We start from the raw sequence: 81,671 nt of genomic DNA on the forward strand, positions 1-81,671 counted from the left end.
CTTCAGGATGCGGTCCTTCATGGGGTATTTGTCGATGATGGCCTCAAGCGCCTCTTCGGGCGCGGCGAAGGTGCCGGGATCGGAGCGGCTGAAAATGGGCTGGCCGTTCATGGTGGCAACCACGCGCAGCTCGCCGTTTTCCTCCTTCACCTCGAAATGCCTGCCGAACGAGGCGTAGGCCACGTCGGAGGGAAGCACGGTCTTGTCCTTCAGGAACGCGCTGGAATCGAAGATGCCCTTGACCAGCAGCGTGCGGATGGAGGCTTCCTTGGCGGCCAGCCTGTCGGCGGAATCTTTCTTGGAGTCGGCGAGGGCCTTTTCGAGATCGGAAATCTTTCCGTCATAGGACTTCTTGATTTCCATCTTGAGGTCGTCGACTTTTCCCGCGTCGATGAGCTTCCCGGCGTCAAGGTTGGCAACGGTTTCCAGGGCGGCCTTGGCCTTTTCCGGGTCAATGCCGTCAAACGCTTTGAGCTGGCTGGTCAGGGCGTCGATGTCCTTGCGCCGTCCGGCTGATTCCGCGTTGACGGCGGAAATTTTGTTCACGAGGTCGGGGACGTTATACGCAATCTCCGCACCGTCTTCGGCAACCCATACGGGGAAGCCGTCCTTCACCACCACATGGCCGTTTTCGTCGAGCTTGAGTTTCATGGTATCCTTCTCGGTTCGGGTTAGGGCTTCGCGCCGGGGCATTCCTTGGCATCACGTCACGATAGGCGGGCAGGGCCGCATAATTGGGCATGAGTATAGACCCGCAGCCGGGATGTGCCGCAAGGGGTTGTTGGAAGGTTTCTCGCGTGGAGGGAAAGAATTGACAGGGAGGATGGAGACAGTATATATTCTGCTTATCGTAATACGAATGACGTTGTATGATTGCCAGCTTTAAGGACAAAGAAACACAGCATCTTTTCGAAACAGGCGAACATCGCAAGCTAGGTGATGCGGTACGTTCGGCGGTACGGAAATTGAGGATTCTACATGCGACAACCAAGCTGGAATCTTTGCGAATACCCGCTGGGAACAGGCTTGAAGCCCTGCGCGGAGATCGGGCGGGGCAGTTCAGTATCCGCGTCAATGACCGCTGGCGTATCTGCTTCACATGGGAAGACGGAAACGCGTATGATGTCGAAGTAGTAGATTATCATTAGGAGGAAATATGCTTGCTATCCATCCCGGAGAAATTCTCCGCGAAGAATACATGGCCCCGCTCGGCTTGAGCGCGAATGCCCTTGCCATCGCCCTCGGCATCCCCGCCACACGGATTCATGAAATTCTGCACGAAAAGCGCGGCGTCAGTACGGATACCGCCATGCGTCTGGCCCGGTATTTCGGGACTGACATGGAGATGTGGATCAACTTGCAGGCGCAGTATGAAGCCTGCCTTCTGAAAAGGGAAAAGGGGCAGGAGTTCATGCGGATCATCCCGCATCGGGCTGTACAGGCTTCCCTTCAGTAGCTATGGAAAAGTATACCTATCGCGTCATTTGGTCGGAAGAGGATCAGGAGTTTGTGGGGCTGTGCGCCGAGTTTCCCATCTTGTCATGGCTGGAAGAGGAACAGGACGCGGCCTTGCATAGAATCGTCCGGCTTGTCTCGGATACGTTGAAGGACATGGAAGCGAACAAGGAGCCGATCCCTGAGCCGCTTTCCCTTCGCAAGTTTTCCGGGAACTTTGTCGTCCGCACGACGCCTGAGATGCACCGTCAGCTTGCGATCCTCTCCGCAGAGGCGGGAGTCAGCCTGAACCGCTATGTGAATAGCCGATTGCTGTAGAAAAAGTAGGAGTGCGATACCTAGCCAGCGGAGAGGCGTACACTCTGATCTATTCTGGTAGAGCTCGTGCCCAGTGAGGGGAAGTTCCATTGTTGACAAAGTTCCTTGGGCGACCGAGATCTAGAAATATGTAATAGAGGAAAGGAACGGTTAATCATATCCATCCGAGAGATTTTGTGTTACTCTTGGACTACAAATAGGGAGTCTATACCCCAAAACAGCTTCCGCTCATAATTCTTGAGGAATATTGTTCCCGAGCGACTCCAGAAGTAGACCTTCAACGTGTAGTCTTGCCGTAGGGTGATTGAGCAAAAACTCCGGCAATCATCGAAGGAGAAAAGAAGTGAAAAAAACGATCATAGCCTTTGCAGTGTTGGGTATTCTGCTCTTGGCCAGCATCGGCGCCTATGCCTCGTCCATATCCGACAAACAGGCCCAGGCATGGGAACAGGCACTGAAAGGCGAGAGCCGGGCGGATCTCCCTGAGTGGATATTCCATGGCTTTACGGCACTTGGAACGGCCAATATGGTACAGTGCAATGGTGAAACATATCTTGTCAGGCAGCAATGCAAACCGCATGATTGCGGCAATAATTTCATTATCAGCGCCTACCAGCCTTCATCTCAAAAAGCTTGGGGAATGATAGTTGAAGTGAAAGATGTACCTGAAGCAATAGATACCCCGAGTAAATATGCCCGTTATATATTTATCGGCAAGCCGGACAAGGCAATCCAATTTCTTCTGATGGAGCAACTGAAGGAAGATCCAAATTGGAAGTAAGCGAGTCATCACGCTTTGATGATATAATCACCCTCCATGATGCAAAAGCCCCGGTCAGCCTAGACTGCCGGGGCTTTTGCGTCACCCTTGGCCTTCCTTCGCGGGCGTCTGCCCCTTGATCTTCACCGTCGCCTCGCCCACATCATACGACTCGTTGTATTTCGCCTCGATCCCGTCCTCCTTAGCTCCAAGCCACCGGGCGGCGAGCTTCCAGCAGAGGGCTTCCGCGCTGCCGCTGCGCCGGGCGAAGCTGGCAAGCTGCGTGTCGAGCTGTGTTTTGTCGATGGCCTTGGACTCGGCGGACTGTGGACGGACCATGCGAAGGGCGATTTCCCACACGCTGGCCTCGTCGCGGGCAAGGGCTTCGGCCTGCGCCTGAAACGCGGTGCCTGACGGCTCCACCTACTGCGCGGTGATGCCGCCCGGTTCCGTACTCATGAGGGCGTTGGAGCTGGCGACCACGAACGTGTCTCAATGCTCCTGGCTTACGCCGCCCACATTGAGCAGAGGGACGGCCCGGTCGAACAGCATCTTGTCGAGTTCCGAGTCCCGTCTGTAGATGCGCAGGATCAGGGAGAGCACGTCGTCCGTAGCGGGGAGCCCGGTCATGGGGGAGATCGGCTCGAACAGGAACGGCACCAGCGGTACGGCGCCGAGCCCGTGCCTGCGCTCGCCGTTTTCGGACAGAGCGTACTCGGTGTTTTCCTTGTCCTTCATCGGGCGGCGGTAGCGCGTCCATGAGTCCCGCGTCCAGACGGTCAGGGTTTCGTAACGGAGCGGGGCGGCGAAGGCTGCGGGGTGCTCCATCTCTTCGCTGTGGACGACCGCCCACGCGAGGCCCTTGGCGTCCATCCCCCAATCCCATACGTCGTCTGGGCTGATAGAGGTGAAATAAGGGGTCATACGGCGACCGCTGGCCCTGTCCTCCGCCACGGTTTCCCCTTTCTTTTGTTCCATGTCCACTTTTCCCGCTTGACGATGCCCTTTGCCACTTCCCGGCTGGACATGCGGAGCCCCTCATTGGGGACGACGCGCCCGGCGCTGTCGCACTTGGCCCCGTACCACTCGGCAAAGCGGATCAATGCCCCACGGGGGTAGAAAACGCCGTCCGGCGCTGCCGTGCCGTCCGCCGACCGGAAGCAGTACCAGCCTTTGGGGACGGCGAACGGCCTGATGACGTTCCGATTAGGCGACCATACGCCCCCGAAGAACGCCCCGGCGACTACGTTCCAGTCTCCGTTGAGCCATGCGCGCCGCAGGTTGTCGTCCGTGATGGATTCCAGACGAAGGAGGTACTTCGGGTCCGCCTCGATGAGGTGCTTGTTGTCGTAGATGGTGGCGGGGATGAATACCCGCTTGCTGCCCGCGGCGTCCGTGATGGGCGTGAAGGACGGGGCGGGATCGATGAAGTACCGTTTGACCCACAAGTGCCCGACGCCGAGCGGGTTGGCCGTACAACGGATGAGTTTTGGGGCCTGCGGGTTGCTGGAGCGGAGAAGCCCTTGGCAGTCTCTACACGTCCATGCTCGGCTTTCCGGTGGGCGTTCCGGCAATCTCCTCGGCGTCCATCGCCTTCATGATCCGGCACAAAATACGCAGCTCCCGCATTCGCAGGGTTTTGAGGGTTTCCCTGAGCGTCGTCAGAGGATTGATGTCCAAACTGTCGCGATAGGAAAGTTCCTCCGGCGTCATGGTCGAGGCGAGGATCGTCTCGTACTGCCCGGTCTTGAGGGCATTCTTCGAGCCCTTGGGGGCTCCACCCTTGCGGCGGGAGGCTCCCCCGTGCATGTAACAGACCGTCTGCCCGTGCATGGCGGCACGGCGGCACCGCTCGCCGGTCCGTTTACTTTTTGCCGTACATTGACCCATCACACACCATCATGAGGGTTATTCCCCACTGTCGACGCCAAAGCGCCGAGAGAGGATGTCGCCATTCACGAACTGCTCACAGACGGGCACGCCCATCTCCATGAGAAAACGGTCCTTGGCCTTCTGATTCTGAAAAACGACCGTGAAGTAAAAGTCCGCACTCTGCGCTTCCTGCATGTCCTTCATGCTGTCGGCCCGGTGGTCGCGTACCTCGCGGATTTGCTCCTTGGTGGCGGTGACGTCCTCGGTGTCCTGAAACAGTGCGGAGAAGCGAGGATCCCCGTCGAACATCATGACCGCCGTGGATTCGGTAAATCCCAATTCTTCGGCAGTGAACCCGTCCGCCTGCATCAGGTTGCCGAGCATACCGACATCCCAATCTCCCTGTGCATCAGGATTGTTCAGGAATACGTTGGCCTGTTTTTCTTCCCGGTCCGTCAGAGCCACCACGGTTACGCGGAGCTGATAATCCCCGGCCTCCGGATACTTCTCGTTGTAGTCGAGTGCCTTGAGCCGCTGGTGCCCTGAAACGATGTTTCCAGTACGCTCGTTCCAGATGATGGTTCCGAACAGGCCGTGCTTTTTGATAAAGGCGCGGAGACGCTTTTCCGCCCCCTCCCCAATGATGCGGGGATTGTAGGGTGCCTCCTTGATCTGGGAACGCAGGATGTACCGCTCCTCACCTTTCTGAAATTTGGTCGCGGCGACGCTCATGTCGTACCCTCCTGTTTCTTCGCAAACACATACTGCGCCAAACTGACGCCCACGAGCGGAAACCATGATTCGATGTGGGCGTAATCCTCCGGGTAGACCCGACGGCTCGCGGCGAGATCGCTTCCCATGAGTGATCGGAAGGAAAAGCTGAGGTGCTGCGTTTCCGGGGCGACCTTCAGCCTGTGATGCCGGATGTAGGCGTACACGTCCGACTTGCTCCAGTGCGCGAGGGGGAAAACCGCCCTCGTTTGGGATTCACCACGCCGCCGTCGCCCTTGATCATGGCCCGGCGTACGATGGAGTCCGCGATGCGTTCCCCTGCCGCGATCCACCAGACGCCGGACTTCGACCGGGCGTAGGTGTATACATCGAGGAAGGAGATGATCGGCACGTCGAAATCGTATTCCCGGAACGTACCGTACCGGAGCCATTCCACGAGCATGGGATGCGGCACAATCATGACGGGAACCCTGTAGCGACGCTCAACCCAGTCAAGACACGCCCGCTGGAACGAGAGTATCGGCCCAAGCCGCATGAAGACGGGCTGAATCCTCTTGAAATACCGTGCGCACAGGTCAAGAGTCACAGCCGAGTCCTTGCCCCCGGAATAGAAGACAAGAACCCGGTCTGTGATGTTCGCAGCGGCCTTGATGCCGTCAAAGAGAAGGGTCGTGGCCGCCACTATGGATTAACCCCCGGAGCCGCCCATACTCTTGCGGCGGAGCATGTTCCGACCGCGGGAACCGAGATCGGATCGGAACGGCGTCCGTCAGTAGTCCCGCCAGTGGAGTAGTGGCGGCGCCCTATCGTGCCGACAGCCTGACCAGCAGTTTGTGTCTTGGCCATGGTGTTTCTCCTTTTTTAGAGTGGATGTTTATTGCCTCAGCCGAAATATGTGAGCCGACTATCCCGCGATCCAGCGCGAAAGGACGTTCCCGGCCGCTCCTGCCGCAGCCGCTACAGCCACGAGTGCGGCCATGCCCCCGGCCCGGCGGGTTTCGGCGGCTTCAAGCGCGGCAACGCGGGTTTCGAGCATGGACATGCGCTTGCCGTGGTCACGCAGGTTTGAAATGACCACATCGTCAATACGCTCGCGCAGTCCGGCAAGTTCGGCCTTGACCGCGGACAGCTCGGCCTTCACTTCCCCGATCTCGCGGACAAGCTGCACGTCGTCGTTCATCGCCCCGCCTCCACGCCCTTGATCCACAGGAGCAGGTTCCCGGCCTCGCCAGCGGGCAGGTGCACCCACTCGCCGGGCTCGGTGAACGTCTCGCCCCGGTAGGTGTAGGACCACTCACCCGTCACGACGGCCCCCGGCGTCAGCGGAGCCGGGCTTGTCGCGGCGGTCGGTTCCACCCATCGAGTGCACTCACTCGCCGCCAGCGTCATCACGCACAGCAGTGCGATCAGCCTCGCGGCGTTCGCCGTGCCGTTGACGCAGCCACAGCTTGAGGAGCCCGGCGAGCGATGAAAGGAACTCAAGGACGGCCCGCACATCACTTTCCCGTCACGGCCTTGACTTCGGCCTTCACGGTTTCGGACTTGCCGTCAGCCACGGCGCCCTTGTTCTGCCCGAAGTGTGCGGCAAGGGCATGGGCCCAGCGGTAGAAGACGGCATAAAGCCCGGTCGGTTCCTTCGGCACGGGCATCCATACGGTGGCCACGGCGCACAGGCCGCACACGGTCATGACCACGCTCAGGGCGGTGACGAGCCACGCCGCGTCGGGATACTGCGCGGAAAAACTCATCAAGGTCGAAAGGATGAAATCAATCACGGTCGCTTCCATCAGTACTTGCCTCCATGCTGGTAGAACGCCACGTCACGCGGCTTGTCCGGGTCGTTGTCCACATGAATCCACGTCGGAGCCAGCTCGACGCGCCGAAATCCGGCCTCAAGCAGGGCTTGCAGCATGACGAAACGGGAATGGGAATCCACGCAGCGGATATCCACGGCATAGCCGCGAGTATGGGAGGACGTGGGCACGCCGCCGACCGCCTTGTTGTGCTTCGGGCAGCGGTACGCGGAAGAAAGGGGGAACGGGATGCCCGCCAGATCGCGGGCCTCGTCGAGCATCTGGAGCAGGTCGGCGTCCATCTTCTCCATGCCCGCACCGCACCCGCACTTGCAGCGGAATTCGACCGGGGAGAAGTGGCGCAAGGAAAGAACAGCCATAAAAAACTCCTGATTTTTGGTCAGGAGCATACCATTTCAAGGGGATGAGGGTTCAAGGGGTTGTTGGAAGGTTTTTTCCTCGCGCGGCTTTCTTCCAGTAGCCGTGCCCGCCGTTCACAGGCTTGACCCAAACGTCGGTATATTGGCAATTTTGACACCCACAGAATTGAGTAGGCATAGCAGCGATAGCGGCGCAGCTTGGTCACAAGAATATCACTACCACCGGAGGCTTTTATACCCACGCACTCGTCTCGTCCCAACGCCGTGCAGCAATAGCCCTGTCCGCTTGCACCAATTGGGTACAAAATGGTGCGGAAAATGACACTTAAAAACAATATTATTAATAAGTTATGCCAATAAAATCCTTTCCATAAAAAAGGGAGCCTTTCGAGGCTGCTTTTTTTTGTGGGCAAAAGGGAGGGCCGAATGGTTGTAATCGTTTTCTTGTGAAAGAAGAGCTTTTTTAGGAAGGGAAAAGTTTTTTGATGAGTAGAGAGGATTTTCTATGTAACCATCTGATAATGAAAGTGTATTGAGTTATTAAAGACATATTTCTGAGAAATGAAAGTATGTTACGGAGAGTTTTTTCGATACAGAAGAAAGGCACGGAAAGAAAAAATTTTGTATATTATTTAATATAGATACGTGAAATAGATGGTTCGTCCAAAGTCTTCACAAGGTTTTATCTCATATATCACTAGACAAACAAGCCGGCTATCTGATACATCCAAATAAAATGATTCATATTAAATTACACAATGATACTAAAAATAAAAGTACCGTTGTGCAAATACTGTTTTTGTGTTTTTAATTTTTTATTAAATACTAATAATATATTGTTTTTATTAATAAAAATTTAAAACAAACGAAAAATATCTTAGATAATTTTTATTTTAAAATATTTCACTAAAAATATATAAATATCAGGTTCGTTTCTTGCCGTAATCAAATAACATATTGAAATAAAATTAAAATATCTAATTGCGATTCCTTATGCCCGCTATGCCATGTGGCTATGGACGGGAATTCGGGCCGGGAACGCTCACAAAGGAGGTGGCCTCTTCCGAACTGGCGGCACGAGTCGCGTTCACCAGAATTTTTTTCATCAGGAGAAACGTATGCGCCTCAGAAAGTTTTTCAGTTGCTGTATCGCCCTGTTGCTCTGCCTTGCCATAAGCGCGCCGGCCTTTTCCGCTCCCCTGACCAAGGTCCGTACCGCGTGGATGGATGAATTCGAAGCGTTCCCCATTTGGTACGCCAAGGAAAAAGGTTGGGATAAGGAAGCCGGGCTGGATCTTGAAATCCTGTATTTCACGTCCGGGATGGCGATTCTGAACGCGCTCCCCTCTGGAGAATGGCAATACGCCGCCATCGGCGCGGTGCCCGCCATGATGGGGGCTCTCCGTTACAACACGTATGTCATTGCCAATGCCGATGAGGAATTCCTCATCAACCGCGTCCTCGTCCGGCCCGACAGCCCCATCGCCAAGGTGAAAGGGTGGAACAAGGATTATCCGGAGGTTCTCGGCAGCCCTGAAACCGTGAAGGGCAAGACCTTCCTGACCACCACCGTCTCGTCCGCCCACTATGCGCTCAGCGTATGGCTGCGTGTTCTCGGGCTCACTGAAAAAGACATCGTGCTCAAGAATATGGATCAGGCGCAGGCCCTCAGCGCTTACGAAGACGGCATCGGGGACGGCGTATGTCTCTGGGCCCCCCATGCGTATGTGGGCGAGGCCAAAGGCTGGAAGCTTGTCGCCAACCCCAAGCTGTGTGGGCGTAGCAGCCCTTGCGTGATCGTGGCCGACCGCAAGTATGCGGATGCGAACCCTGAGGTGACCGCGCGTTTCCTCTCCGTGTATATGCGGGCCATGAATATGCTGCAGAACGAGCCGCTGGAGTCCCTTGTCCCTGAATACCGCCGCTTCTTCCTTGAATGGGCGGGCAGGGACTACCCCGCCGATCTGGCACTGCTCGATCTTCAGACGCACCCGGTCTTCAATCTGGACGAGCAGCTCGCCATGTTCGACGCCTCCAAGGGTCAGAGCAAGGCCCAGTACGCGCAGAGCGAAATGGCCAGATTCTTCGCCGAAATCGGCAGCATCAACAAGGATGAACTGAAGAGGGTGGAAGACGGCTCCTACGCCACGGACAAGTTCCTGAAGCTCATCAAGAAGCCCATACCCTCCTACAAGTAAACGGATGTCCCTCTGCCCTGAAGGGAAGGCTTCGGCCTTCCCTTTTTTGTTCAACGCGGTAAAAAAATTATCCTTTACAAGATATGGAGAGTGTTCATCAATGGTTTCTATTCAGAACTTGGAATGATAAGCCATATCGGTGCCGATGCGTTTGCCGTGTGGATTCCTGATCTCGCGGATACGCGGGCTCTTGGAAAGAAATCCGGTGGCTGTTGGACGTTGGCCATACGTTCGAACCATGTCCGGTTGCAGTGCCGAGGGGCGGTAGGGGCTCGTCGGCGATACAGTATGTATTGACTTGTATCAAAAGACATATGAGAGTCGGGCTCTCCACCCTGTTGAAGAGAAGTATCCCTTCTTTACAATGGGATCAGTATAGAACCAAAGTAGCGCCGGATTAGAAACTGAAAATGATTCCTGATTGACAAGGGAAGAGCTGTGGGCTAGGGAGCCTGTGCGAATGTATTCCCTTGTTGCCTGGATAGAGCGTTTGTAGAGCAAATCCCGGCCGAGGTAGGCCTTCCGCCCATGTGGAGACATACGCCGGGAAAGAGGGGTTCCGCTTGTGAGGGAGTGGGAACAAGAGGACGGGCTTGCCGGGCGTTCTGCCCGGAATGCCGGAGCAGGCTGGCTATGAGCCGCCGTGCAGCGAGGGAGGCCCGGATGACGAGCCGTGATTCCCTTCCGACAACCGACCGGAATGAAGGCGTGAACCGTGATAGAGAAATGCGAACCGATTACCCATCTGTTTGATGCTGTCCATCAGTTATGGGATCACAGGCGTACGCAGCGTGCGTTCGCTACCCTGATCTTCTTCATTTATCTTGCGGGGCTTCTGGGTATCGAGGCCAACCGGCAGGGGGTACTGCCTCCGTGGCTGGAGCATATTACGCCCATAAGCCACTTTCAGGCGATCCATCTGGCTTTCACGCTTATCCTCGGCATGGAGGTGATGGAGCTTATCCTGACCATTTCCGGATCGCTTTCCAAATCGCTCGGCAAGCAGTTTGAAGTCATGGCCCTCATCCTGCTCCGGGACGCCTTTAAAGAATTATCCAAGCTCCCCGAGCCGGTCAGCCTCACGTCAGGCATCGAGCCGGTGGTGCACATCGCCTCTGCGGGGCTGGGCGCGCTGATCATCTTCATTTGCCTCGGTTTTTATTATCAGCTCCGTACCCATCAGAATTATATAACCAATCCAGAAGAACAGATGCGGTACGTCATGTCGAAGAAGCTCATCTCGCTCGTGCTGTTCCTGCTCTTCGTAGGCATCGCCGTCCGGGATTTGATATTGTTCGTGCAGACCGGCAATGACGCTGACTTCTTTGAAACCATCTACACCATCCTGATCTTCGCGGACATCGCGCTGGTGCTCATTTCGCAGCGGTTCATGCCGGATTTTCACGCCGTGTTCCGCAACTCCGGTTTCGTGATCGGGACGCTGATCATGCGCCTGTCCTTGTCCGCCCCTTGGCCTTGGAACATCGCGTCGAGCATTTTTGCGGCGGTTTTTGTCCTGGCCCTGACGTGGGCCACCACCTATTTCGGGCCTTCGCGTCTGCGGAAGCCGTTACCGAGGTAGCGTCATGCTGTATGAGATCGAACAGGCTGTTTTTGAACGTTTTCCGGGATATGCGCGGATGGCCGTGGTTGCCGAGGGCGTGGACAACACCCGGGAAATCCCTGAGCTGGCCGAACTGCTGGCCCAGTGTGAGGAAGGCGTGCGCCGTGATGATCTGGAGGATTTCTGGCATGTCCCGGTGCTGGAAACATGGGCCGAAGCCTTCTCGGGCATGGGCATCAAACCCAAGAAGAACCCGCCGTCCGTGATCAACCTCATCAAGCGCTGCCGTGCGGGGAAACCTCTTCCGTTCATCAATCCGCTGGTGGCGATCTTCAACTGCATCAGTCTGAAATATTTGTTGCCGTGCGGGGGCGACGACCGGAACGTCATCGAGGGCGATCTGCGCCTCGGCATTGCGGACGGTACCGAAAACTATGTGCCGCTCGGCCAGCCCGACGTGCTGGAGCACCCGCAGCCCGGCGAAGTCATCTATTATGATACGGCGACGAAAGATGTGTTCTGCCGGGCATGGTGCTGGAAGAACGGCAACCGCAGCAAATTGATGCCCGAAACCACGAATGCGGTGATCAATGTGGACGCGATGCCGCCTCTGCCCTTGGCGACCGCCGAACAGGCCGCCGAAGAAGTCGCCGGGCTGCTCCGCCGCTTCACTGGAGCCAAGACGGCCATCCATAAGCTGACCGCCGAGACTCCGCGCTTTACGCTGTGATGATTCGTACCCCGGCCCCTCTCCGGCACCGTATTCTCGGCAAGACGGTTTTGGGAGGTTTTCAGGGTTGTTTTGGCCAGAAGGCTTTCCCTGCAGGTATGGGGAAGGCGAACGCCGTGTTCCCGTTTTATCGGTAGTCCCGGCACGGCGCTGGTCGGGGATGCTCCGTATGGGGCATCCCTTTTTTTATGGCGTTGAGCTTCCTTATGGAAAGAGTTCCATGAGTTATCGTGGCTATGGGCGTGACTCCGTTTTGGGAGATCCTCCATAACGGAATAGGCGTTATTTCCGGGGGATGGCACGCATAGGGTTCTTCCCGAAAAACAAGGCGGCGGCTATGACAGCCAGACACGGAGCCCATACCCAGCGCAATTCTGAGAGCATGACGGAGAGCCCCCGTTGCGACAGGAGCCCCTTGAGGCCGAACGGCGAAACCCGGATAGGGCGCCAGTCGCAGAAGTACCGGGTTTGGTCGAAGGGCCAGAACGCGTCGGCATAGCTGATGCCGAACCGGAAGCCGATGACGTCGGCATCCGGCAAAACGGCGCACAGGATGCCGAAGAGCAGCATCCGGGTGGAAACCCGTCCGCCCAGGAGTGCCGCCAACGCGAGCACGGGTGCGGGATGGGAAAAAACAGTGGGCATGGGGAACTCTTGAGATGGCGGCCTAGGTGTTGCTGCATGGCGGGATAGGATGTCCCCTTGCCTTTCACCCGGATCGTCCGTCATGTCAATCGCCTTGGTGCGCGTGGCCGAAGTCCCTATGCAGGAGTGTTTCAAGCGCCGGGAGCGCCCTGCTGACGCACGCTTTCCCTTCGTTGATGACCTCTTCGGCCTTGTAGAATTCCAGCAGCCCGACATGGGCGAGCCTCGGCGTCAGAAAAATGTCCGGAGGATCTCCGGCCATGCGGCTCCGGGTGATCCTGTCCTGCACGATGTCCACGGCACTGGCGATGGTGCCGAAGACGCTCGGCGGGTGGTGTGCGGGGGATTCGTTTTCGCCGAACAGCGTGGTGCCGTACTGCCTGATGGTCATGGCGATACGTTCCACGAAATCTCCCTCGCCCTCTTTATTTTCTTTCGGCTTTTTCTTGGCGGAGTGCCGCCCGATGAGCTCGCCGTTCAGGTTGACGGCGAGGACGATGTCCGCCCCAAGCGCACGGCAAACGGAAATAGGCACGGGATTGACCAGCCCGCCGTCAAACAGCCAGCGGTCATGATAAAAGACGGGCGGGAACAAACCGGGAAGGGAGATGGAAGACCAGATCGCTTCTTCAAGCGGACCTTTCTTCAGCCAGTATTCCCTGCCGGTGCTCACCTCCGTGGCGACGGAGGCATAGCGCACGGGCAGATCTTCGATGAGCATACCCGGCGGGGTCACACAGTCCGCGAAGAAGGCACGGAGTTTTTCCTTATTCACAAACCCATCGATGGACATGCTGAAATTGAAGTACGACGCCGTATTAAGTTTGGTCAGCGCGCACACGCGCTGCTTCAGCCGGCCAAGGTTTCCGGTGGCGTACGCCGCGCCCACAATCGAACCGATGGACGTCCCGCACACGATTTCGGGGTGGATGTCCAGCTCCGCGAGTGCTTCAATGATGCCTATATGCGACCAGCCCCGTGCGGAGCCGCTCCCCAGCGCCAATCCTATTTTCATGGCAGACCGCCTCATTGCATATTCGATCCTGCCCGGAGGAGGGCAGGGTGGATGCGCGTTTTTTGAAGTATTTTTTGATCGCGTTCCAGATTTTTTATACGGTGTGCCGCCGTTTCTGTCGATAGCGTTACAAATCGTTTCTTGAACATCGTGAAGCCCTATTCAGAGGAAGCGGAAGGCACCCGTTGGAACAGAAAACACCTAATAGTGTATAATAAAAAGAGAAAAATACAATCATTCAAGCGTATATGTGAGAAAAACGCGCGTGAGGAAGAAAATGCTTGACTTATTATAACTAAAAAACTAGTTTTTTAGTTATGAATACACACTACCTCAACGGACTGCCTCAGGAATGGACTGCCATCGCTGAAGTTTTTTCAGCACTGGGGGATGGGACACGGCAAACGATCCTGCTGCTCTTTGAGCCGGGGGAATCCATCGAGCTGAAAACCTTCGTGGACATCTTGCCGCTGAGCCGTTCGGCGGTGGTGCACCACCTTAAAGTCTTGGAGCAGGCGGGATTGTTGATCCCGCACAAGCACGGGAGGGCTCTTTCGTACACGCTCAACCTTGCCTGCGCCGTCCATGCGCTTGGACAGGTCAAGACGTACGCCGACGAACTGCTTGCCGCGACCGAAGCGGCGCAATGACACACCTTTTTGGAGTCGTTCCATGAGTACCGACAGCGGGAATCAGAAATATCAGGCGCTTGCCCTCGGGACCAGCTATGCCCTTGGGACCTTCAACGACAACTTCTTCAAGCAGGCCGGCCTGCTTCTTGCCGTGACCACGGGCAACGCGGTGTTCCAATCGCAGGTGACGTTCCTATTCGCGCTGCCGTTCGTGCTCTTCTCCGCATGGAGCGGCTGGCTTGCCGACCGTTTCGCCAAGAAAAGCCTCGTCATCTGCGCGAAGACGCTGGAACTCGCGGCTATGCTGGCGGGAGCGTGGGGCATGGTGACGCTCGACTGGAACTGGATGCTCGCCATGACCTTCTGCATGGGCCTGAGCTCCACGCTGTTCAGCCCGGCGCTCAACGGCTCCATCCCCGAACTGTTTCCCGTCGGCCAAGTCCCCCGCATCAACGCCTTGTTCAAGCTCGGGACCACGGCGTCCATCCTGTTCGGGGTGTTCCTCGCCGGGATCGCGCTGGATCAGGCATGGATCGAAACGGCTTACCCCTTCGGCCGCTGGCTGGTGGCGATATTGGCCGTGACCGTCGCGGCCGGGGGGCTTGTGAGTACGGCCTTCATTCCCGCGTACCCGGGAGCCGGAAGCCGCAACCCTTTCCCATGGTCGGCGGTCATCGATTCCTTCCGCTTTCTGCGCACTCTCCGCAAGGATGGCCCGCTGCACCTTGTCATCTGGGCGGAAGCGTTCTTCTATTTCCTCTCGACCCTGCTGTTGCTCGAGATCAATAACCTTGGGGGCGCGGAACTCGGCCTGTCCTATACGGCGACCAGTTTCCTGCCCGTAGCCCTGATGGTCGGCATCTGCGCGGGCTCGCTGCTCGCCGCCAGAGGCACGCCCGAAAGCTGGCGCACGCTGCTGGTCCCGGCGATCATGGGCATCGGCGTCCTGCTGTGCCTTGTGCCGGTCGTCGCCGCTGCCGATCCCGCGCTCCGGCTTCCATTGCTGTTCGGGCTGTACGCGCTTGCCGGGACGTGCGGCGGGCTCTACCTCATCCCGATCACCAGCTTTATCCAAGTCCGTCCCGCCGCCACGGACAAGGGGCGCATCCTCGGGCTCGACAACTGCCTTTCTTTCACCGGCATCCTGCTTGCGGGCCAACTGTATCTGCCCCTGTCATTGTTGCGGCCCTCGCACGGGCATGTGGTCCTCGGCATTCTCAGCTTGGGCGTTGCCTGCATGTTTCTGGCCGTGATGCGTGGTTTCGGGCGGCATCAAAACCCTGAAGAACCGTTTTCGGAGCCGGTCCCGGCGACTTCATCCTTGCCCCCGGTTGCGCATGGTCCCGGTTTTCGGGCGCTGCTGGCGTTTGTCCGCGGGCTGTTGCGGCTGCGCTATACGATAGAGGTGGAAGGGCTTGAAGCCGTGCGCGCCCGCGACGATGGGCGTCCGATTCTGTTCCTGCCCAACCATCCGGCACTTATCGACCCAGCGCTTGTCTACACGAGCCTTGCGGGCTTTGCGCCGAGGCCCCTCGGGGATGAACGCCAAGTCGAACAGCCGGTGATCCGCACGCTGACCCGATTGATCGGAACCATTTCCATACCGGATCTGCGCCGGGAGGGACGCACGGCGGAGAGCGGGGTGCATGAGGCGTTGGAACGCGTGGCCGGAGTCCTGCGCTCGGGCGGGAATGTCCTTCTTTATCCCGCCGGGGGGCTTACCCGTACGGGCCGGGAACGGCTCGGCGGCAATCGGGGGGTATACAGTTTGCGCGGGCTGGTTCCGGATGTACGGCTGGTACTCGTCAGGACGACGGGCCTCTGGGGAAGCTCGTTCAGCTGGGCGCGGGGTACGGCTCCGGATATCCTCAAGGGATTGGCCCGGGGCGTGTTCGAACTGCTGCTCAACGGCATATTCTTTATGCCGCGCCGACGGGTGCGGATATCGGTATCGGAACCGGAATTGCCCGGACAGGCCGATGGGCTGCGCACGCTCAACGAGGCGCTGGAAACCTTCTACAATGCGGACATGACGCCCGCGCTCGCTGTACCATACCATTTCTTGCTCGGTTCCACGCCGAAGGAACTGCCCGCGCCCGTAATGCAAACCCCGGACGGGGCTGCCTTGGCGGACGTACCAAAGGCCATCAGGGAAAGGGTATTGGCCATCCTGCGGGAAGAGAGCGGGGTGGAGGTTATCGAAGATACGGCGACGCTCGCCACGGATCTGGGGATCGACAGCTTGTCGCTCATCAATGTCAGCGTACGGCTTGAGGAGATTTCCGGCCAGCCCATCGAGCAGCTTGAAGCGCTGCGCACGGTTGGTGATTGTATCCTCGCGGCGGCAGGACTGCTCGGCGCGGCAGGTGAAGCCGCCGAACCGCCCGCCGCGTGGTTCCCCACGGGAGAGGCGCGCACCCTTTCGGTCCCGGACGGACGGAATCTGGTGGAGACGGCATTTCGGCAGGCCATGCGCTCTCCCTCGCGGCTCATGCTTGCCGACGGAGCTGCCGCACTCTCGGCGCGGGATATGATCATGCAGGCTTTTGTGCTGGCGTCCTTCATCAAGGCAAAAGCGGGGAACGGGGAGCGCGTCGGCATCATGCTGCCCGCTTCGGCTGCAGCCGTGCTCGTGTGGCTCGGGGCGCTCATGGCCGGAAAGACGCCCGTGATGTGCAATTGGACGAGTGGGGCGGCCAACTTTTCCCACGGCCTTGAAGCGGCAGGCGTGCGCCGCGTCTTCACTTCGTCCCGCCTGCTGGACAGGCTTTCCGGGCAAGGGTTCCCCGTCGGCGAACATGCCGATGTCTGGGTGGCGCTTGAAGACGCGAAGCGCCTTTCGCTCCCGGCGAAGCTCGGCGCGTTCCTCAAGTCCCGCCTGCTGGGTATTCCCTGCCTCGGAGAGGCCGTCATCCCGCGCCGCGTGCCGGAAACGGCGGCGATCCTGTTCACCTCGGGTTCCGAGGCTCTGCCGAAGGCCGTACCGCTCACCCATATGAACATCCTTGCAAACTGCCGGGACATCGCCGCCGTGCTCAAGATCACGTCGCACGACAGTATGTTGTCCATGCTTCCGCCGTTCCATTCCCTCGGGCTGACCGGGAACATCGCCTTGCCGCTGGCTTTCGGCCTGCCCGCCGTCTACTACGCGAACCCCACCGAAGGAGCACGGCTTGCGGCCCTGACCCGGCGCTGGAAGCCGACGATCACCGTGGCTCCCCCCACATTCCTTGACGGCATGTTGCGGAAGGCCCGCCCTGGGGATCTCGCTTCCCTGCGCCTCGGGTTCGTGGGAGCGGAGAAGTGCCCCGACAGCGTGTATGCGGCCTTTGCCGAGGCAGCTCCCGGCGGCGTCCTGTGCGAAGGCTACGGGGTGACGGAATGTTCCCCGGTCATCAGTGTGAACCGTCCCGGAAGCGTCCTTCCCGGCACCATCGGCCAGCCGCTGCCGTCCGTGAGGGTTGCCGTCGTGTCTGCGGAAGGGGAACCGCGCCGCGTGGCTCCCGGCGAAACAGGTATGCTGTTGGTGTCCGGCCCCAACGTCTTCGGCGGGTATCTGGGCGTGGATGCGGACAAGCAACCCTTTGTGGCTTTTGAGGGTATGGAATGGTACCGCACCGGGGATCTGGTGAGCGAGGCTGCCGACGGGTGCCTGACCTTCCGTGGACGCCTGAAGCGTTTCGTCAAGGTTGGCGGTGAGATGATTTCACTCCCGCAGATCGAGAGCGTGCTTGCGGCGGCTTTCGGCGAGGGACGTTCCGAAGAATCCGGCGAACAGGGCCCCGCGCTTGCGGTCGAAAGCGGAGAGGACGGAACCATTGTCCTGTTCACTACGCTCGACATTACCCGGGAAGAGGCCAATGCGGCCTTGCGGGCCGCGCGCCTTTCCGGGCTGTCCGCCGTCGCCCGTGTGCAAAAACTGGCGTCTATCCCGGTTCTTGGAACCGGAAAGACCGATTACAAGGCGCTCAAGGCGTCCTGCGTCTGAGGAGGCTCGCGCGCGGGGAGGTTCATTCTGAAAAGGCCTTCTTCCAAGGACAACCCGCGTTGGAAGGCGCAACAGGGATTCAAAACGAAGCCTCTTGAGAGGCTGAATGAGAGGCTCCGCGCGAATACGTTTGGGGAAGGGGGAATTTCTCTTTGGAAAAGTTCCTCTTCCTCAATAGCCCCACACCGTTTCAAAGCGCGTCGGTACTAACTCCCTTCCTCGGTTATCCCGTCAAAGCGGGCTATACAAAAAGATGAAGGCGCGGTAGGAATGCGCCATATTTCGGGGAGATTCCTTTCCGTTTTTTTGGAGGAAACGTTCATGGTACAGGTTCCTGTTTTGGCTATTCACGGCGGCGCGGGCACAATCAACCGGGAAGCCCTTTCCACTGAGGCGGAGCGCGAATACCGCGGCGCCCTTCAGTCCATTCTGGAGAAAGGGCGGGACGCGCTGACCGCCGGAGCCTCCGCCCTTGATGCGGTGACGCTGGCCGTGTCCATGCTTGAGGACTGCCCGCTGTTCAATGCCGGGCGCGGCGCGGTTTATACCAGTGCCGAAACCCATGAGATGGACGCCGCGATCATGGACGGCAGCACGCTGCGGACCGGCGCGCTTTCGTGCGTGCACGGCGTCAAGAACCCGATCCGGGCGGCCCGTGTGGTCATGGAGCAGTCTCCGCATGTCCTGATGACCAGCGACGGCGCGATGGCGTTCCTCCGCGAGCACGGCGTGGAATTCATGCCCGATGCGTACTTCGACACGGAACACCGTTTGGCTCAGCTGCATCAGGCGCAGACGAGGCAGCCCGGCGCGGCAGTGCTCGACCACGACGGCGCGGCTGCGGCGAGTAAACTTTCCTTCGCCGGAAATCCGCTCGACGAGAAGACGAAAATGGGCACTGTGGGGGCGGTGGCGCTGGATAGCCGGGGCAATCTGGCTGCGGCGACCTCCACGGGCGGCATGACCAACAAGCTTCCCGGACGGGTAGGGGATACGCCCATCGTCGGCGCGGGTTGCTATGCCGATGATGGCGTGGCGGTTTCCTGCACCGGTTCCGGCGAATATTTCATCCGGCTGGTGGTGGGGCACGACGTAGCGGCCCGCGTGCGCTATCAGGGGGCGAGCCTTGAGGACGCCGTACGCGCCGTGCTGGCCCGGGTAGGCGAGCTTGGAGGCACGGGCGGGCTCATTGCCGTGGATAAAAAGGGGCATGTGACGCTGCCGTTCATCTCCGAAGGCATGTACCGGGGATGTGTCAGGGGGGCGGAGGCTCCGCTCGTGGCCATTTATGGACAGGAAGAAGGCTGCTGAGCGTAGAAAAAACAGGTGGTGAGTTCATTCTGTATGTCGTTTCCGCCTGTTGTTTGCATTTATTCGTGAAGATGAGCGAGGTCGGTGATTTTGTTCTGTTTTTCACGATAAAGAGAAAAAAGGCATTCAGCCCTTTTTTGTAGAGGGGGAGTGCTTTTTTTCTATTGACAGAACAGGGTTGTTTAGGCTTCTAATGGATATTCTCGAACGAAAACGAAGGCTACGGGATTTTCCCAACGTGGTTTTGCCGGTTCAGCAAGGCCCTGTGAAATCCCCAGCCTCGAATTTGTTCCGCTAAAGTTGTTGGCTTGTCCGCGTCCGTCTCTGGAAACCGTTCCGGAAGGGGCGGAGTACCGTTAGGTTGGGAATTGGAGAAGGGAATGGGGCCGAGTGACAGAAACGTCCTGGAAGTCCAGGGATTGACCGTCCGCTTCGATACGTCCGAACGAAGCGTTGTTGCCGTAAAGGATCTGGGGTTTCACGTGCGGGCCGGGGAAGTTCTGGCCATCGTGGGTGAATCGGGTTCCGGGAAATCCGTTACGTCATTGTCCGTGATGCGCCTCATTGAGCATGGCGGGGGAACCATTGCCTCGGGGAAGATCTCCTTCACCCGCAGGAACGGTGGAAAACTCGATCTGGCCAAGGCCGCCGACAGTGTCATGCGCACTATCCGGGGCGGCGAAATTTCAATGATTTTTCAGGAGCCCATGACCTCCCTGAACCCCGTATTTTCCGTGGGGACACAGGTAGCGGAGGCGGTCATGCTCCATCAGGGGCTCAGCCACGCGGAGGCCGAGGCTGAAGCTCTCAGAATGCTTGAGCTTGTCCGTATCCCTGAAGCCAAGCAGATCCTCAAGCGGTATCCGCACCAGCTTTCCGGGGGGATGCGCCAGCGCGTCATGATCGCGATGGCCTTGTCCTGCAAGCCTTCCCTGCTTATCGCCGACGAACCGACGACAGCGCTCGACGTGACCATTCAGGCGCAGATCCTCCAGCTCATCCGGCAGCTGCAGGAAGAGATGGGCATGGCGGTCATCTTCATCACCCACGACATGGGCGTGGTGGCGGAGGTCGCTGACCGGGTACTCGTCATGTACCACGGGGAAGCGGTGGAAGAGGGCACCTGTGAGCAGATTTTCCACAACCCGCGCCACCCCTACACGCAATCCCTGCTGGCGGCTGTCCCGCGCCTCGGATCCATGCGGGGGACTGACGAACCCGCTCCCTTCCCGCTGCTGCGTATTACTGATCCCGAAGCCGAACAGCTGGGCACCGCCGACATGGATGAAACGCCCGTCGACATGCCCGAACCTGCCGCTTCCGCGCCATCCGTATCGGATGGACCCGTGCTCAGTGTGGATAACCTGATCACCCGCTTTGATGTGGAAACCGGTTTCTGGGGCAAGGTGAAACGCCGCGTCCATGCCGTGGAGCAGGTGAGTTTCAATCTGTATCCCGGCGAAACCCTTGGCCTGGTGGGTGAGTCCGGCTGCGGAAAGTCCACTATCGGCCGTTCGCTGATTGGGCTTGAGACCCCGCGTTCGGGCAGTATTGTGTTTAACGGGCAAGAACTTACGCAGGTATCCGGCTCTCAGCTGCAAAAGCTGCGGCGTAATATCCAGTATGTATTCCAAGATCCCTATGCGGCTCTGGACCCTCGCCTTACGGTCGGCTTTTCCATCATGGAGCCCTTGCTGATCCATAAGGTCTGTTCCCGGCAGGAGGCCGAACGCCGGGTTGGGGAACTGCTGGAGCGCGTCGATCTGGATCCCGCGATGGCCGTCCGCTATCCGCATGAATTCTCCGGCGGGCAGCGCCAGCGCGTCTGTATCGCCCGCGCATTGGCGATGAATCCGGAAATCATCATTGCCGACGAATCCGTTTCCGCCCTCGACGTATCCGTACGTGCCCAGATCATCAACCTCCTTCTGGCCCTCCAAAAAGAATTCCGCATTGCCTTCCTCTTTATTTCCCATGATATGGCCGTCATAGAACGCGTCTGCCATCGGGTGGCCGTTATGTACCTCGGGCAGATCGTGGAACTTGGCTCCCGGCGTGACGTCTTTGAAAACCCGTTGCATCCCTATACCAAACGACTCATGTCCGCCGTGCCTATTCCGGATCCCTCGCGGCGCACCATGTCGCATACCTTGTTGACTGGCGAAATCCCAAGCCCTGTCCGTTCAGCGGATTATGAGCCCGTGGTGGCCCCCCTGAAAGAAGTGAGCCCTGGCCATTTCGTATCTGAAGAGCAGGTGGCGAACTGGTTTTAGGATCGTCTAACGTTTCGCGCTTCAAGAGTGCTTCGCCGAGGGAGACGTTTTTCGGCGGGACTCCGTTTTCATGGCGAGCTTGGCTGCATAAAGGGTGCCTTTCGAGCCTGTTGGAGCGGAAGCGCTGAGTTCGTTCAACACGTTCAGGATTGTCCGACGTTCCGCGATGGCGCAGGGCGTCGTCATCAACCCGCCGTTCAGGCGCATCAGTGAGGAGTATGTATGTTTTTTTGTAAGACATGGAAAAAAGTGCTTATTGCCGCGACGATGGTTGTAGCGTTGTGCGCTCCGCAGGCCCATGCGTCCAAGGACGTGGTGCTTGCCATCGCCTCGACCCTGACCACCACCGACCCGTGGGATGCCAACGATACGCTGTCCCACGCTTGCGCGAAAACCTTCTATGAAGGGCTGTTCGGCTTCAACGAGAAGCTTGAGCTGCGTCCCGTGCTCGCCGAAAGTTACGACGTGTCCCCCGACGGGCTCGTGTACACCTTCCATCTGCGCAAGGGTGTGAAATTCCACGATGGTACCGATTTCAACGCCGAAGCCGTCAAGGTCAACTTCGACCGCGTTACCAACCCGGAAAACAAGCTGAAGCGCTACAGCCTGTATTCCAACATAGCCAAGACCGAAGTGGTCGACGACCTCACCGCCAAGGTGACCTTGAAGACGCCCTTCTCGCCTTTCATCAACCAGCTCGCGCACCCCTCCGCGGTCATGATTTCCCCCACCGCGCTCAAGAAGTACGGCAAGGACATCATGTTCCACCCCGTGGGCACCGGCCCGTACAAGTTCGTGGAATGGAAGCAGACCGATTATCTTAAGGGTGCGAAGAACGAGAACTACTGGCGCCCCGGCTTGCCCAAGATCGATACCATCACCTGGGTGCCCGTTGTGGACAACAACGCCCGTTCCGCGATGATGCGTACCGGCGAAGCCCACTTCACCTTCCCCGTGCCGTATGAACAGGCCGCCGTTCTGGAAAAGGACGAGCACCTCAAGCTGGTCGCCGCGCCTTCCATCGTGACGCGCTACCTGAACATGAATATGCTCCAGAAGCCGTTCGACGACCTCCGTGTGCGTCAGGCCATCAACTACGCCATCAATAAGGAAGCCCTCGCCAAGGTAGCTTTCAGCGGTTACGCCTTCCCCTCGGAAGGCCCGCTGCCGCAGGGCGTCGACTATGCCGTCAAGCTTGGTCCTTGGCCGTACAACCCCAAGAAGGCTAAGGAATTGCTTGCCGAAGCCGGATATCCCAATGGTTTCGAGACGACGCTGTGGTCCGCTTACAACCACACCACCGGCCAGAAGGTGATCCAGTTCATCCAGCAGCAGCTCGCTCAGGTGGGCATCAAGGCTCAGGTTCAGGCTCTGGAAGCAGGCCAGCGCGTGGAAAAGGTGGAAAGCCATCAGGATGCCGCCACCGCCCCCGTCCGCCTGTACTACACCGGCTGGTCCTCCTCCACCGGCGAAGCCGACTGGGGCCTGCGCCCGCTGTTCGCCGGCGACAAGACTCCGCCTTCCATGTACAACATTTCCTACTACAAGAACCCCACTGTGGACGCGGACATCATGAAGGCGCTCGGCACCACCGACCGCGCCGAAAAGACCAAGCTGTACACCGAAGTGCAGGAAGAAATCTGGAAGGATGCGCCCTGGGCCTTCCTCGTGACCGAAAAGCTGCTCTACGCGACCAGCAAGAAGCTGACCGGCATGTACGTCATGCCTGACGCCAACTACTTCTTCGAAGAAATCGATCTGCAATAATTCCAGTGTCAGGGCCGGGCGTCATGCCCGGCCCGTCATTCCGCCCTTCGGCGAGGTTTCAACGGATGCTCCACTATTTTCTCAAACGCCTCCTCGGGTTGCTGCCCACACTGTTTCTGGTCGCGGTGATCGTGTTCCTGTTTGTGCACATGCTTCCCGGCGATCCCGCGCGCCTTGCCGCCGGGCCGGAAGCGGATCAGGTCACCGTGGAACTGGTGCGCAAGGATCTTGGGCTGGACAAGCCCCTTCCTGAACAGTTCATCACCTATTTCGGCAACATCATTACCAAAGGCGACTTCGGCACCTCCCTGCGGACCAAGCGCCCCGTCAGTGTGGAAATCGGGGAGCGTTTCGCGGCGACCTTCTGGCTCACCGTCTGGAGCATGGTCTGGTCGGTCTTCTTTGGGCTGATCATCGGCATGATTTCAGCCACAAAGCGCAACAAATGGCAGGATCACGCGGGGATGGCGCTTGCCGTTTCCGGGATTTCCTTCCCGACCTTTGCGCTCGGGCTGTTGCTCATGGAAATTTTTTCCGTTTCGCTGGGCTGGCTGCCCACTGTCGGAGCGGACTCGTGGAAACACTATATTTTGCCGTCCATCACGCTGGGGGCGGGCGTCGCCGCTGTCATGGCCCGGTTCACTCGCGCGTCTTTTGTGGAGATCCTGCAGGACGACTACATCCGTACGGCCCGCGCCAAAGGCCTGAGCGAGTGGGCGGTCATCGTCAAGCACGGCCTGCGCAATGCGCTCATCCCTGTCGTGACCATGATGGGCCTCCAGTTCGGTTTTCTGCTCGGCGGTTCCATCGTGGTTGAGAAGGTATTCAACTGGCCCGGCCTTGGCCGTCTGCTCGTGGATGCCGTGGAAATGCGGGACTATCCGGTTCTTCAGGCCGAAGTGCTCCTGTTTTCGCTCGAATTCATCCTGATCAACCTGCTGGTGGATATCCTCTATGCCGTCATCAACCCACGAATCTGCTTCAAGTGATATGAGTATGCAAAACAACGTATCAGTCGCATCCGGCCCCACAAAAGTCCGTACTCCGTGGAGCGAATTCTGGCGCAAGTTCAAGCGGCAGCGCATGACGCTGTTTGCGGGCAGCTTCATTGGCCTGTTGGTTCTGATCGCCATCTTTTGGCCGTGGCTTGTGCCTTATGATCCTGAAAATTACTTTGACTACGATATGTTGAATGCTGGCCCCTCGCTCCAGCATTGGTTCGGCGTGGATTCCCTCGGGCGCGACATCTTCAGCCGCATCCTTGCGGGCGCGCGCATTTCGCTTACTGCCGGTTTTTCCTCCGTGCTGGTTGGCGCGGTTGTCGGGACGCTGCTTGGCCTGACCTCCGGGTATTTTGAAGGCTGGTGGGACCGTGTGGTCATGCGCGTCTGTGACGTGCTGTTCGCTTTTCCCGGCATCCTCCTCGCCATCAGCGTGGTTGCGGTTCTCGGAAGCGGTATGGCGAACGTCATTCTCGCCGTGGCGATCTTCAGCATTCCCGCATTCGCCCGTTTGGTGCGCGGCAACACGCTGTCACTCAAGCGCCAGACATTTGTCGAGGCGGCCCGCAGTCTCGGCGCCGGTCCGATGACGATTATGCTGCGCCATATTTTCCCCGGTACGATCTCGTCCATTGTCGTGTACTTTTCCATGCGTATCGGCACGTCCATCATCACCGCCGCCAGCTTGTCCTTCCTCGGTCTTGGCGCGCAGCCGCCCACACCTGAGTGGGGAGCGATGTTGAATGAGGCCCGCGCCGATATGGTGGTGGCCCCGCATGTGGCGATTTTTCCGAGCCTCGCCATTTTTTTGACGGTGCTCATGTTTAACCTTTTCGGTGATGGCCTGCGCGACGCGCTTGATCCCAAGATCGATCAGGAATAGCCATGAACGGATTGGATTTCCCCCGCGTTGGGGTTTTGCCGAGCGGTCAGTTGGATGCGATCACGGACGTGGGCGATATCCGCGTCGGGCATTGCACGCTGGATGAAGGAAATGTTCATACCGGTGTGACTGTGGTGCTCCCCAACGACGATCCGCTCATGCAAAAGCCGCTTGCCGCCAGTTGTATATTCAACGGTTTCGGCAAAAGTGTCGGTCTGATGCAGATGGCGGAACTCGGTTGTCTCGAAACGCCGCTGGCGTTGACCAACACATTTTCCGTAGGGGCAATCGCCACGGCGCAGATCCGTGCGGCGGTGTCCGCGCATCCGGAAGTAGGCCGGGAGTGGTCGACGGTCAACCCGCTGGTTCTTGAATGCAACGATGGGTATTTGAACGATATCCAGGCTCTTGCCGTAACTGAAAAACATTATACCGAAGCTTGCGCCTCGGCTTCACGCGAATTCATGCAGGGAAGTGTTGGAGCCGGGCGGGGCATGTCCTGTTTCCATCTCAAGGGGGGCATTGGTTCGGCCTCCCGAATAGCGGAGTGCGGTGGGCAGGCCTTTACGGTAGGCGCGTTGGTGCTCTCCAATTTCGGCAAAGCGGAACACTGCCTGTTGGCTGGCCGTCCCGTGGGCCATCTTTTGCAGGAACGGCTGGACCGTATCGGTGCGGAAGCCGCCGTGCTCGCCGCTGCACCGGAAAAGGGCAGCATCATCATGCTGCTGGCGACCGATGCGCCGCTGGATGTATTGCAGCTCGGACGGCTGGCCCGGCGGGCTGGGAATGGCCTTGCACGGACGGGCTCTCTTTTTGGACATGGCAGCGGAGACGTAGCCATTGCCTTTTCTTCCAGCCAGCATCTCCCGCAGTTGGCGGAATCCGCCGTGCCGCTTCTTCATGCACCGGACGGCTGGATGGACCGACTGTTTCAGGCTGCCGCCGAGGCGACCGAACAAGCTATTTTCAAAGCCCTGTTTTTTGCGGAACCGTTTGTCGGGCGCGATGGCCATAGACGGCCCTCCATTCAGGAAGTTTTGCCGGAATGGCGTGATATCGTACGGAGCTAAAAACCGCAACAGCTCTGGTTCGGAATACGGAGAAAACGATGCGCATTTTAATTTCTGCGGATATTGAAGGTATCAGCGGGGTTATGAGCCCGGAGCAGACGAGCCCCGGATCTGGCGAGTACGAACGGGCGCGGCTGCTCATGACACGAGAAGTCAATGCCGCCGTCGAAGGTGCATTGGAAGGCGGAGCTACCGAGATATGGGTGGCTGACGGGCATGGGCAATACAACAATATCCTGTTGGAAGAGCTGCATCCGGGTGCGTGCCTGGTCTCTGGAAAGCCGCGCCTGTTTGGTATGATGGGCGGCCTTGATTGCGGTCCGTGGGATGGCTTGTTTCTGATCGGATATCACGCGCGTGCCGGAGCTCATGGCGTACTGGCCCACACCATCAACGGATCGGCGTTCGCCGAGGTCTGCATCAACGGTGCTCCTGTAGGTGAGTATTATCTGAATGGATTGCTGGCTGGGGAGTACGATGTCCCCGTCCGTCTGATCAGCGGTGACGACCGGCTCGCTGAAGAAGCTGTTTCCGTTTACCCCAATGCGGAGATCGTGACTGTGAAACGGGCGTTGAGTACGAGGGCGGCCATTCATCAGCCGATTGGGGTGGTCCATGAGGCCTTACACGTGGCCGCCCAGAAGGCCCTGCGGAATGTCTCATGCAAGCCGTTGAAACGTGCAGGGCCGTTTTCCGTACAGGTTTCCACAGTCCGGACCTACCATGCAGATCTTTTCTGTATGCTTCCCGGTGCAAAACGACTGTCTCCAACATGCCTTGAGTTTATCACGGATACTCCGTTTGCCATTTCTCGGACACTCAATTGTTTTTCGAGCATGGCGGCTTCGGTACACTAGTTGGTAGTTGGGATGAATATGCGGCGCGCGATTTTTCCGCGCGTCTTTTTTTGTGGAATGGCAAATTTTCTTTAGAGAAGGCGCATACTACCGTATTGCTTATGTAATTATTTGTAATTATACGATAAATTATGAAAATAAGGTGCCCGTATAGAAAAAAAGATGGAAAATGTTCATTTCTAGTTTAGTTAACTTTACTGTCATAAAGTTAACTAAACTTTTAAAGTAGAATAAAAGCCCTTAAAATGCGCTGTAATCGTTTTGAAGCACTTTACGATTCATATATCGTAAAAAAAATTTTAGCGCCTTAAAATCGATTTTTGCAAGACTTTTTCTTTGGAGTCATACGGACCATATCTCGATTTACGGGAATAAAGTTTCCTGACTTGCTTAACAGATCTCCTGAAAGCGCGATCCCGGTCCAGATTTGTAAAAGCTCTATGCTGCCAACATCGTTCTCACATCAGGGCATTTTGGGGGTGGTTTCGGACAACACCATAAAAGCCTTTTATCCTGAAAGCCGCCTCCGGCAACTATCAGCCCATCGCAATACCCTCAATCTCATGAAATGCAAAGGGAATGTGCCTTGCGGTGCCCTCATAAGTTCGATAGGCTGTAGCTGTCTCTTGTTCATGGAGGTTTTATTCATGCCCCTTCCGGCACTCTCATCTACACAACTTCCCGAAGCCATACCTGATTGGACACCGCTTGATCGGAAGCGTGTCCTGGAACATTTCATGCTCAGCCGCGATTATGAAAATATCGCAGAGTACATTTCTTTTCAGTCGGATCTCCTGCCCGACGAACGCGTCATCCTCTTTTTCCTCCATGCGGTGTATGCCAACTCCACAAAAACAATAGAATTATATGCACTGTATATCATTGGACTTTTCAATTATGCGAAGAAAAGCTTTAACCATCTGAAAGCATGGGATATTGATGCCTATTTGCGGCATCTGACAAACAAAGGGTTGAAACCAAGTTCTCGGAACACGGCGGCGGCCACGCTCCGGAGTTTTTTCCGGCATCTCGTCGATTCCGGCGTCTGTACAGTCAACCCCGCCGCTTTTTTGAAACGAAAACGTAATGACGGCAAGGGGTCCTTGCCGGGCCATCTGTCGCATAGCCTCGGGCGTGATGAACTGGAGCGCCTTTTCGCTGGCATGGAGGAAGTAGGCGCACCGTTTCGTGATATTGTCCTTTTCCGGGTCTTGTTCATGACGGGACTGCGCGCCGAAGAAGCGGTATCTCTCAAATGGATGAATGTGATCAACTGGCAAGGGCGCTGGTATCTTGACGTGCTGGGTAAAGGCAGCAAGGCACGGCGGGTGTATCTTCCTCAGAAAGCCCAAGCGGCGCTTGAAGAACTGCGGCGTCACACCTCGCCTCGACCGGAGTATCCGATCTTTGAAAACCTCCGCCACCGAGGACGCCCCATCTCGCGGCACGGGCTGTATGCTCTCGTCAAGAAATGGTCTTCCCTTGTCATCTCCAGAGGCGACGTTTCGCCGCACTGGTTTCGCCATAGCTGTTTCACACAGCTCGCAAGCCGTGGAGCCCGCCTTGAAAGCATTCAGGCCCTTGCCGGACATGCGAATATCCAAACCACCATGCACTATAACGAGGCGGCCCAGCTTATGTCTCCGGCAAGTGCCATCTTTGACGAGGAATAACCGCATCCTAGCGCGCTGCTGTGCAATCAGGCTTAGAGTCTCCTGAGCTGAACATCCATGAATAATGGAACGGCATGGTCCCGCCAAGCTTCATCCGCCGCCTTGCTGGGCGAAAAGGAGACGCGGCAGCCAGTTCATAGACAAGGACGCCCCAGTTGTTGGGGCGTCCTTGTCTATAGGGGAAACAGGCGGTACGTTGATGAGACGGCACGGTGCCGCCTGTTCGGAGGAACCGGAAGCTTTCTCGGAAAGGGGGATTATCCGAAGAAAGGCTCCGGAAAGTAAATATGCATGATGTTGGTGAAAAAAACCTGGAAAAACACGATAAACGCCGCCGTAAACACAAGATTGGCGAGCAGCGCCTTACCGGTTTTTTTGGGGGTCAGCACGATGAGCATAGCAAATATGCCGACGGCCATGCAGATGTTGAATGAAACATACATCGCGCCAAGCACTTGTGCGATGAAAACCGTGGTAACAAGACACCACCGCTGTGGGGGAATGTCTCCGAAGAAGGACATTTCTCCCTTGCCTGCCATGATGGCCCTGAGCGCCAACAGCACGCTGCTCGCCATGATCAGGTACAACACGCACAGCGGGAAGAGTACGCCCTCGCGGGGGATGCCCTCAAGCTGGCTCCGCATGACGAGGCTGAAGGCGATGAGAAAAACAGCGGTCAGAATATCTATGGTACGTTCTTTCATCTGCATCCTTCCTGATGGGCTGCGTCGCATCCCAACATTTTCTTATTGAGCCGTATACGCCATTGTGCAGTAAAGGCGATATGTTCCAAAAATCAAACCTTTTTGGCCCCGCATTCCTTCCAGATGGAATACCCGAGCGAAAGCAGCGTAAGGATGATAAGCGCAAGGCTCTGCGGGCGGGAGAAGAAGAACAGCATGATATTGCCTTCCGCCGCTCCGAGATGAAGCGACAGCTTGAATCCTTCCTCCATCGTAGTGCCGAGGATAAGCCCGAGCGCCATAGGAGCGACCCCATACTTATACCGCACAAGCACGTAACCGAGTAAGCCGCAAGCCGCCATGGACAGGACGTCCATCAACGAGCTGCTGATGGAGTAGGAACCAACCACCGACAGCGCCAGGATCGCCACAACCAGAAAGTGCTGCGGAATTTTCAGCGCCCGCACGAAGATACGCACCAGCACGAGGCCGAGCAGCAGGATGATGAAGTTCGACAGGATCAGCCCGAACGTATAGGTGAATACGATGTCGCCCTGCTCCGAGAACAGATCGAAGCCCGGCTTCAGGCCGTGGGTCATCAGCGCGCCGAGCATCACGGCGGCGGGTGCGCTGCCGGGGATGCCAAGGGTGAGCATCGGGATCTGCGCTCCGCCGACAACCGCGTTGTTGCAGACTTCGGGAGCCATGATGCCTTCCATGACCCCGGTGCCGAATTCTTCGGGCTTCTTGGAAAAACGCTTGGTTTCATTATAGGCTACGAAGGTCGCTATGTTGCCGCCCGCGCCCGGCATGATGCCGACAATGACCCCGATCACACCGGCTACAAGCGTGACCCATATGCGACGGAAGAAATCCTTCGACGTTTGCCAGAATACACCGGGGGCCGGATTATAGGGAGCCATGGCGCCCTTTTCCCCAGCGGGGCGCAGGAGCAACAGGGCCTGAGGGATGGCGAACAGCCCGATAAGCGCCGGGACCACGTTGATCCCGCCCATGAGTTCCATGGTATTGAAGGTAAAGCGGGGATACCCGGTGACCGGGTCCATGCCCACGCAGGCAAGAACGAGGCCGATAAGCGCGCCGATCACGCCCTTGAGGACATTGCCCGAAGAAAGGGAAGCGATGATCGTCAGTGCGAACACGCACAGCCAGAATTGTTCGGGCGCACCGAATTTCATGGACACGTTGGCGAGGGGCACGGACAGAAACAGGAGCGCCGAAACGCCGAAGATCCCTCCGAACACCGACGAAATGAGCGCCGTAAAAAGGGCTTTCTGCGCTTGCCCCTTCATGGCCATAGGGTATCCGTCGAACGTGGTGCAGAGGGCCGCCGCCGTTCCCGGAGTATTGATGAGAATGGAAGGGATGGACCCGCCGTACTCTGAGCCGCAATACACGGAACCAAGCATCAGCAGCGCGGTTGCCGATTCAAGCCCGAATGTAAAAGGGAGGAGCAGCGCGATGCCGAGCGTGCCGGACAATCCGGGGACGGCCCCCATAATGATGCCGAAACAGGCGCTCAGAGTCATGAGCAGCAGCGTGACCGGGTCGGACAGATTGGAAAGGACTACCCACGGATCAAACATGTTCATCTCGCTCGTTTCATTGGTGAAGCATCAATGGCGGGAGGGGTTTCCCCCTCCCTCGGAACCTACTTGAGGAGACCGTAGGCCTCCAGGATTTTTTTGGCCTGTTCGCCTTCCGTACGGATGATTTCACCGAAGGCCTTGCCGGTCTGGAACTGAGGCATCAGGCCGCTGCTCTTGACCGCCTTCTGGTATTCAGGGTTGGCGCAGAGTTCCGCGAACTTGGTTTCCAAATACTGCCGTGCTTCGGCAGGAATGTTCTGGGGCGTGGCGAGCCCGCGATATTTGCCGGATTCAATGGCGTAGCCCTGTTCAATAAACGTGGGCACGTCGGGGCACAGCTCATAGCGTTCCTTGCTGCCGATGGCGAGCCCGCGGGTCTTTTCCATGCGCAGGAAGCTGGAACCCGAGCCAAAATAGGCGTCCACTTCGCCGCTGAGCAAAGCCGGGATGGCTTTGCCGCTGCCGGAATAGGGGACTTGCGTGAACTTCGCGCCGGTGAGCTTTTCAATCTGCATGAGGAAGAGATGATCGCCGGTGAGCTTGCCCACTGTCGCCACCTTCACCTTGCCGGGATTGGCCTTGGCGTACTCAATGAGATCCTTAAACGTCTTATAAGGGCCGTCTTCGGGAACCATGACCACGTCGGCGTCGTAAACGAGGCCGCAAAGCGGGCTGAGCTGTTCCGTTTTGTAGCCCGGCTGCCCTTCGGGGCGCAGCATGGGCTGGAGCACGATATGGGGGAGGTCCACGCCGCCGATGGTGTAGCCGTCCGCCTTCGCGCCGACCAGCCACGTCCAGCCGATTTCCCCGCCCGCGCCGGCCTTGTAGGTTACGACGATGGGCTGATCAAAAACACCTTTGGCGAATTTTTCGAGGAGTCTGTGGCTGACGTCGCTGCCGCCGCCCGCATTGAACGCGGTCATCAGGGTGATCGGCTTTGCCGGATACTCGGCTGCCTGCGCGGGAACGGCCAAGAGGCCGAGGGCCAGGAGAGAGGAAAGGAACAAGCTTTTCATGTCTACCTCCAACAGGTGTTCAGGTGGCAGTTACAGGGCGTTGTCCGGGATTCAGCTTTGCAGGAAGGCTTCCACGGCCTCCACGGTCGGGGGGATGACGCCGGGCGTTTCGCTTTCGTCGGTGGCGACCTGCGGAACGTTCAGCCCATGTCCGGTGAGGTTGCAGACGGTAAGGCCCGGATTTTCAAAACCGGGCACCTTCACAAGGTACCGCAAGGCTGCCACGGAGACGGAACCCGCCGGTTCCGTGAACAAGCCTTCCTCCCGCCCCAGTTCACGGATGGTGCGGATAAAGTCGGCATCGGAAACGGAAATCATGGTACCGCCGGTTTCGCGCACGGCCTGTAGGCAGTAGCGCCCCCAGTACGGATTGTTGTTCATGATGGCATCGGAAAGGGAAGGCTTCTTGTCCACGGGTGTCACGGCATCGCGACCTTCATGGAAGGCGCGGGCCGTGGGATCGCAGGCTTGCAGCTGCACACCGACAAGGCGCGGCATACGATCAATGACCCCGGCGGCAAACATCTCGCGGAAAGCATCATGCGCGGCGACCATCCCGGCCCCACCGCCGCAAGGGATCAAAACCGTATCCGGGGCCCGCCCAAGCTGCTGGACGATGCCGTAAGCGAAGGTACGCTTCGCGGCGATGCGGTAAGGATTTGGGCCGCCACACTGGAACCATTTGCGGCGCTTGACCATTTCCCCACAGATCCGGCTGGCGGCGGCCATGTCGCCGTCGATGCGGACCACGCGCCCGCCGTAGACGAGGCTTTTAAAAATTTTCGCTGCGGAAACGTGCTTCTGCACGAAGACCACGGGATTCAGCCCGGCCCGGGAACCGTAGGCGGATACGCTGGCCGCGTTGTTGCCGGACGAGGACAGGCACACGGTCTTACAGCCGAATTCCAGTGCTTTGAGCACGCACAAGGCTGTGCCGCGATCCTTCAGAGACAGGGTCGGCCCCTGTTCCACTTTGAAATAGAGATCCGGAATACCAAGTTTTTCACCATAGCGGTGAGAAGGCAACAGCGGCGTTTCAGCTTCACCGAGGCTCACGCGATCAATGAGGGACTCGTCGGAAATCGGCAGGATGGACCGCCACTGACGGAGGAATGAACGCCCTTCTGGGGCGGGCAGCCCCGCGCTCAGTGCCTGACGGAGCGACGCCTCGGAAAAAATGACGCGCATGGGTGCGCCGCAATCGGGACAAGACAGGGCACATTCAGCCTCAGGAATGCGTTTCCCGCATTCACGGCAAACAAGCCCCAGACATTCTGTATGCATATGAATCCTCCTGAGTGGAAAAGGCTTGACGCCTCTCGTGTACGAACAACGGTCGAGCAGTGACGACGTTTTTTAGTCGTCCGTCGACAGTATGTGAAAAGAAACACGCCCTGTCAATACTTTGTCGACAAAAATAGTCGACAAAAATGAACCACGTCATGCGCCACTCAATGAAATATCTTCATTTATCTAATTATATAAATAAAATAAGTGTATTCTATACCCTCAAAAAGCAAAAGAATATGTTTCCGCTGCTCACATGGCCGATGCCGATTTCCTACGGAAACAGGCTCCCAGTGAAATTTTTGAGCCGCCAAAAACGGAAAAATCGGGAGTTCCGCCCAGTGTTCTCTTTCAGCACTCCATACGGGTTCGGTCGGCAGACTGCCTCTTTCCTGGTGGCGCAACAGAAATCCGAACCTTCCGGGCTTGAGCGTTGCGCACATTTCTTCCCACTGGAGGTCTTGCGCGGCACAGGGCTTTTACGTTTTCACCATCGAGAGCGCAACATATTTACAATAATTGAAAATCTATACATGGAATGAGCACAACGCCCGTCCGCTCCGGCCTCTCCCCTTTCCCTGAAACCGCGCTTACAGGCCGTCGGACTGATGCCGGGTGGAAACTACTTTGCGTCTTCCTTCCCGGCTTTCCGGGTTACTGACTCGCTGGTTTTTCTGTTGCCGCCCAAAGCACCGCTCCTTACCTACTCGTCACAGCCTCTTTGAGGAACTTTTAGGCGTTGTGACAAACAGCACTTGACACGGGCAGTCGACCGAGTTTTAATACAGTCAACGGTCGACAAAATGTCTTTTCACCACCCATCTTTGAGGTAGCTATGAAAACGTTCTATGCTTTACTGCTTGCTTTGGGGATCTGCCTTGGCCTCACGTTCCCGGCGATGGCGGAATACCCCGCCAAGCCGATCATGCTCATGACCGCATTCAACGCGGGCGGCGGCAGCGACCTGAGCCATCGGCTCATCGAGAAATTCGCCAAAGGTGTCATCCCTCAGCCCATCGTCGTAACCTACAAAGCCGGCGCGGGCGGGGAAATCGGCTGGACGTGGCTGATCGGCGCGAAGGCGGACGGGTACAATATCGGCGGCGTGGATCTCCCCCATATCGTGCTCCAGCCCATGCTGCGCCCCGAGGGCCAGCCGGGCTACAAAACGGAACAGCTTAATCCGCTTTGCTGCCTCGTATTCGATCCGGATATTCTGATCGTCAGTGAAAAGAGCCCGTTCAAGAGTTTCGGAGAATTGATCGAATACGCCAAGGCCAATCCCGGCAAGGTAAAGGCCGCGACCGTGGGCAAGCTCACCGGCGACCATATCTTTCTCATGAACGTGGAAAAGTTCACCGGCGCGCAGTTCACGCAAGTCCCTTATCCCGGCGGCAGCAAAGCGGCCCCGGCGCTGCTCGGCGGCGAAGTGGACTGCTATTTCGCTTCCACATCCAACTTCCTGCGTATGCAGGGCGCGCGCGGCCTCGCCATTGCAACCAAGGATCGCTATGAGCTCTGCCCTGACGTCCCGACCATGAACGAGCTTGGCTATAAGCTCGAATCCGCCAAGTATCGCGGACTCGCCACTCCGCCGAACTTCCCTGCGGAAGCGCAGGCGTATCTTGAAGCCGCGCTCGCCAAAGTATGCGCCGATCCTGAATATCAGGCGGGCGTACGCGGAGCCGGTCTGCTCCCCTACTATAGGGACGGGAAGGCGTTTGGCGAAATCATCGAACAGGAAAAGGAAAAGGCCCGCAAGACCCTCAAGGAGCAAGGGCTGATCCAGTAGCAAGGCGGAGGCGTTCCCCTTCTGACATGATAAGGCCAAACTGCGGCGACGCGGCAGGAAGCCCTCCGGTTCGTACCACCAGACGGATCGGAGGGCTTTTTTGATGGCAACAGCTGGTACGGGTGGGTGAGGAAGATGTATGGGCTATCCGGTACCAAGAGAACACAAAAACGCCGGGGAGATTTTCCCCGGCGTTTTTGCATTCATCCGAATGGATGCCCGTTAGCCTTCCAGCTGGCTGCGGTAGTCAGCCGCCGTCATCAGGGCGGGCGTTTCCGTGGGCCGGATGCGGAGCATCCAGCCGTCGGCATAGCAGTTGAGGTTCACGAGCGTTGGCTTGCCTTCCAGCGCCTCATTGCGTTCAACCACTTCTCCGGCCACGGGCATATACAACGAACTGACGGTCTTCAGGGATTCCACCGTCCCGAATTCGTCATCGGCTCCGAAGGAAGCGCCCGCATCGGGCAGATCGACGAACAGGATTTCGCCAAGCTGATCCTGTGCGAAATCCGTGATGCCGATGACCAGCGTGTCGCCGTCCTTGCGGGCCCATACGTGGCGGGCCGTGTAACCGAGATCTTCAGGAAGGTTCAGGGATTGTGTGTTCATGATGCCTCCGGCTGTTCGCCGCACCGGGCGGACCTGTGCGGCATGGTTGAGGGAAACGGGAGCTAGGCGAGCATCCCGGCGGCTTCGTACAGCCCTTCCGAAAGGGTCGGGTGGGCATGGATGGTTTCAAAGAGATCCCGTGCCGAGCACCCCTTCTGAAGGGCAAAGGTTGCTTCGGCGATGAGATCCGAGGCGTGCGCCCCGGCAATGTGAACGCCGAGGAGTTTGCCTGTGCCTTCTTCGGCAACGATTTTGAAGAGTCCGGAAAGCGCGCCCATAGCCTGCGCCTTGCCGAGTTCCCGGAACTGGAAAACCGCCGAGCGGACCGCTATCCCCTGCTCTCGGGCCTGCTCTTCCGTCAATCCCACATCGCCGATTTCCGGCGAAGTAAAAATGGCCGAAGGAACCACCGTATACGATTGTACTTTTTTCTTTTCAGGGTGCAGGATGTTATGAACCGCCGTATGCGCTTCGGCTGCGGCCATGTGTGCCAGCATGATCCGCCGTGGGCCGGTGACGTCGCCAATGGCATACACGCCGGGGACCGACGTTTCCAGCGTATCGTCGACGACGATCCACCCGCGCTGGTCAAGCGCAATCCCCGCTTCGGCCAATCCAGCGGTATTCGGGACCCGGCCCACGGTAACGCAAACGGCGGAAGCGTTCAGGACACGGGAATCGCCCGCCCCTGTGGGGAAAGGCGCTATTTCCACCGCCGCCCCGCCGTCACACGGGGTCACGCGGGAAACCGTATGGGACAGTTCCACGGCGATGCCCTTTTTCTTCATTTCTCGGAGCAGCAAACGGCTGATTTCGCCGTCTACGGATGGCAGGGGAAGCAGACGCCCCTGCCCTTCGATGACCGTCACTTTCGCACCGAAGGCGCGGTAGATGAAAGCGAGTTCACAACCGATAACCCCGCCGCCGACAACGACCAAATGTTCGGGCACGGTTTGCAGCTCCAGCGCGTCGTCGCTGGACAGGACAAGCCGATGATCCACCGGCAGAGAAGGCAGCTCCAGCGGAGAGGACCCGGTGGCGAGAATGACCCGATCCCCGGCAATTTCCAGAGATCCGTCCACGGAAGCAACCCTGACGAGCCCGGCGCCGACAAATTCAGCATCGCCGCGAACGACACGGACCTTCAGCTGGGCGGCGGTCTTTTCGAGCCCGGTTTGCAGGGTCGCCGTCACCTTGCGCTTGCGGGCGACGATGGCGGACATGTCCGGTGTGGCGGCGCAATCCCCGGCAATGCCGAACTCCCTGAGCCGGGCAACCGTGTCCAGCGCGTCCGCCGACGAACGCAGCGTCTTCGTCGGGATACAGCCCGTGTGCAGGCACGTTCCGCCGAGGTGGGCGCGTTCGACGAGGGTGACTTCAACTCCAGCTTTCGCGGCGGCGAATGCGGCGGTGTAACCTCCGGGGCCGCCCCCGATGATGGTCAGCTTCATGACGCGCTCCCTCCCCTGCAGACGCTATGCGATACGTTGATGCCTTCAAAAATGGACGCCGTAATAAGACAGTTTTTGACGATCTTCGCGCAGTGGTCCACCTTGGCGGCGTAGGCTTCGTCCGCGTCGACAGTCACGTCGATATCAATGCCCACAAGGCGCATCGCGCCGTCCGCATTGGGTTCCTTGGTTCCTGTTCCCTGCGCCCGGATAGCGCGGAAAGGGACCCCCCTCGCCACGAGCGCCGCCCGGATGCTTCCGCAAAAACAGCTCAGGGCCGCCGCGATGAGCAGGGTGGACGAGTTGCCGCCCCGCTCCGTTTCCGGGACCCCCGTATAGTCCATGACAATATCTTTAAGGACAGATGAACCCGTATGGACGGTATAAACGTCGCCTTCTTGAACGAACGAAACCTGTATGCTTTGGGACATTGCTGACTCCTTGTTTGTTGTGGGATGGCGGGAGATTAATGTTCCTATCCGGCTTCCATGTCCATGAAAACAGTTACCCCGCCAGCTTCGGGTTGGCGGCGAGCCCACGCAGCAGAGCGGGGACCGAATACATGGCGAGTGCCGAGCTACGCGGATTCTGGGGCAACGGGGCCGGGCGGGTCATCGTTTCCAATGTGCAGTCCCCGGCCCTGGCCGAAATATGGTGCAGAGTCCCTGCCGCACAGGGATCCGCGAACAGGCGCACCCGCGTACGGGAAAAACCGAGCCCCGCCAGGCCAAGGCTGACCGCGACGTTCACGTTTGCGGGGAAACGCCGGATCGCCTCTTCCGCCGTGCCGCTGAACAGCAGCCGCGCTTCGGGGGACATGATCAGCGCTTCTTCCGCCGTGGGCGGGATGAGCTCCGAGAGAGGCGGCATCTGGCCGAGGCTGCGGGGATGCTTCACAGTGGTGAGGGTAACGGCATCAAGCCCCATTTCCCGCATGGCCCGGATGCCGTCCAGCCCGGCGATGGCTCCGGACGGCACATGCACCGCCGCGCGGGCCGCCTCCACATCGCGCAACAGAGCGGGATCAAGCGAAAATCCGCCGACGCTCAACGGCACGACGGCTTTTCCGGCGGCAAGGCAAGCCCGCACGATATCCGGCATGGCGGCGGCACTCGTGGCTTCAACGAGCAAATCGCATGTTTCGATGAGCTGTTGCAGGCCTAGCACCGGAACGTCTCCGAGCTCCAGCGCGAGCCCCTCGGCGTGCGCCGTGGTGCGCGAAAAAAGCCCGCCGAGACGGTAGGACGGCAGTTGTTCACGGATATGCCGGGCGATGAGCCGCCCCATTGCGCCGCATCCGATGATCCCAAGAAGCGCTGGTCGCATTGCTTTCTCCAAAAGGTCTGTAGGGAGCATAGCCGAAAACCGTTTTATTGTCGACAATAATGGTCGACTAAAATAAACCGACTTATACAATTTCCCGCAGCCGTCCACAGAAAGGGCCCGCCATCCTGTAGAAAACACCCTTCCTACGTAAAACCCCCGGCGGGACCGGGGGTTATATGGGAGACGGTATATGGGAGGGAGGCTTAGAGGACGGCGATGGCTTCGATTTCCACGCGCGCGCCTTTAGGCAGGGCGGCGACGGCGACACAGGAACGGGCCGGGGCATCGGCTCCGAAGGTTTCGCTGTACACACTGTTCACAGCCTGAAAATCAGCCATATCCACGATGAATACGGTCACTTTGGTCACATCGGCGGGCGTGGCTCCGGCTTCGGCGAGGACGGCCTTCATGTTGGCAAGGGCCTGCGCGGCCTGTTCCTTCACATCATTGGAAACGAGTTCACCCGTGGCCGGAACCATACCGATCTGGCCGGAGAGATACAGGGTGCCGCCTTTATGGATAGCCTGCGAGTAGGGGCCGATGGCGGCGGGGGCTTTGGGAGTGGAAATCACGGTTTTCATGGCGTTTTCCTTGTTTGCGTTAGTTCGCCCATTTAAAGGTGAACACCTGCTCGACATCGGGATGCAGGCTCAGGTGGACCGGGCAGGTATGTGCGGCACGTTCGATCATGGTCTTCTGCTTGTCGGTGTATTCTCGATCGGGCATGATGAAGGTCACCTCGATCTTGCCGATGCGGCGCGGGTTGGCGCTCATGGTCTTAGCGACTTCGATTTCCGTTCCGACAACGTCCACGTTGTGCATCTTGCCGTAAATGCCGATGATCGTCATGGCGCAGGACGCGAGGGCGGTCACGCAGAGGTCTGTGGGGGAAAAGGCTTCGCCCTTGCCATTGTTGTCCACGGGGGCGTCGCTCACCAGTTTGGTCCCGCTCGCGACATGGGTGCATTCGACACGCAGATCGCCAAGGTATTTTGCGGTAACTGTAGCCATGTGGTTCTCCTTTGTCGTCAGGGTTGAGCTTGTTGCTGAAAGCACAATACCTCGGACACGCAAAATGGTCAACAGTATACCGTCGACTTATTTTCGAACAAAGAAACTTCGCCGTCACCCGGGCGTGGTTCCCCGTATTTCCTTATGCCTCTGGGAGTATCCCTGTCGGGAAACGCTCTAACCGGGTATCAAAGAAACATCGGCAGGCATCAGAGGAGAAAAGCGGAAGCGGCAACAGTCGACTAAAGCAGTCGACAGTAAGCGGGATATAAGGTATCTCCTGCCGGTACGACGAACCTGGAGGAGAGGAATGCACGGGAAAGGAGAGGCACCAGCCATCCGTATTCTGGAAGAAGCGGGTGAAGACGTGGGGCGTTTGGAATATCGTTTTGTCGAACGGGGCGGCACGAAGGACGCAGCCCGGCAGCTTGGGCTGTGCGAACACGACATCGTAAAAAGCCTTGTGTTCGACGACGGGAAGGGAGGGCAGGCAGTCATGGCGCTCATGCACGGCGACGAGCGCGTATCCCTGCACAAGCTCCAGCGGCTTTCGGGCGTGCCGCATCTCCAGCCGAGTTCGCCGGAAAACGCCGAACGGCTGACCGGATACAAAACCGGCGGGATCTGCCCGTTCGGGCTCCCCTCGCCGCTTCCGGTGTTCGCGCAGATATCCCTTTTCAATCTCGGGATGTTGTACATCAATGCGGGCGAACGCGGCGTCATCGCCGTCATCCGGCCCGAGGCCCTGCGGCTTTCCGGGGCCGTAGCCGGAGACATTCTGAGTGGCGGATCCCGGCGATAGCCCTTGACGACGTGTATGGGGAGAGGCTATTTGGTGTCAGATACATAAGATAAGGCGTTCACAATCGGACGCCGCCAACGAACTATGGTGAGCGATGCAACAGCTTAATAAACCGACATACAGCGAACAGGTCGTCAACCTCATCCGCCAGCGCATCCGTAACGGAAAACTCCGCAGCGGGGATCGGATCAGCGAGGCGAGCATAGCCGAGGAATGCGGCATCAGCCGGGCTCCCGTCCGTGAGGCGCTTTATCAGCTTGAAACGGAAGGGTTTCTGATGTCCCATCCGAAGCGGGGCAAATGCGTAACCCTGCTCACAGGCGACGGCATCCGCCACCGCTACGAACTGTGCGGGCTTCTCGAAGGGGCCGCCGCCGCTAATGTAGTCTTGAGTCTGCCCAAAGGCCCGTGGGAGGAATTGGAAGCGCTGCTTGATCGCATGAAGCAGGGCGTGCTTTCCGGTACGTCCTTCGAGGATCACGCGGCGCTCGGAACGGCCTTCCATGAAACAATCCTCGAAAGGGCCAGCAACCCCCTGCTTATCGCCATTGCCCGCAGCTCCTGCCGGGTGATTTCCAAGTACCTCATGTTTCAGCAATGGCGTACGCTGTACACGACCGAAGAACTTTTTCAGCGGCACAACAGCATGTATGAGGCGTTTCTTACGCGCAATCCGTACACCATCGAAGAAGCCGTGCGGGCGCATTATGCCGATTCCGCCGAACGGCTGGCCCAAATCTGCGAAGCGGAACAAAAACCCAAGACAGCCCGCTCCCAGCGCCGCGCCCATTTCCCCACTGAATAAAAGCCCTGCCCCGTGCGGGGCTTTTTGTCTCTAGCCGAAGCTCCGATAGGTTCCCTTGTAGGGTACAGGGGCACGCGGCTTTCCCTTCCCGTTTTTGCCCTGACAAGCGCTCAGGAAGGAGAAGGCCCGACCTCCCCATACGCAAAACCCTCGGCGGGCCGAGGGTTAGGGAAAAGAGGGAAAAAAACCGATTAGATGTAAAAGCGGAAACGAAACATTTACAGGACGGCGATGGCTTCGATTTCCACGCGCGCGCCTTTGGGCAGGGCGGCGACGGCGACGCAGGAGCGGGCCGGGGCATCGGCGCCGAAGGTTTCACTGTATACGCCGTTCACGATCTGGAATTCGGCCATGTCCACGATGAACACGGTCACTTTGGTCACATCCGCGGGCGTGGCTCCGGCTTCCGCAAGGATGGCCTTCATATTGGCGAGGGCCTGCGCGGTCTGCTCCTTCACATCATCGGAAACGAGTTCACCCGTGGCCGGGACCATACCGATCTGACCGGAAAGATACAGGGTGTCGCCTTTACGGATAGCCTGCGAATAGGGGCCAATGGCTGCGGGAGCCTTGGAAGTGGAAATCACGGTCTTCATGGCAGTCTCCTTGCTTGTCAAGCTGTTATTGAAGTCCTCGGCACACTCGCCGCTGCCGGGATGCGGGCTGGATTCAACCTCTGTTGCCCACGGAACGCCGCTCACAGGCATGTTCGGGGCGTATGCATCAGGCACGCGGTATGCCAAGCGCTTTCGTCGGTACAGTAGCCGCAAGGAGCCCCTTTGTCATCAAGGCTGGCAGTGCCGATATAGAGAAAGGCTCCGGAGAGTATCCCGCCTCCGCGCAGGCATACGCTTGAGCAAGGGTGTTCCGCCGGAAGCTCTGCACAGAAGGGATAACCTTCTAGTATGCTGATATTCATTGCATTATCGCCCATAGCGCATTTCATGGAAACGACTGATGCGGAGAGAGCCCTGCCCCTGGTTCGCGGTGAAAGGCTTTCCGGACATGTGCTGGCCTTGAATGTATTTGAGAATGCACGTAAAAGCGAAATCATCTCCTGACGTCTTACGATTCGGGAGCATACGGATGTCCCGGCGCGCACGCTCCTCCGGGAACGCGGCCTGAACGGCCGCCTGTCTAACCTTGTGAAAAACAGAGTCGCCATGAATCGCTTTTGCCGTTTGTTCCTCTTTATGCTGATGTGCGGCGGTCTGCTCTTTGCCGCCGTTCCCGCGTCCGCCGGCGACGGAACCCAAGCTGTTCAGGAAAAAACTCCCGCCCATCCCGCAAAAAAATGGCGGGTGGCCTACATTGAGGGCGGCGGGTACACGGACTATCAGCGTATCCTTGCCGCAACGGCCAAGGGGCTTGCCGAACTTGGGGTCATTGCCGATGGCGATGTGCCCATCCCGGAGAAGACGGACGACACCCGGCCCATTTGGGACTGGCTCGCCGAACATGCGGGCGGCGATCGGCTGGTGTTTTTGAAAGACGGCTACTATTCCGCCAACTGGGACGCGGCGCAACGTGCCGCCAACAGAAAGGCCCTGCTCGACCGTATCCGTGAAAAGGGCGACGTGGACATGATTTTCGCCTTCGGCACATGGGCCGGGCTGGACATGGCCACAGCCGATATTTCCGTTCCGGTGTTCTCCATGTCGGTCACCGACGCCGTACAGGCGGGTATCGCCAAATCGTTGAAGGACTCCGGGCGCGACAACCTGCACGCACAGATCGACCCCGAGCGCTACAAGCGCCAGATCGCCGTTTTCCATGATATTTTTGGTTTCAAGAAAATGGGCATCCCTTATGAGGATACGCCGGAAGGCCGTTCCGACGTCTCGCTGGCCGCCATCGAATCCGCCGCCGATGAGCTTGGCATCGAGCTTGTGCGCTGCACCACGGCGCTGAACGTGCCTCCGGATCAGAGCTTCGCCAATCTCAAGCAGTGTGTTTCCCAACTGGCGAAAACCTCTGACGCCGTGTACCTCACCACCAACTCGGGTATGCAGTGGAACCGGATGCGGGAACTGCTCCAGCCGCTCATTGAAGCGGGCGTCCCCTCCTTTTCCCAGAGCGGCATCGAGGAAACGAAGCTCGGCGTCCTGATGAGCCTGTCCCAAAGCAGTTTTTCCAGTGAAGGCCGCTTCGGGGCCGAAGCCATCGTCAAAGTCATGGACGGTATACGCCCCAGAGATGTCGGGCAGGTATTCGACAGCGCAATAGGGCTTGCCATCAATCTGGAAATGGCGCGGCTCATCTATTGGGACCCGCCTTTCGAGATCCTGCTGGCGGCGGACGCGATCTATCAGGACATCAAAAACGCGGGCGAGTAAACATGGAATCATCCCGTAGGCGTTTGCTCATCGGCGGTCTGGCAACGCTTCTCGCCGCGCAGTGCCTGTATGGCATCCTCACGCTGGCTACCCTGTACAAATCCTATAAGACTTCCCTTGTTTCGGTGCAGGCCATTGCCAGCGAAAAGTTCAGCCTCGATCTCTCGCGTCTGGCCCGTTTCGGCAAAGATCCCGAACGCGTGGAGGACATGGCCGAGCGCGTGCGCCGTTTTTGCGAAATCGCGGGCGTCAGCCGCCTTGCCGTACTGGACGGAAAAGGGCGGAGCATCGCCGCCTGGCCCTCCGACGCATCGGAGGCCCCGCCCGTCCCTCAGGACGAGAACAAGCTCAAAACGCTGCACGGCGAGGTGAAGACCTTCGACGCCGACGGGAAGGTCTGGATCGTCCAGCCCATCAGGAACCGGACCGGAACCGATGTGGGGAGCGTGCTCGCCGGGTTCGACGAGGCGGGCATGACCGCGCTTGTCGGCAAAGCCGCCTCCATGCACGCGCTCCTGTTCCTCGGGGTGGCCGTACTGGGTGGCTCTTTGTTTATCCTGCTGGTATTGCGGGAAGGCAAGCCCCCTTTCCCCAGGCTCGGAAAAGGATGTCTCATCATCCCCCTGCTCGTCAGCCAGATCGCTTTCCTTTTTTTCCTCCGGGGCCCGGTCGTTTCCTTTTTGGAGGAAAACGCCCGAGACGCCGGAACGCAGCTTGCCCGCTACATTGGGCATGATGTCGCTCACATCAACGATCTCGGGTTGAAGCTGGCGGATGTGCCTTCCGTCAGGACGTATCTGGACCACATACGCCAAAGCTTGCCCTGGGCGCAGTCCATCACCGTCAGCGACGCCGGCGGGACCACCTTTACGGCGGGGAACCCGAGGACGCCCCTCCAAGCGGGCGTGCCCCTGTCCGCCGACAGCCCGGTTTCCGTGACCGTGGGCATTGACGAGAGCACGGTATGGGAAGCCTTCCGCTCCATCGTCTACGACACCCTGACCATCATGATCATCGCCATGCTGTTCATGCTGGAGCTTGTGCCCCTGCAGGGCGTGGGACAGGCCGCCGCGCCGTCCTCCGGTGACCCCCTGCCGCCGCGCATCATGCGCCCGATCATTTTTCTGTGCATGTTCGCCATCGATCTGCCCGCTTCCTTTATCCCTCTGCGGATAGCGGAAATGGATCTCGGCCTGCTTGGGCTCCCGCCCGATGTGGTGATGGGCCTCCCGCTGTCGTTTGAAATGTGCGCGGTGGGCATAGGCATCCTCATAGGCAGTTTTTGGAGCCAAAAGAGCGGCTGGCGGCCCCTTCTGCTGTGGGGGGCGCTGCTGGTGGCGCTCGGCAACGTCGCAAGCGGCCTTGTCTCGGATTCCCTCGCCTACATCCTCTCCAGAGGCGGCGCGGGGTTCGGCTACGGCCTCATCAACCTCGCCGGGCAGGTCTTCGTCGTGTCGCACTCCTCGCCCGAGCACCGGGCCGGGAACCTCTCCGCGCTCGTCGCGGGCCTATACGCCGGGTTCCTGTGCGGCAGCGCCTTCGGCGGGCTCATCGCGGATAACCTCGGGTATGCGTCGGCCTTCCTCGTTTCGGCGGGATTGATGGCCATCATCGGGATCTTCCTCCATTTCGCGCTGCCCCGCGAGGCGTGGACTCCCGAACCGTCGGCCTCAGGGCGCATCTCCCTGCGCGGGCTCGGCGCCTTTTTCTCGGACATCAAGATGGCGGGCCTGCTGCTGGGCAACATCTTCCCCTGCGCCTTTGTGACCGTGTGCCTGTTCCAATTCTTCCTTCCCGTGTCGCTCAGCCAGGCCGGGGTCAGCCCGGCGGGCATCGGGCGGGTGTTCCTGCTGTTCTGCCTCGTGATCATCTACCTCGGCCCCTTCTTCGGGAGGGCCGTGGACAAGTCGCCCAACAAGCTCGTCTGGCTCGTGGGCGGCGGGTTCCTGTGCATCGGCGGCATCATTGCCCTGCTCCTTCTCGACGGGCTCGCGGCGGCTTTCGCCTGCGTGGCGCTGCTCGCCCTGTGCAATGCCATCGTCGCCAGCGCGCAGGGAACTTATGCGCTCGAAATCCCGGTTTCCCGGCAGGTCGGATCCGGCAGGACGGTGGGGATCTACAATATCACCGAACGGCTCGGCCAAATGCTCGGCCCGGTAGCTCTCGGGCAGGTGATCGCCCTGTGGGGCGTGAATTCGGGACTACTCGGGATGGCGGCGGTCCTCGCCGTCCTGAACATCCTTTTCGCCCTGACCGGGCGCTTGGCCAAGGCTGGCGCATGACGGATTGCCGCCCTCCCCTTGAGGGGACCAGCTTCCGCTTTTTGCATAGCCGCCACATGTTTTCCGCAAAGCGCCTCCTCCGATCCTCCTCCGTGCGCCGCAGTATGGCATTTCACGCGGGAGGGTTCCTTTCCGGCCCGCTTTTTGCTTTGTTCCTTGCAAGAGACAACGATGCGCAATAGTGTTGGCACCGCTGGATGCCGCCTTGCAAAGGAGCACACATGATTGATCCGCTGGCTATGCCCATCTTCAAGCCTCTTTGGGAGGCCTTTCCCTATCTTCCCGGCTGTTTTGCGGCATGGCGCGGCATGAGCCTCGGTGAAATATCCGCTTCGGCCTACGCGGCGGCGGACGGGGAACGTCGGCCTTCCGACGCCATCGTGGACTGCATGGCGAAACACGCGGCACGAAGCCTCGGCAACGATGTTGGCCAAGCGGTCAAGCGGTATTTTTCCCGGAACAGCGCCGTCCTGTCGGCGAATCTGCACGGCATCGACTGCCTGCCTGAAATGGTGCAGGCCGTGCCGTTCTTCGGCCTTGACCGTCTGGCCGGCGGCACACCGGGGGCCGTAATCCCCGTGCTGTCCTGCGGCGGCGTGTCCCTGCAAAGTTCGGCATACCCGCGCGGGCTGCAATCCTTCCACGCGGACGCCCCGGCACGGTTCCCGCTGTTCCGGAGTTCCTGGCAGGATACCGTGGAACTGAATGCCCCCGCCTTGGCCGCAAAGGACGTACGTTCAAGTGCCGCCCACTGGAGGCCGACCAGGGCCTATGAGGAGCGCGGGCTTGGGACGGTGCTGCACCATTTGCTTGACCCGGACACCCTCGCGCTCAAACGCTTTGGGGAACAGGCCGCGCGGGTCAACGCGAAGCTGTACGCCGCCCTGTTTCCGGATGCCCGGCCTGTAGTCGCCTATCTCGAATTGGAGGAAATCGCCCGGGAGCTGCTGATCGGCGATCTTGCCCGGCCCGATTCGGTGTTGCACAGGGCGCTGTTTACGCCGGTCCTGCGCGAGGGGCTTTTACGGCGTCTGGCCGGCGTGCGCGGCTGTTGGAGCCCCTGCGTGGCTTCCGGCGGCGAGCTGCCCCGGACAGCCGGGAACGGCACGGCCTTTTTCTGGGGCGTAGACGGGCGCGGGCGGCGGCACCCTCTGCGCCTGTCGCCGGACAACGGCGCGTTCGAATTTCCGGGCTTCCATCTGCCGCTTGTGCCGGAAGCCGTCATCGGAGCCCTGCGCGACCGGAACATTTATCCGGGGCTGTTCGTTTCCTACATGACGCTTGCACTTGAGCACGGGCTTTGCTGCCACGGCGGGATTTTCCTCGTGCGCTATCTTCCGACCATGCTCCACGCCGTGCGTGATCTATTCATGGAGTGCGGCGAACCGCTCCCGCCTCTCCCGGGCCGGACGATGTTGGCGGCTTTCGCCATTTCCATGCAAGCCCGAGAAACCGGGAGGCTTTTCCCTGCGGGTATGCTGGAACTGCTCACCTCCGGAGGCATCAGCAGGGCGGACCTGCAACGCCTTGCCGATCTCCCGCTTGAAGCGGTCCTTCCCCTCAGCCTCGCCCGGTGGTGTCTGGACTACACACCCCGCTCGCAACGGACCCCGGCCTGGGAAGCCGACTTGCGCAATGTGGCGTGGGAAGGCCTCACCATTGAAGTATCATGAAATAAAGGCAGTTCGGCACTTCCCCGATAACAAGGCCCGCTTCTGAAAGAAGGATGCGGCCCTCTGTATCGTACCATGTGCTCCACAGTGGCTTCAGCACTTCCAGCCAACATCTTCTTTCCATACAAAAGCCCCACGCATTATCCGTGGGGCTTTTTCCGTTCCGGCCTCATGGAGAAGAATCTGAATGTCGACAGGCCCGGCCATCACCCAGAATGAGGAGTGTCGCGTGATAATCAGATTTTATACATGTCTATGGACATGTTCTTTTTTTCTACAAGCGTGAACACGCCGTTTTTCGTCTTCTCTCCCGAGAACATCCCGATTTCTCACCCTCTTTTATTCCCTTTTTCACAATACGGCGCCCAAGATACGGCCCGGCCCAATTATTGCTTTCCCTTCAGCATGATAGTCCGAGGCTTCATCAGAGGTTGAACATTTGGACAGGCCGCACGGCCTGCGTGAAGAAGGGGATCACCATGTCATTCGCATTGACACGGGAAGGGATAAAGCCGGTTGCAAAGGGGTTTGCGCTGGCTTTGGCCCTCTTCCAGATCTGGTTTACCACGGGTTTTGGGGTGCTTGACGGCTCCATGATGCGTGTCATGTTTGTGTCGTTTATCACAGTGCTCGTTTTTCTGTTCATACCTTGCCGTAAATACAAGGAAAACGAGAAAGAACCCACGCTGTTTCTGCTTATCGACCTGTGCTGCGCGGGTCTCGCCATCGCCACGGCGGTCTACTTCGCCCTGCATCTGACCGAAATCACCACCCGTATGCGCTACATCGACGACGTAACCCCGGCGGCCAAATTCTTCGCCGCCGCAACGGTCCTGCTCGTCCTCGAAATCACCCGCCGCACCACGGGCTGGGCGCTGGTCATCGTGGCCTCGACGCTTATCCTGTACGCCTTCTTCGGAGACATGCTGCCCCGCGCCGTCAAGCATACGGGCTTCACCTTCGACGTCATCGTCGAACATCTTTTCCTGCTCAATGAAGGCGTGTACGGCATCCCGATCGGCGTGGCGACGTCGACCCTGTTCGGGTTCATCATGTTCGGGGCGTTCCTCGAACGCTCCAAGATGAGTTCCATCTTTATGGATCTCGCCTGCCTGCTCACCCGCAACTCGCAGGGCGGGCCCGCCAAGGTCGCCATTTTCGCCTCGGCCCTGTTCGGGACCATCTCGGGAAGCGCCGCCGCCAACGTCTACGGGACCGGCACCTTCACCATCCCGCTCATGAAGAAGGTCGGCTACCGCGCCCCCTTCGCCGGCGCGGTGGAAGCCGTCGCCTCCACCGGCGGGCAGCTCATGCCCCCGGTCATGGGGACCGCCGCCTTCCTGATGGCGGATCTGTCCGGCGCGGGTTACCTCAACGTCGCCAAAGCCGCCCTGCTCCCGGCGATCCTCTATTATCTCGCCCTGCTCGTCATGATCCACTTTGAAGCGGTCAAGAATGACCTTGGCAAGCTCTCGCCCGACATGGTCCCCGAAACCAAGTCCGTGGTCAGCCGCCTCTACTACCTCGTACCCATCGCCGTGCTGATCCTGCTGCTCGGCATGGGCCGGAGCGTGGTCTTCTGCGCCAACATCGCCACGCTGAGCATCGTCCTGCTCGCCATGCTCAAGGCCGAGACCCGTTTCACCTTCAAATCCTTCATAGAAGCGCTCGTCGCCTCCTCGCGCGGGGCCCTGATGGTTTCGGCCTGCTGCGCCTGCTCCGGCCTCATCGTGGGCGTGCTTTCGCTTACCGGCATCGGCTACAAGTTCATCAACCTGATCACCATCCTCGCCGGGGACAGCCTGTTCCTGCTCATGGTCTACCTCATGCTGACCAGCTTCGTGCTCGGCATGGGCATCCCGACCACTCCCGCCTACATCGTGGTCGCCACCCTCGGCGCACCCGCGCTCATCAAGGCCGGGGCCCCGCAGCTCGTCGCCCACATGTTCGTGTTCTACTATGCGATCCTGTCCTTCATCACCCCGCCCGTGTGCGTCGCGGCCTTCGCGGGGGCTGCCATCGCCGAAAGCAAGGCCATGGAGACGGGCTTTATCGCCCTCAAGCTCGGCATCGTGGCCTTCATCGTGCCCTACATGTTCGTCTATCAGCCCGCGCTCCTCGGCATCGGCGAAACGCCCGAAATCATCTGGGCCGCCATCACAGCCATCATCGGCGTCATCGGCATCGCGGGCGGTATGCAGAGCTGGCTTCTGTGCTCGACCTCCGCATGGGAGCGCGCCTTCCTGCTCATCGGCGGGCTGACGCTCATCTATCCCGGCCTCTCCACCGACATCATCGGCTTCGGGCTCCTCTTCTCCGTAGGCATCGTCCAGATGCTCCGCCGCAGGAGAGCACCCATCGCCGCATAACCCCGCTCCGGCAGGAGCCCTTCCTGCGGGTGGTCCACCCGGCATCCCGCCCGCGGGAAGGCTGTTTCGGTCCCACAATCATTTCACATAAACAGCTTCAAGGAGTTTTAAGATGATCATCGATTTCCGTATGCGGCCCCCGGCACGGGGTTTCCTGAACATCGGCGTCTACGACGACGTGGCCCGCACCGCAAAGCTCACCGAATGCTTTTCCATGAAACAGGCCCCGTCCGTCGCCCAGAAATCCCCCGAACTGATGCTTCAGGAAATGGACACCGCCGGGGTGACGATGGGCGTCATCCCGGGCCGCAACGGCCACTTCAAGGGGTCCATCTCCAACGACGACATCATCAGCCTGCTGGGTGATTTTCCGGGCCGTTTCGTGGGCATGGCCGGGCTCAACGCCTCCAAAAGGGAAGAGTCGCTGGAAGAAATCCACCGCACCGTGCTGAACGGCCCCCTCAAGGGCATCTGCATGGAGCCCGGCGCTCTGGACAAGCCCATGTACGCCGACGACCCGCGCATCTATCCCATTTATGATCTGTGCGAACAGCACCGCATCCCGGTCATCCTGATGCTCGGAGGCCGGGCCGGGCCGGACATCACCTACAGCGATCCCAAGATCATCAACCGCATCGCCGCCGACTTCCCGAAGACCAACTTCATCATTTCGCACGGCGGCTGGCCGTGGGTGCAGCAGATCCTCGGCGTGTGCTTCTTCCAGAAAAACATCTATCTGTGCCCAGACATGTATCTCTTCAACTGCTCGGGCGCGGCGGATTACATCATGGCGGCGAACAACTTCATGCAGGATCGCTTCCTGTTCGGCACGGCCTACCCGCTGATGCCCATCGTGGACTGCGTGAGCCATTTCAAGGGGCTTTTCAAGCCTGAAGTCCTACCCAAGCTCCTCTATAAGAACGCGGCAAAGCTTCTGAACATCGAACTGCCCGAGGAGGCATAAATCATGACCTGCAAGCATTTCTTCAAGGCCGTAGCCCTTGCCCTTTCCCTCGCCGTGGGTGCCGCTCCCGCCCTCGCCAAGAACTTTACCGAACTCAAGGCCGCGGCATCGCCCGCCGGCGGCGCGTGGTACGTCGGCATGGGCGCGATGGGCAAAGCCATTTCCACCATGTATCCCGAGCTTGACGTCTCCCTCTTCCCCGGCGGCGGGCTCGCCAACGTCATGCACGTCGAGAAGGGCGCGAGCGACTTCGGCATCGCCGCGCACAGCGTCATATTCGCGGCGGCCAAGGGCATCGATCCCTACAAGAAGCCCACGGAAAACGTCATGGGCCTTCTCAACCTGCACGACTCAACCCGGATGCACTTCATCGTGAACAAGGCTTCCGGCATTACGTCCCTCGCCCAGATCAAGGAAAAGAAGATGCCCATCCGCATCTCCATGTCCCATACCGCCGGAAACTCCTATCTGTTCGGCAAGTGGATCCTTGAGGAATACGGCATCAGCCAGCAGGACATCACCGCGTGGGGCGGCAAGATCTACACGCCTTCCACCAACGACGCCGCCAGCATGATGAAGGACGGCCAGCTTGACGTGGCCCTGTGGATCGGACCCGGCGAAGCCTTTATTGTGCAGGACATGATGAACAGCGTGGACCTCGATATCCTGCCCGTGGACGAGAACGTCATCAAGGCCGTGGGTGAGAAGTACGGCCTCCAGCGCGACGTGATCCCGGCGTCGTTCTACGGCGGCAAGTTCGGCAAGGACATCGTCACCGTATCCGCCAGCACCGAACTCATGATCAACAAGAACGTCTCCGAGGACATCGCCTACAAGATGGTCAAGGCCATGTGCGAAAAGCGCGACGACATCGTGATCGCCAGCCCGTTCTGGAAATCCTTCATGCCCGAGAAGGCGGGTCAGGGGCTCGCTCTGCCGCTGCATCCCGGCGCGGCAAAATACTACAAGGAAAAAGGCTGGCTGTAGAAAACTGAAAGACTGAGGGGCTCCTCGCCCCTCAGACTCCCCCGGCAGGGGAATGATTCCCCTGCACCCCCGGATGGAGGGTGGGGAATGTTTTCAATCTTTCCCTGTGTCAAAAAGAAAGACGCGCGGCAGTGCCTCGCGTCTTTCTTTAAGTGAAACGAACTGTCGGCCTGCTTGCTTCGCTTATTCTCTATTCGCCGGAACGAACTCCTGTTGCACAGCCTCCCCCTCCAAATTTCCCAACGCCCTTCCTCTCTGACCCTACCGGCACTCGTCCGGCGACAGGCCGAAACGGCGCATCTTGACGTACAGGCCGCTCCGGGAAATGCCGAGGGCCTTCGCGGTCGCCCGGATGTTGCCCCCGGCCTCCTGAAGCGCCCGGACGATGGTCTCCTTCTCCTGATGCGAAAGGAGCCCGCGAGGGACGGCGGGACGCGGCACGCCCCCCGGTATGCCCTCGTGATTGAGGATGTTCGCGGGCAACACGTCAATGTCGATGGAGGGCACCCCTTGCGACATATGCACCATCCTTTCTATGACGTTTTCAAGCTCACGGATGTTGCCGGGCCACGGGTAACCGAGGAGCACATCCATAGCCCGATCCGTAACCCGCAAGGGGCCGCGCCCGAGGGAGGCGACGAAGTGAGCGAGGAAATGGTTGATCAGAAGCGCGATGTCCGAACTGCGTTCGCGCAGGGGAGGCACGTTGAGGGTGAAGACGTTCAAGCGATAGTAGAGATCCTCGCGGAAGGCGTTCTGACGGATGGCGTTTTCAAGATTACGGTTCGTGGCGGCGAGCACCCGCACGTTGACGAGGCGGGTGTGTTTGCCTCCCACGCGGGTCACTTCGCCGTTCTGGAGCAGACGGAGCAGGCTGACCTGCGCTTCAAGGGGCATCTCCCCGATTTCATCAAGAAAAATGGTCCCGTTGTCCGCCAGCTCGAATTTGCCGGGCTTCCCAAGGCGGCTCGCGCCCGTAAAAGAGCCTTCATCATAGCCGAAAAGCTCGCTCTGCACGAGGTTGCGCGGCAGTGCCCCGCAGTTCACCACGACGAAAGGCGCGTTGGCCCTCCTGCCCCCGTTGTGGATGGACTGCGCGAAAAGTTCCTTGCCCGTGCCGCTTTCCCCGAGGATGAGGGTGGTCACATCGCTCTGGGCCGCCATGCGGGCCATGCGTACGACCTCCTGCGTGGCGGGCGCGTTGCCGACAATGTGATCGAAAGTATAGACGGCCTTGGCCCCGGTGACGCGCACGGCGGATTCCTTGATCCTTTTGGTCTCGCGCAGGGTCAGCACCCGGCCTTTCCCCGATTCCAAGCGGGTGAGCGAAAGCATGCAGTTGAGCGAACCGCCCTTGAGCTGGAGGAACGCTTCCTGATCGCTGAATTGGCCGCTTTCCGAGAGGATCGCCCGGATGATGTCGCTGGAAAAGATGATGTCCTGAATGTTGCCGTGCACAGCGTCCGGCGGCAGGTCGAGCATGGCTTGCGCCTTGTTGTTCAGCGTCCGTATCGTGCCGTCGCCTTCCAGCACGACCACCCCTTCATCCAACATTTCAATGATGGCCTTCTGTTCCTGAAGGAGCAGCCGCAGGCGGAGCTGTTCCGCGATGGCGTGGGCCGCCGCTTCCATCATACCCCGGGTATGGTGATGGTACAGGGCGCTCGGGAGCGTCACATTGAGTACGCCGACGATGGCGTTCCGGCTGTCCCTGATAGGGGCCGCCGAGCAGAACCAGCCGTGGAACGAGCGGCAGTAATGTTCCGAAGCCAGCGTCTCCACAGGCGTATGTTCCACGAGGCACGTCCCGATGGCATTGGTCCCCGAGGCGCTTTCCGCCGCGAGGTTGCCCGGCGCGAGGTGCGGGATAGGGTAGCTGCCGGTATTGTCCCAGAGCGCGTGCAGGACGATCCCCTGCGCGTCGGACAGGGAAATGAAGCTGCGCGAAGTGCTGATGGGGTTATACAGCTTTTCCATGATGCTTTTGGCCACCGCCACAAGATCCGCGTTCCGATCGAGTAGCTTTTCCAGCGCGGCGGGGCTGAGGGACACTTTGGAGGCGTTGTCCGGCCTGACCCCCTGAAGGCGGCAGCGCTTCCATGAACGCAGGATCAGGGGCCGGACGGCGGATTCGTCCACGGGCTCTTGCCTGTGGAAGCGCTCCCACTGTTCAAGGACCCTTTTGTTCCGCTCGATATGCTCTTCCATGTTCCTCTCCGCACAAAGCGTGTTTACGTATGTCTATTATAAATCATATTCTATGAACATGTCTACAAATACATGCCCACATTTTGCACACCGGGCACACTCTCTGGACGGGGAAGCGAAGATACGGGAACACCGGGGATATTCAGAGCCGCCCACTGTATCGGAATGAATTCCGGGGGTCAGGAAAAAGGCGGAAACGGCCCGGCGCGGCACGCCTCATCCGCCGGAAAGATGGCACATGGCTTGCATTGCCGCAGGCAAGATGTCTTTTTCATCTGGAGGTTCCATGAACACATCTTGTTGCACCAATCCAATCCGCATCAACACGCTGTTGATCAAAAACCGGATTGTCTTCCCCGCCATGTGTACGAAATACGCCGCGCCGGACGGCGGCGTCACGGAGCGTATGCTCCGCTACTACGAAGAGCGTGCCAAGGGCGGGGCCGGGCTTGTCACCATTGAGGCCACATCCGTCGATCCCACCGGCAACTCCTTCTCCCGTGGCCTGAGCATCGCGGACGACGCGCGCCTGCCCGGCCTCACCGATCTGGCCCGCCGCGTGAAACGGCACGGGGCGCGCATCTCCATCCAGCTCCAGCACGGCGGGCGCGCCGCGCTCCCCCAATTTTCGGGCCATGCCGTGCCTCTCGTATCCGCCATCCCCGGCGTGACCCCCTACGACAACAGCGTGATCCTTAGCGAAGAGGAAATCGCCCGCCTCGTGGAATGCTGGGGCAAAGCCGCCATCCGTGCCCGCGAAGCCGGGTTTGACGCCGTGGAAATCCACGGGGCGCACGGCTATCTCATCAGCCAGTTCCTTTCCCCCTATACCAACCGGCGCACCGACGGATACGGCGGTTCGCTGGAAAACCGTATGCGCTTCGCCCTTGAGGTCTGCCGCAAAGTCCGCGAGTCCGTGGGGCCGGATTTCCCGGTCACCTACCGCATGAGCGCCGTTGAAGGGCTTCCCGGCGGCACCACGCTGGAGGATTCCGTCGCTCTCGCCAAGCGGCTGGTAGCCGACGGCATCGACGCTTTGCACGTTTCCGTGGGGCTGCGCGAGACGAATTTCATGGTTTCCCCGCCCGCCTGCGTCGAGAAGGGCTGGAACGCGCCCCTTTCCCGCGCCGTGCGCGACGGCATTGAGGCCGCCGTGCCCGTCATCGTGGCGGGCCGCGTAGCCGACGAGCAGACGGCTCAGGGCATCATCGATCGCGGGGATGCGGACATGGTGGCGATGGGCCGTGCGCTCATTGCCGATCCGTTCCTGCCCGCCAAGGTCGCGGCGGGCGAGGCCGGAGACATCATCCGGTGCGTGGGCTGCAACGAGGGCTGCGTAGCCGGATCCGCGCGCGGAACGGGCGTCGGGTGCGCCCTGAACCCGTTGTCCGGTGCGGAAGGCAAGTATGATCTCGATCCCGTGGCGTCCCCCAAGAAAGTCGCGGTCATCGGCGGCGGCCCCGCCGGGATGCAGGCCGCCCTTGCCGCCCGGTTCCGGGGGCATACGGTGGATCTGTATGAAAAATCGGATCGCCTCGGCGGTCTGCTCAACGTGGCTTGCAAGCCTCCGCACAAAGAAGATTTGGGCCATGTCACGGGCTGGTTCGAGCGACAGTTGAAGCGAGCGGGCGTCGGGCTGCACCTCGGGGCCGCCCTCACGCCCGAAGCGGTACGGGATCTCGGCGCGGACGCCGTGATCGCCGCCACGGGCAGCTCCCCGGTATTCCCCGGCTTTTGCCGCAAGGCCCGGAACGCGGTGGTAGCCCAGAGCATCCTCTCCGGTGAAGCCAAAGCCGGGGAAAAGGCGCTCGTCATCGGCGGCGGGCTTATCGGCTGTGAAACCGCCGAGTTCCTCGCCGCGCAGGGTTCGGATGTGACCATCCTCGAACTTCAGCCCGAATTGGCGAAGGATATGGAATCACGTACCCGCCGTTATCTGATGCAGCGCCTCAGGGAGTACGGCACGCGCTTCCTTACCAGTACGCAGGTGCTTGAAGTCACCGAAGAAGGCAAGGTGAAAGCCAAATTCCCTTCCGGCTCGGAACGCTGGCTTGACGACTTTGACACGCTCGTGATCGCCGTGGGCTACCGGGCCGAAAACGCCCTTGCCGCCGAGCTTGAAGAGATGGGCTGCCCCTGCGTCCGCGTGGGGGATTGCGCCTCCGTCGGCAAAATCCTGACCGCCATCGAGTCCGGCTTTCAGGCCGGGTGTTCCATCAAGTAAGCGCCCGCTGCGGACGCACCGCCCCAACAGGCCCGCAAGGGCCGGGAGAAATATCATGATCATTGATTTCAGGCTCCGTCCCGCCACGCGCGGTTTTCTGAATATGCACATCTTCCGCAATCAGGAACGCATCGCCAGCTGGAGCGGCAAGCTCGGCATGGTTCCCCCGCCGTCCGCCAAACAGGGCGACATGGAGCTGATGCTCAAGGAAATGGAGGAAGGCGGCGTGACGCTGGGTGTCGTGCCGGGCCGTCAGGCCAACGCCTTCATGGGTAACGTGCCCAACGAGGACATCGCCGCCATCGTCGCGGATTACCCGGAAAAATTCATCGGCGTCGCCGGGATCGATCCGACGAACCGCGCCAAGGCGCTGGAGGAGATCGAGCGTTTCGTGGTGAACGGGCCGCTCAAGGCCGTGGGCATGGAGCCCGGCGTGCTGGCCAGCCCCATGTATGCCGATGACCGCCGCATCTACCCCATATACGAATACTGCGCCGAGCACGGCATCCCAGTGCTGCTCATGGGCGGCGGGGGCAACGGCCCGGATCTCAGCCACAGCAACCCGATCATCATCGACCGGGTGTGCGGCGACTTCCCCGAAATGACCGTGATCAACACGCACGGCGGCTACCCGTGGGTTACGGAAATCCTGTTCGTGGCCTTCAAGCGCCCCAACCTGTACCTCTGCCCTGACATGTACATGTACAATATGCCCGGCGTGAGCGATTACGTCATGGCCGCCAATACCTTCCTCTCCGAGCGTTTCCTGTTCGGCACGGCCTATCCGTTCATCGGCTTCCGCGAAGGCGTGGAGCAGTTCAAGGCTCTGCCCTTCAAGCCTGAAGTCTTGCCCAACCTGCTGTACCGCAACGCGATCAAGGCGCTCAAGCTCGATATCCCGTGCGGGGAATAATCCCCCGGCGGGACGCTTTCAGCCCCTGTTGAGGGCGTCCCGCCGGACGCACGTCCCCCCTTATTCCCGAAAAAGCCGACGACGGAAAGCATTTCCGCCGGAAGGCTTTGCTGCGCCCTCCCGTCCGGCGGTCGCGGCTTTCACGGAGGCCCTATGTCCCCCCATTCATCCAAAGCCATGACCCGACATGCATGGTTTATTTTTTCCATTTTGACCATCTGCTATGCGCTCGTCAGTTTCTTTCGGACATCCACGAGCACCCTCGCCGTGGACATCATGCGCGAATTCGCCGTCGGCGGCGGGCTCATGTCGGTCATGAGCTCCGCCTATTTTTACCCATACGGGTTCATGCAGATCCCGGCGGGCATCCTTTCGGACCGATGGGGTTCGCGCAACACCATCGCCTCGTTCCTCCTCATCGGGGCGGCGGGGTCGCTCCTGTTCGCCCTTTCCGGCTCGGTAACGGCGGCGACGGTCGGCCGCGTACTCATCGGCGTCGGCATGGGCATGGTCTTCGTGCCCGCCTTGCGGGTGATTCTGTACTGGTTCCCTCCGGCACGGCACGCCCTCGGCACGGGCTTGATCCTTTCCCTCGGCACGGGCGGTATGCTCCTCGCCACCTATCCGCTCATGCTGCTCTCGCAGGCCGTGGGCTGGCGCGGCAGTATGTTCGCGGCTACGGCGGCGACCGTGCTTGTGGCCGGCGCCACATGGCTGTGGGTACGCAACCGCCCCGAAGAGGCCGGGTACGCCCCGGCATGGGTTTCCATCGCTCCCCGCAAACACCCCGCCCCGCCCTTGCGTGAAACCATGCTCCGCATCGTCCGCAGCCGCACCTATTGGAGCGTATCCACGTGGTTCTTCTGCATGTACGGGTCGTTCTACGCCATGACCGGACTCTGGGCCGGGCCGTATTTCATTCAAGGCTACGGCCTCGACAAGGGCACGGCGGGCGGCATCCTTTTCTGCATGGCCCTCGGCGCGGTGGTCGGCCCGTCGCTGGTGGGGGTCGTCGTGACGTGGGTCCGGTGGTCCAAGGGTGTCTTGCTCCTCGCCGCCAGCGGCGTCACCATCCTGCTCGCCGCGCCGCTGCTTGCGGATCATCCCGTGCTCCCCGCCTCCCTGCTCCCGGTCTGGAGCCTCGCCTTCGGCATCTTCTGCGGCGGGTTCGGCGGCATCGCCCTCACCAAGGTACAAGAGGACTTCCCACCCGAAATCGTGGGCACGGCCACCGGGATGATCAACATCTACTCCTATATCGGGACGGCCCTGCTTCAGCTCGCCAGCGGGTGGATCATGGAAGCGCAGGCCCCCGGTCAGGCGGCCTACGGCATCGGACAATACGCCTCCATGTTCATCCTGTTCATGGCCATGTTCGTGACCGCCTTTTCCGCAACCCTGCTCGGCCTCGGCAAGAGCCGGGGCAATGCGACGGATGTCTTTTCCCCAATGGGCGAAGGCGAAACCAAGAGCGCCTGAGTTTCAGCCACCTTGGACGGCACCGGAGGGAGGAACCCCTTTAATGTGAGAGCCCACACGGGGTATGCCTCCTCCGGCCCCTCCACTTCCCTACTAGGCTTCGCTGATGGGAAAACGGCGCGCGGGGAATTCATTCAGGTTTGCGCGGAATGCTTTTTCCCATAGGCGAAATGCCGCCCACGATGCCTTTCATTTACCCCCACCACATTTTCCGTTGAGCGGCAATGCCGCCGAGGGAAATACGCATAAGCTCAAAGCACAACCCGCGTGCCAGCGGGAATTCACCCGCTCCCACTTGTGCCGACTCCGGCACGCCCGCACTGACGGGGGAACCTCTTGCAGGGTCAGGGGGGCAAAGCCTCCCAGTAAAGCACGAAGCGGAGCCCCAGCGGGACTCGCGCATTTTCCGTTTGCCCGGCGTAGGCTTTTCCGGTATCACTTTCTAGTATGTAAAAGGCGATAATCTGTTTTTTTCGCAGTGTTCAGGCTAGTAGGTTTTTCTCCGGATGGTCACTCCATGCCCGCACTCATGATTCAGGCGCCGGATCAGGCGTCCCCAGCCCTGCACGCAGCCTTGTATGCGGAATGGCAAAAATTCCGCGACGGGACCGCCCCCGTGGATCCCGAATATATCCCCCCGTTCATCCTCGCCTCTTGGGAGCGCTGCCGGGAATCCGGCATTACCACGGAAGCCAACAGCATTGTACGTGTGGACGCGCTGCTCCTTGAGCAGGCCCAGCGTCTCAACAGCGATCTGCTGTGCAGCGCCCGTTCCATCATGGACAAACTGTTTTCCGTGGTGCGCGCCACGCGGTGCAGCATTTCGCTGACAGACGGCTCAGGGCTCGTGCTGCACACCCTGCGGAGTGAGGGCGACGGGCCCGACGTGCTTCCCGGCCAGATCGCCACGGAAACCGTATCCGGCACCAACGGCATCGGGACTTGCCTTGTCGAACAGGAGACCGTGACCATCATCGGCGCACAGCACTATTGCGCCCGGCATCATGTCTGGAGCTGCACCGCATCCCCCATCCGCTACGAAGACGGCACGCTTGCAGGCGTCCTCAATGTTTCCATCGCCCGGGAATCCTATCATCTGCATACGCGGGGCATGGTGGAGGCTTCGGCCCACGCCATCGCGGAACAGCTCCACCTGCGGGCCGCTCTCGGCAGGCAGCGTGCGATCATGGAAGTGTTGGACGAGGGCATCCTTGAGGTCGGCGCCTCGGGTGAAATCCATTCCGCCAATGGGCGCGGGCTATCCATGCTCGGGCTGGAGGCGTTGCCGCCCCATCTCCACTTGCAGGACGCGGTGCTTTCCGAAGCAGTGCGCCGCGACATCCTTGACGAACACAATGCCTTTCAGGATCGGGAAGCCCTGCTGCATACCGCGAACGGCACGCTCCCGTGCGTGCTCTCCTTCGCGCCGCTCGGTATGGGCAAGGGCGGCGTGTTGGCCCTGCGCGAATCGCGCCGCCTGTGCGGGTTCGCGGCCCGCACCATCGGGGCCGGGGCGGTCTACGCGCTTGACGATATTCCGGGCGATTCCCCCGCCATTGCCCAGGCACGGGAGGCGCTCCGCCGCGCCGCGCGGCATGACGCTCCGGTCCTGCTCACGGGTGAGGAAGGGACGGAGCGGCACGGCTTCGCTCAGGCCATCCACAACGCGGGACGCCGCCGGGAGGCCCCCTTCGTCGCCGTGCACTGCGGAGGCATCCCGCGCAGCCTTATGCGCAGCGAACTGTTTGGATTCGATGGGGAAGGCGGCAGGCCCGGCAAATGCGAGCTGGCGGATGGCGGCACGCTGTTCCTCGACGGCGTGGAAGCCCTCCCCCTGACGGCACAGATGGGGATCGTGCGCCTGCTGCGCGGCGGAGAAACCGCCCGCGTCGGCGGAGGGCAAGGCCGCACAGTGAACGTCCGCCTTATCGCCGGGGCAGGCCCGGGGCTTTCCGAAGCCGTGCGCGAAGGGCTTTTTCTTAAAGAACTGCATGAACTTTTACGGGAATATACCATAACGGTTCCACCGCTGCGTGAAAGGCGTTCGGACATTGAGGCTCTTGCCGCCCGTTGCGCTTCCCGGTTCGCGCAGGCCCTCGGCAAACAGCCGAAGCCCATAGCCCCCGAAGCTATGGAGGCTCTGCTCAGGTATTCGTGGCCCGGCAATGTCCGGGAGCTGGAAACCGTTCTGGAGCGGGCCGTGGCCCTTGCCGAAGGCGACGTCATCGGGCTTTCCGATCTTCACGCCCGGATCTCCGCAGCCGAGGTTTCCGCACCCACAGGAAAACCGTTGCCCGGCCACGAAGCGAAACGCCTGCTCGCCGCGCTCGAACGGACGGCGGGCAATGTCCGCGAAGCCGCCAAACTCCTCGGCATCTCACGCGGCGGCTTCTACGTGAAGCTCAAAAAACTCGGCCTCAACCCCGACGAATACCGCTAACCATAACGCCTGACGCCTCCGGATGTGACCGGAAGTATGCTCTCTGCGATCCTTCCGGCTCATGGCGGCCATGCCGGTATCGCGTTCTTCATCCATAATCCCTTCCCCCTGACCTTCCAGGTCGTCCCTTGCGGCCATTTCTCCCATGAATGGCCTCCTCAAGCTGTGTCCATAAAAAAGACATGTTCATATACACATGGTTTCAATATGAACAGCATTGAAGACACTTTTCACGATATGCCTTTCTAATGTTGCAAAATGATTCTTCTTTTCCGTACATCCGTGTAACATGCTGATATTGGCCCACTCTTTGCTGTTCTCATAGGCAGGATACCGTTACAGGGGCAATCCGGTCCCCATCCTGGAGAGAAACGGCTTTCCGTGGGGGATCAGATTCTTTTCAATCTTTCGCTGTGGTTGCGTCGTGGGACAATCCGCGTGGCGGGCAGCGGCCCCTCCGATTGAGCGAAAAGACACAAACGGTTGCACCAATCCAAAACGCTTGAGGAGAAACTGAGGAGAATCCCATGAAGAAAGTGATTACCCTGCTGCTTGCCGCCGGTCTGGTCATCGGCGCCGCATCCGCCGCCAACGCCGTGGACATCAAAGCCAAGGGCCTATGGCACAATGCCATGTCCTTCGCGGACCGTAATTTTGAAAAACACAACGGCTCCGACAAGATGCAGAATGCCACCCGTATCCGTACGCAGATCGACGTCATCGCGTCGGAAAGCCTCAAGGGTGTCGTCTATTTTGAAATCGGGCCCCAGAACTGGGGCAAGGGCGCGGACGGCGCGTCCCTCGGCACTGACGGCAAGGTGGTCAAGGTCCGCTACAACTATGTTGACTGGGTCATCCCCCAGACGGACGCCAAGGTCCGTATGGGCCTCCAGAACTTCAGCCTGCCCGGATTCGCCCTTCCAAACGTCATCCTCGGCGGCGGCGGCGCGGACGGCGCGGGCATCACCCTGTCCACCCAGTTCACCAAGAACATCGGAGCCACCCTCTTCTGGCTGCGCGCCGAAAACGACAACACCGACAGCGCCACCGACTACGGCAAGCAATACCACTACAGCGACGCCATGGACTTCACGGGCATCACCCTGCCCCTCAAGTTCGACGGCGTGAAGGTGACCCCGTGGGCCATGTATGGTTTTGTGGGCCGCGACAGCTTTGAAAACGCCGGGGCCTCCGGTGACCAGAAGAAACTGTTGCAGGGCCTGCTGCCTCTCGGCGTGAGCAACAAGACCCTGACGGGCAACAGCCTGACCGATCGCCACGGCGACGCGTGGTGGGCCGGGTTCACGACAGAACTGAAGGTGCTTGATCCCTTCCGCTTCGCCCTCGACGCCACCTATGGCCGTGTCGATCTCGGCGAAGGCCTCAGCACCAAAGGCAAGAAGATCGACGTCAAACGCGAAGGCTGGATCGTGTCCGCCCTTGCCGAATACAAGATGGAATCCGTCACGCCCGGCCTCACGGCATGGTATTCCTCCGGCGACGACGCCAACGTCAACAACGGTTCCGAGCGCCTGCCCACCATCAACCCCGACGTAAAGGTGACTTCCTACGGCTTCGACGGCACGAACTTCTGCCGCGCCCAGCAGGTCCTCGGCACCAGCGTCGACGGCACGTTCGGCATCGTGGGCCACTTGAAGGACATTTCTTTCTTTGAAGACCTCAGCCACACCCTCCGCGTGGCCTTCTATCGGGGTACCAACAATACCGAAAATGTCCGCCAGAAGATGATCACGAAGCCCTCCGAAACGGTTTCCTCCATGTACTACATGACCACCGCCGACAAGGCGTGGGAAGTAAACGTCGATTCGGAATACAAGATTTACAAAAACCTCAGCCTGTTCCTCGAACTCGGCTACATCCGTATGGATCTCGATTCCAACGTCTGGAAAGACTACGAATCCAAGAAGAACAACTTCAAGGGCGCGGTCTGCGTTCTCTACTCTTTCTAGCGGATTCCCGTCATTCCCACGGCTCCGGCGGCCCTTCCTCCGCCGGAGCCCTCACTTTGCCCGAAATCCCGCCCAACGCGGGTCAACCATACATTCTACACACGCAAGGAGACGGCATGAGCACCGGACAATTCCATAAGCTCCTGTCACCGCTTTCGCTCGGAAGCGGCCTCACCCTGAAAAACAGGATGATCAAGGCCCCCCAGTCAAGCTGGTTTTTTGAGGACGACGGCTCGGCCGGGGACAGGGTCATTGACTTTTACGAAGCCATCGCCGCCGGCGGGGTCGGGCTTGTGATCGTATCCGCCATCACATGGCGTTCCGACCATCCCGCCGGGGCTTACGGCGCGCTCCACGACGACCGGTTCCTCCCCGGCATGAAGCGCCTCGTGGAACGCTGCCACGCGCACGGCTGCCCCGTGTTCTGCCAGCTCCACCACTCCGGGGCCTCGGCCATGACCGGACACGGCGGCGGCCTGCCCATCGGCCCCTCCGATCTCGGGCCGGATGAAATCCCCTGTCCCCCGCCGGTGGGCAAGCCCACGCGAGGCCTCACCGCCGAAGAAATCGCGGAGGACAAGGAACTCTATTTCAAGGCCGCCGAACGCGCCAAAGCCGCCGGGTTTGACGGCATCGAAGTCCACTGCGCGCACGGCTACTATCTGGAAAGCTTCGTGAGCCGGGTCTGGAACCGCCGCGACGACCAGTATGGCCCCCAGAGCCTCGAAAACCGTACCCGCCTGCCTCTCGAAATCATCGCCGGGCTGCGCGAGCGTCTCGGCGAGGACTATCCCCTCGGCCTGCGCATGAACGGTCAGGAGTGGGGTGCCGACAAGGGGCTGACCATCGCGGAAACCGTGGCCATCGCCAAGATTTTCGAGGGCGCGGGCGTGCGGTACATCAGCGTGTCCGGCTACGGCTTCGGGCCGCTGCCGTTCCGCTATCTGCCCGACTACTGGCCCTATCCCGAGCCGGAAGAACACATGAAGCCCTACTTGAAGGATTTCATGGGCGACGGCCTGCTCATCCCCGCCGCTGCCGCCATCAAGCAGGCTGTGAACATTCCGGTCATCGCCGTAGGCCGTCTTGACGAGGCCAAGGCCGAAAAGATCCTTGAAGAAGGCAAGGCGGATCTCGTGGCCTTCGGGCGTGTTCTCTGGGCCGACCCGGAATTCCCCCGCAAGGTCGCGGAAGGCCGCATTGAGGATATCGTGCGCTGCACGCGCTGCGGAACCTGCGAAGATCCGCCGGTGGGCCGCCCGCGCCGCTGCCGGGTCAACCCCGCCATGGGCCGGGAAAGCCTTTTCGCCATCCGGCCCGCCGAAAAGAAAAAGAAGGTTGTGGTCATCGGCGGCGGCCCCGCCGGAATGGAGACGGCCCGCGTCGCCGCCCTGCGCGGGCATGACGTGACGCTGTTTGAAAAAAGCTCGCGGCTCGGCGGGAAGTTGCCCCTCGCGGCAATGATCAAGGGCGTGGAAGTCGAGGACGTGCGCCCCGTCATCAGCTATCTGACCACACAGGTCGGCAAGTTGAACATCAAGGTCAGGCTTGGCGAGGAAGCCACCGTATCCAAGATCCTTGCCGAAAAGCCGGACGCCGTGGTCATCGCCACGGGGGGCCTGTACAGACTGCCCTCGCTCAAGGGCGTCGAAAACCGCAATGTCGCGGGCGTCAACAGCCTGTCGAAACAGGTCAAGCTGCCGTTGCTTGTTTTCGGGCCCGAGCTTTTGAACAAGCTGACCAAACTGTTCCTGCCCATCGGCAAGCGCGTGGCGATCATCGGCGGGCAGATCGAAGGGCTGCAAGGCGCGGTCTTCCTCCGCAAGCGCGGCCGTGAGGTGACGGTACTGGAACCTTCCGAGACGTTCGGCAAAGGCATCCCGCCCCGCTATCTTGATCGGCTCAAGCCCTGGCTCGCCAAGAAGGACGTCCAATTGCTCGGCGGCGTGACCTGCGACCAGATCACAGATCAGGGCGTGGTGATCACCACAAAGGACAAACAGCGCAAACTCATCGAAGCCGACACGGTGATGGTGCTCCTTTCGCAGGAACCCGACACCAGCCTGCTCGAAGCGCTCAAGGGCTCGGTCAAGGAGGTGCTCTGCGCGGGCTCGGTCAACGGCGCGCAGGTCGGCAGCCTCATCGTGAACGCCATTGAAGACGGACGCCGGATCGGATGTAATCTGTAGGCAAAAGAAGAATAGACCAGAGGGGAAGAGGGGCTTTTCCAGAAAAGCCCCTCTTCCCCTTTTGCGTCCGCTTGCCTGTGGTTCTATTGTTACGCTGGGCTATCCGCCTCCCGCCGATCCGCGATCTCGCGTTGCAGGCATTCCAGAAATTTTTCAGCGGCCTTCGAGAAAAACTGGTACTTTTTCCAGGCGATATGCAACCCCACTTCCAGCTTCGGCTCCAGCGGCCTGAAGCACAGCGGGCTGCCGCCGGATGTCCTGACGATCTTGTCCAGACACAGGGCGTATCCCATGCCTTCCTCCACCATGATCGAGGCGTTGTACAGCAGATTGTATGTCGTGGTGATGTTCAGCTTCTCATAACCTTCTCCGAACCATCCTGAAAATTCGTTTTTCACCAGATGCTGGTTGGAAGCGAGGAGCGGAAGGCCCAGCAGATCCTGCGGCCTTATCGTTGCCCTTGCCGCGAGAGGGCAGTCTTTTCGCATCAGCACGCCCCAAATGTCCGTCACCGGCAGCTTGATGAAGTCGTACTTCGACAGATCCGCCGGTTCGATGAAGACGCCGAAATCCACAAGCCCCCTGTCCAGCCGTTCCGTGACGTCATCCGCATTGCCGCTGAACAGGTGGTACGCAATGTGGGGGTACGCCGACTGGAGCCTGTGCGCCGCGCGGGCAATCAGCCGCATGGCGTCGGTCTCGCCGCCTCCGATATGGACATCACCGCTGATGGTTTCTTCCGCCGCGCTGAACTCGGATTCCGTCTTTTCCACCAACGTGACGATCTCCTGCGCCCTCTTGCGGAGGAACATGCCTTCCTCCGTCAGAGAAATCTTCCTTTTCCCGCGCAGGAACAACGTTTTCCCCAGTTCCTCCTCAAGTTCCATCATCTGCCGCGACAGCGTGGGCTGGGTGACGTGCAGGGCTTCCGCCGCCCCGGATATGCTTTCCTCCCTTGCCACGGCAAGGAAATAGCGAAGCACCCTCAGTTCCATAGCTCATCTCCGCTTATTACAGACCGCCGCGCGCCGTTCGCCCGCATGTCTTCCCCGAATCCGGGTGACACGTGATGACGTCCTTGCCAGCCTGAGAAAACTCTTTGATATGGCGATTCATACCATGCTTATTAGGCATGGTAAAGGATTCAATATAAGTATTTGCTATTCAATGCCCCCGCTCTTATATGCATGTCACAGGAGAAAGCAACTATGAAAGGGAACCCCAAACAAGACGATCCGCTGATTCAAAACCTGCATGATGCCGGATGCTCACAACAGATCATCGAGCAATTCATGCAGAGCAGAAAGGAAGGGAACATATTTTGCCAAATACATATTCTTGTAAAACAGCGGAATCTGCTTCTTGAAGACCTCCATAAGGATCAGAACAAGCTGGATTGCCTTGATTACCTTCTTTTTCAACTGAAAAAAGGATACTGAAACAGTCCTGCCGCGTTCCTTTCAATCCCCAGTCCGATCAAGAATACTCAAACCTCAAAGGAGACAACATGATGCGCGCAATGAAACAGCTCGGTATGACCGCCGCCATTATCGGCACAATGTCCGCCGCCCCGGTTCTGGCTCAGGAAATCCCCGCCGACGCCAGCAATTTCTACAAGAGCGAAAGCGTAACCGTGCGGCAGGTCACATTTCCGAACCAGTACAACATGAACATCGCCGGGAACCTCTTCCTGCCCAAGAATCTGGATCAGAAGACGAAACACGCCGCGATCATCGTCGGGCATCCCATGGGCGCGGTGAAGGAACAGAGCGCAAACCTGTACGCCGTCAAAATGGCGGAACAGGGATTCGTCACCCTTTCCGTGGATCTGGCGTTCTGGGGCGGAAGCGAAGGCCAGCCGCGCAATGCCGTTTCACCGGACCTGTATGCCGAAACCTTCAGCGCCGCCGCGGACTTCCTCGGCACGAACCCTCTTGTGGACCGTGAACGGATCGGGGTCATCGGCATCTGCGGCAGCGGCAGTTTCGCCATCAGCGCCGCCAAGATCGATCCCCGCCTGAAGGCCATAGCGACAATCAGCATGTACGACATGGGCGCGGCCAACCGGAACGGACTCCGGCATGGCATGACCTTGGAGCAGCGAAAGCAGATCCTCAGGGAAGCGGCGGAACAGCGCTATGCGGAATTCACGGGCGGCGAAACCCGGTACACCAGCGGCACCGTCCATGAACTGACGGAAACGTCCACGCCCATCGAGCGGGAATTCTACGCATTCTACCGGACGCCGAGAGGGGAATTCACTCCGGAAGGCTCCTCCCCGCAGCTCACCACGCACCCGACGTTCACCAGCAACGTCAAGTTCATGAACTTCTACCCGTTCTCGGACATCGAGACGATTTCCCCGCGCCCCATGCTGTTCATCGCGGGCGAAAAGGCGCACTCCATCGAGTTCAGCGAAGACGCGTACAGGCTCGCGGCGGAACCGAAGGAACTGTATATCGTCCCCGGAGCCGGGCATGTGGATCTGTATGACAGGGCAAGCCTTATCCCCTTCGGCAAGCTCACCGACTTCTTTACGAAAAATCTGAAGTAACATTCCGGGAAGGGCGGGGCCTCAGTTGAGGGCACCGCCCTCATCCCAAAGGGCATAGTATGCAGAACGGTGTCTTTCAGACCGGCAATCCCCGCTGGTCGGCGGTCTTTTCCTTATTTATGGGCGTCATGGCCCTGATTGCAGCCGAATTCATCCCCGTAAGCCTGCTGACGCCCATTGCCCGAGATCTTGCCGTCTCCGAGGGCATGGCCGGGCAGACGGTCACCGCCGTAGGCGTGCTCGCCGTGCTGACCAGCCTCCTGCTGGCCCCGCTGACGGGAAACACCGACAGGCGGCGCATCCTGCTGGCTTTTTCCGCCATGCTTGTCGCGTCCTACATGCTGATCGGCATGGCTCCGACCTATTCGATCATGCTCATCGGGCGTGCGATACTCGGCATCTGCGTGGGCGGCTTCTGGTCGCTGGCCTCCGCCGTCACCCTGCAGCTCGTCCCCACGAAGGACGTCCCCCGCGCCCTGAGCATCGTCTACGCCGGGGTTTCCGTAGCGACGATCATCGCCCTGCCCGTGGCGAGCTGGATCGGCCATCTGATCGGCTGGCGAAATGTCTTTTCCCTCGGCGCGCTCATGGCCGCTTTCGGGTTCGTCTGGCAATACCGCGCCCTGCCCTCCCTCCCGGCCCGCGCGGGCAGCGGTTTCCGGGACATGTCCGCCCTGCTCCGGCGCACATGGATTCTGGCGGGTATCGGCGGGAACATCCTGAGTTTCGGCGGATACCATATTTTCTTCACATACCTGCGGCCCTTTCTGGAGCTGGATCTCGCCTTGGGAGCCAATACGCTTTCCGTGATCCTGCTGGTCTTCGGAGTGGCGAACGTCCTCGGCACCTTCATTGCGGGCGCGCTCCTCGGGAATCACTTCCGGTCAACCATGATTCTGGTCCATCTGGCCTTCACAGCCGCCGCGCTCGCCTTGCTTCTCTCCCAAGGGCACGCGGACATCGGCATCGCGCTGGCTGTTTTCTGGGGATTCGCGTTCGGCTTTACCCCGGTAGGCTGGTCCACATGGATCGCCCGCACCCTCTCCGACAAGGCGGAGCTTGCCGGAGGGCTCACCGTCGCGGCGACGCAATTCGCCATTGGCCTTGCCGCCGCCGTGGGCGGGTTCACCTATGACAACCTCGGCATCAATGGCATCTTTCTGGCGGCGGCGGGCATCAGCGTCATGGCGGCTCTGCTGATCGCGGTCAGTTTTTCCCTCTTCGCCAGAGACACGGGGCACAAGGCCTGAGCCCATTTCGGTGGCCGCAATCCGTGTCACCTCCATATGGAGGGCGGAACGCCCCAACCGTCCACAATGAATATAGAAGGAGAACGATTTCCATGAAGAAAAACATCCTGATCCTTTCGACCAGCCCCCGCAAGAACGGCAACTCCGAAATGCTGGCCCGTGAATTTGCCAGAGGTGCGGAGGAAGCCGGACATAACGTGGAACTGCTCAGCCTGCACGACAAAACCATCGGCTTTTGCAAAGGCTGTCTGGCCTGCCAGAAAACGCAGCGATGCGTCATCCATGACGATGCCGACGCCATCGTCCGAAAAATGAAGGACGCCGAGGTAATCGCATTCGCCACCCCCATCTATTTTTATGAGATGTGCGGCCAGATGAAGACCCTGCTCGATCGCTCCAATCCTCTGTTCCCGTCGGACTATGCGTTCAGGGACATTTATCTGCTGGCAACGGCGGCGGACAGCGCGGAGAGTTCAATGGACGGGGCCGTCAAAGGCTTGGAGGGCTGGATCGCCTGTTTTGAAAAGGCCGCGCTGAGGTGATCAATGGCATGAAAAGTAGTGGGAAAAAGCGAGATAACTTGGGAAGTATCGGGAAGGATTTTAGGTGGGAGTGTAATTCTATTGCAGAATCTGCAACAAAAAAGGAGGGGAATCAACCCTCCTTTTTTGTTGTTTAACGGGGTAGCATGTCTACCTGTTCAACGCATCCTTGAGACGCTTCGCGGCTGCGAACTTGACCGTTGTGCGCGCCGGGATGGTGCAGGAGCCGCCGGTCTTCGGATTACGCCCGATCCGCTCGGCACGCGGTACGGGGGTGAGCGTCCCGAGTCCGGGAAGGAAAACCCGATCGCCTTCCGCAAGGGCTTCCGTGAACGTGTCGATCATGGCCTTGACGAGCTTTTCCATCTCCTCTTCCGTTGCTCCGCATTCCTTCCTGAGCCGCCGTACGAGATCATACTTGTTCATGACATTCTCCATTTGCTTTTGATGCGACTGGCGCGTGTTACTGCATGACGACCGTGGCGGGCTGCTGCTCCGTGAAGAAACGTTGCAGGTGTTCCCTTGCCGCCGGTTCCTCGATCCTGTCAATCCAATTTTTCAGTGTTTCGATGACGAGCTGGAGTTGTTCAACGGAGCACCATTCGATTTTTTGCGCCCGCGTGATGCGCCGGATGTACGTCTCGATAGCCTGATCGCTCCGGTTTCTGACGATTCCGAGATCGTGCATTTCATACCAGAGGCTTTTGATCTTCCTGATCTGCGGGTCCGCCGTCGTGCGAAAGCCCGCCTTTCTGAGCGCCGCCAGCGCCCGGACCAGTTCCTCGCCGGAAAGCTCCTTGCTGGAAGTCGTTCGGCCACTCGTGACGCTGGAAAGGAGCCCGCGATATTCTTCGTCAGTCATGCCGAGCTTGCGGCGTCCCGTCTGGAGCACCCTGACAAGTTTCTTTGGATCAGCTGTGGTGCGCATTGGTATCCCTCCATATGGAGCCGGGCGGATTGCTCCGCCCGGTTTGTCATTATGCGGATTCAGCTCCCGCGAGTTCCGTCTCGTTCAGTTCGTAGAAAAAGAGATCGGATTGTTCGAGCCTGCACCCCACGGCGGCGAGGCGTTCCGGGGGAAGCTGGCGGAGCGCTTCCTTATCCACTTCCTGCTTTGTCCTGATGCACTCGGGCATCCCCGCGTCGCGGATAAGGCCGAGCACCTGTTCCCATGTCGTTTTCCGCATTGTCTTGACGGCGGAGCTTGCCCGAAAGCCGATAATGCCGAACGTGAGCTCCCGGGAGCGCTTTTTGACGAACAGCTCGGATTTTTTGGACTCCCCGAACCTGATCAGCGCCTGTTCCAGAACTTCAATGTCTTGCTTGATCGGTTCGGAAGCCTCGGCGCATTTGAGTTTCAGGGCGTCGACATCCTCTTTCAGTCCGAGCTCAATAAGCGCAAGTTCCCGCTTCCTCGCCGCGATCTGCGCCAGCGTCGCATCCGCTTCCTCAAGAGTCGTCACCGCTGGGATGTTCAGAATGGGTTTCACACGTTTTGCCATTGTCTTTTTCCTCTTGGGATTGCATAAGTGCTTTGAAAAAGCTTCCTGCCGCCTTGCCGGTCAGGTTGATTTCCGTAATTTTGCCGCGTTTTCTCTTGACCGTTATTGAGTCCCGCATAAGCGTTTCCCTCAAAAGAGTGTTGTCTGTTTCGGCGCTTCCGCCATTTTCCGACGCTCCAATTCTTCGTCGACCTCACGTTCAAAGTCTTTCGCCCTGTTCAGATCGGACGGCGCACGAATCAACAAGTAGGTATTCTGAGCAAGCCGCATCCTGCGCACCAATTCCACAAATTCTCGGTCTGTCATATTATCTCCCCTGAGCCGCAAGCTGATATGCTCCTAAAAGATGATTACGGCCGCACCATCCGCACAACGTCCGCCGTCACCTGCTTTTCCCCGGCACTCGCCGCGAGGTTCAGGGCGGCGATGGTCATGTTGGCGATCATGAGGGGATAGCCCATGTACACGCCATTGCCGGAACGGTCCTGCGCCACGGTGAGGCTTTCCTTGATCGCGTCGACACCGTCCTCGGCGAACATTTTGCCGAAGTCGATCCCGGCTCGGGTGAACCGAAAGCGGAGAAAATCCGCTACGTCTTCGATTGGGGTGATATTCAGCACGTCGCACCGCTGCACAACTTCGCGCACCCCCGCGTCGGCGGGCTTCAACTTTTCCCCGAGCTCCGTCTGTCCGATCAGGATGATGGAAAGGAGCCGGTGCAACCCGTCCTTCAATTCCCAGAACCGCTTGAGGCTCTTCAACGTGTGTCGGTGCAGGTCGTGAGCCTCTTCGATGATGACGCAATGATGCGTCCCCGCGCCGTGGGCGCTCTTCAAGAGTTGATGGAGCCTGCGAAAGCGCATTTCCGGAGACGACGGGACCGAAGTTCCGGGGGCGATGGTGCTGATGATGGCCTCGGCGATGTGCTGGGAGCGCATGGGCTTGCCGTTCGATTCGTTCTCGGCCATTGCCAGCGTGTACGGTTCTACGATGACGGTCTTGCCGTTTTCGTTTTTCACGCGGTCGATAAGTTCTTCCCGGAGCGTGGACTTCCCGGAACCGGACTCGCCCACCACGGCGAGGAAACCGCCGTTCGTCGCGGCGTCATACATCATCTCCCGGACATACCGGATTTTAGGCGAAAGATAGACGTCGGCGGCATCCTGCGGATCGGCAAAGGGGTTTTTGACGATGCCGAATGCCTGCCGTGTCTTCATCGTGAGCGTTTGCTTCTTCAAGATCATGGGTTCCTCGCTTTCCGCCGTATCCCCGGCGGGGGTATCTTCATCCCCGGCAAGCCGTTCCAGCTTGCCGAGAGCATAGTCGACAAGGGCGGGCTGTACGCCGCGTTCTTCAAGCAAAGAGGCGAGCCCTTTTTTGAGTCCGGCCCATCCCGTTTTCGGGAGGGTTCCCCGGTTCAAAAGCTGATTGACGAGCGCCGGGGAGACACCGAGCTTTGCGGCGGCCTCGCGCTGACTGAGCTCCGCCTCTTCAAAGAGATCTTTTACGGTTGGATCGTAGGGGATTATCCGGCACATGCCGCCCTCCCTTCATTTGGCCGGAACTCAAGCCGCCAGGCACGTTTCGGCGCGAACTTCTCGCGCATCCGTTCGACCACGGCCTCGATCTCGTTTCCGGGTACGGTGTCGGGATACCGTGTCCGCAGCCATTCCGCGCATTCGTCGGTGTTGTCGTCGCGCCAGACATCCGGATGATCCCGGCGCATCATCAAAGCGAAGGAGAGCCGCTTCATCGGCGGCACGTCGGCCTTTTTCTCTTCGAGAGGCAAAGGCGTCCCGGCCTTCTTCAAGTAGACGGGCGCTTCCTTCACGTCCGCCATGATGTCGATCGTGGCGTAGGCGGGCTTTCCTGCCCGGCGCATCTTGTCGGCCTCCTCCACGGATTGAACGCCGTAGGCTTCCTTTTTGATCGCTTCGAGGGTCTTTTCCGCGCGCGTCTTCGGCATGGCCTTGAAGCCTTCCCCGAAGGTCGGAGCGCCGAGATCGAACCCTGCGCCGTCGAACTGCATGGGAGGCACCTCAAAGGAAACCTTTTCCCCGTCGGGCTTTTCGATGACGGCAATGATGCTCGGGGCCTTGTAGGGATTGAGGCGGACGGATACGGAGTCCCTGACTTGCAGCCCGTGGTAGCCGAGTTCACGCAGATCGTAGCGCCGGACGCCGTAATGCGTCCGGGTGTCGGCGCTTATCGTGAAGTCGTCCTTCACCTGACACCGTACCTCGCCCCACGCCGCAATGGAGTGCATGACGTCGGCCTCAGCCGTGCGGAGCTTCTCCGCAGGAATGGAAAGCCACACGTCGTTGCGGGTCTTTTTCGTCCGGGTGTGGATCGCCGTGGCGCAAAAATACCTGCGCCAGCGATCCGCAAGCGCCTGCAACTGCGCGACGTCAGGCACTTCCAGAAAGCGCAGGCGGCTTTCAAACTTGCATTCGACGATGTCCTGACACTTTTCGACCGATCCGGTGGCGCGGGCTCTTCCCGGCACATGCTGCGCCGGAGTGATCCCCATTTGCCCGCAAAAGCCTGTGACGAGCGAAGAGGCCGGGCCGGGGCCGGGATCGGTGTAGAGGATTTCCGGGACGCCGTGCATGACGTCCTGCGGCCCCCGGTCGGTAATGGCATCAATCAGCGTATCGAGAAACCCCTTGGCGTCTTCTCCGGCGGCCTGCTCATAGCGCAGGTAGAAGTTGCCGGAACAGTGATCGACCACGATATAGCGCACGATGCGCGTATTCCTAATCTTGATGAGGTTTTCGGGCTTCTTTTCGTTGTAGCTCTCTTCCTTCATGAGCCCGATATTTCCGGTGCCCCGGATGCGGTACAGGACGCATACCGAGGCGTCGGCCTGCCAGAGCCTGTTGGGGTACTCCGTCCGCATACGGACGGACGGGCTCGCCACCCTGAGCTGATCCGGGTGGCACCCGTAGCGCCGCATGGCGCGGCTGATGGTTTCAACCGACGGCATGGTGACTTCTCCTGTTTCCTGGTCCGCGATGCCTTCCCCGTTCGCCTCCCAGCGCTTCACGGCGTCCTTGATGCACATGGGCCTTTTGCCGTTGGCGCGGTCGCCGCAGATGACGAGTCCCGCGATCTTCCGGCAAAGCGCCTCGGGAACGCACGTCTCGCCCTTGTCCTTACGTGGCTTTTTGCCGCTCTCCCACCCGCCGTACTTTTTCAGATAGTTGTAGGTGGTGTTCAGGGAGCGATTCAGCGTTTCGGCAAGCCGTGCCACGATGCGCCTGCGATCCCCATTGCACGGGTCCGCCTTTTCGAGCGCACGGGCCGCGTCGCTTATGAGGCGAAGCTGTTCGGTTGAAGGTGTGGAAGGCATGGCAAACCCCTAGTCGGTCGTTTCCTGATTGTCCGCTTCGGGGAACGGTTCCCCATCCACATCCGGGCCGAAGTCCGGCACAAGCTCCGCCGTAAGATCCACGTCGATCCCGGCGGAGAGAATATGCGCGGCCATGCCCCGCACGGCGGAAGAAATCCGCTCGTGGACATAGGCCGCCGTCTCTTCCGAATTTTCATCGTCGTCGAGAACCGACGAACCGAACGCCGCAAGGTTCGCCACGGCGAAAACGGCGTCTCTGCACTTTTCGTCGATGATCTCCCGGTTCTTCGCGTTCTTCTTCATCTTTTTGACTTCAACGTCAGCAATGGCCGAAGATGTGGCCACGATGAGCTCTTCTTTCAGCGCCGCGATCTGGTCGTTTCGCTCCTGCGCCACCTTTTGCTGGGCTTCCTTGTCCTTTTCGAGCGTTTCGACCTTTTCCTTGAGCTTTTCGGCTTCCTTTTCGAGCTTCTTGTTGTCGGCCTGCGCCTTGGCGTGCTGGGCGCAGATGACGTCGATGGTGACGCGAAGGTCTTCCGGCGTGGAACTCTTGAGCTCCCGGAAGATTTCCTTTTTCGTGTCCTCGTCCACATCCTTGATGGCCTTGCGGATTTTACGGGTGTCCCGCACGGTAAGGCCAAGGTTGCGGATTTCCGTCAGGCGTTCCTCGCCGAACGTGGCGTAGTTTTGGAGGGCTTCATAGATACTCTGGCGGGAGAAACCCATTGCGTCGCACAACTCATCAAATGTTTTCGGGGAATGGATTTCTCCGTTTATTTCAAAGGTTCGGCCTTTGTAATCACCACTGGCTTTCATAGTAGAAAACCAGTGAATGACTCCGAGATTAAGGCCGGAGGCAGCCGCTCGAAACCCTTGTACGCGCCCAACTTGCTGCTGAAATCTAAGATCGAGAACGTAGTCTTCCGCACGGACGGAGACGGTGCTGCTCCGGACGTCTTGAAGCTCTTTTTCTGGATCGGGCTGTTTGGAGACGGCGGGGGTGGAAATAACGGTGTCGGTCATAGAAGTGTCTCCTATCCGAGAAGCCTGTAGGCCCCGGTTTCGATGTTGCGTTTGAAGTCGTCCTGCCGCTGCTGCTGGTTGCGGAGGGCTATGTCGTAGGCTCGGTAGGCTTTGAGCGGCCTTGACGTAAGCGCCCAGCGCCCGCTTTCGAGCTTTTGCGCCATGCCTTCGGCGGCAAGGGCGTCCATGTCTCGGCAGACGTTCGGAGCGGAAATGCCTGTGGTGACGGAAAGATCAGTTACGGAAAGTCCGGTCACGACGTGCGGGGCCAAGGTCTCGATGAGCAGGAACGCCCGCCCGAGCTGCGTGAGCTTCTTCTTTTCGGTCATGCGGGCACCTCCAGATTGTTTTCCATATGCGCCACCTGTTCGGCGACGGCGGCGAGGTTGAAGGCAAGAATGATGAGCTGCATTTCCACGCCCATGCTGACGGTTCCGTCGACGATCTGCGCGATCTGGGAGGCCAAGCCGTCGATCCTTGCAGCCAAGGGCGGGAGTTGCGCCGGGGTGTCGAGTATGGTAACAGGCCAAGCGGAATGAACAGTGTTTTCGTTTTTTCCTTCATTGCCCTTCACCGTGTCAGCGGTGAGGGGCTTTTCGTTTTCGAGCGCCCGGAAGATTGCCGGAGCCACGGCGGGGAAATGAGCCGCGAGGGTGGTTGCGGTGAGGTTATTCATCTTCATCCTCCAAGGCGGATTGTTCGTTTTCGGGGAGTTCCTTAAAGTAGGGAAAGTTCGGGTATTGGGGCTTTTCCATAACGGTGTCGGTCTGTTCCCCGTTGTACCGGTCCTTCATCTTTTCATAGATCAGCATGGCGCAGTCCCACGCGCAGCAGTCGCAGATATGGGTGTCCTGTTGTCCGGCGACCAGAAACGTCACCCCGTGATTCATGGCTTCCGCAGAAGTTGCAGAGCGTGTAGCCGTCTTTATGGGTCATATGATTTTCTCCTTATTCTTCGGCCTGTTCTTCGTCTTTAAACCGACCGTATGCCTGTACGATGGCCCCAAATCCGATCGCGGCGAGTTCTCCGCAGATGCCAACACGTCCGGCGTCAGGGAAAAACTCGATCTCTACGTCTATCCCTCCGTTTTCCGCTACGGTGATGACGGCCTTGCGTTCCTCTTCCATCTTGCGTTGTCTCCTCCGGAGCTTGCGAAGCTCCCGTTTCAGTTTTCCGATCTTCATGTCCCTGCGCCTGATGCGCCGCATGAGCCTCGCCATGTTCCAACTGACGGGGTGCATCATGACGCCGCCCGCTCTTCGATGACGCCTTCCTTGAGGCCGAGGAGCACGGCTGCCCGGTGGGATTCACCCCGCGCCCCGTTCGTCCGGCCATTCAACAAATCATAGACGTACTGCGGGGCGAGATTGTGCTTGCGAGCCCACTGGGAAATGCTGAGTCCGCGCTCGGCAAAGGCGTCCTTCACGCTTTCCCGGAGCGTCAGCGGAATGTCCGTCCTTCGAGTGTTTGTCTGGTTCATAACCCTTCCCTTTCTTGCGCCCCTTCTCGGTTCCGTGTAGGGGTGGTTTTGGAAGTTGTGGTTTTTCGTGGTTCGTTGGATCAAAAATAGATCCATAGGATCAAAAAGTCAACCAACGGATCAAAAAAACATACGAGCAGGCTATGAAAAATTTAGGTCAACGAATAAAAATGATCCGGCAAGGCATCTCTCGTGCAGTCTTTTCTAAACGGCTAGGCATAAGTCCTGTTACCCTGAAGAGGTATGAAGATGGACTACGCGAAGCAGATCCCGTTTTCCTTGAAAGGTTGATATTGGATCAAAAATTATGCCGTGACTGGCTGTTAAATGGCACAGGCCCGATGTACCGAGACGAACAATCATGCGATGCTAACGATATATCTAGTAATAGCGCACAATTATTAGCTTCCATACATGATTTAGGAAAGGTTTCTCCCCAATTTCAGGCAGGCTTAAAAAAGAATTTATCAGAGGGGAAAATGTCCGACGGTCGGACAAATAAAGAAGAGAAAAAAATACAACATACTGAAAATATTAATTTACAAGAAAACAAAAATGTCCGACGTGTCGGACAAACAGGGGATACGGACATCCTTGACCGATATTTGAGGGCAGTAGACGAAAACAATGCCTTGATCCGGGAAAACGCCGATCTCCGTGTCCAAGCCGAGCGACACCTTTCCCGTATCCGCGAGCTTGAACGCGAAAACGAGGAACTGCGAAAGATGGAAAAGAGGGCTACCGATAATCACGATAAGGCAAGGTGGGACAGCGTTTAACGTGATGAAGGCGTGGAAGAGTTGAGGGGCCAGCGCGGTGAGCGCCGGGCGGGATGCTGACATGTGTCAGTCTTACAACAGAAAAATTTTATGGTAGACAAAGTGCACACATGCCGTGTGTACTCATTTACGGGGAGGACGTGAATGGATACATTGGTTGTCAGAGATTTTGATACGGCCATTGACGCCTATATTGCCAGCTGGGAAAAAGATTTTTCTTGGGAATCTATTGAATTTTCCGAACAAACTATTTTTTCAATCAAGCTGGTGGGCAAGCAGTGGGATGGCAGGCTTGACTACAAGGTAGCCGAATTTGTTATAAGGCTTCAGAAAGCACTCATAGCGGCGTATGGTGAGTACTCGGAACACAAAGTCAAATATAACACGTCGGTTATGGACAAAACGGGGCTCAGGGTAACCGTTTCTATCGAGCCCGGCTGTAGCTGTATCAAGGCTTTTTTTAAAGATATGTGGGCTAATATGGAATCCAAAGACAAAAAATGGGCCATTATTTCGATAGCGGCTATTTTGGCTGTTCCAGCCGGTATTGGATTTTGGCATTATTGCGACACTCAAGCCCAGACTGCTAAAATATCTGCTGAAATAGCCTTTGAAAAATTCAAAGAAGAAAAAAGAGCCGAAATAGAGTTAAAAGCTCAGGAACGTTTACAAGATGAATCTATTCGTAAAGACGCCATGCATGCCATTGATCGCGCTTTTGATCTGGCCGAACAGACGGCCGCTCCCGTAGCTTATCTGGCTAGTAAGATGCAAAAAGAAGATAAAATTGCCATAGATGATATAAAAGTATCCGCGTCGACAGCGAAAAGCCTTTTTAAAAATGTGAAACCCGTTGAAGAGGTCGCAGAAGAACGGCGCTATTTTATAGATGGAGATTATGTTGTTTCCCTAATAGATCGAGAAAAGGATAGAGTGACCATCACCTTTGCCGACAAGAAACGCACGTTTTCTTTAGTTTGGCTAGAAGAGGCTGCGTTGGAAGACTTTTACCACAGGTGTGCTCGACGCAAATCAGAAGAGGCGTTGCCACCGATCCCCTTGCAGTTGACGGCTACTTTTCAGGGGGGAGTGTTTAAGGAGGGTTTTGTACAGGGAATAGGCAAGCCACGTGAAGGTTCTATGTCTTTCCAAACAGCCGCCTTGGATTCAGCCAGCAAGCAGGAAGATGAAAACGCATCACGAGAAAGAACTGAATAATTTTGTACCTCATGCCGCCTTCGGGCGGCTTTTTTTGTCTGTTTTCCGGTTTTCCAATTACACATTTCCCGGCAGATCGGTCAAAAAGTGTAATTTTTCCCAAATCATAAAATTTTTGTGTATGTTCTACTCGGTCCCCTTATCACCGTGGAGGATATGCACATGGCCGAAACATGGGTAAGCCGCCCGGAGCTTGAGGAAGTAATCGGGCACACGGCGGCGGAGACACTGTGCCGTTCGTATGGCGGCGTTCCTGTATATGTGCCGAGACGGGCTGATCCGGCGTGCCAGCTTGGGCGCATCCTCGGCGTATTCGCCCTGTCCGCGCTGGTTGCCGAGTACGGCGGGCTTCGGATCACAGTCCCCAACGGACGCCGTGGCGAGCCGTACAAGGCCGCCATTGCCCGGAAGCTTGAGACGGGGCAGCCGCACGAGCAGATCGCGCTTGAACTCGGCGTAACCGAGCGATACGTCCGACTTGTGGCTCGGAGCCACAAGTCCGGCCCCCGCCAACTTTCCTTCTTTTGACGGAACTTCTTCCGGGGAAACATTCAAAACCTCCTGTGACAGTGTGCCGTCACAGGAGGTTTTTTTATGTTCAAACGCCTTTTTTCCGCCCGCCGCTGGCTGGCTCTGTGCGGCCTCGTCACCGTCCTGATCCTTGCGTTCCTTGCCGTCATTTCTCCCCAGCAACTCCCGGTTATCGCGTACAAGGCCGCACTGGTGTCTTTCGCCGCGTGCATCGGCGTGTGGATCGACCGGGCCATTTTCCCCTATGCCCGACCGTCCGGGTATCTGAAAACCGACTGGCTCCGCAATCCCGACGCCGACGGTGGGGACGACGAGGTCGACTTTGAGATATGCGCCGGGTATCTCCGCGCCTTCGTCGTAGCAACAATCCGGCGTGGGATCATGGTGGGCATGGTGATCCTCGGCATGTGTCTAGGGTTGTAGCCATGCGATGCCGTATCAAAGAGCGCCTCCCTGAAATTATTGAGGCTTTTGCTGTTGGGTTGGCCTTTTCCGTCGGGTGCGCCGTCGTCGGAGCCGTGTTTCTGGCCTTATTCGCCACCTTCGCCCATGCCGCCGTCCCGGAAAAGACCGTGGCCATCCCCCGCGCGGCGCTCCAGTACCGGGCGACGCTCATCCGGGAGGCCCGCGCCGCGTGGGGGCTGAACGCCCCGGTATCCATCTTCGCAGCCCAAATTCATACGGAATCATGGTGGCGAAACGACACTGTGTCGGCGGCGAACGCGCAAGGGCTGGCGCAGTTCATCCCGTCGACGGCCCGGTGGCTTCCCACCGTTGCGCCGGAAGTCGGCAATCCCCAGCCGTTCAAACCAGCTTGGAGCCTTCGGGCCTGCGTCGTCTACGATAAATACCTTTGGGATCGCATGAGCGCCATGAGCGCCGGGAAAAGCCTTATCCCCTGCGATCGCATGGCTTTTGCGCTGTCAGCTTACAACGGCGGCGCGGGCTGGGTGAACCGGGATCGGAACCTCGCCGCAAAGAAGGGGCTCGATCCAGATCGCTACTTTGGAAGCGTCGAAACCGTGAACGCGGGGCGCAGGGCAAGCGCGATCCGGGAAAACCGCCGCTATGTCGCCTACATTTTCGAGAGGCAGGCGGCGTATGTCCGGGCGGGCTGGGGTCCGGGGGTGAGCTGTGCCGAGTAAGATTGTCGATTGGCTTATGGATGCGGCTATCCCCCTGATAGTATGCCTACTTGCTTTTCTGGCCGGGTATGCACGGGGCGACTATGTGACCAGCCGCGTCTATGAAGCTCGTGTCGCTTCAATCAACGCCGCCCACGCCGAGCAGGAGCGCGCCCGCGCCGAAGCCGTGGCCGCCGCCGAAAAGAACGCCCGCGAGCGTCTGGCGGCGGAAACGGCGCGGGGCGAGAAGTTCGCCCGAGAGCTCGCCGCGAAAACCGCCGAACTGGACGCCGAGCGCGCCAGCATCAACAAGAGGATCAGGGATGTTTCAGAAAAGGCTCGCCGTGATTGTGCTGGCCTGTCTCGTGAGTGGGTGCGCCTGTACAACGAGGCCCTCGGCCTTGCCGGTTCCTATTATAGCGCCGGAAACGAAGGCTCCGCCCCCGGCGGCGCTGACGACGCTCCCGGTTCCGCCGGAACCGCTCACGCCGGGGTACGGCAAGACGCACTAGCGACGCCGGAAGACGTGCTCGCGCATGTTCGGGATTTTGGCGGGTATTGCCGGAAGCTCGAAGCCGGGTATCGGGCGCTCATTACCTTCTATAATGATGGAGGCTCCCGTGACCGACATACTGACTGAGCTTGACCGCTGGTGGCCGGTGCTCGGAATACTCGCCACACTCGTCTACGGATGGGGCGTCTATCACCTGTCCCGACGTTTTGCGACCAGAGCGGAACACCACGACACGCAAAAGACCGTGGCCGAACTCGGAGATCGCGTCGAAGAGCTCGAGCGCCGGATGGAAACGGTTCCCGACGGCAAGACCATGCACGCCATACAGCTTTCTCTTGAAGAGTTGCGGGGTGACATGAAAGCGATAGGCACCCGGATGGACGGTATGAAAACGTCGGTGTCCGGCCTTGAAAATCAAATCGCCATGCTCGTACAGCATCATTTGGAGAATGCCCGAT

85 protein-coding genes are annotated in these 81,671 nt (G+C 59.0%); 45 read left to right on the plus strand and 40 right to left on the minus strand.

From position 1 onward, the window contains the following. The coding region (locus tag T370_RS0105610) for a DUF6651 domain-containing protein (RefSeq protein ID WP_029435041.1) at window positions 1-651 on the minus strand (651 nt) is incomplete at its 3' end. Window positions 652-869: 218 nt separating this feature from the next. On the opposite strand from T370_RS0105610, the gene T370_RS0105615 reads away from it, so the two are divergent. The 4 genes from T370_RS0105615 (at window position 870) to T370_RS0105630 (ending at window position 2,554) form a co-directional block, all read left to right on the plus strand. After that, window positions 870-1,148, plus strand: coding sequence for a type II toxin-antitoxin system RelE/ParE family toxin (locus T370_RS0105615; protein WP_029435042.1), 279 nt, complete (start codon window positions 870-872; stop codon window positions 1,146-1,148). Between the two features lie 8 nt (window positions 1,149-1,156). Next, window positions 1,157-1,456 carry a HigA family addiction module antitoxin gene (locus T370_RS0105620; RefSeq protein WP_029435043.1) on the plus strand — a complete coding sequence of 100 codons (300 nt, stop codon included), beginning with the start codon at window positions 1,157-1,159 and terminating at the stop codon, window positions 1,454-1,456. A 2-nt stretch (window positions 1,457-1,458) separates the two neighbouring features. Then, on the plus strand, window positions 1,459-1,773 hold the full coding sequence (locus tag T370_RS0105625; protein WP_029435044.1) for a type II toxin-antitoxin system HicB family antitoxin: 315 nt from the start codon (window positions 1,459-1,461) through the stop codon (window positions 1,771-1,773). Between the two features lie 343 nt (window positions 1,774-2,116). Continuing rightward, window positions 2,117-2,554, plus strand: coding sequence for an inhibitor of vertebrate lysozyme family protein (locus T370_RS0105630; RefSeq protein ID WP_029435045.1), 438 nt, complete (start codon window positions 2,117-2,119; stop codon window positions 2,552-2,554). Between the two features lie 81 nt (window positions 2,555-2,635). Here T370_RS0105630 and T370_RS25630 read toward each other — a convergent pair whose 3' ends face one another. The 12 genes from T370_RS25630 to T370_RS0105670 form a co-directional block, all read right to left on the minus strand. Continuing rightward, window positions 2,636-2,956 (minus strand): hypothetical protein, encoded by a 321-nt coding sequence (locus T370_RS25630; RefSeq protein WP_211250474.1) that lies wholly within the window; start codon window positions 2,954-2,956, stop codon window positions 2,636-2,638. Between the two features lie 69 nt (window positions 2,957-3,025). Beyond that, window positions 3,026-3,511 (minus strand): hypothetical protein, encoded by a 486-nt coding sequence (locus T370_RS25635; protein ID WP_211250476.1) that lies wholly within the window; start codon window positions 3,509-3,511, stop codon window positions 3,026-3,028. Further along, the gene (locus T370_RS25640) at window positions 3,454-4,107 is read right to left on the minus strand and encodes a hypothetical protein (protein WP_211250478.1); all 654 of its coding nucleotides are present in this window, start codon (window positions 4,105-4,107) and stop codon (window positions 3,454-3,456) included. Before T370_RS25640 ends, T370_RS25635 begins: the two co-directional genes overlap by 58 nt. Then, the gene (locus T370_RS0105640; RefSeq protein WP_156034338.1) at window positions 4,067-4,423 is read right to left on the minus strand and encodes a hypothetical protein; all 357 of its coding nucleotides are present in this window, start codon (window positions 4,421-4,423) and stop codon (window positions 4,067-4,069) included. Before T370_RS0105640 ends, T370_RS25640 begins: the two co-directional genes overlap by 41 nt. Window positions 4,424-4,441: 18 nt before the next feature. Beyond that, window positions 4,442-5,137 (minus strand): ParB N-terminal domain-containing protein, encoded by a 696-nt coding sequence (locus T370_RS23490; protein ID WP_051643750.1) that lies wholly within the window; start codon window positions 5,135-5,137, stop codon window positions 4,442-4,444. Further along, on the minus strand, window positions 5,134-5,343 hold the full coding sequence (locus T370_RS25645) for a hypothetical protein (protein WP_211250481.1): 210 nt from the start codon (window positions 5,341-5,343) through the stop codon (window positions 5,134-5,136). Before T370_RS25645 ends, T370_RS23490 begins: the two co-directional genes overlap by 4 nt. Next, entirely contained in the window at window positions 5,313-5,819 is a 507-nt protein-coding gene (locus tag T370_RS22695; RefSeq protein WP_211250483.1) for a phosphoadenosine phosphosulfate reductase domain-containing protein, read from the minus strand. Before T370_RS22695 ends, T370_RS25645 begins: the two co-directional genes overlap by 31 nt. Next, complete coding sequence (locus tag T370_RS24835; protein ID WP_156034339.1) at window positions 5,819-5,983, minus strand: hypothetical protein; 165 nt, start codon at window positions 5,981-5,983, stop codon at window positions 5,819-5,821. Before T370_RS24835 ends, T370_RS22695 begins: the two co-directional genes overlap by 1 nt. A gap of 58 nt (window positions 5,984-6,041) precedes the next feature. After that, window positions 6,042-6,317 carry a hypothetical protein gene (locus T370_RS0105655; RefSeq protein ID WP_029435048.1) on the minus strand — a complete coding sequence of 92 codons (276 nt, stop codon included), beginning with the start codon at window positions 6,315-6,317 and terminating at the stop codon, window positions 6,042-6,044. Further along, a complete protein-coding gene (locus T370_RS26065) occupies window positions 6,314-6,442 on the minus strand; it encodes a hypothetical protein (protein ID WP_262359805.1) in 129 nt (42 codons plus the stop codon). The genes T370_RS0105655 and T370_RS26065 overlap by 4 nt, the downstream gene beginning before the upstream one ends. A 191-nt stretch (window positions 6,443-6,633) precedes the next feature. Continuing rightward, window positions 6,634-6,912 carry an RNA-binding protein gene (locus tag T370_RS0105665; RefSeq protein WP_248604223.1) on the minus strand — a complete coding sequence of 93 codons (279 nt, stop codon included), beginning with the start codon at window positions 6,910-6,912 and terminating at the stop codon, window positions 6,634-6,636. 11 nt (window positions 6,913-6,923) lie between these two features. Continuing rightward, the gene (locus tag T370_RS0105670) at window positions 6,924-7,310 is read right to left on the minus strand and encodes a D-Ala-D-Ala carboxypeptidase family metallohydrolase (RefSeq protein WP_029435051.1); all 387 of its coding nucleotides are present in this window, start codon (window positions 7,308-7,310) and stop codon (window positions 6,924-6,926) included. Between the two features lie 1,118 nt (window positions 7,311-8,428). On the opposite strand from T370_RS0105670, the gene T370_RS0105675 reads away from it, so the two are divergent. The 3 genes from T370_RS0105675 (at window position 8,429) to T370_RS0105685 (ending at window position 11,802) form a co-directional block, all read left to right on the plus strand. Next, complete coding sequence (locus T370_RS0105675; protein WP_005024415.1) at window positions 8,429-9,508, plus strand: ABC transporter substrate-binding protein; 1,080 nt, start codon at window positions 8,429-8,431, stop codon at window positions 9,506-9,508. A 715-nt stretch (window positions 9,509-10,223) separates the two neighbouring features. Beyond that, on the plus strand, window positions 10,224-11,090 hold the full coding sequence (locus T370_RS0105680) for a hypothetical protein (protein WP_034505861.1): 867 nt from the start codon (window positions 10,224-10,226) through the stop codon (window positions 11,088-11,090). Between the two features lie 4 nt (window positions 11,091-11,094). Continuing rightward, on the plus strand, window positions 11,095-11,802 hold the full coding sequence (locus T370_RS0105685; protein WP_029435053.1) for a B3/B4 domain-containing protein: 708 nt from the start codon (window positions 11,095-11,097) through the stop codon (window positions 11,800-11,802). 282 nt (window positions 11,803-12,084) lie between these two features. Here the strand turns inward: T370_RS0105685 and T370_RS0105690 are convergent, their stop codons facing one another. Further along, on the minus strand, window positions 12,085-12,447 hold the full coding sequence (locus T370_RS0105690) for a hypothetical protein (RefSeq protein ID WP_029435054.1): 363 nt from the start codon (window positions 12,445-12,447) through the stop codon (window positions 12,085-12,087). Window positions 12,448-12,532: 85 nt separating this feature from the next. Further along, a complete protein-coding gene (locus tag T370_RS0105695) occupies window positions 12,533-13,462 on the minus strand; it encodes a patatin-like phospholipase family protein (RefSeq protein ID WP_005024421.1) in 930 nt (309 codons plus the stop codon). A gap of 317 nt (window positions 13,463-13,779) precedes the next feature. On the opposite strand from T370_RS0105695, the gene T370_RS0105700 reads away from it, so the two are divergent. The 10 genes from T370_RS0105700 to T370_RS0105745 all read left to right on the plus strand — a co-directional run bounded on the left by T370_RS0105700 (window position 13,780) and on the right by T370_RS0105745 (window position 28,917). After that, window positions 13,780-14,112 carry an ArsR/SmtB family transcription factor gene (locus T370_RS0105700; protein ID WP_005024422.1) on the plus strand — a complete coding sequence of 111 codons (333 nt, stop codon included), beginning with the start codon at window positions 13,780-13,782 and terminating at the stop codon, window positions 14,110-14,112. 22 nt (window positions 14,113-14,134) lie between these two features. Continuing rightward, window positions 14,135-18,082, plus strand: a complete 3,948-nt coding sequence (locus T370_RS0105705; protein ID WP_029435055.1) for an MFS transporter — start codon at window positions 14,135-14,137, stop codon at window positions 18,080-18,082. Window positions 18,083-18,403: 321 nt separating this feature from the next. Then, window positions 18,404-19,393, plus strand: coding sequence for an isoaspartyl peptidase/L-asparaginase family protein (locus T370_RS0105710; RefSeq protein WP_029435056.1), 990 nt, complete (start codon window positions 18,404-18,406; stop codon window positions 19,391-19,393). Between the two features lie 380 nt (window positions 19,394-19,773). Beyond that, a complete protein-coding gene (locus T370_RS0105715; RefSeq protein ID WP_029435057.1) occupies window positions 19,774-21,666 on the plus strand; it encodes a dipeptide ABC transporter ATP-binding protein in 1,893 nt (630 codons plus the stop codon). 222 nt (window positions 21,667-21,888) lie between these two features. Next, a complete protein-coding gene (gene gsiB, locus T370_RS0105720) occupies window positions 21,889-23,433 on the plus strand; it encodes a glutathione ABC transporter substrate-binding protein GsiB (RefSeq protein WP_029435058.1) in 1,545 nt (514 codons plus the stop codon). 65 nt (window positions 23,434-23,498) lie between these two features. After that, window positions 23,499-24,422, plus strand: coding sequence for a glutathione ABC transporter permease GsiC (gsiC, locus tag T370_RS0105725; protein ID WP_005024432.1), 924 nt, complete (start codon window positions 23,499-23,501; stop codon window positions 24,420-24,422). Window positions 24,423-24,429: 7 nt separating this feature from the next. Continuing rightward, the gene (gene gsiD / locus T370_RS0105730; RefSeq protein WP_237910057.1) at window positions 24,430-25,317 is read left to right on the plus strand and encodes a glutathione ABC transporter permease GsiD; all 888 of its coding nucleotides are present in this window, start codon (window positions 24,430-24,432) and stop codon (window positions 25,315-25,317) included. Between the two features lie 2 nt (window positions 25,318-25,319). Beyond that, complete coding sequence (locus tag T370_RS0105735) at window positions 25,320-26,387, plus strand: P1 family peptidase (RefSeq protein ID WP_029435060.1); 1,068 nt, start codon at window positions 25,320-25,322, stop codon at window positions 26,385-26,387. A 38-nt stretch (window positions 26,388-26,425) separates the two neighbouring features. Next, the gene (locus T370_RS0105740; RefSeq protein WP_029435061.1) at window positions 26,426-27,244 is read left to right on the plus strand and encodes a M55 family metallopeptidase; all 819 of its coding nucleotides are present in this window, start codon (window positions 26,426-26,428) and stop codon (window positions 27,242-27,244) included. Between the two features lie 737 nt (window positions 27,245-27,981). Continuing rightward, window positions 27,982-28,917, plus strand: a complete 936-nt coding sequence (locus tag T370_RS0105745) for a tyrosine-type recombinase/integrase (RefSeq protein WP_248604224.1) — start codon at window positions 27,982-27,984, stop codon at window positions 28,915-28,917. Window positions 28,918-29,174: 257 nt separating this feature from the next. Here the strand turns inward: T370_RS0105745 and T370_RS0105750 are convergent, their stop codons facing one another. The 4 genes from T370_RS0105750 to T370_RS0105765 all read right to left on the minus strand — a co-directional run bounded on the left by T370_RS0105750 (window position 29,175) and on the right by T370_RS0105765 (window position 33,510). Then, a complete protein-coding gene (locus T370_RS0105750; protein ID WP_029435063.1) occupies window positions 29,175-29,621 on the minus strand; it encodes a hypothetical protein in 447 nt (148 codons plus the stop codon). A 92-nt stretch (window positions 29,622-29,713) separates the two neighbouring features. Beyond that, window positions 29,714-31,213 carry a tripartite tricarboxylate transporter permease gene (locus T370_RS0105755; RefSeq protein WP_248604225.1) on the minus strand — a complete coding sequence of 500 codons (1,500 nt, stop codon included), beginning with the start codon at window positions 31,211-31,213 and terminating at the stop codon, window positions 29,714-29,716. 59 nt (window positions 31,214-31,272) lie between these two features. Continuing rightward, window positions 31,273-32,226, minus strand: coding sequence for a tripartite tricarboxylate transporter substrate binding protein (locus tag T370_RS0105760; RefSeq protein ID WP_005024443.1), 954 nt, complete (start codon window positions 32,224-32,226; stop codon window positions 31,273-31,275). 51 nt (window positions 32,227-32,277) lie between these two features. Next, a complete protein-coding gene (locus T370_RS0105765) occupies window positions 32,278-33,510 on the minus strand; it encodes a threonine synthase (protein WP_029435065.1) in 1,233 nt (410 codons plus the stop codon). A 158-nt stretch (window positions 33,511-33,668) separates the two neighbouring features. Here T370_RS0105765 and T370_RS0105770 point away from each other — a divergent pair, with 158 nt between their 5' ends. Continuing rightward, the gene (locus T370_RS0105770) at window positions 33,669-34,055 is read left to right on the plus strand and encodes a hypothetical protein (protein ID WP_029435066.1); all 387 of its coding nucleotides are present in this window, start codon (window positions 33,669-33,671) and stop codon (window positions 34,053-34,055) included. A 293-nt stretch (window positions 34,056-34,348) separates the two neighbouring features. Then, on the plus strand, window positions 34,349-35,305 hold the full coding sequence (locus T370_RS0105775; protein ID WP_029435067.1) for a tripartite tricarboxylate transporter substrate binding protein: 957 nt from the start codon (window positions 34,349-34,351) through the stop codon (window positions 35,303-35,305). 222 nt (window positions 35,306-35,527) lie between these two features. On the opposite strand, the gene gcvH is transcribed toward T370_RS0105775, so the two are convergent. The 6 genes from gcvH to T370_RS0105810 all read right to left on the minus strand — a co-directional run bounded on the left by gcvH (window position 35,528) and on the right by T370_RS0105810 (window position 39,702). Further along, window positions 35,528-35,914 (minus strand): glycine cleavage system protein GcvH, encoded by a 387-nt coding sequence (gene gcvH / locus T370_RS0105785; protein ID WP_005024449.1) that lies wholly within the window; start codon window positions 35,912-35,914, stop codon window positions 35,528-35,530. Between the two features lie 62 nt (window positions 35,915-35,976). Beyond that, window positions 35,977-37,365 (minus strand): dihydrolipoyl dehydrogenase, encoded by a 1,389-nt coding sequence (gene lpdA, locus T370_RS0105790; RefSeq protein ID WP_029435069.1) that lies wholly within the window; start codon window positions 37,363-37,365, stop codon window positions 35,977-35,979. After that, the gene (locus tag T370_RS0105795) at window positions 37,362-37,796 is read right to left on the minus strand and encodes an OsmC family protein (RefSeq protein ID WP_029435070.1); all 435 of its coding nucleotides are present in this window, start codon (window positions 37,794-37,796) and stop codon (window positions 37,362-37,364) included. Before T370_RS0105795 ends, lpdA begins: the two co-directional genes overlap by 4 nt. 73 nt (window positions 37,797-37,869) lie before the next feature. Then, window positions 37,870-38,691 carry an aspartate dehydrogenase domain-containing protein gene (locus tag T370_RS0105800; protein ID WP_029435071.1) on the minus strand — a complete coding sequence of 274 codons (822 nt, stop codon included), beginning with the start codon at window positions 38,689-38,691 and terminating at the stop codon, window positions 37,870-37,872. A 203-nt stretch (window positions 38,692-38,894) separates the two neighbouring features. Continuing rightward, on the minus strand, window positions 38,895-39,272 hold the full coding sequence (locus tag T370_RS0105805; protein ID WP_029435072.1) for a RidA family protein: 378 nt from the start codon (window positions 39,270-39,272) through the stop codon (window positions 38,895-38,897). A gap of 19 nt (window positions 39,273-39,291) precedes the next feature. Beyond that, window positions 39,292-39,702 (minus strand): OsmC family protein, encoded by a 411-nt coding sequence (locus T370_RS0105810; protein ID WP_005024460.1) that lies wholly within the window; start codon window positions 39,700-39,702, stop codon window positions 39,292-39,294. Between the two features lie 310 nt (window positions 39,703-40,012). On the opposite strand from T370_RS0105810, the gene T370_RS0105815 reads away from it, so the two are divergent. Next, window positions 40,013-40,504, plus strand: coding sequence for an aminoacyl-tRNA deacylase (locus T370_RS0105815; protein ID WP_029435073.1), 492 nt, complete (start codon window positions 40,013-40,015; stop codon window positions 40,502-40,504). A gap of 94 nt (window positions 40,505-40,598) precedes the next feature. Then, the gene (locus T370_RS0105820) at window positions 40,599-41,309 is read left to right on the plus strand and encodes a GntR family transcriptional regulator (protein WP_005024464.1); all 711 of its coding nucleotides are present in this window, start codon (window positions 40,599-40,601) and stop codon (window positions 41,307-41,309) included. A 218-nt stretch (window positions 41,310-41,527) separates the two neighbouring features. On the opposite strand, the gene T370_RS0105825 is transcribed toward T370_RS0105820, so the two are convergent. After that, on the minus strand, window positions 41,528-41,905 hold the full coding sequence (locus T370_RS0105825) for a RidA family protein (protein WP_005024466.1): 378 nt from the start codon (window positions 41,903-41,905) through the stop codon (window positions 41,528-41,530). Between the two features lie 309 nt (window positions 41,906-42,214). On the opposite strand from T370_RS0105825, the gene T370_RS24840 reads away from it, so the two are divergent. The 7 genes from T370_RS24840 to T370_RS0105870 all read left to right on the plus strand — a co-directional run bounded on the left by T370_RS24840 (window position 42,215) and on the right by T370_RS0105870 (window position 51,920). Next, the gene (locus T370_RS24840; RefSeq protein WP_155802194.1) at window positions 42,215-42,370 is read left to right on the plus strand and encodes a hypothetical protein; all 156 of its coding nucleotides are present in this window, start codon (window positions 42,215-42,217) and stop codon (window positions 42,368-42,370) included. A gap of 102 nt (window positions 42,371-42,472) precedes the next feature. Continuing rightward, entirely contained in the window at window positions 42,473-43,645 is a 1,173-nt protein-coding gene (locus T370_RS0105835) for an ABC transporter substrate-binding protein (protein WP_029435074.1), read from the plus strand. Between the two features lie 2 nt (window positions 43,646-43,647). Then, window positions 43,648-45,927 (plus strand): MFS transporter, encoded by a 2,280-nt coding sequence (locus tag T370_RS23495; RefSeq protein WP_051643751.1) that lies wholly within the window; start codon window positions 43,648-43,650, stop codon window positions 45,925-45,927. Window positions 45,928-46,148: 221 nt separating this feature from the next. After that, the gene (locus T370_RS0105850; RefSeq protein WP_029435077.1) at window positions 46,149-47,600 is read left to right on the plus strand and encodes a hypothetical protein; all 1,452 of its coding nucleotides are present in this window, start codon (window positions 46,149-46,151) and stop codon (window positions 47,598-47,600) included. 479 nt (window positions 47,601-48,079) lie between these two features. Continuing rightward, a complete protein-coding gene (locus T370_RS0105860) occupies window positions 48,080-49,969 on the plus strand; it encodes a TRAP transporter permease (RefSeq protein ID WP_029435078.1) in 1,890 nt (629 codons plus the stop codon). A gap of 112 nt (window positions 49,970-50,081) precedes the next feature. After that, window positions 50,082-50,933 (plus strand): amidohydrolase family protein, encoded by an 852-nt coding sequence (locus tag T370_RS0105865; protein WP_009368698.1) that lies wholly within the window; start codon window positions 50,082-50,084, stop codon window positions 50,931-50,933. A gap of 3 nt (window positions 50,934-50,936) precedes the next feature. Further along, window positions 50,937-51,920: a TAXI family TRAP transporter solute-binding subunit gene (locus T370_RS0105870; RefSeq protein WP_005024478.1), complete on the plus strand. Its 984-nt coding sequence runs from the start codon at window positions 50,937-50,939 to the stop codon at window positions 51,918-51,920. Window positions 51,921-52,181: 261 nt separating this feature from the next. On the opposite strand, the gene T370_RS0105875 is transcribed toward T370_RS0105870, so the two are convergent. Beyond that, window positions 52,182-54,128 (minus strand): sigma-54-dependent Fis family transcriptional regulator, encoded by a 1,947-nt coding sequence (locus T370_RS0105875; RefSeq protein WP_029435079.1) that lies wholly within the window; start codon window positions 54,126-54,128, stop codon window positions 52,182-52,184. Between the two features lie 286 nt (window positions 54,129-54,414). Between T370_RS0105875 and T370_RS0105880 the strand changes: the two genes are divergently transcribed. The 6 genes from T370_RS0105880 (at window position 54,415) to T370_RS0105910 (ending at window position 65,343) form a co-directional block, all read left to right on the plus strand. After that, window positions 54,415-56,352 (plus strand): oxidoreductase, encoded by a 1,938-nt coding sequence (locus T370_RS0105880; RefSeq protein ID WP_029435080.1) that lies wholly within the window; start codon window positions 54,415-54,417, stop codon window positions 56,350-56,352. Window positions 56,353-56,407: 55 nt separating this feature from the next. Further along, window positions 56,408-57,265, plus strand: a complete 858-nt coding sequence (locus T370_RS0105885; RefSeq protein ID WP_005024484.1) for an amidohydrolase family protein — start codon at window positions 56,408-56,410, stop codon at window positions 57,263-57,265. 153 nt (window positions 57,266-57,418) lie between these two features. Continuing rightward, on the plus strand, window positions 57,419-58,744 hold the full coding sequence (locus T370_RS0105890; RefSeq protein ID WP_029435081.1) for an MFS transporter: 1,326 nt from the start codon (window positions 57,419-57,421) through the stop codon (window positions 58,742-58,744). Window positions 58,745-59,261: 517 nt separating this feature from the next. Next, window positions 59,262-61,184, plus strand: a complete 1,923-nt coding sequence (locus tag T370_RS0105895; RefSeq protein ID WP_081847491.1) for a sigma-54-dependent Fis family transcriptional regulator — start codon at window positions 59,262-59,264, stop codon at window positions 61,182-61,184. Window positions 61,185-61,711: 527 nt separating this feature from the next. Next, window positions 61,712-63,154 carry an outer membrane homotrimeric porin gene (locus tag T370_RS0105905; protein WP_005024491.1) on the plus strand — a complete coding sequence of 481 codons (1,443 nt, stop codon included), beginning with the start codon at window positions 61,712-61,714 and terminating at the stop codon, window positions 63,152-63,154. A 116-nt stretch (window positions 63,155-63,270) separates the two neighbouring features. Next, on the plus strand, window positions 63,271-65,343 hold the full coding sequence (locus tag T370_RS0105910) for an oxidoreductase (RefSeq protein WP_029435084.1): 2,073 nt from the start codon (window positions 63,271-63,273) through the stop codon (window positions 65,341-65,343). A gap of 89 nt (window positions 65,344-65,432) precedes the next feature. Here T370_RS0105910 and T370_RS0105915 read toward each other — a convergent pair whose 3' ends face one another. Beyond that, the gene (locus tag T370_RS0105915; RefSeq protein WP_029435085.1) at window positions 65,433-66,338 is read right to left on the minus strand and encodes a LysR family transcriptional regulator; all 906 of its coding nucleotides are present in this window, start codon (window positions 66,336-66,338) and stop codon (window positions 65,433-65,435) included. Between the two features lie 213 nt (window positions 66,339-66,551). On the opposite strand from T370_RS0105915, the gene T370_RS0105920 reads away from it, so the two are divergent. From T370_RS0105920 to T370_RS0105935, 4 genes are all read left to right on the plus strand, one after another. After that, window positions 66,552-66,782, plus strand: a complete 231-nt coding sequence (locus tag T370_RS0105920; RefSeq protein ID WP_029435086.1) for a hypothetical protein — start codon at window positions 66,552-66,554, stop codon at window positions 66,780-66,782. Between the two features lie 68 nt (window positions 66,783-66,850). Then, entirely contained in the window at window positions 66,851-67,897 is a 1,047-nt protein-coding gene (locus T370_RS0105925) for an alpha/beta hydrolase (RefSeq protein ID WP_029435087.1), read from the plus strand. A gap of 59 nt (window positions 67,898-67,956) precedes the next feature. Then, window positions 67,957-69,147 carry an MFS transporter gene (locus T370_RS0105930; protein WP_029435088.1) on the plus strand — a complete coding sequence of 397 codons (1,191 nt, stop codon included), beginning with the start codon at window positions 67,957-67,959 and terminating at the stop codon, window positions 69,145-69,147. A 92-nt stretch (window positions 69,148-69,239) separates the two neighbouring features. Beyond that, window positions 69,240-69,689: a flavodoxin family protein gene (locus T370_RS0105935; RefSeq protein WP_029435089.1), complete on the plus strand. Its 450-nt coding sequence runs from the start codon at window positions 69,240-69,242 to the stop codon at window positions 69,687-69,689. Between the two features lie 150 nt (window positions 69,690-69,839). Here the strand turns inward: T370_RS0105935 and T370_RS0105940 are convergent, their stop codons facing one another. The 12 genes from T370_RS0105940 to T370_RS0105995 form a co-directional block, all read right to left on the minus strand. Continuing rightward, window positions 69,840-70,127, minus strand: coding sequence for an HU family DNA-binding protein (locus T370_RS0105940; RefSeq protein WP_081847492.1), 288 nt, complete (start codon window positions 70,125-70,127; stop codon window positions 69,840-69,842). A 25-nt stretch (window positions 70,128-70,152) separates the two neighbouring features. Then, window positions 70,153-70,617 carry a regulatory protein GemA gene (locus tag T370_RS23500; RefSeq protein WP_029435091.1) on the minus strand — a complete coding sequence of 155 codons (465 nt, stop codon included), beginning with the start codon at window positions 70,615-70,617 and terminating at the stop codon, window positions 70,153-70,155. A gap of 49 nt (window positions 70,618-70,666) precedes the next feature. Continuing rightward, window positions 70,667-71,191, minus strand: coding sequence for a host-nuclease inhibitor Gam family protein (locus T370_RS0105950; protein ID WP_051643752.1), 525 nt, complete (start codon window positions 71,189-71,191; stop codon window positions 70,667-70,669). A 129-nt stretch (window positions 71,192-71,320) separates the two neighbouring features. Further along, window positions 71,321-71,497, minus strand: coding sequence for a hypothetical protein (locus tag T370_RS24845; RefSeq protein ID WP_156034340.1), 177 nt, complete (start codon window positions 71,495-71,497; stop codon window positions 71,321-71,323). A 44-nt stretch (window positions 71,498-71,541) separates the two neighbouring features. Next, window positions 71,542-72,729, minus strand: a complete 1,188-nt coding sequence (locus T370_RS0105960; protein WP_029435093.1) for an AAA family ATPase — start codon at window positions 72,727-72,729, stop codon at window positions 71,542-71,544. Beyond that, entirely contained in the window at window positions 72,717-74,543 is a 1,827-nt protein-coding gene (locus T370_RS0105965) for a DDE-type integrase/transposase/recombinase (protein WP_029435094.1), read from the minus strand. The genes T370_RS0105960 and T370_RS0105965 overlap by 13 nt, the downstream gene beginning before the upstream one ends. 9 nt (window positions 74,544-74,552) lie before the next feature. Continuing rightward, complete coding sequence (locus T370_RS0105970) at window positions 74,553-75,566, minus strand: hypothetical protein (protein WP_156034341.1); 1,014 nt, start codon at window positions 75,564-75,566, stop codon at window positions 74,553-74,555. Window positions 75,567-75,577: 11 nt separating this feature from the next. Beyond that, window positions 75,578-75,895, minus strand: a complete 318-nt coding sequence (locus T370_RS0105975) for a hypothetical protein (RefSeq protein ID WP_029435096.1) — start codon at window positions 75,893-75,895, stop codon at window positions 75,578-75,580. Next, a complete protein-coding gene (locus T370_RS0105980) occupies window positions 75,892-76,242 on the minus strand; it encodes a hypothetical protein (protein WP_156034342.1) in 351 nt (116 codons plus the stop codon). Before T370_RS0105980 ends, T370_RS0105975 begins: the two co-directional genes overlap by 4 nt. Further along, window positions 76,235-76,456 carry a hypothetical protein gene (locus T370_RS0105985; RefSeq protein ID WP_029435098.1) on the minus strand — a complete coding sequence of 74 codons (222 nt, stop codon included), beginning with the start codon at window positions 76,454-76,456 and terminating at the stop codon, window positions 76,235-76,237. Before T370_RS0105985 ends, T370_RS0105980 begins: the two co-directional genes overlap by 8 nt. Window positions 76,457-76,514: 58 nt before the next feature. Then, window positions 76,515-76,811, minus strand: a complete 297-nt coding sequence (locus T370_RS0105990) for a hypothetical protein (protein WP_029435099.1) — start codon at window positions 76,809-76,811, stop codon at window positions 76,515-76,517. Next, entirely contained in the window at window positions 76,808-77,047 is a 240-nt protein-coding gene (locus tag T370_RS0105995; RefSeq protein WP_029435100.1) for a DNA-binding protein, read from the minus strand. The genes T370_RS0105990 and T370_RS0105995 overlap by 4 nt, the downstream gene beginning before the upstream one ends. 143 nt (window positions 77,048-77,190) lie before the next feature. On the opposite strand from T370_RS0105995, the gene T370_RS24850 reads away from it, so the two are divergent. The 7 genes from T370_RS24850 to T370_RS0106030 form a co-directional block, all read left to right on the plus strand. Next, window positions 77,191-77,826 carry an HD domain-containing protein gene (locus T370_RS24850; protein ID WP_156034343.1) on the plus strand — a complete coding sequence of 212 codons (636 nt, stop codon included), beginning with the start codon at window positions 77,191-77,193 and terminating at the stop codon, window positions 77,824-77,826. A 144-nt stretch (window positions 77,827-77,970) separates the two neighbouring features. Next, window positions 77,971-79,044 (plus strand): hypothetical protein, encoded by a 1,074-nt coding sequence (locus T370_RS0106005; RefSeq protein WP_029435102.1) that lies wholly within the window; start codon window positions 77,971-77,973, stop codon window positions 79,042-79,044. Window positions 79,045-79,206: 162 nt separating this feature from the next. Further along, a complete protein-coding gene (locus tag T370_RS24855; protein WP_156034344.1) occupies window positions 79,207-79,572 on the plus strand; it encodes an RNA helicase in 366 nt (121 codons plus the stop codon). A 66-nt stretch (window positions 79,573-79,638) separates the two neighbouring features. Further along, window positions 79,639-79,998, plus strand: coding sequence for a putative holin (locus tag T370_RS0106015; RefSeq protein WP_029435104.1), 360 nt, complete (start codon window positions 79,639-79,641; stop codon window positions 79,996-79,998). A 2-nt stretch (window positions 79,999-80,000) separates the two neighbouring features. Continuing rightward, window positions 80,001-80,720 carry a transglycosylase SLT domain-containing protein gene (locus T370_RS0106020; protein WP_081847493.1) on the plus strand — a complete coding sequence of 240 codons (720 nt, stop codon included), beginning with the start codon at window positions 80,001-80,003 and terminating at the stop codon, window positions 80,718-80,720. Next, a complete protein-coding gene (locus T370_RS0106025) occupies window positions 80,710-81,339 on the plus strand; it encodes a hypothetical protein (RefSeq protein WP_156034345.1) in 630 nt (209 codons plus the stop codon). Before T370_RS0106020 ends, T370_RS0106025 begins: the two co-directional genes overlap by 11 nt. Then, the coding region (locus T370_RS0106030; RefSeq protein WP_029435107.1) for a DUF2730 family protein at window positions 81,320-81,671 on the plus strand (352 nt) is incomplete at its 3' end. The genes T370_RS0106025 and T370_RS0106030, both read left to right, overlap by 20 nt.

This window comes from Bilophila wadsworthia ATCC 49260, assembly GCF_000701705.1.
GTDB classification, from domain to species: Bacteria; Desulfobacterota; Desulfovibrionia; order Desulfovibrionales; family Desulfovibrionaceae; genus Bilophila; species Bilophila wadsworthia.

Excerpts from the sequence above, each read along its gene's own strand:
- T370_RS0105615 (WP_029435042.1), top strand. The coding sequence starts at position 870 with ATGATTGCCAGCTTTAAGGACAAAGAAACACAGCATCTTTTCGAAACA.
- T370_RS0105620 (WP_029435043.1), top strand. The coding sequence starts at position 1,157 with ATGCTTGCTATCCATCCCGGAGAAATTCTCCGCGAAGAATACATGGCC.
- T370_RS0105625 (WP_029435044.1), top strand. The coding sequence starts at position 1,459 with ATGGAAAAGTATACCTATCGCGTCATTTGGTCGGAAGAGGATCAGGAG.
- T370_RS25635 (WP_211250476.1), bottom strand. The coding sequence starts at position 3,511 with ATGGAACAAAAGAAAGGGGAAACCGTGGCGGAGGACAGGGCCAGCGGT.
- T370_RS0105640 (WP_156034338.1), bottom strand. The coding sequence starts at position 4,423 with ATGGGTCAATGTACGGCAAAAAGTAAACGGACCGGCGAGCGGTGCCGC.
- T370_RS23490 (WP_051643750.1), bottom strand. The coding sequence starts at position 5,137 with ATGAGCGTCGCCGCGACCAAATTTCAGAAAGGTGAGGAGCGGTACATC.
- T370_RS24835 (WP_156034339.1), bottom strand. The coding sequence starts at position 5,983 with ATGGCCAAGACACAAACTGCTGGTCAGGCTGTCGGCACGATAGGGCGC.
- T370_RS0105655 (WP_029435048.1), bottom strand. The coding sequence starts at position 6,317 with ATGAACGACGACGTGCAGCTTGTCCGCGAGATCGGGGAAGTGAAGGCC.
- T370_RS0105670 (WP_029435051.1), bottom strand. The coding sequence starts at position 7,310 with ATGGCTGTTCTTTCCTTGCGCCACTTCTCCCCGGTCGAATTCCGCTGC.
- T370_RS0105675 (WP_005024415.1), top strand. The coding sequence starts at position 8,429 with ATGCGCCTCAGAAAGTTTTTCAGTTGCTGTATCGCCCTGTTGCTCTGC.
- T370_RS0105685 (WP_029435053.1), top strand. The coding sequence starts at position 11,095 with ATGCTGTATGAGATCGAACAGGCTGTTTTTGAACGTTTTCCGGGATAT.
- T370_RS0105690 (WP_029435054.1), bottom strand. The coding sequence starts at position 12,447 with ATGCCCACTGTTTTTTCCCATCCCGCACCCGTGCTCGCGTTGGCGGCA.
- T370_RS0105695 (WP_005024421.1), bottom strand. The coding sequence starts at position 13,462 with ATGAAAATAGGATTGGCGCTGGGGAGCGGCTCCGCACGGGGCTGGTCG.
- T370_RS0105700 (WP_005024422.1), top strand. The coding sequence starts at position 13,780 with ATGAATACACACTACCTCAACGGACTGCCTCAGGAATGGACTGCCATC.
- T370_RS0105705 (WP_029435055.1), top strand. The coding sequence starts at position 14,135 with ATGAGTACCGACAGCGGGAATCAGAAATATCAGGCGCTTGCCCTCGGG.
- T370_RS0105710 (WP_029435056.1), top strand. The coding sequence starts at position 18,404 with ATGGTACAGGTTCCTGTTTTGGCTATTCACGGCGGCGCGGGCACAATC.
- T370_RS0105715 (WP_029435057.1), top strand. The coding sequence starts at position 19,774 with ATGGGGCCGAGTGACAGAAACGTCCTGGAAGTCCAGGGATTGACCGTC.
- gsiB (WP_029435058.1), top strand. The coding sequence starts at position 21,889 with ATGTTTTTTTGTAAGACATGGAAAAAAGTGCTTATTGCCGCGACGATG.
- gsiC (WP_005024432.1), top strand. The coding sequence starts at position 23,499 with ATGCTCCACTATTTTCTCAAACGCCTCCTCGGGTTGCTGCCCACACTG.
- gsiD (WP_237910057.1), top strand. The coding sequence starts at position 24,430 with ATGCAAAACAACGTATCAGTCGCATCCGGCCCCACAAAAGTCCGTACT.
- T370_RS0105735 (WP_029435060.1), top strand. The coding sequence starts at position 25,320 with ATGAACGGATTGGATTTCCCCCGCGTTGGGGTTTTGCCGAGCGGTCAG.
- T370_RS0105740 (WP_029435061.1), top strand. The coding sequence starts at position 26,426 with ATGCGCATTTTAATTTCTGCGGATATTGAAGGTATCAGCGGGGTTATG.
- T370_RS0105745 (WP_248604224.1), top strand. The coding sequence starts at position 27,982 with ATGCTCAGCCGCGATTATGAAAATATCGCAGAGTACATTTCTTTTCAG.
- T370_RS0105750 (WP_029435063.1), bottom strand. The coding sequence starts at position 29,621 with ATGAAAGAACGTACCATAGATATTCTGACCGCTGTTTTTCTCATCGCC.
- T370_RS0105755 (WP_248604225.1), bottom strand. The coding sequence starts at position 31,213 with ATGAACATGTTTGATCCGTGGGTAGTCCTTTCCAATCTGTCCGACCCG.
- T370_RS0105760 (WP_005024443.1), bottom strand. The coding sequence starts at position 32,226 with ATGAAAAGCTTGTTCCTTTCCTCTCTCCTGGCCCTCGGCCTCTTGGCC.
- T370_RS0105765 (WP_029435065.1), bottom strand. The coding sequence starts at position 33,510 with ATGCATACAGAATGTCTGGGGCTTGTTTGCCGTGAATGCGGGAAACGC.
- T370_RS0105770 (WP_029435066.1), top strand. The coding sequence starts at position 33,669 with ATGCGCCACTCAATGAAATATCTTCATTTATCTAATTATATAAATAAA.
- T370_RS0105775 (WP_029435067.1), top strand. The coding sequence starts at position 34,349 with ATGAAAACGTTCTATGCTTTACTGCTTGCTTTGGGGATCTGCCTTGGC.
- gcvH (WP_005024449.1), bottom strand. The coding sequence starts at position 35,914 with ATGAACACACAATCCCTGAACCTTCCTGAAGATCTCGGTTACACGGCC.
- lpdA (WP_029435069.1), bottom strand. The coding sequence starts at position 37,365 with ATGAAGCTGACCATCATCGGGGGCGGCCCCGGAGGTTACACCGCCGCA.
- T370_RS0105795 (WP_029435070.1), bottom strand. The coding sequence starts at position 37,796 with ATGTCCCAAAGCATACAGGTTTCGTTCGTTCAAGAAGGCGACGTTTAT.
- T370_RS0105800 (WP_029435071.1), bottom strand. The coding sequence starts at position 38,691 with ATGCGACCAGCGCTTCTTGGGATCATCGGATGCGGCGCAATGGGGCGG.
- T370_RS0105805 (WP_029435072.1), bottom strand. The coding sequence starts at position 39,272 with ATGAAAACCGTGATTTCCACTCCCAAAGCCCCCGCCGCCATCGGCCCC.
- T370_RS0105810 (WP_005024460.1), bottom strand. The coding sequence starts at position 39,702 with ATGGCTACAGTTACCGCAAAATACCTTGGCGATCTGCGTGTCGAATGC.
- T370_RS0105815 (WP_029435073.1), top strand. The coding sequence starts at position 40,013 with ATGCACGGGAAAGGAGAGGCACCAGCCATCCGTATTCTGGAAGAAGCG.
- T370_RS0105820 (WP_005024464.1), top strand. The coding sequence starts at position 40,599 with ATGCAACAGCTTAATAAACCGACATACAGCGAACAGGTCGTCAACCTC.
- T370_RS0105825 (WP_005024466.1), bottom strand. The coding sequence starts at position 41,905 with ATGAAGACCGTGATTTCCACTTCCAAGGCTCCCGCAGCCATTGGCCCC.
- T370_RS24840 (WP_155802194.1), top strand. The coding sequence starts at position 42,215 with ATGCTGATATTCATTGCATTATCGCCCATAGCGCATTTCATGGAAACG.
- T370_RS0105835 (WP_029435074.1), top strand. The coding sequence starts at position 42,473 with ATGAATCGCTTTTGCCGTTTGTTCCTCTTTATGCTGATGTGCGGCGGT.
- T370_RS23495 (WP_051643751.1), top strand. The coding sequence starts at position 43,648 with ATGGAATCATCCCGTAGGCGTTTGCTCATCGGCGGTCTGGCAACGCTT.
- T370_RS0105850 (WP_029435077.1), top strand. The coding sequence starts at position 46,149 with ATGATTGATCCGCTGGCTATGCCCATCTTCAAGCCTCTTTGGGAGGCC.
- T370_RS0105860 (WP_029435078.1), top strand. The coding sequence starts at position 48,080 with ATGTCATTCGCATTGACACGGGAAGGGATAAAGCCGGTTGCAAAGGGG.
- T370_RS0105865 (WP_009368698.1), top strand. The coding sequence starts at position 50,082 with ATGATCATCGATTTCCGTATGCGGCCCCCGGCACGGGGTTTCCTGAAC.
- T370_RS0105870 (WP_005024478.1), top strand. The coding sequence starts at position 50,937 with ATGACCTGCAAGCATTTCTTCAAGGCCGTAGCCCTTGCCCTTTCCCTC.
- T370_RS0105875 (WP_029435079.1), bottom strand. The coding sequence starts at position 54,128 with ATGGAAGAGCATATCGAGCGGAACAAAAGGGTCCTTGAACAGTGGGAG.
- T370_RS0105880 (WP_029435080.1), top strand. The coding sequence starts at position 54,415 with ATGAACACATCTTGTTGCACCAATCCAATCCGCATCAACACGCTGTTG.
- T370_RS0105885 (WP_005024484.1), top strand. The coding sequence starts at position 56,408 with ATGATCATTGATTTCAGGCTCCGTCCCGCCACGCGCGGTTTTCTGAAT.
- T370_RS0105890 (WP_029435081.1), top strand. The coding sequence starts at position 57,419 with ATGTCCCCCCATTCATCCAAAGCCATGACCCGACATGCATGGTTTATT.
- T370_RS0105895 (WP_081847491.1), top strand. The coding sequence starts at position 59,262 with ATGCCCGCACTCATGATTCAGGCGCCGGATCAGGCGTCCCCAGCCCTG.
- T370_RS0105905 (WP_005024491.1), top strand. The coding sequence starts at position 61,712 with ATGAAGAAAGTGATTACCCTGCTGCTTGCCGCCGGTCTGGTCATCGGC.
- T370_RS0105910 (WP_029435084.1), top strand. The coding sequence starts at position 63,271 with ATGAGCACCGGACAATTCCATAAGCTCCTGTCACCGCTTTCGCTCGGA.
- T370_RS0105915 (WP_029435085.1), bottom strand. The coding sequence starts at position 66,338 with ATGGAACTGAGGGTGCTTCGCTATTTCCTTGCCGTGGCAAGGGAGGAA.
- T370_RS0105920 (WP_029435086.1), top strand. The coding sequence starts at position 66,552 with ATGAAAGGGAACCCCAAACAAGACGATCCGCTGATTCAAAACCTGCAT.
- T370_RS0105925 (WP_029435087.1), top strand. The coding sequence starts at position 66,851 with ATGATGCGCGCAATGAAACAGCTCGGTATGACCGCCGCCATTATCGGC.
- T370_RS0105930 (WP_029435088.1), top strand. The coding sequence starts at position 67,957 with ATGCAGAACGGTGTCTTTCAGACCGGCAATCCCCGCTGGTCGGCGGTC.
- T370_RS0105935 (WP_029435089.1), top strand. The coding sequence starts at position 69,240 with ATGAAGAAAAACATCCTGATCCTTTCGACCAGCCCCCGCAAGAACGGC.
- T370_RS0105940 (WP_081847492.1), bottom strand. The coding sequence starts at position 70,127 with ATGGAGAATGTCATGAACAAGTATGATCTCGTACGGCGGCTCAGGAAG.
- T370_RS23500 (WP_029435091.1), bottom strand. The coding sequence starts at position 70,617 with ATGCGCACCACAGCTGATCCAAAGAAACTTGTCAGGGTGCTCCAGACG.
- T370_RS0105950 (WP_051643752.1), bottom strand. The coding sequence starts at position 71,191 with ATGGCAAAACGTGTGAAACCCATTCTGAACATCCCAGCGGTGACGACT.
- T370_RS24845 (WP_156034340.1), bottom strand. The coding sequence starts at position 71,497 with ATGACAGACCGAGAATTTGTGGAATTGGTGCGCAGGATGCGGCTTGCT.
- T370_RS0105960 (WP_029435093.1), bottom strand. The coding sequence starts at position 72,729 with ATGTGCCGGATAATCCCCTACGATCCAACCGTAAAAGATCTCTTTGAA.
- T370_RS0105965 (WP_029435094.1), bottom strand. The coding sequence starts at position 74,543 with ATGCCTTCCACACCTTCAACCGAACAGCTTCGCCTCATAAGCGACGCG.
- T370_RS0105970 (WP_156034341.1), bottom strand. The coding sequence starts at position 75,566 with ATGACCGACACCGTTATTTCCACCCCCGCCGTCTCCAAACAGCCCGAT.
- T370_RS0105975 (WP_029435096.1), bottom strand. The coding sequence starts at position 75,895 with ATGACCGAAAAGAAGAAGCTCACGCAGCTCGGGCGGGCGTTCCTGCTC.
- T370_RS0105980 (WP_156034342.1), bottom strand. The coding sequence starts at position 76,242 with ATGAATAACCTCACCGCAACCACCCTCGCGGCTCATTTCCCCGCCGTG.
- T370_RS0105985 (WP_029435098.1), bottom strand. The coding sequence starts at position 76,456 with ATGAATCACGGGGTGACGTTTCTGGTCGCCGGACAACAGGACACCCAT.
- T370_RS0105990 (WP_029435099.1), bottom strand. The coding sequence starts at position 76,811 with ATGATGCACCCCGTCAGTTGGAACATGGCGAGGCTCATGCGGCGCATC.
- T370_RS0105995 (WP_029435100.1), bottom strand. The coding sequence starts at position 77,047 with ATGAACCAGACAAACACTCGAAGGACGGACATTCCGCTGACGCTCCGG.
- T370_RS24850 (WP_156034343.1), top strand. The coding sequence starts at position 77,191 with ATGAAAAATTTAGGTCAACGAATAAAAATGATCCGGCAAGGCATCTCT.
- T370_RS0106005 (WP_029435102.1), top strand. The coding sequence starts at position 77,971 with ATGGATACATTGGTTGTCAGAGATTTTGATACGGCCATTGACGCCTAT.
- T370_RS24855 (WP_156034344.1), top strand. The coding sequence starts at position 79,207 with ATGGCCGAAACATGGGTAAGCCGCCCGGAGCTTGAGGAAGTAATCGGG.
- T370_RS0106015 (WP_029435104.1), top strand. The coding sequence starts at position 79,639 with ATGTTCAAACGCCTTTTTTCCGCCCGCCGCTGGCTGGCTCTGTGCGGC.
- T370_RS0106020 (WP_081847493.1), top strand. The coding sequence starts at position 80,001 with ATGCGATGCCGTATCAAAGAGCGCCTCCCTGAAATTATTGAGGCTTTT.